The sequence below is a fragment of the Kitasatospora sp. NPDC023176 genome (assembly GCF_055560495.1).
In genome coordinates this window covers 54,303-169,645 of the sequence record NZ_JBVHIP010000008.1, presented here as the reverse complement: position 1 = coordinate 169,645, position 115,343 = coordinate 54,303, and the positions used below count along the sequence as shown (strand labels likewise).

The window sequence follows — 115,343 nt, the reverse complement described above, 5'->3', positions numbered from 1 at the left end:
GCAGCCGGGGCGTCAGGTCCGCCCGTCCGAAGGCCTCGCGCAGCCGGGCGGTGGCCCGGACGGCGAGGATGGAGTCGCCGCCGAGGGCGAAGAAGTCGTCCTGGGCGGCGACCTCGGCGGTGTCCAGCACCGCCGCCCAGGCCGCCGCCACCAGGTGCTCGGCCCGGGTCCGCGGCGCGGTACGGTCCTGGCCGGCCGCGCTCGCGTAGCCGTCCGGGCCGGGGGCGGGCAGCGCCCGCCGGTCGAGCTTGCCGTTGGGGGTGAGCGGCAGGGCCGCCATCGGGACGTAGGCGGCGGGCACCAGGTAGGCGGGCAGCAGCCGTTCCAGGTGGGCGCGCAGTTCGGCGGCGGACGGCGGCTGGGCCGTACCCTCCCCGGCGACGACGTGGGCCACCAGCCGGCGGGTGCCGGCGGCGTCCTGGTGGACGCCCACGGCGGCCTGGCCGACGCCGGGGTGGGTGTGCAGGGCGGCCTCGATCTCGCCGGGCTCGATCCGGAAGCCGCGGATCTTGACCTGCTGGTCGGCCCGGCCCAGGTAGTGCAGGGTGCCGTCGGTGAGCCACCGGGCCCGGTCGCCGGTGCGGTACATCCGGGTGCCGGGGGCGCCGAAGGGGTCGGCGAGGAAGCGGGCGGCGGTGAGGCCCGGGCGGTTCAGGTAGCCGCGGGCCAGGCCCTCCCCCGCCACGTACAGCTCGCCCACCGCGCCCGGGGGGACGGGTGCGAGGTCGCCGTCCAGCAGGTACAGCCGCAGGTCGGCCAGGGCATCGCCGATCGGGGCCGGGCCGCCCGCGGCGGCGGTGGCGCGGTCCAGCAGGGCGTGGGTGACGTGCACGGTGGTCTCGGTGATGCCGTACATGTTGACCAGGCGGGGCGCGTCCTGGGGGTGGCGGGCGTACCAGTCGGTGAGCCGGGTGACGTCCAGCGCCTCGCCGCCGAAGACCACCGTGCGCAGCGCCAACCGCCGTGACGGCTCCGGGTGTTCGGCGTCGGCCCGGACCAGCGGGTGGAACGCGGACGGAGTCTGGCTGAGCACCGTGACGCCCTCGTCGGCGAGCAGCCGCAGGAACTCCTCCGGGGAGCGGGCGGTGTCGCCCGGCACCACGACCAGCCGGCCGCCGTGCAGCAGCGGGCCCCACAGCTCCCAGACCGAGAAGTCGAAGGTGTAGGAGTGGAACAGCGTCCAGACGTCCCGCGGGCCGAAGTCGAGGAGTTCCCGGGTGTGCCGGAACAGCCGGACCACGTTGGCGTGCGGCACCACCACGCCCTTGGGGCGGCCGGTGGAGCCGGAGGTGTAGATGGCGTAGGCGGGGCTGTCGGGCAGCGGGCGGTGGCGGGGGCCGAGCGGGGCGGCCGGGCGGCGGGCCAGGTCGGCGCGGACCGCCGGGTCGTCCAGGGCGACCACCGGGACGTCGATGCCGTCGGGAGTGAGGGTCACCAGGGCCACCGGGGCGGCGTCGCCGAGCAGTTCGGCCCGGCGTCCGGCGGGCAGGTCCGGGTCGAGCGGGAGGTAGGCCGCGCCGGTCTTGAGGACGGCGAGCACGGCCACCACCAGTTCGGCCGTCCGGGGCAGCGCGATGGCGACGAACTGCTCGGGCCCGGCGCCGAGTTCGGCCAGCCGGTGGGCGAGCCGGGTGGCCCGGGCGTCCAGGGTGGCGTAGTCGAGGTGCTCGGTGCCGCAGGTGACGGCCTCGGCGTGCGGGGTGCGGGCGGCCTGGGCCTCGAACAGGTCGACCAGGGTGTGCTCGGGCCGGCCGTGGGCGGTGCCGTTGCCTGTGGCGCGCCCGGCTACGTTCCCGGCGGCGTTTCCGGTGGCGTCCCCGGCGGCGTTCCCGGCGGCGTTCCCGGCGGCGGGCAGCTGCCGGCGCTCCTCCGGGGTGGTCCAGGCCAGTTCGCGCAGCGGGCGGTCCAGGCCGCCGCCCAGCTCGGTGAGCAGCAGGCAGAGCCGCCCGGCGAGGGCGCGGACGGTCGCGGCGTCGAACAGCCCCGGGTCGTAGGCGAGGTCGAAGCCGAGCCGCTCCCCCTGGTAGGCCCGCAGCACCAGCGGGAAGTTGGTGGCGTCCCGGGAGTCCACCTCGACCAGCCGCACCCCGGTGCCGGCCGCGCGGGCGTCGTCGAAGGGGTAGTTCTCGAAGGCGACGATGCTGTCGAACAGCGCGCTGCCGGACGGCACGTCGCTGTAGCCGGTGAGTTCGGCGAGGGAGACGGCGGCGTGCCGCCGGGCCTCGGCCTGGCTCTCCTGCAGCTCGCGCAGCCAGTCGGCGGCGATGCGCCCGCTCTCCACCCGGACCCGGGTGGGCAGGGTGTTGATGAACATGCCGATCATCGACTCGACGCCGGGCAGCTCCTCGGGGCGGCCGGAGACCGTCGTCCCGAACAGCACGTCCGGCTCGCCGGCGTACCGGGCGAGCAGCAGCGCCCAGGCGCCCTGCACCACGGTGCCGAGGGTGAGTCCGGCCCGGCGGGCGGTGGCGGCCAGCCGCTCGGAGGCCTGCTCGGAGAGCCCGGCCCGGTGGCTGCCGGCCGAGCGGGCCCGGTGGGCCCCGCGCCGGACGCGGTCGGCGGGCAGCGGGGTGGCGCCGGCGAAGCCCGCCAGCACGCCCTGCCAGTGCGCCCGGGCGGCCCCGGTGTCCTGCCCGGCCAGCCAGCGCACGTAGTCGCCGAAGGGCCGGCGCACCGCCGGGGTGGGCGCGGCGCCGCTGGTGAGGGCGGCGTACTCCTCGAACACCTCGGTGAGCACCTGGGCGAGGCTCCAGCCGTCCAGGATCAGGTGGTGGGAGGTCCAGAGCAGTTGCAGCCGGGCCTCGGGCAGCCGGACCAGGGTGAGCCTGGTCAGCGGGGCGGTGGCGATGTCCAGGCCCTGGGCGAGGTCCTCGGTGCGCAGCCGGGCCAGCCGCTCGGCGCGCTGCCCCGGGTCGAGCGCCCGCAGGTCGAGCTGGGTGACGGGCAGCCGGACGCCGCGGCGCACCAGTTGCAGCGGGGCGGGGACGCCCTCCCAGACCACCGAGGTGCGCAGCGCGGGCGTGCGGTCGGTGACCCGCTGCCAGGCAAGGGCGAGCACGTGCGGGTCGCCGACGCCGTCCAGCAGCAGCGCGGCCTGGTCCAGGTAGACGTCGTCGGGGCCGCCGACCAGGCGGTGGAAGAGCATGCCCTCCTGGAGCGGGGTGAGCGGCAGCAGGTCCTCGACGTCCCGGCCGTCGCCGACGATCCGGTCCACGGCGGCCTGGTCCAGCCCGGCCAGCGGGTAGTCGGAGGGGGTGCGGCCGCCGGTGCCGGGGGCGGTGCAGTGCTCGACCAGGGCGGACAGCGCGGCGGCGGTGGCCTCGGCGAGGGCGCGGACGGTGGCGGCCTGGTGCACCTGGTCGCTGTAGTGCCAGGTGAGTTCCAGCTCGCCGTCGGCGACCACGGCGGAGACGTCCAGCAGGTGGTCCAGCGCTTCCCCGGGGGCGAGGTCCCGGCCGGGTGGCGGACCGGCGGGGGCGAAGTCGCCGTCGGCGGGGGCCGTCCACTGGCCGTGGTAGTTGAAGCAGACCTGGGGCAGCGGGACGTCCCGCAGGGCGCGGGCGGCCGGGTCGCCCGCGCGCAGCCGGGCCAGCGCCTCGTAGCTGAGGCCCCGGTGGGGGACGTGCCGCAGCGCCTCCTTGACCCGCTTGAGCGTGCCGGCCCAGTCGGGGGCGTCGGCCGGGCCGGCGGGGGCGAGGGTGACGGGGTACTGGGTGGTGAACCAGCCGACCGTACGGGCGAGGTCGACGCCGTCGACCAGTTCCTCGCGGCCGTGGCCCTCCAGGGCGACGGTCACCCGCTCGGCGCCGGTCCAGTCGGCGAGGGCCCGGCCGAGGGCGCTGAGCAGCACGTCGTTGACCTGGGTGCGGTACGCCTCGGGGGCCTTGCGCAGCAGGGCCTCGGTGGTGGCGCGGTCCAGCCGGGTGCGCAGGGTGCGGACGGAGCCGGCCGTCGGGGTGCCGGGGAGGTCGACGGGCAGCGGGCGGGCGGGCTGCCGGGCCTGGGCCGTCCAGTACGGCAGGGCCTGGTCGAGGGCGCCGGCCCGGACGTGGTCGGAGAGTCGGTGGGCCCAGTCGGTGAACGGGGTGTGCTCGGGCTCCAGTCGGGGCGTCGCGCCGGACTCGGCCTGACGGTAGGCCCGTTCGAGGTCGGCGAGCAGCACCCGCCAGGAGACGCTGTCCACGGCCAGGTGGTGCGCGGTCAGCAGGAGTTGGGGCCTGGCGTCGACGGGCGCGGGGAACAGGACGGCGCGCAGCAGGGCGCCGGTGGCCGGATCCAGGGCGGCGCGGGCGGCGTCGGCGGCCTCGGCCCGGTCGGCGGCCGGGTCGGCTCTGCTCAGCAGTGCGGCGTCCGGGGTGTCCACCGGCTGCTGCCGCCAGGAGTCGCCGTCGCGGGTGAAGCGGGTGCGCAGCGCCGGGTGGGCGTCGACCAGCGCCCGCAGCGCCGACTCCAGGGCGGGCACGTCGAGTCGGCGCGGCAGGTCCAGCAGCATCGACATGGTGAAGTGGCGCAGCGGGCCGTGGGCGGCGAGGAACCACTCCTGGACCGGGGTGAGCGGGGCCGGGCCGTCCGTTCGAGCCGGCGCCGGGGCGGGAGCGGGGACGGTGGCCGGGCGGGCGGCGGCGGCCAGGTCGGCGACGGTCTGGTGGCGGAAGACGTCCTGGGAGCCGATCCGCAGGCCGGCCGCGCGGGCCCGGGAGACGGCCTGGATGCTCAGGATGGAGTCGCCGCCGAGTTCGAAGAAGTTGTCGGTGACGCCGACCCTGGGCACGCCCAGCACCTCGGCCCAGATCCCGGCCAGGGTCTGCTCGTCGGGGGTCCGCGGGGCGACGAACTCGCCGTCCCGGTCGTCGGTCCGGGGGGCGGGCAGGGCGCGGCGGTCCAGCTTGCCGCTGGTGGTGAGCGGCAGGGCGTCCAGCGCGGTGAAGGAGGAGGGCACCAGGTGGTCGGGCAGCACCCGGCGCAGGGCGGCCCGCAGCTCGGCGCCGGGGCGGGCGGCGCCGTCGGCGAACACCAGGTAGGCGGCCAGTCGGGTGTGGCCGTGGGCGTCGGGCCCGGCGACGACGGCGGCCGCCGTGACCTCGGGCAGGTCGAGCAGCGCCGCCTCGATCTCGCCCGGTTCGATCCGGTGGCCGCGCACCTTGACCTGGTCGTCGGCGCGCCCGAGGTACTCCAGCCGCCCGTCGGCCGTCCAGCGGGCGAGGTCGCCGGTGCGGTACATCCGGGCGCCGGGCGGGCCGTACGGGTCGGCGGTGAACCGGGCCGCGGTGAGGCCGGGGCGGCCCAGGTAGCCGCGGGCGAGCTGTTCGCCGGCCAGGTGGAGCTGGCCGCTGACCCCGGGCGGCACCGGCTGGAGCCGGTCGTCCAGGACGTACGCGCGCAGGTTGGGCAGCGGGCGGCCGACCAGCGGGCGGTCCTCGGCCGCGATCCGGCAGGCCAGGGCGTCGACGGTGCACTCGGTGGGGCCGTAGTAGTTGTACGCGGCGGTCTCCGGGTGCGCGGCGAGTTCGCGCCAGAGCCGGGGCCCGACGGCCTCGCCGCCGAGCATCAGCACCCGGGGGCGGTGCCGGGGGTCGTCCAGCAGTCCGGCGGGCAGCAGTTGGCGCAGGTAGGACGGGGTGAGGTCGAGGAAGTCGATGCGGTGGCGCACCACGTACTCGACCAGGGCGGCCGGGTCCATCCGGGTGGTCTCGTCCACCAGGTGCAGCGGGTGGCCGTCGGCCAGCAGCAGCACGCCCTCCAGGGAGGTGTCGAAGGAGAACGAGGCGGTCAGCGCGACTCGCAGCGGGCCGCCGCCGGCGTCGGCGACGAAGCCGGCCCGGTGGGCGGCGAGCAGGTTGACCAGGGCGCTGTGCGGCACGGCGACGCCCTTGGGGCGGCCGGTGGAGCCGGAGGTGTGGAGCACGTAGGCGGTGTTCGCGGGGTGCAGCGGGCTGGTGCGGTCGGCGTCGGTGGGGTCGGCGTCCGTACGGTCGGTGCCCGTGGGGTCGGTGACCGTACGGTCGGTGCCCGTGGGGTCGGTGCCCGTGGGGTCGGCGTCCGGGCCGTCGGCGGGCGCGCGCAGCGTCGCCTCGTCCAGGACGAGGGCCGGGCGGGCGTCCGCCAGCAGGAAGCGGACGCGCTCGGCGGGCAGCGCCCGGTCCAGCGGCAGGTAGCCGGCGCCGGTCTTCCAGACGGCGAGGATCGCGGTGATCATGTCGGCGGTGCGCGGCAGGTGCAGGGCGACCAGCCGTTCGGGGCCGATGCCCCGGGCGATCAGCCGGTGGGCGAGCCGGTTGGCGCGGGTGTTGAGCTCGGCGTAGCTCAGCTGCTCGCCGCCGGCGTACAGGGCCGGGGCGTCGGGGGTCAGGGCGGCCCGGCGCTGGAACAGTTCGGTGTGGGTGGCGGGCTCGACCGGGAGGACGGTGGCGTTCCAGCCGTGGGTGAGCTGCCGGGCCTGCTCCGGGGAGAGCAGCGGGAGGGTGCCGAGCGGGCGGTCCGGTTCGGCGGCGGCGCCGGTCAGCAGCCGCAGCAGCTGGTCGGCGGCGCGGCGGGCGGTGGCCGGGTCGAAGAGGTCGGCGCGGTACTCCAGCAGGCCGGTGAGCGCCTCGCCGTCCGGCCCCTCGGGGACGAACTCCACGCTCAGGTCGAAGGTGGCGGCCTGCCGGGGCACCGCCACCGGGGAGACCGTCGTGCCGGCCGGGGCGGCGGCCGTGGGCGGGGCGGGGTGCAGCAGCACCAGCACGTCGAACAGCGGGTTGCGGCCGGCCTCGCGGGGCGCGGCCACCGCCTCGACGATCCGCTCGAAGGGGGTGTCGCCGTGGGCGAGCGCGTCGTTGCCGGTCTCGGTGGCGGCGGCCAGCAGCTCGCGGAAGCCGCCGGCCGGGTCGACCCGGGTGCGCAGGACCACCGTGTTGACGAAGCAGCCGACGGCCCGCTCCAGTTCGGTGCGGGTGCGGCCGGGCGTCAGCGAGCCGACGGTGACGTCCTGCTGCCCGGACCAGCGGGCCAGCAGCGCCTGGACGCCGGCCACCAGGGCGGTGTTCAGGGTGCCGTGCTGTTCGGCGGCCAGCTCGCGCAGCCGGGCGGTGAGCGCGGCGGGCACGGTGAAGGTGTGGACGGCGCCGGGGCCGGCCTCCTCGCCGCGCCGGGGGTGGTCCAGCGGCAGCTCGGGCGGCACGGATCCGGCCAGTTTCGCCTTCCAGTGGGCGAGTTGGGCGTCCAGCCGGTCGCCGGAGAGCTGCTCGCGCTGCCAGGCCGCGAAGTCCGGGTACTGGACCGGGACGGGCCCTGGCTCCGGTGCGGCGCCGCGGGCCAGCGCCTCGTGGGCGGTGCACAGTTCGTCCAGGATGACGCCCATCGACCAGCCGTCGGTGACGATGTGGTGCGCGGTCAGCTGGAGGACGTGGGAGTGCTCCGACTCGCGGACCAGCAGGGCGCGCAGCAGCGGGCCGTGCGCCAGGTCGAAAGGGCGGGAGTACTCGGCGAGCAGGACGGCGTCGAGGGTGCCCTGTTCGGCCTGCTCGCGGATCTCCCGGACGGGCAGCGGCACCGGCCCGGCCGGCCGTACGGTCGGCACCGGGCGGCCGTCGGCCTCCTCGAAGACCGTCCGCAGCGCCTCGTGCCGGGCCACCACGGCGGTCAGCGCCCCGGCGAGGGCCGTACGGTCCAGCGGCCCGGTGAAGCGGACGGCGAGCGCGCTGTTGTAGCGCGGGTCGCCGGGCCGCAGCCGGTCCAGGAACCACAGGCGCTGCTGGACGGAGGACGGCGGCAGCGGCTGGTCGCGGTCGGCGCGCGGGATGCCGGCCGCGGTGGCGCCGGACCGTCCGGCCAGCCGGAGCCGGAGCGCTTCCCGCAGGTCGGCGGGCAGCGCGGCCGCGCGGTCTCGCTTCGAAGGCGTCGAAGGCGTCGAAGGCGTCATGGTCGTCGGGTCCTCACCGTTCGTCATCGTCGGGGCCGCCGGACGCGGCGTCTTCGAGTTCGCTCAGCACCAGGTCCTCCACCAGTTCGGCCAGGTCGGCCACGGTGCGGGAGACCAGCACGTCGCGGGGGGTGAGCGTGACGCCGAAGGCATCGTTGGCGCGGGAGGCGATCAGCAGGGCCCGCATGGAGTCGCCGCCGAGCAGGAAGAAGTCGTCGGTCACGCCGACGGCGGTGCCCAGGGTGTCGGCCCAGATCTCCGCGACCGCCTCCTCGGTGGGCGTGCGGGGTGCCAGCCGCTCGGCGGACCGCGGTTCGACCGGGCGGGGTGCGGGCAGCGCGCCGCGGTCGGTCTTGCCGCCGGGGGTGAGCGGGAAGCGCTCCAGGACGGCGAACGCGGTGGGGACCATCGGGCCGGGCAGCGAGCGGGCGGCCAGCGCCCGCAGTTCGGCGCCGGTCGGCGGTTCTCCGTCGGGCGCGACCAGCAGGTGGGCGACCAGCCGGGGCAGTCCCGGCTCGTCCTCGCGGACGCTCACCACGGCGTCCAGCACGGCCGGGTGGCGCACCAGCACGGCTTCGACCTCGCCCGCCTCGATCCGGTGGCCGCGCAGCTTCAGCTGGTGGTCGGTGCGGCCCAGGTAGTGGAGTTCGCCCCGGTGGTCACGGCGCACCAGGTCGCCGGTGCGGTACATCCGGCTGCCGGGCGGGCCGTACGGGTCGGCGGTGAACCGGGCCGCGGTGAGGCCGGGGCGGCCCAGGTAGCCGCGGGCCAACGCCGGTCCGCTCAGCCAGAGTTCGCCGGGGGTGCCGTCGGGCACCGGGCGCCGCCGGGCGTCCAGGACGTAGCCGCCGGTGCCGGGCAGCGGGCGGCCGATCGGCGGGGCGGCGCCGTCCGGGGCCAGCGGCGCGGACCAGGTGGCGACCACGGTGGCCTCGGTGGGGCCGTAGGAGTTGACCATGCGGTGGTGCGGGGCCCAACGGGCGACCAGGTCGGGGCCGCAGGCGTCGGCGCCGACGATCAGGGTCTTCAGCGCGGGCAGGGTGCCGGGGGTGTCGGCGGGCAGGGTGGCGAGGGCGGCGGGCGGCAGCAGGGTGTGGGTGATCCGCTCGCTCCGGAGCACCTCGGCGAGCCGGGCGCCGAGCAGCGGCCCGGGGGCGGGCACCACCAGGCGGGCGCCGTGCGGCAGGGCCAGGCAGAGTTCCAGCACGGAGGCGTCGAAGCTGGGGGTGGCGAAGGCCAGCACCCGGTCTCCGGGGGCGACGTGGTAGTGCGCGGCCTCGGCAGCGGCGAAGCCGGCCAGGCCCCGGTGGGTGAGGACGACGCCCTTGGGGGTGCCGGTGGAGCCGGAGGTGTAGATGACGTAGGCGGGGTCGTCCAGGTCGAGCGGGCGGGTCCGGTCGGCGTCGGTGGGGCGGTGCTCGGGGGCGTCGGCCGGTACGGCGGCGAGCAGCGCGGCGGTCTCCTTGGCGTCCAGGGTGAGCGCGGGGGCCGCGTCGCGCAGCATCGACTCCACCCGCTCGTCGGGGTAGTTGGGGTCGACGGGGAGGAAGGCGGCGCCGCTCTTGGCGACCGCCAGCTCGGCGATCAGCATGTCGGCCGAGCGTGGCAGCAGCAGGGCGACGAGGGTACCGGGGCCGGCGCCACGGGCGATCAGCCGGTGTGCCAGGCGGTTGGCGTGGGCCTCCAGTTCGGCGAAGGTCAGTTCCAGGCCCTCGGCGCTCAGGGCCACGGCGTCCGGACTTCGGTCGACGGCGGCCTCGACCAGGGCGGGCAGGCTCACCGGGGTGACGGGGCCGAGGGCCGGGCGGGCCGGTCCGTGCAGCAGCCGTTCCCGTTCGCCGGGCGGCAGCAGGTCCAGGTCGTCCAGTCGGACGGTGCCGTCGGTGGCGGCCAACGCGTTGAGGGTGTGCAGGAGTTGGGCGGCCAGCCGCTCGGCGGTCGCGTGGTCGAGGTAGCGGGGGTCGTGGCCGAGTTCGACGGCGAGCCGCTCGCCGGGCGAGACGACCACGGTGAGCGGGTAGTTGGTGGCCTCCCGGGCGTCCAGTTCGCGGATCCGCAGGCCGTGGGCGCCGGCTGTGGCGTCGCCGACCGGGTAGTTCTCCAGCACCACCAGGCTGTCGAACAGCTCGGTGCCGGGCGGGAGTTGGCTGAGCGCCCGGATCTCGGCCAGCGGCAGGTGCTCGAACCGGCGGTCCTCGGCGCGCTCCTCCTGGAGGCCGCGCAGCCACTCGGCGCAGGGCCGGCCGCCGTCGACGCCGACCCGGGCGGGCAGGGTGGTGATGAACAGGCCGATGATGGCGTCCGAGCCGGTCAGTTCGGCCGGGCGTCCGGAGACGGTGGTGCCGAAGCAGACCCGGCTCTCGCCGCTGCGGCGGGCGAGCAGCAGGGCCCAGGCGCCCTGCACCAGGGTGTTGAGAGTGAGCCGGTGGCGGCGGGCGAAGTCCTGGAGCCGCCGGGTCTCGGCCTCGCCGAGCCGGTGCGAGAGCCACTGCCCGGAGCGGGCGGTGTCGCCGGGGGCGGGCCGGCGGTCGTAGGGCAGCGGGGTGGGCGCGGTGAGGTCGGCGAGCACGGCGCGCCAGTGCTCGGTGGCGGCAGCACGGGAGGTGTCGCGGGTGGCGAGCCAGCTCACGTAGTCCGCGAAGGGCCGGCGCTCGGGCAGGTGCGGCCGCTCCCCGGCGAGCAGCGCGGCGTGCGCGGCCAGGACGTCGGCGAGCACATGGAAGACGCTCCAGCCGTCCAGCAGCACATGGTGGAAGGTCCATACCACCCGGACGGTGTCCGGCCCGAGCCGGATCAGGTGGAGGCGCAGCAGCGGGGCCCGGTCCAGGGCGAGCGGGCGGGAGCGCTCCTCGGTGAGCAGCGCTTCCAGCCGGGTTCCGCGCAGTGCTTCGGGCAGGTCGCTCCAGTCGTGCCGGGTGACCGGCAGGGTCGCCTGCCGGTGCACCAGTTGCAGCGGCACCGGGACGTCGCGCAGGGCGACGGCGGTGCGCAGCACGGGGGTACGGTCGACCACCTGCTGCCAGGCGGCGGCCACCAGCTCCGGGTCGCGGGCGCCGTCCAGGACGAAGGTGAGCTGTTCGACGTACAGGCCGTGCCGGGCCTCGTCCAGGCCGTGCAGCACCATGCCGGTCTGGGTGGGGGTGAGCGGCTGGATCTCGGTCACCTCGCGCCCGGTGCCGGCCAGCCGGTCGACGGCGGCCTGGTCCAGCGGGGCCAGCGGGAAGTCGGCGGGGGTGCGGCCGCCGGAGCCCGGTTCGGCGCAGTGCCGGACGATCTCCCGCAGTTCGTCGAGGAGTTCGGCGGCGAGCCGGCCGACGGTGGCCCGGTGGTGCCGTTCCCGGGAGTAGGACCAGGTGAACTCCAGCCGTCCGTCGGCCACTTGGCCGAGCACATCGAGCAGGTGGGGGCGCTCGGCGGTGCGGTCCAGGCCGCCGGTGAGCGGCCCGTACGGGGAGTGCAGCAGGCCGCCGGAGGTGGCGGTCCAGTCCTGCCGGCCCAGGTAGTTGAAGCCGATCTGCGGCAGGCCGGGCAGCTCGGGGGTGTCGCGCAGGTGGCGCAGGGCGCCGTGGCCGAGGCCGCCGTGCGGGACGGCGCGCAGGTTCTCCTTGACGGCCTTGAGCACGGTGCCGGTGTCGGCGGTGCGGGGGACGTCCAGGGCGACGGGGTACATCGCGGTGAACCAGCCGACGGTGCGGGAGAGGTCGACGCCGTCGAACAGCTCCTCACGGCCGTGGCCCTCCAGGGCGACGGCCACCGTGTCCCGTCCGGTCCAGCGGGCCAGGACCCGGCCGAGGGCGCAGAGCAGCACGTCGTTGACCCGGGTCCGGTAGGCCTCCGGGACGTCCTGGAGCAGCTGCCTGGTCTGCTCGGCGTCCAGGGCCACGGTGAGCGACTCCTCCTCGGCGGCCGTGTTGGCACCGTCGAGGTCGGTCGGCAGGGGGGTCGTGACCGCGCCCTCCAGGCCGTGCCAGTGGGCGAGTTCGCGGTCGAAGCCGCCGGCCGCGGTGTGTGCGGCGAGCTGCTCGGCCCAGGCGCGGAAGGAGGTGCTCTTGGGGCCGAGGTCGGGCTGCCGCCCGGCCTTCAGGGTGCGGTGGGCGGTGTCCAGGTCCTCCAGGATCAGCCGCCAGGACACCGCGTCCACCACCAGGTGGTGCGCGGCCAGCAGCAGCACGGGGTGGGGGTCGTCCGGGAGGTGGCAGAGCGCGGCGCGCAGCAGCGGTCCGGCGGCCAGGTCGAAGCCCTCGGCCAGCTGTTCCCGCAGCCGCTCCACCTCGGCTCCGGTGCCCGGCCGGTGGGTGGACAGCGCGGGGGCCTGGCCGGGCGCGGCGCCGTGCTGGCGCCAGCGGCCGTCACCGAGCGGCTGGTAGCGCAGCCGCAGCGCGTCGTGCTGGTCCAGGACGGCGGCCAGTGCGGCCCACAGCAGGGCTTCGTCGGTGTCGGGGGCGAGCCGGAAGGCGAGGGACTGGGTGAGCCGGGCCGGGTCTCCGTCGAGGGTGTCGAACAGCCAGTGCTGGACGGGGGTGAGCGGGGCGTCTCCGGTGACCGGCCCTTGTTCGGCGCCGCCGGTGGCGTGCGGCGCCTCCTCGGCGGCACGGGCGAGTTCGGCCAGGGTCTGGTGGGCGAACAGGTGGCGGGGGGTCAGGGTGAGGCCGGCCCGGCGGGCCGCCGAGACGATCTGGATGCCCAGGATGGAGTCGCCGCCGAGCGCGAAGTAGTTGTCGTCGAGGCCGACTTCGGGCACACCGAGGACGTCCGTCCAGATCGCGGCCAGGGTGCGTTCGGTGGCGGTGCGCGGTGGCCGGGCGCCGCCGCCGGTGGCGGGGGCGTGCCACTGGGGTGCGGGCAGGGCGCGCCGGTCGAGCTTGCCGGTGGCGCCGAGCGGCAGCCGCTCCAGCGGCACCACCAGGGCGGGCACCAGGTGGTCGGGGAGGGTGCCGGCCAGGAAGGCCCGCCACTCGGCCGGGTCGGGCAGCCGGCCGTCGCGGGCGACGGCGTAGCCGACCAGCCGCTTGTGGCCGTCCTGCTCCACCACCCGGGCGGCGGCCGCGGCCACCTGCGGGTGGCGGGCCAACGCGGCCTCCAGCTCGCCGAGTTCGATCCGGAAGCCGCGTACCTTGACCTGGTCGTCGGCGCGGCCGAGGTAGCGCAGCTCGCCGTCGGCCGTCCAGCGGACCAGGTCGCCGGTGCGGTACATCCGGGCGCCGGGCGGGCCGAAGGGGTCGGGCAGGAAGCGGGCGGCGGTGAGGCCGGGGCGGCGCAGGTAGCCGCGGGCCACGCCGGTGCCGGCCAGGTACAGCTCCCCCGGCGCGCCGACCGGCACCGGGCGCAGCCGCCCGTCCAGGACGTAGGCCCGGGCGCCGCCGGCCGGGCGGCCGATCGGCGGGTCGCGGTCGGGGTCGGCGGGGTCGCAGAGGGCGGCGGTGGCGTAGACGGTGGCCTCGGTGGGGCCGTAGACGTTGAGCACCCGGCAGCCGGGGACGGCCGCCCGGACCTGGCGCACGGTGCGGGCGGGCAGCGCCTCGCCGGCCAGCAGCACGGTGTCCGCCGCGAGTCGGACGGTGTTGTCGGCCAGCAGCCCGCCGAGGGCGGAGGGCACCGCGCTGACCAGGCCGGCCCGCCAGGGGCCGGGCCGTTCGGCGAGGGCCAGGAGGTCGCGGACGAGTTCCACGCAGCCGCCCGCGAGCAGCGGCGCGAAGATCTCGAACACCGAGACGTCGAAGTTCAGCGAGGTGGCGGCGACCACGTGGGCGAGGCCGCGGCCGCCGAACTCCCGGGCCGCCCAGTCGGTCAGGGCGAGGACGGAGGCGTGGGCGACCACCACGCCCTTGGGGCGGCCGGTGGAGCCGGAGGTGTGGATGACGTACGCGGGGTGGGCGGGCAGCAGAGCGGCGGATCGTTCCTGCACGTCCGGCGCGGCCGGCCCGTCAGGCGTGTCCGGTGTGTCCAGCGTGTCCGCCCCGTCCGGCCCGTCCAGCGCGTCGGCGCGGACGGCGGCGAGCCGGGCGGCGCAGGCCGGGTCGTCGAGCACGATCCGGGTGAACGGGCCCGCCGGCAGCCGCCCCTGGGTCTCGGAGGCGGTGATGACGGCGTCCGGCCGGACGTCCTCGAAGAGGTAGGCGATCCGCTCGGCCGGGTACCCCGGGTCGACAGGCAGGTAGCCGGCGCCGCTCTTGAGCACCGCCAGCAGGGCCACCACCAGCTCGGCGGTGCGCGGCAGGGCGAGCGCGACGAAGCGCTCCGGGCCGGCGCCGGCCTCGGTCAGCAGCCGGGCCAGCCGGTCGGAGCGCTCGTCCAGCTCCCGGTAGGTCAGCAGGGTGTCGCCGGAGCGGACGGCCGGGGCCTCGGGGGTGCGGGCGGCCTGCCGGGCGAAGGCCTCGGGCAGGGTGCCCGCGGGCGGCTCGACCACGGGCCCGCCGAGGCGTTCGACCAGCGCGCGGCCCTGTTCCGGTGCCAGCAGCGGCAGTTCGGCGGCCGGCCGGCCGAGGTCGGCGGCCAGCTCCGCCAGCAGGGTCCGCAGGCTCGCCCCGAGGCCTTCGACGGTGGCGGTGTCGAAGGCGGCCGGGTCGTGGTCCAGGTCGATCTCGATGGCCTCGCCGGGGGCGACCACCACGCTGAGCGGGTAGCTGGTCGGCTCCAGGACGTGCTCGGTCTCCACCGTCAGGCCGTGCCTGGTCAACGCCCCGGCGTCGAAGGGGTAGTTCTCGAAGACCACGATGCTGTCGAACAGGCCCGTCCCGCCGGGCAGTTCGCTCCAGCTCTGGAGCTGCGCCAGCGAGACGCCGTCGTACCGGCGGGCCTCCGACTGGGTGTGCTGAAGCTCGCGCAGCCACTCCAGCAGCGGGCGCCGGGGGTCGATCCGCGCCCGGGTCGGCAGGGCGTTGATGAACAGCCCCACCATCGAGGTGACGCCCGGGAGTTCGGCGGGCCGGCCGGAGACGATGGTGCCGAACACCACGTCGTCCCCGCCGCCGTAACGGGAGAGCAGCAGCGCCCAGGCGCCCTGGAGCACGGTGTTGACGGTCAGCCCGGCCTGCCGGGCGGTGTCGCGCAGCCGGTCGGAGAGTTCGGCGCCGAGGCTGATCCGCACCTTGGCGGAGGAGGTGGCCCGGTGGGCCTCGGCGGGGCGCCGGTCCCGGGGCAGTTCGGTGGGGGCGGGGAAGCCCGCGAGGGTGTCCCGCCAGTACCGTTCGGCCCGCTCCTGGTCCTGGTCGGACAGCCAGCGCAGGTAGTCGGCGAAGGGGGCGCGCTCGGCGAGCCGGGGCGGGCGCCCGGCGGTCAGCGCCGCGTAGCGCTCGCACACCTCGTCGAAGACCTGGGCGGCGCTCCAGCCGTCCAGCAGGACGTGGTGGAAGGTCCAGACCAGCCGCACCCGGTCGGGGGCCAGCCGGACCACGGACAGCCGCATCAGCGGCCCGGCGGCCAGGTCGATCCCGGCCTCCCGGTCGGCGGCGAGCAGCCGGGCGGTGTCCCGGGCGACCTGTGCGGCGGGCCGGTCCGTCCAGTCGTGCCGGGTGACCGGCAGGGCGGCCCGCTGCTGCACGACCTGCACGGGCTCGGCGGTGTCCTGCCAGCTGAGCCGGGTGCGCAGCACCGGGTTGGCCTCGGCGGCCTGCCGCCAGGCCTCGGCCAGCGCCGCCGGGTCGCTGACGCCGGTCAGCACCAGCTGGACCTGGTTGACGTAGGTGCGGTTCTCCGGCTCCAGCAGGCTGTGGAACAGCATGCCCGCCTGCATCGGCGTCAGCGGGTAGACGTCGGCGACGGAGCGGCCGTCCCCGACGATCCGGTCCACCGCGGCCTGGTCCAGCCGGGCCAGCGGGAAGTCGGCGGGGGTGCGGCCGCCGGCCTCGGGGCGGGCGCAGTGGGCGAGGATCCCCTCCAGCGCGCGCAGCATGGCCTCGGCGAGGGCGCCGACGGTGGCTTCGCGGTGCCGGCCGGCGCTGTAGTACCAGCCGATCTCCAGCTCCTCGCCCTCGACCCGGGCGACCACGTCCAGCAGGTGGGGGCGCTCGGTGCCGGGCGCCTCCGCGCCGCCCAGGCCGCCGGGGACGGCGCGCACCAGGGCGGCGCCGTCGGCGGACCAGTCGAAGCGGCCCAGGTAGTTGAAGCTGATCCCGGGGGTGCCGGCGAGCGCTTCGTCCCCGGCCAGGTAGCGCAGCGCACCGTAGCCGAGCCCGCGGTCCGGCACCGCGCGCAGCTGTTCCTTGACGGACTTCAGCGCGACGCCCCAGTCCCCGCCCGAAACACCCGAGACATCCGCGGCCTCCGAGACATCCGAGACATCCGAGATGTCCGAGATATCCGGGACATCCAGGGCGAGCGGGAACAGCGAGGTGAACCAGCCGACCGTCCGGGACAGGTCGACGCCCTCGAACAGGCCGTCCTCGCGGCCGTGGCCCTCCAGGCCGATCGCGACGGTACGCCGGCCGGTCCAGTCCGCGAGCACCCGGCCGAGCGCGGTGAGCAGGACGTCGTCGATCCGGGTGCGGTAGACCGCGGGCACCTGGCGCAGCAGCCGGTCGGTGCGCTCGCGGTCCAGCCGGACGGTCACCGACCGCAGTTCGGCAGTGGTGTTGCCGCCCTCGCCGTCCACCGGCAGCGGCGTGGCGCAGGCCCGGGCGGCCGCGGCCCAGTGGGCGCGCTGGTCGGCGAAGCCGCCGGTCTCGGTGCGGGCCCGCAGCAGGCCGGTCCACTCCCGGACGGAGGTGGTGCGGGCGGGCAGCCGCAGCGGGCGGCCCTCGACGGCCTGCCGGTAGGCGGTCTCCAGGTCCTCCAGCAGGATCCGCCAGGAGACGCCGTCGACGGCCAGGTGGTGGACGGCCAGCAGCAGCCGGGCGGGGCGGGTGCCGTCGGAGACGAACAGCCGGGCTGCGAACAGCGGGCCGGTGTCCAGCCGGAACCCGGCCTGGGCGGCGCCGGTCACCGCCGCCTCGTGGCCGTGCGAGTGGACCTCCAGCAGCTCGGGGGCGGTGGCGTCGGCGGGCTCGCAGTGCTGCTGCCAGGCGCCGTCCGCACCGGGGGTGAACCGGCAGCGCAGGGCGTCGTGGTGCGCCCACAGGGCGGTCAGGGCGCGGCGCAGCGCGTCCTGGTCGACCTCGCCGGGCGTCTCCACCACCACGGACTGGTTGAAGTGGTGGGCCTGCGCCGGGTCGGGGTCGAGGAACCAGTGCTGGATGGGGGTCAGGCCGACCTCGCCGCTGACCGGTTCGGTGCCGACGACGGTGGTGGCGGTGCCGGCGGCCGTGGCCAGCGCGGCGACGGTGGGGTGCCGGAAGAGGTCGCGCGGGGAGAGTGCGAGCCCGGCGGCGCGGGCCCGGGAGACCACCTGGATGCTCAGGATGGAGTCACCGCCGAGCAGGAAGAAGTCGTCGTCGATGCCGACCCGCTCCACCCCGAGCAGCTCCGCCCAGATCCCGGCGAGCAGGCGCTCGGCCTCGGTGCGCGGGGCCCGGTGGTCGGCGCCGCCGGCCGTGGACCAGTCGGGAGCGGGCAGCCGGCGGCGGTCCACCTTGCCGTTGGCGGTCAGCGGGAGTTCGGGCACCGGGACGAAGGCGGCGGGCAGCATGTAGTCGGGCAGGTCGGCCGCCAGGTGGGCGCGCAGGGCGGCGGCGGTGGGCGGCTCGGCGGTGGGCAGCTCGGCGGTGGGCAGCTCGGTGCCCCCGGCGGGCACCAGGTGGGCGACCAGCCGCTTGCGCCCGCCGTCCTGGTTCAACGAGACCACGGCCTCGGCGACGGCCGGGTGGGCCCTCAGCCGGGCCTCGATCTCGGCGGGTTCGATCCGGAACCCGCGGATCTTGATCTGGTCGTCCGCGCGGCCGACGAACTGCAGCTCGCCGTCCTCGCTCCAGCGGGCGGTGTCCCCGGTGCGGTACATCCGGCTGCCGGGCGGCCCGTACGGGTCGGCCGGGTAGCGGGCGGCGGTCTCCCCCGGCCGGCCCCGGTAGCCCCGGGCGAGTCCGGCGCCGGCGATGTACAACTCGCCGGTGACCCCCGGGGGTTGCGGCTGGAGCGCACCGTCCAGGACGTACGCCCGGGTGTTGTCCAGCGGGCGGCCGATCGGCAGCACGGCGGGCAGCGGGTCGCCCGGCCGGAAGGCCCGGCGGGTGGCGAAGGTGGTGGTCTCGGTCGGGCCGTAGACGTCGACCACGGTGAGCTCGGGGCAGGCCTCCAGCACCCTGCGCACCACCGCGCCCGGCACCGCCTCGCCGCCGGTCCACACCTCCCGGGCGCCGCGCAGGCAGCCCGGGTCCTCCTGGGCGAGCAGCCGGAACAGCCCGATGGTCAGGAACAGGCAGCGCACGCCCTGCTCGGTGACGGCACGGCGGACGGCGGCGGCGTCCAGGTCCCCGGGCGGGGCGAGTACGGCGGTGCCGCCGCGCAGCAGTGGCACCCACAGTTCGTAGGTGGCGGCGTCGAAGGCGTGCGGGGAGTGCACCAGCACCCGGTCGTGGGCGGCGAAGGCGCCGTCCAGGGCGAGTGCGACGACGTCCCGGCGGCGCACCGCGACGCCCTTGGGGGTGCCGGTGGATCCGGAGGTGAACATCAGGTACTGGAGGTTGTCGGGGTGGACCGGCCGCGCCCCGGCGGCGCGCGCCGTGTTCGGCTCGACGCAAGCCCCGTCGACCAGCAACACCCTTTGTTCCGAGCGCAGTTCGGCGGCCGTGCCGGCCCAGTCGGCGTCGGTGAGCAGCAGCTCGGCGCCGGCCTCGGTGAGCATCCGGTGCAGCCGCTCGCGCGGGGCCCGGCCGTCCAGCGGCACGTACACTCCGCCGGTGCGGACCAGGGCCAGCTGGGCGACGACCAGGTCGGTGGAACGATTCATCAGCACCCCGACCGGGCACTCCGGACCGACCCCGAGCGCGGCCAGCCGGCCGGCCAACGCGGCGGCCCGGGCGTCGAGTTCGCGGTAGCTCAGGCGCTCCTCCCCCGCCTCCACCGCGACGGCCTCGGGCACCCGCCGCACCTGCTCGGCGAACAGCTCCGCGATGTCCCGCTCCGGCCGCCGGACCGCGGTGTCGTTCCAGTCGACCAGCACCCGCCGGCGCTCCTCGGCGCTCAGCAGCGGGATCCGCGCGGGCGGGCGAGCGGCCCCCTCGGGCAGGGCCGTCAGCAGGGCGGTGAGCTGGCGGGCCGTCCGGCGGATCGTGGCGGCGTCGAACAGCCGGGGGTCGTAGCACAGCCGCAGGGCCAGCTCCGGGCCCGGGTAGGCCAGCAGGGCGAGCGGGTAGTTGGTGGTCTCGATGCCGTCCAGCTCGCGCAGCCGCAGGCCGTGGGCGGCGGCCGCGTCGTCGTCCACCGGGTAGTTCTCGAAGACCACGATGCTGTCGAACAGGGCGCCCTGCTCGGGCAGTTCGGTGCCGGCCCGCAGCCGGGTGAGCGGGAGGAAGCCGTGCCGGCGGTCCTCGCTCTGCTCCCGTTGCAGCTCGCGCAGCCAGTCCAGCAGGGTGCCCTCGGCGGGCACCGCGGCCCGGGTGGGCAGGGTGGTGATGAACAGCCCGGTCATCGTCTCCACCCCGGGCAGCTCGGGCGGGCGCCCGGCGGAGGTGGTGCCGAACAGCACGTCACCGCGGTTCGCCTGGCGGCCGAGCAGGATCGCCCAGGCGCCCTGGACCAGCGTGTTCAGGGTGACGCCGGCGGTGCGGGCGAGCCCCTCCAGGGCCCGGGTCGCGGCGGCGGGCAGGGTGAAGGGCAGCGCCCGGGTGGACTCGGCGCGGTGGCTCTGGCGCGGCTCACGGTCGTAGGGCAGCGGCGTCGGCTCGCTCAGCCCGGCCAGCCGGGTGCGCCAGTACCGCTCCGCCTCGGCGGTGTCCCGCTCGCCCAGCCAGGCGACGTAGTCGCGGTACGGGCGGCGCTGCGGGACGGTGCCGTACGGGACGTCCCCCTGCGCTCCGGGCCGGGCCGGCGCGGCGTGCACGGCGAAGACGTCCGAGAGCACCTGGAACAGGCTCCAGCCGTCCAGCACCAGGTGGTGGAAGGACCACAGCACCCGCACCCGCTGGTCGCAGAGCCGGATCAGCACCAGCCGCTGGAGCGGCGCCCGGGTGAGGTCGAGGCCGCGGGCCCGGTCGCGGTCCAGCAGTGCGGCCAGCCGGGCCGCGCGCTCCGGCTCGGGCAGCGCGCGCCAGTCCAGCATGGTGACCGGCAGCTCCGCCCGGCGGCGGACCACCAGCAGCGGCTCGGGCACGTCCTGCCAGCGGACCTGGGCGCGCAGCACCTCGGTGCGGTCGCTGACCCACTGCCAGGCCGCGGCCAGTCGCTCCGGGTCGGGCACGCCGTCCAGGACGAAGTCCAGCTGCTGGAAGTAGGCGCCGCTGTCCTCCTCGGCGAGGCCGTGGAAGAGCATGCCGGCCTGGGTCGGCGTCAGCGGGAGGACGTCCTCGACCGCGCCCGGGTCGTCCCCGGTGATCCGGTCCACGGCCGCCTGGTCGAGCCGGGCCAGCGGGAAGTCGGACGGGGTCCGTCCGGCGGCGCCGGGGCGGGTGGCGAAGCGGGCGAGGTCGGCGAGTTCCTCGGCGAAGCGGCGGGCCAGCGCCTCGACGGTGGCCGGGTGGTGCCGGGGTTCGGCATAGCAGAAGGTGAACTCCAGGGCGTCGTCGACGAGTCGGCCGACCACCTCCAGGGGGTGCGGGCGTTCGGCGCTCGGGTCGGCGTCCAGTTCCAGCGGGCGGAAGGTGCCGCGCAGCAGGCCGCCGGCACCCTCGGAAACGTCCATCCGGCCCAGGTAGTTGAAGCTGATCCGGGCGGTCGGGGCGGTCGGCGCGGTGCCGGGGCGGCCCAGGTGGCGCAGGGCGTCGAAGCCCAGGCCGCGCCGGGGGACGGCGCGCAGCTGTTCCTTGACCAGTTTGAGCACGGCGTCCCAGCCGGCCCGGTCCGGCACGGCCAGCGCGACCGGGTGCCGGGTGGTGAACCAGCCGACGGTGCGGCCGAGTTCGAGGTCGGTGAACAGCTCCTCGCGCCCGTGCCCCTCGACGTCCACCACCACCCGGTCCAGCCCGCTCGCCCCGCACAGGGCCCGGCCGAGGGCGCCGAGCAGCACGTCGTTGGCCTGGGTGCGGTAGGTGTCGGGGAGGGTGCGCAGCAGGGCGGCGGTGTCGGCGGGGTCGAGCCGTACGGTCACCGAGCGGGCCGAGGCGTAGTCGTCGGGCGCCGCCGGGTCGTCGGCCGGGAAGGGGTCGGGGTCGGCGTCGGGGCTGGCCGCGGTTCGCGGCGGGAGGGCCCGCGCCCAGTACTCCGTCTCGTCCTCGAAGCCGCCGGCGGCCGCGAACTCGGCCAGCCGCTGGGCCCACTGCCGCAGCGGGGTGGACTTCACGGGCAGGGCCTCGGCGCCGTCCCGGCCGTCCCGGCGGGCCCGGTAGGCGGTGTCGAGGTCCTCCAGCAGCACCCGCCAGGAGACCCCGTCGACCACCAGGTGGTGGACGGCCAGGTGCAGCACCGGCGGCCGGCCGGCGCCGCGGTCGTGCAGCACGGCGCGCAGCAGCGGCCCCTGGCGCAGGTCGAACGGGCCGAAGTGGGGGGTGTCGTCGTCCGGTCCGGTGTGCCGGGCCAGCCGGAGCCGGGGGGCCCGGTCCTCGACCCGCCAGCGCGCGCCGCCCGGCCGGTCCCCGGGCTCGGTCTCGGCCTCGGTCTCGGTCTCGGCACCGGTCTCGGCATCGGCATCGGGCCCGGCATCGGGCCCGGCATCGGAGAACGTCGAGCGCAGCGCGTCATGGTGCCCGACCAGGTCGTTCAGCGCCTCCTCCAGCGCCGCCCGGTCCACGTCGCCGGGCAGCAGGAGGGAGAGCGCCTGGTTGAAGTGCCCGGCGCGCCCGGCGGCCCGTTCCAGCCACCAGCGCTGGATCGGGGTGGGCACCCCCGCCCCGGTGGCGGCCACCTCGGGGGTGGCGGCGGGCCGTTCGGCGGCGTCGGCGCAGCGGGCCAGCGCGGCCACCGTCTGGTGCCGGTAGAGGTCCCGGGAGGTCAGCGGCAGCCCTTCCTGCCGGGCCCGGGCCACCACCTGGATGCCGAGGATGGAGTCGCCGCCGAGGTCGAAGAAGTTGTCGTCCGCGCCGACCCGGTCCAGTCGCAGCACCTCCGTCCAGATGGCGGCGAGGGCCTGCTCGGAGGGGGTGCGGGGGGCGACGTGGCGGACGGTCCGGGCGGCCGGCCCCGGGTCGGGCAGCCGGCCCCGGTCGAGCTTGCCGTTGGGGTTGAGCGGCAGCGCGTCCAGCGGCAGCACGGTCGCGGGGACGAGGTGGTCGGGCAGCGTCAGGGAGAGCGCGCGGCGCACGGCCTCGGGCTCCAGCCGGGCGCCCGGGGCGGGCACCACGTAGCCGACCAGGCGCCGGTGGCCGTCGTCCTCGGCGACGGCGGCGGCCGCCTCGGCCACGCCGGGGCAGCGCCGCAGGGCCTCCTCCACCTCGCCCAGTTCGATCCGGAAGCCGCGGACCTTCACCTGCTGGTCGATCCGGCCGAGGTACTCCAGGTCGCCGTCGGCGTTCCACCGCGCCAAGTCCCCGGTGCGGTACATCCGGCCGCCGGGCTCGCCGTACGGGTCGGCGACGAACCGGGCCGAGGTCAGCCCGCTGCGCCCCAGGTAGCCGCGTGCCAGTCCGCTGCCGCCGAGGTACAACTCGCCGACCACGCCGGCTGGTTGCGGGCGCAGCCCGGCGTCCAGGACGTACGCCCTGGTCAGCCCGAGCGGCCGGCCGATCGGCGGCGCCTGCTCCGGCAGCCGGTCGCCGGCGAACCAGCCGGTGGCGTAGACGGTGGCCTCGGTGGGGCCGTACAGGTTGGCGACGGCGCTGCCGGGCAGGGCCTGCCGCAGATCGCGCACGGCCCGGGCGGAGAGAGCCTCGCCGGCCAGCACCACGGTGTCCGGGTCGACGGGCACGGCTCCCCCGGCGATCAGCCGGGAGACCACCGAGGGCACACCGCTGAGCAAGCCGACCGGGCGCGGCCCCGGCTCGCCGGTCTCGGCGAGGGCGGTGAGGTCGGCGACCACCTCGACGGAGCCGCCCACCAGCAGCGGGCAGAGCAGTTCGAAGACGGACACGTCGAAGCTGAGCGAGGTGGCGGCGACCACGTGGGTCAGCCCCTCGGGCCCGAACCGCTCCGCCGCCCAGCCCGCGAGGACGGCGACGCTGCGGTGGGTGACCACCAGGCCCTTGGGGCGGCCGGTGGAGCCGGAGGTGTAGATGACGTAGGCGGGGTGGTCCGGCAGCAGCGGGCCGAGCCGGTCCTCGTCGGTCAGGTCGGTGTCCGCCTCGACCCCGGTGTCCGCCCCGACACCAGGCTCCGTCCCGACACCGGGCTCCGCCTCGGCAGCGGGCTCCGCGCAGTCCTCCAGCAGCAGGACCGGGCAGCCCTCGGGCAGCGCGGGGGCGGTCTCCCGGGTGGCGAGCACGATGGCCGGCTCGGCGTCCGCCAGCATCAGCCGGATCCGCTCGGCCGGGTAGGCCGGGTCCACCGGCAGGTACGCCGCGCCCGCCTTCAGCACCGCCCAGAGCGCCGACGGCAGTTCGGCCGAGCGCGGCAGGCAGAGTGCGACCAGCCGTTCCGGGCCCGCGCCCCGGGCGACCAGCAGCCGGGCGAGCCGGTTGGCGCGCCGGTTGACCGCCGCGTAGTCCAGTCGCACCGGGCCGTGGACCACGGCGGTCCGCCCGGGGGCCTCGGCGGCCCGCGCCTCGAAGAGCTCGGGCAGCACGGCGCCGGGGGCGTCCCGGCGGCCGCGCACCGGCGGGTTCCAGGAGTCGAGCAGGGTGCGCTGCTCCTCCTCGGAGAGCATGGGCAGTTCGGCGAGGGTGCGCTGCGGGCCGTCCGCCATCCCGGCCAGCAGCCGGTGCAGGTGGCGCGCCATCCGGGCCACCGTCCGCCGGTCGTACAGGTCGGTGTTGTGCTCCACGGTGAGCGTGCAGCCGCCCGCGTCGTCGGGGGTGAACTCCAGCACCAGGTCGAACCGGGCGGCCGGGCGGGGCAGCGGGTGGTCGGCGAAGCGCAGGCCGCCGGCGGGCGTCGGGGCGGTGGGGCTCTGCTGGACGACCAGCACCTGCACCAGCGGGGTCCGGCTCGGGTCGCGGGGCGGGGCGAGTTCCTCGACCACCCGGTCGAAGGGGGCTGCGGCGTGGGCGAAGGCGTCCAGCAGGGTGGTGCGCACGCTCTCCACGTACCGGTCGACGGTGGCCTTGCCGTCCACGTCGGCGCGCAGCACCACGGTGTTGACGAAGAAGCCGGTGACGTCCTCCAGTTCCCGCCGCTCGCGCCCGGTGGTGACGGTGCCGAAGGCCACGTCCCGCTGGCCGGAGTAACGCGAGAACAGCAGCGCGCAGGCCCCGGCGAACAGGGTGAACACGGTGGCGCCCCGGCCGGCCGCCAGGTGCCGCAGCCGGGCCACCAGTTCGGCCGGGAGGTGGTGGCGGTGCGCCCCGCCGGCGGTGGTGCGCAGCGCGGGCCGGGGCCGGTCGGTGGGCAGTTGCAGCGGCTGGAGGTCGGCCAGCCAGCGCTTCCAGTAGGCGAGGTCGGTGGCCGCCGTGGCGTCCGGGCGGTGCTGCTCCCAGTGCGCGAAGTCGGGGTACTGGAGGGCGGGGGCGGGCAGTCCGTCCGGTTCGCCGGCGCTCTCCGCCCGGTAGAGCGCGGCCAGTTCGCGGGTGAGCACGCCGACCGACCGGCCGTCGGTGACGATGTGGTGCTGCCCGAGCAGCAGCAGGTGGTCCTCGGCGGCCAGCCGGACGAGCAGCGCCCGGGTGAGCGGACCGTCCGTCAGGTCGTACGGGCGGCTCAGCTCCTCGGTCAGCAGCCGTTCGGCCGCGGCCTCGCGCTCCTCGGCGGGCAGCGCGGCGAGGTCCGCGGTGCGCAGCGGCAGGGCGGCGGCCGCGGCGACGTGCTGGACGAGCCGGCCGTCGACGGTGGCGAAGGTGGTGCGCAGCGAGTCGTGGCGGGCGGCGAGCCGGTGCAGTGCCCGGCGCAGCGCCTCGACGTCGGGCGTCCCGTGCAGCCGCAGGGAGACGCCGGTGTTGTACTCGGTGCCGCCGGCGTCGAGGTCGTGGAGGAACCACAGCCGGCGCTGGGCGCTGGAGGCCGGGGCCGGTTCGCCGCGCGGGGCGGGCGGGATGGGCTCCGGCGCCGGGTCGGCCGGCCGGTCGTCCAGCAGTGGGGCCAGGGCGGCGACGGTCCGTGCGGTGAAGACGTCGCGGAGGGTGAGCCGGGCGCCGAGGCGCTCGGTGATCCTGGCCAGGGCGCGGGCGGCGAGGATCGAGTCGCCGCCCAGCTCGAAGAAGTCGTCGCTCACCCCGACCGTGTCGACGCCGAGGGCCTCGGCCCAGATGGCGGCCAGGGCGCGTTCGCGCCCGGTGCGCGGGGCGAGCGGCTCGGCGGTGGCGGGGCGGGCGGGGGCGGGCAGCGCGCGCTGGTCGATCTTGTGCTGGGGGGTGAGCGGCAGCGCGGGCAGGACGACGACGGCGGCGGGCACCAGGTGGGCCGGCAGGGCGGCGGCCAGGGCGGTGCGCAGGGCCGCCGGGTCGGGGGCGTGCTCCTGGTCGGCCGGGGTGACGTAGCCGACCAGCCGGGCCCGGCCCGGTTCGTCCTCCCGGACCACCACGACGGCCTGGTCGACGGCCGGCTGCGCCCGCAGGGCGGCTTCGATCTCGCCGGGTTCGATCCGGAAGCCGCGGACCTTCACCTGCCGGTCGAGCCGGCCGAGGAACTCCAGCTGCCCGTCGGCCGTCCAGCGGGCCCGGTCGCCGGTGCGGTAGAGCCGGGCGCCGGGCGGCCCGAAGGGGTCGGGCAGGAAGCGGGCGGCGGTCAGGCCCGGACGGCCCAGGTAGCCGCGCGCCACACCCGCGCCGCCGATGTACAACTCGCCGTCGGTGCCGGCCGGCTGGGGGCGCATCCGGGCGTCGAGGACGTACGCCCGGGTGTGCGGCAGCGCGCCGCCGATGGTCGGGGTGCCGCTGCCGGCGGTCAGCGGGCCGGTCCAGGTGGCGACGATGGTGGCCTCGGTCGGGCCATAGGAGTTGATCATGCGTCGGCCGGGCGCCCAGCGGTCGACCAGTTCGGCGGGGCAGGCCTCGGCGCCGACGATCAGGGTGCGCAGCCGGCGGCCCGCCCCTTCGGGCACGGTGGCCAGGGCGGCGGGCGGGATGAGGGCGTGGGTGATCCGCTGCTCGTCCAGCACGGCGGCGAGTTCGGCGCCCAGCCAGGGGCCGTCCGGCGGGACCACCAGGGTGGCACCGGCCAGCACGGAGACGAACAGCTCCAGCACGGAGGCGTCGAAGCTGGGCGAGGAGAACTGCAGCACCCGGTCCCCGGGCCGTACGGCGTACCGCTCGACGGCCGCCGCGGTGAACCCGGCGATCCCCCGGTGGGTGACCACCACGCCCTTGGGCGTCCCGGTGGAGCCCGAGGTGTAGATGACGTACGCGGCGTGGTCGGTGCCGTACTGCTCGGCGGGTTCGCCGGGGTCGGCGCCGGGCTCCTCGTCGGGTTCACCGGGGTCGGTGCCGGCCGTCTCCAGGGCCGCGCCGACCCAGGCCGGGTCGTCCAGCACCACCGCGGGCGCGGCGTCGGCGAGCATCAGCGCCCGCCGCTCGGGCGGGTAGCCGGGGTCGACGGGCAGGAAGGCGGCGCCGGCCCGGGCGACGGCCAGTTCGGCCGCGACCAGTTCCATCGAGCGCGGCAGGACGAGGGCCACCGTCCGGTCCGTACCGGCGCCCCGGCGTCTCAGCGCCTGCGCCAGCCGGTCCACCCGGTCGGCCAGCTCGCGGTAGCTCCAGGTGCGCCGGCCGTCGGTCAGCGCGGGCGCGTCCGGCGTGTCGGCCACCCGGGCGGCGAACAGCCCGTGGAGCGTCCGGCCGGCCGGGGACGGGTCGGCGGCGGTGTCCGGCGCCCCGGCGGTGCCGTGGGCCTGCGGCGGAGCGGACGGACGCGCGGGCTGGGCGGGCCAGTCGGCCATGACGGGAGGTCCTTCCGGACGGGGAGGGAGCGACGCGGGCACCGGGGCGGGCGGGGACGGGCCCTCGGCGCCGCGGGGGGGGCGGCGGGGGCGGCGGGGCGGCCGTGCGGGATGCGCCGGGGGTACGGAGGCGATGGCTGTGACGGCGGCGCGGGTGGGACGGCGGTGCGGGGGGTGGAGCGGGCGTGGAGCGGTCAGGCGGGCCCGGTGCGGCGCGCGGTGCGCCCGGACACCTGCACCAGGTCGATCACCCCGGTGGCCGGGTCCCGGTGGAACCACCCGCCGGGCTCGGGGCGGCCGGTGTCGGGCGCGATCAGGTCGTAGCGGAGGTCGGCGTGGCAGCGCAGCGGGAGCGGCAGGTCGCCGTCCACGGAGAGGGTGAGCCCTCCGTCGCGCGCCACCTCCACCCGGTAGCGGATCCCGCCGTTGCGGTAGTCGCCCGCGCACTCCGGCAGGGCCACCTGGGCGCCCGAGGCCGGCGGGGCGATCGCGGCCGGCACCGCCATGCCGGTCACGTCGGCCAGCTCGTCCGCGAGTTCGCGCCAGAGCGCGGTGGCGGCGCCCGCGTTGCCCGTGAAGGCGACCACCACCCCGCTGTCCGGTTCGGCCCGCAGGTGGCAGGAGGTGCCCATGGCGTTGCCGTCGTGGCCGCACCACAGCCGTCCGTCCTGCCGGTAGAGCGCCAGGCCCGGCCCCCAGCCGTCCGCCAGCGCGCCCGGCCGGGCGCCGGGCTGCGGGCGGCGCAGCTCGTCGGCGACCTCCGGGGGCAGCGCCTTGGCCCGGCCGGTCACCGCCGCGCCGAGCGCGGCCAGGTCGGTGGCGCTCACCAGCAGCGCCCCGGCCGGCGCCTCCAGCGGCGCCAGGTTCTGCGCCACCGGGCGGACCCGCCCGGTGGCGGTGTTGAGCGCGTGCCCGGCGGCGATCGGGCGGGTTGGCGTACCGGCCCCCAGGAAGGCGGGCACGGTGTCGAGCGGCTCCAGCAGCATCGCCGCCACCGCCTCCTGCCAGGGCATCCCGGTCACCGTCTCGACCAGGCGCCCGGCGGCGACATAGCCGGCGTTGGAGTAGGAGAAGCCCGTCCCGGGCGGGAACAGCGCGTCCTCGGCGGTGCAGACCGAGGCCAGGTAGCGCGCCGCGGTGGTCCGGGCGGCCGCGTCGGAGTCCGGGCCGGTGGGAAGTCCGCCGGTGTGGCTCAGGAGTTGACGGACCGTCACGTCGCGGAGGTGGCGGAACTCGGGGAGGTGGGCGGCGACCCGGTCGTCCAGGTCGAGGTCCCCGTCGTCGGCGAGGAGTACCACCAGGGCCGCGGTGTAGGGCTTGGTGAGCGAACCGACCGGTACGGCGGTGTCCTCGGTGAAGGGGGCGCCGGTGGCGGCGTCGGCCACGCCGGTGTGCAGGGCGACGACCTCCGACCCGGTGTCCAGCACCAGCTGGGCACCGGGCACCCGGTGGCGGCGCGCGAGCGTGTCGAGCCGGCGCTGGAGCGCGCGCCGCAGCTGCTGCGGCGCGCGCTCGCGGACCGGCGCGGTGGCGGGGTACGGCATGGGCGGTGGCTCCCGTTGACTGGTTCTCGGGTGCGGGCGCGACGGCGCACCCGCGGATGAATTCCGGATTACTGAGGAACGCCTTACCAGATTTCCGGCCGGCAGCGCTCTCCGGCGCAAAGAGCGGCACGGACGGCGGGAATGACCGGACGCCGTCCCGGCCACGGCCGACCCGACACGAACGGGAATGGAGTCGGCTCCCGGCGCGCCCCGGGGCGACAACGGCGCACGCGAAGCCGTTCCACGCCGCAACGGCGCACCGCGGCCGGACCGCTCGAATACGACCTGATTTCCCGGCTACTCCGGAAAACCCGGGCGGCCGAATGCCCGCCCCCGGCCGGCCGGACCAAGCTGCCACCCCGAACACTCCGGCCTGCGGACCCGTCGGCCCACACCCCGCAGGGTCGCCCCACCCGGCATCGCAATCCCCCCTGCGCGCCTCCCCCGCGACCGCCGCGCGATGCCCGCCGCAACAGCCCTGGGTGACCGCGCAATCCTGGACGGTCCGTACGTTCGAAAGACGAACGCGGAACAGTCTTCACGGCGGATCACCCGCTCGCAACCCCTTCCGATTGAACGGAAAGCAATTCTCACGGGAATCGGACCGGCGAAATCCCTGATGCGGCTTCCGACCACGGGCGTAGCACCTGATGACGCCCGCGAATTGGTTGGCCGAAACCGTCGCAGTCGGATCCCGACGGCCCCGCACCAGATTTTCACGGGCGCGGCAGAGTGACTGGAATGGCGCCGGGGGCGGCTGTGCGGAAATGCGACGGATGGGGCGGGGAGTGAAAAGGGACTGCCAATGGTGCGGGCGTGTTCCAGGGTGCGCCCGGGCGCCTCGGGGGCGCGCTCAACGCGCGGGTGAGCGCCGGTCGTGCGACCGGCGCTCACCCGCCACCACGCACACCGGGCAGGCGCGGGCGGAGCCCACCCGTCCTTCTCCGTGCACTCGGGCACCCAGCGGCGCTCGCCCGCCTACGCCCTGCGGCGGCATCCGGCGAGGAGCGTGGCGACCATGCGCCTGGCGTCGGCCTGGTCGTAGTCGGGGCCGGTGATGCAGAGGTTTCCGATGGCGCGCAGGAGCGTGTAGGCGCTGATGTCGGGGGTGATCTCGTCGGCGGCGACACAGGCGTCGAGCACCGTCGCGCAGGCCGGGATCAGGGTGTCGAGCATGAGGGCGTGGAGGCTCTCCAGTCCTGGGTCACCGGACCCCAGCGCGGCACCGAGGCCGTGCTTGGTCACCAGGAACTCCACGAACGCCTCCGTCCAGCGGGTCAGGGCGGTGAACGGGGTGGCCGATTCCGCCAGGACTTCGGGCGCGAGTGCGGCGCAGGTGTCGACCTGGTGCCGGTAGACGGCGGCGACGAGGTCCGGCCGGGTCGGGAAGTTCCGGTAGATCGTTCCGACGCCGACGCCGGCGCGTTCGGCGATGTCGCGCACGGGGGCCTGGACGCCCTGGTCAACGAAGACCGCCGCCGCGGCCGCCAGCACGCTGCTGCGGGTGCGCTGCGCTTGTGCTCGGCGTACTCCGACCGATTCCGGCACGGGCCCTCCCTTTACTCGCGGAACAATGTTCCGCTAACTTGGCGGAACGACGCTCCGCCAAAGTATGGCAGAGCGATCCCCTCGAGAAAGCGCAGGTTCCCCATGCCTTCCAGCCACCGCGACCGGCGGATCGTCGCAGTCAAGCCCATCAGCGTTCCCGCGCCCGACCGTGGCATCGAGCTGCAGGTGAAGGTCACCGCCCCGCTGGCGGGACAGCACCTGCCCGTCATCGTCTTCTCCCACGGCAACGCGTGGTCCCTGGACGCGTACGAGCCGCTCGTCGACCGGTGGGCCGCGACCGGATTCGTCGTGGTCCAGCCCACCCACCTCGACTCCCGCCGCAACGGCCTCGGACTCGACGACCCGCGCTTCGCCAGCATCTGGCGCGTCCGGATCGCCGACCTCCACGCGGTCCTCGACGGCCTCGACGACATCCTCGCCCAGGCCGGGGACCTGGACACCCGGGTCGACCGGAGGCGCATCGCCGTCGTCGGCCACTCCTGGGGCGCCCAGACCGCCGGTGCGCTCCTCGGCGCGCGCGTGTTCGACGCCGACGGCATTCCCGGAGAGGACTTCTCCCATCCGGCGGTCACCGCCGGTGCGCTCATCACCGCGGCCGGCACCGGTGACACCCTCACCCCCTTCGCCGCCGAGCACCTTCCCTTCATGAGGCCGGACTTCTCCACCATGGCCGCTCCGGCCCTGGTCATCGCGGGCGGCAAGGACCAGTCCCGGCTCACCACCCGCGGACCGGAGTGGTTCACCGACGCCTACCACCTCAGCCCGTCCCCGAAGAGCCTGCTCACCATCGCCGACGGCGAGCACACCCTCGGCGGCCTCGCCGGCGAGCAGGTCGCCGAGACCACCGACGAGGACCCCGCCCGCGTCACCCTCGTCGCCGACGCGATCTCCGCCTACCTCCTCGACGTTCTCCGGGGGGACGACGCCGCGTGGACCGCCCTGCTCGGCAACGCCGCTGCGGCGGGCGGACATCCGTGGAGCGTCTCCTCCAAGTGAACGGGCGTTTTCACCACACGCCCCGGCCCCGATGTCACGTTCCGCCGTCCTGCCCGGTCCACCTGGTACCTGCAGAACGAAGGGAGCGTCATCATCATGAAGGCCGTCATCGTGTGCGTCTCGGTGTCCCACGGCAACACCCGGCGGATCGCCGAGGCCATGGCCCGCCCACTGGCCGCCCGGGTCGTCGAGCCGGAGGAGCTCGACCCGGCCGGCCTGGGCGGCTACGACCTGGTCGGCTTCGGCTCAGGCGTCTTCACCGGCCGGCTCCACCCGCGGCTGCGCGACTTCGTCCGCGCCCTCCCGGCGGCCGAACACCCCACCCGGGCCTTCGTGTTCGCCACCAGCGGCCTCCCGGAGCCCGGCTTCCGCCCCTTCACCGGCCCACTGGCCCGTCTCCTGGAGCCCAAGGGCTTCCACGTGGTCGACACCTTCACCACCCGCGGCCACGACACCTGGCTCCCGTTCCGCCTGGTCGGCGGCATCAGCAAGCACCGTCCCGGCCCCCACGACCTCGCCGCCGCCCGCGCCTTCGCCGAGTCCCTCCACCCGCACCCCGGCACCACCGCCTGACCGGCCGCGGCGGGCCCGCACAGGGGTCGGGCCCGCCGCGGCCGCGCCACCACCCTCCCATCGCCCCGGCCCGCCGTCCCGTCCCGTCCCGAGCCACCGGCCACCCCTCCCGGATCACTCGACCGCCACCGGCACCCGGGCGTCCCGGCCCCGCGTCAGCGCCACCAGCAGCCCCAGCTGCACCACCGCCCCGACGCTCTGGCCGAGCCACACCCCGCTCACCCCCAGCGGTCCCGACAGGGCGACCGCAGCGGCGAGTTGGGCGCCGAGCCCGGCGACGGCCGACAGCACCAGTGGCCGCCCGGCTCCGGTGGCCTGGTGGTAGCCGCCGAGGGCGACCGCCGGGGCGTACGGGAGCAGGTAGAGGGCCGCCAGCTGGAGGAAGCCGGTGGACTGGGCGGTCACGGCCGGGTCGTCGGTGAACAGGGCGGTCAGCGGGCCGGCCGCGCAGGCCGCGAGCAGGGCCGCGACGGCGCCCAGCAGAGCTGCGGAACGGGCGACAGCGCGGTGGAGGGCGTGCAGTGGGGCGTCCGCGCCGGCGCCGCTGAGCCGGGCGGCCTGGAGGGCGGCGGCCTGGCGCAGCGCGTAGAAGGCCATGGTGAGGACGAGCAGCAGCCGGTAGCCGATGCCGTACCCGGCGACCGCCGCGACGCCGAAGCCGGCGACCAGGCCGAGTTGGGCGGTGCCGACGGCCATCCGGGCGGTGAAGTCCAGGCCGAAGGGCGCACCGGCCCGCAGGATCCGGACGGCGGCCGCGCCGACGCCCCCGACCGGACGGCCGGTGCGGGGCCGTCGGCGCAGGGTGACGGCGAGGGCGACCGCCCGGGAGGCGGCCAGGGCGAGGGCCGCGCCCGGGACGCCGAGGGCGGGCAGCGGGCCCGGGCCGAGGATCAGCAGCGGGTCGAGAACGAGCAGCAGGGCGTTGGAGAGCAGGGCGATCCGCATCGGGGTGCGGGTGTCCCCGGCGCCCTTGAAGAGTTCGTCGGCGACGCGTTGGGCGAAGAACAGGGCGAAGGCCGGGAAGGCGACGGTGAGGTAGTCGGCCGCCCGGGCGGCGGCCTCGCCGTCGAGGAAGGCGGCGGCGATCCGGTCCCGCAGCAGGTAGCCGGGGGTGGCGAGGGCGAGGCTGCCGAGGACGCAGAGGCGCCAGGCGGCGCGGGTGGTGCGGGCGGCCTCGTCCCGGTCGCCGGCGCCGAGGGCGCGGGCGAGCCGGACGCTGACGCCGGAGGACACCACCAGGACGAGCCCGAGCAGCAGGTTCTCGAGGGTGCCGGCCAGGGTGACGGCGGCGACGGCCGCGCCGCCGAGGCCGGCCACCCAGAGCGTGCCGATCACCGAGGCGGTCACCCCGGACAGCAGTTCGGCGTAGACCGGCCCGGCCAGTACGGCCAGCCGGAACGACTGTTCACGCATGGCCACCCCCTCTTCTCGTGCCGCCCACTCCGTCGCAGGCGACTGCCTCGAAGAGATATACATCGATTAGATGTACCGCGACAAGAGGTAGCATGACTCCCACGATGGGGCGCATCATGGGGCGCACTCCGACGAAAGGGCTCCGACCGTGTTGACCCTCGCGATCCTCGGCTTCCTGTACGACCAGCCCCTGCACGGCTACGAACTCAAGTCCCGGATCACCGGATTGACCGGCCACGTCCGACCGGTCAGCGACGGCGCGCTCTACCCCGCGATCACCCGGCTGGAGAAGGCCGCGCTGCTGCGCCGCCGCACCGAGCCCGGCACCGGGGCAGCCCCGCGCCAGACCCTGGAACTCACCGGGGAGGGCCGCTCGGAACTGCTGCGGCGGCTGGCCGATCCGGAGCAGGCCGAAATCACCGACCAGATCCGCTTCTTCACCCTCGCCACCTTCCTCCACCAGCTCGCCGACCCGGCCCGACAGGCCGCCGTGCTCCGCCGCCGACTGGCCTTCCTGGAGGCGCCGAGCAACTTCTTCTACGACGGGGACGGCCGGCCGGTCACCGCCGAGCGGGAGCCGAACCCGTTCCGGCGCGGCATGCTGCTGGTCGCCCGGGCCTCCGGCGCCGCCGAGCGGGCCTGGCTGGCCGAGACCATCGCCGATCTGGAGGGCGCGGCGGGCGCCGAGGGCACCGGGAGCCACCAGGACCGGTAGCGCCCGAACGGTCCGCAGCGCGGCCGTCCCGTCCGCACACCCCGTCGAACAACCGGGCGGCGGACCGGACTTGCGCCTTTCGGCACCCGGCCCCACGGAGCCCGGGCCTCGCTATGATGATCCGTCTCACGACCACGGCGCCTTCCGCGGCGTGACCCACCACCGCGCCCCGCCCGCCTTGGAGGCAGCCGTGCCCAGTGAAGAGACCGCCGCCGCGAGCCCCGCCCCGCTGAAGCGGGACGACATCCCCGGCTGGTTCTTCGGCCTGGACCGGGCCGCGTTCTCCCACCTGCTGTCCGCCCAGACGGCGGCCGGGGTCAGCGGGGACATCCTGGAGCTCGGCAGCTACCTCGGCCGCAGCGCCGTACTGCTCGGGGACCACCTCCAGCCGGGCGAGCGGCTGACCGTCTGCGACCTCTTCGACTCCGAGGCGGGCGACGCCGACAACGCCGCCGAGATGGCGATGTCCTACCGCAAGACGCTCACCCGCAGCGCCTTCGAGTCCAACTACCTGGCCTTCCACGACGAGTTGCCGGAGATCGTCCAGGCGCCCACCGCCGTCCTGGCCGACGGCCGGATCCCGGCGGGCAGCTGCCGCTTCGTCCACGTCGACGCCTCGCACCTGTACGAGCACGTCAGCGCGGACATCCGGGTGGCCAGGTCGGCGCTGACGAAGGACGGCCTGGTCTCGCTGGACGACTACCGCTCCGAGCACACCCCGGGCGTCTCGGCCGCCGTCTGGGAGGCGGTGTTCACCGACGGGCTGCGCCCGGTGCTGCTCACCCCGATGAAGTTCTACGGCACCTGGGGCGACGCCGACGCCGCCCGGCGGGTCCTGCTGGAGCGCGACTGGCGGGCCGAAAACTACACCGTCGACGAGGACACCATCGCCGGGCACCAGGTGCTGCGGCTCAACTACCAGGTCAAGACGCCCGCGCAGCTCCAGCGTTCCGCCCCGCGCCGGCTCGCCCTGGACCTGCTGCCGCCGGTCGCCACCCGGGCCACCCGCCGGGTCCTGCGGACGCTGCGCGAGCGCCGCGCCGTCCGCCCCACCCCGAGCGCCTGACCGCTCCCTGGGCCGAGCCCAGCCCCGGCGCCGGCCCGACCGTTCCACAACTGAATCCGGGCATCCGTCCGACCCCGTGAAACGCCGTCGCAGCACCCGCTGCGGCGGCGTTCCGCGTTGCGGCGGGGACCTTCGGTGCGGCGGTGACGACGGGGCATCCGATGCCGTCACCTGCGGTCCGCACCGTTCAGCGGCCCGAAGTGCGGCCGTCATCCGGGCGTGGGATCGGACCCGGAATATTAACTTCATATGACTGACGTATTGTCGAAAAGTCATTCACTCACATGGGTGAATCGCTCTTAAAGGTTTGCCTATGGAGCATTAAAGCCCACAGAGTGATGTCACCTCAGTTTGGCCTTGAGAAAGCCAAGTTCAGGCAAAATCCTTGCGAGTGAGGAGAGACCCATGTTCCACGCTTCCACCCCCGCGGGCCCCGGGCAGCGGCTCCGCGCGGCGATCGCGGACCAGGGCACCACCCCCCTGATCGGCGTCCACGACATGTACTCGGCCTCCATCGCGGCCGAGCACTACGACGGCATGTTCGTCTCCGGGTTCGGCTTCGCCGCCTCCTACTACGGCCTTCCGGACATCGGTTTCATCGCCTGGCCCGACATGGTCGCCTTCGTCGAACGGCTGCGCGGCGCGTTCCCCCGGCACCACCTGCTGGTCGACATCGACGACGGCTACGTCGATCCCGAGGTCGCCTGCCACGTCGTGCGCCGGCTGGAGGCCATCGGCGCCTCCGGCGTGATCCTGGAGGACCAGAAGCGCCCGCGCCGCTGCGGGCACGCCGACGGCAAGCAGGTCCTCCCGCTGGAGGAGTACCTGGCGAAGCTCGAACTCGTCCTCGCCGACCGCACCGACCTCCTGGTGGTCGCCCGCACCGACGCCACGGAGGAGCAGGACATCCTGCGCCGCGCCCGTGCGCTCGCCGAGACGGACGCCGACGTGGTGCTCGTCGACGGCGTGCGCAGCGAGGACTGGATCCGCCGGATCCGCAAGGAGGTCGGCGACAAGCCGCTGCTCTTCAACCAGATCGCGGGCGGCAAGTCCCCCCGGCTGTCGCTCTCCGAGCTGACCGAGCTCGGCGTCGACGTGGCGATCTACAGCACCCCGTGCCTGTTCGCGGCCCACCAGGCGATCGACGAGGCGCTCACCGGTCTGAAGACCGCCGACGGACGGCTGCCCGCCACGGCCGGGCAGAACAATCCGGTCGGCGTGCGGGAGTCCACCGAGCTGCTGGAGCGGAACATCGCCCGCTCCCGCCGGCTCGCGGACGTGACGGTGTGAGCCCCGGGCCGCGCCGGCCCGCCCCGTCCTCGGCGGCCGCCGCGTTGCGGGCCACCGTCCCGGGGCTGACCGGGGCCTGCGCCCTGCTCGCGGTCGGCGCGGTCCCGGCCGTCGCGGGCGGAAGTCCGGTCACGGTCATCGACAACTCCAACGCCGCCCTGCTGAAGGTCGACCGCATGGCCAACGTCCAGCAGGGCGGCGGGGCGGCGGGGAGTGACCACGACGGCTCCGGATCGCTGATCGGGGGCCTGGTCGGCGGCGGAGGTCCGCCATGACGGCCCCCACCGAACGCCCGACCCCCGCTGCACGCCCGACCCGCACCGCACGCCCGACCCGCCCACGACGCCGGCGCAGGTTCGATCCGTACCTGCTCGCACTGGCCGGGGCGGTCGGCCTGGCCGCGCTGTTCCCGGTTTCCGGGGCCTCGGCCCGAATCGCCGCGACGGCCTGCGACATCGCGGTGGCGCTGCTGTTCTTCCTCTACGGGGCCCGGCTCTCCACCCGCGAGACCCTGGCCGGGCTGCGGCACGTGAGGTTGCACGGGCTGGTGCTCGCCGCCACCTTCGCCCTCTTCCCGCTGCTCGGCCTGGCCACCGCCCTGCTCACGCCGGTGCCACTGACCGAGCAGTTGCAGGCCGGGGTGCTGTTCCTCTGCCTGGTGCCGTCCACGGTGCAGTCCTCCGTGGCGCTCACCGGGGCCGCCCGGGGCGACGTCCCGGCGGCGATCTGCGCGGGGACGTACTCCAGCCTCGCCGGGCTGCTGCTCACTCCCCTCCTGGTCGCCGGGCTGCTGGGCTCGCACGCCGGGCTCTCGGCGGACGGGCTGCTGCGGATCGGTCTCCAGTTGCTGGCGCCGTTCCTGCTCGGGCAGGCCCTGCGGCCGTGGATCGGCGGCCTGGTCTCCCGGCACAAGCGGGTGCTGACGCCGGTGGACCGCGGTTCGATCCTGCTGGTCGTCTACACCGCGTTCAGCGCGGCGGTGGCCCAGGGCATCTGGCACCAGGCGACGCCCGTCGCCCTGCTCGGGATGGTCGTGGTCCTGCTCGCCCTGCTCGCGGCCGCCCTGGCGGCCACCGGGCTCGGCGCACGCGTGCTGGGGCTGGACCGGCCGGCCGCGATCGCGGCGATGCTGTGCGGCTCCCAGAAGAGCCTGGCCAACGGGCTGCCGATGGCGACCGTGCTGTTCGGGTCGGAGGCGGGGGCGATGGTGCTGCCGCTGATGGCCTACCACCAGCTCCAGTTGCTCGTCGGCACCGTGCTCGCCGGCCGCTGGGCCCACGCCCCGGCCGACAGCGCCGACGCCACCGACGCCACCGACGGTCCGGCCCCGCCGGCGGTCAGGGAACCGGCCGCGCCGCCAGCCTCCGGTTGATCCCCCGGCGCAGCCGCGCCGAGGCCCCGGGCTGCTGCCCCAGCCGGAGCAGCAGCCCGGCGGCCGGCTCCGTCCGTCGGGCCAGCTCCAGCACGGCAGCGTACGGGCGGTCGCCCTCCCGCAGGCGTTCGGCCAGCACGGCGACCAGCCCCTCCAGCTCCGCACCGGTCAGCGCGGGGTGGGCGGCCACCAGCCGGAGCAGGTGGTTGTCGTTGGCGATGCTGTTCCGCCGGACGGACAGCGCGGCCAGCAGGTCGGCGGGCGCGGCGGCGTTCCGGGCGATCGCGTGCCAGACGAACGGGTAGTCCGCCCGAGCCAGTCGGCGCAGGACCTCCGGGTCCGCCGTCCGCTCGGCCACCCGCAGGTAGTCCCCGCCGTGGTGCAGTTCCCCGTCCTCCGTCATGGCGCGGGAGCCTAGCAGTCGGCGCGCCGCCCTCAGCCCCAGGCCGCCGGGGTGCTGAGGACGGTGTCCGGCAGGACGGGCAGCGGGCCCGGTGCGGGGAGCGTCCAGGCCTCCGGGTCGGGCGCGAACGGGCCGGTGCGGTCGTGGAGTTGGGCCAGGGCCTGGTCGCGGGCCCGGTCCACCTGACGGTGGGTGGCGTCGTCGATCACGCCGAGCCGCCGGGCCTCGGCGTACTCGTCCTCGTCCTTCCAGGTGTGGGAGGCGAGGTCGGGGGTGACGACGAGGTCCAGGTAGAGGTCGAAGGTGTCGATGCCGATGGCCGTCCGCAGGTACGGGAGTTCGAAGTTGACGTACCAGCACAGCGGGCGGCCCTCGGGGCTGAGGAACCGGTGCACGCTGTACGGTTCCCCGGCGGTGAAGCGACCGATCACCACGGTGTCGCGCCAGGTCCAGTGGTCGAGTTCCCAGCGGCCCGTGGCCAGGTCGTCGAGGCCGCGTCTGCGGGCGGCGACGTCGCCGTGGCGCCGGGAGGTGGTCCAGCCGGCGGGGGCGAGGCTCTCGGTGCCGGGGCGGGCGGTCAGGGTCAGGGTGGCGCCGTCGTCCGCGAGCACGGTGTACGGCATGGCCGTCCAGATCCGGCCGCCCACGACGTCCCGGCGTACGGCGGTGCTCCCGGCCGGGAAGAGGTGGGCCGTCACCGGGCGTAGTACGGGCGGTGATGGGCGGCCACCGGCGCGGACTGGTAGGTCCAGACCCCGGCGGCCGGGGCGTCGCCGATCAGCAGGGCGAGGTCACGGGCGGCCTCCTCGGCCGGGTTGCCGAGGTCGAGCCGGACCCGGTCGGCGGTGCGGTCGTCCAACGCGTAGTAGCGGTAGGGGTGGTGGACGTTGAGCGGGCCGGCGAGCAGCTTGCCCTCGTCGTCGGTGCCGTAGCCGGTGATCGGGGTGCTGTCGACGGACTCGGGGGTGAGGCCGGTCAGGTCGACGTCCAGGGCGAGGATCTCCTCCTGGTGCCGGCGCAGCCCGGCCGTGCCCGACCCGGCCGTGCCCGATCCGTCCGCGCCCAGTTCGGCCCGGCGGCAGGAGATGCTCCACCGTTCGCGCACGGCGGCCGCGTTGAGCGAGGGCAGGGTGGTCTCGAACCAGCCGGGGTGCTTGGGTTCGGCGTACAGCCGCCGCCCGGCGTCGATGGCGAGCGGGTTGTCGCACAGCACGTGCAGCCGGGCGATGCCGAGCAGCTTGGTCTGGTCGTAACCCCGGGCGTACTGCCCGTAGTTGACCACCGGGATGCGCTCCTCGGCGAACACCGGGTGGGCGATCAGGTTGATCTCCAGCTCCTCGGTGATGCCGCCGCCGTGGGGGTACTGGGCGAAGTACAGCTGGTAGTTGAGCGAGACGCAGGCCCCGCCGTCGAAGACGGCGGCGGTCAGGGCGGGGTGGCGCTTGTCGAGCAGTCGGCGGGCCCGCTCGGGCTCCACCAGGTAGTCGACGCCGATGTTGTGCAAGGCGCCGTAGTGGAAGGGCAGGTGGTACGGCTCCGGGACGGGCGGCAGCGGCAGGCCGGTCATGAGGGCTCCGAGGGCGAGGAAGAAGGCGGGGAGGAAGGCAGGGAGGGCGCGGAGAGGGCGGCCGGCCGGCGCAGCGCCAGCAGGTCCTGGTGGATCCGTTCGGCGCTGCGCAGCGCGAGGGCGGCCATGGTGAGCGAGGGGTTGGAGGTGCCGAGCGAGGGCATCGAGCCGCAGCCGACGGCGTACAGGTTGGGGTGGTCCCAGCAGCGCTGCCACTGGTCGACCACGGAGGTGCCGGGCGCGTCGCCCATCAGGTGGGTGCCGCCGGCGGTGGGCGCGGCGCGTCCGGCCTCCAGGACGAGGACCCGCCAGCCCCGGGCGCCGAGGCGCTGGGCGACCAGGCTGCCGGCGAAACCCGCGCCGACGACGACGGCGTCCCAGCGGGTGTCGTCGCTCCCCGGACCGTTCCGCCGCGCTCTCACCGCCGCTCACCTCCGCGCGGCGCCTCGGCCCGGCTGCCGTGGCCGGGGGCGGCGGCGCCGGGCGGGCTGGCGCGGAAGGTCCGCCAGACCAGGCCCTGGTCGTGGGCGCGGGCGGAGCTGGGGGCTTCGCCGGGCCAGGCGCCGATGTACCAGAGGTGGACCAGGGCGTGCTCGTCGCGGACCCGGTGGGCCAGGGCGGTCCGGTGGTGTTCGTCCGCCATGCCGGTGGCGCGCAGTTCGGGGACGTCGAAGCCGGTCAGTCCGGCGCAGACGCGCAGGAACTCGTCGAGGTCGGCCAGTTCGCCGTCCTCGACGAGGCCCCAGTTCCCGTACCGCTCTTCCGGCCCGCACCGGTCTTCCGGCCCGTACGGCTCCTCGCTCCGGTACGGCTCCTCGCTCTCGTCCGGGCCCTCGGTCCGGTGCACTTCTGCTGTGGTGCGATCGTCTGCGGTGCGATCGTCGGACACGGACATGCGGGCACCCCCACGATCGTCGGCGGATGGCCAAGGCATGACAGACGCGCGCCACCCCGGCACGATGCACCTGCCCAGCGCGATCCTGCCGCCCGGGCGGGCCGCCGGGAACCGCGTGCCCGAAGGTGCCCGGTCTTGACCATGTACTGACCGATCAGGACTCTTACCCGGCCGGTCCCGGACCGCTTTCCGCTCGGCCCGGCGCACGCATCAGCCCCCACGCGCGCATCAGCCCAGCGCGCGCACCGCCGCCAGTACGTCCAGGCCGAGCGCCGGGTCCGCCTCTTCGGGCAGGTTGACGGACAGCCGGGTGACCAGCCCCGCGTACCGGCGGTGGATCTCCCGGGCCGCCTCCTCCACGGTGCCGGAGACCGCGAAGGTGTCGAACACCTCGTCCGAGACCAGCGCCGTCATCTCCGCCCAGCGCCCGCGCACCGAGTGGGTGTGCAGCTCCTCCTGGAGGTCCTCCCAGCCGTGCTGGGCCAGCACGGGGCGGTAGGCCGGGGTGGAGGCGTAGAAGGCGAGCCGCTCGCGCACCCCGGCCCGGTTGGCCGCCAGCTCCTCCTCCGTCCGGCCGGTGGCGGTGAGCACGTTGCCGACGATCTCGAACGGCCGCCCGGTCCACCCGGCGCCCTCGGCCTCCGCCTGCTCGCGCGCCCCGACCAGCCCGGGCAGCACCTGCTCGGCCAGGTAGGCGGTGGAGGAGAACGGGTGGGCGAGGAAGCCGTCGGCCACCGCCCCCGCCGTGCGGGTCATCAGCGGCCCGACGCCCGCGAGCAGGATCCGGGGCACCCCGGCCGGGACCGGGTCGGGCGAGAAGACCGGCGTCATCACCGTGTGGGTGTAGAACTCGCCCCGGAACCGCAGCCGTTCACCGGTCTGCCAGCTGTGCCAGATCGCCCGCACCGCGTGCACGTACTCCCGCATCCGGGCGGCCGGACGGTCCCAGGGCATCCCGAAGCGCTTCTCGATGTGCGGCTTGACCTGCGAACCCAGCCCGATGACGGCCCGTCCGCCGGAGGCCGCGTGCAGCCCCCAGGCCTGGTAGGCCAGCGTCATCGGGGTACGGGCGAAGGCCACCGCGATCCCGGTGGCCAGCTCGATCGACCGGGTGCGGTCGGCGGCCCGGGCGAGCTGGAGGAACGGGTCGTAGGCGGTCTCGGCGACCACCAGCCGGTCCATGCCCCGGCGTTCGGCCTGCTCGGCGGCGTCCAAGATGCCCGCCGGGTGCCCGGAGGCGGTGGCGTCGAGGCGGAGGACGGCGGGTCGGTCCATGCGGGGGCTCCTGGTCACGGGGTCGACGTCACGGGGTCGACGTCACGGGGTGCCGCGGCGGGCGCCCGCCCAGCCTCCCACGCCGCCACCGGGCGACACCTCCGGCCTCCCGGGCCATTTCGCCGACCGTTAACGTGGGAGGCATTCCGAGGGAGGAGCGTCCCATGCTCGTACAGCCCGTCGCCCACACCACCGAGGGAGCCGTCCGCGGCCTCCTGGACCGCGGACTCGCCGTCTTCCGCGGCCTCCCGTACGGCCGGCCGCCCGTCGGGGCGCTCCGCTTCGCCGCCCCTGCCCCGCCCGAACGCTGGGACGGCGTCCGCGAGGCCTTCGAGTTCGGCCCCGTCGTCCCCCAGTCCGGGCCGCTGCAGGCCGAACCGACCACCGGCACCGACTGGCTGACGCTCAACGTCTGCACCCCGGCCCCGGACGCGGCCGGGCTGCCGGTGCTGGTCTGGATCCACGGCGGCGGCTTCATCTCGGGCACCGCCGGCGACCCGCTGTACGACCCGGTCGAGACGGCCCGGGCCGGGCTGGTCGTGGTGACCGTCAACTACCGGGTCGGCGCGGAGGGCTTCGCGCTCCTCGACGGCGCCCCCGCCAACCGGGCCTTCCTCGACCAGATCGCGGCCCTGGAGTGGGTGCAGCGCAACATCGCCGCGTTCGGCGGCGATCCCGGCCGGGTCACCATCGCCGGCCAGTCCGCCGGGGCCTCCTCGGTGGCCGCGCTGCTGACCATGCCCCGCGCCCGCGGACTGTTCCACCGGGCCGTCGCCCACTCCGTCGGCGGCAACCTCGCCACCCCCGCCCTGGCCGCCGAGGTCACCGCCGCCCTGGCGGAGCGGCTCGGCGCCGCCCCCACCGCCGCCGGCCTGGCCGAGGTCGACCCCTGGAAGCTGGCCGCGGCCGTCACCGACCTCGGCGCCGCGCTCCCCGGGCACCTCGCCCGCTGGGGGCGGCTCGCCCACACCGGCGTCGCCACCGTCCCGGTGGTCGACGGCGAGGTCCTGACCGAGGAGCCCTGGGCCGCCCTGGCCGCCGGGCGGGCCGCCGGGACGGAACTGCTGGTCGGCCACACCCGGGACGAGTTCCGGCTGTTCGCCGTCCTCGCCGGCCGGCACGGGAACTTCACTGAGCAGGACGCCGCCCTCGCCCTGGACCAGCTCGCCCCGCACCCGGACGGCCCGGGCGCCTACCGCGCCGCCTTCCCCGGAGCCACGCCCGGGGAGCTGGTCGAAGCCGTCTTCTCCGACTCGCTGTTCCGGATGCCCTCGCTCCACCTCGCCGAGGGCAACACGGCGGCCGGCGGCACCTCGTACCTCTTCCAACTCGCCTGTCCGGCCCCCGCCCTGGGCGGGGCGTTCGGCGCCTGCCACGGCCTGGACGTCCCGCTGTCCTTCGGCACCCTGGACAGCCCGATGGGCCGGCACCTCCTCGGCGACCTGCCCGGCCCGGAGGCCGTCGAGGTCTCCCGGGAGCTGCGGCAGGCCTGGGCCCGGTTCGTCACCACCGGCGAGCCCGGCTGGGCCGCCCACGAGCCGGAGCACCAGCTCACCCGGGTGCTGAGCGCCTCCCCGGAGACCGTCCGCTACCCCGGGCAGGCCTCCCGCACCATCTGGGCGGGGCGCGGCCCCACCGCCTACGACCTGGTGTGACGCCCCCGGCCCTGCCCGTCGGCAGTCAACTGCCCACCGAGGAGAGGTACTCGGCGGTCAGTTCGGGTGTGGCCAGCCAGGCGGCGTGGTCGCTCGGCTCCGCATAGGTGTTGGCCAGCCGCCGGGCGACCTCCGGGTGCTCGGCGGCGGCCGCGAAGACCGCCTGCAGGTGGTCCGGCATGGTCAGCATCGCGGCGGTGAACTCGACGGTGTGGCGGGCGTGTTGCCGCCAGAACTGTTCGGCGGTGCGGCACATCCAGTCCGCGGTGAACGGGGCGTCACCGTGCTCGCGGATCGCCCGCCGGTACGCCTCCGCCGCACGGGCGGCGCCGTTGGCGCCCTGACCGGTGATCGGGTCGTTGACGACCACCGCGTCACCGAGGCCCAGCACGTGCACGGCGTCGACGCCGGTGCCGAGTTCCGCGACCGGGCGGCGGACCACCGGGGTCACCGCGCCCCAGAGCCCGGCCCCGGCGTCGGTCGGCTCGGCGGCCCGCCAGAGCTCCGCCTCCCAGGGCAGGTACTCGGCCAACAGTGCCCGGATCCGGTCGAGTTGGAGGTCGGGCGCGGGGCCGTCGCCGAACACGTCCAGCGGGCCGCCGGGCAGCGCCTCCCAGAGCAGGATGTCGCACGGGCCGGAGCGGGTCAGGGCGGGCTGGAGGTAGAGCTCGCCCAGGCCGGGCAGGGCGTGCATCCGGGCTCGGGGCCCGGCGGCCGGGTCGGGCGCGCCGACGCCGTGCGCGTACAGGCAGGACAGCGCGCGCTGCGGCCGGTCGAACGGCGAGCGCGCGGCGTCGCGTTCGAAGATCCCGGCCAGTTCGCCGCGCCCGGCCGCGACCACGGTCAGCCGGTGCCGCCGGGCCAGCTCGTGCAGCCCGGCCCGGTCCAGCGAGCGGTACTCGACCCGGCCGCCGCGCTCGGCGAACAGCTCCAGCCAGTGGGCGAGCTTGATCCGCTGGTCCACCGACCGGGCGGGCTCGTCCAAAGTCATGGTGAACTCCAGCGCCCGGGTGCCCGGCGGCGCGACGAGCGCGGCGTCGACCGAGTACACCGCCGGGGCCTCGCCCGCCCAGTGGTCCAGCCCGGCCGCCGCCTCGATCCGCAGCGCCGGGCCGAACATCGCCTGGGTGGACAGCACCCGCCCGCCCCGGAGCTGCTCCGGGGTGCGCTCGGCGACCAGCGTCACCTCGTCCCCGTCGGCCAGCAGCCCGAGCGCGAGCTGCAGGCCGGCCTGGCCCGCTCCGACGACGGCGATCCGGCGCATACGGTGGCCTCCCGGTGGTCTGCTGACGGCTTGTCGGCTCCTCGAACACGGTGCGTCCAGCAGGCACAGTAGCCGAGCCGCCGGGCCGCGGGCAGGGGTCGGACCGGATGGACCACCCGGAACGCCACCCCCGCACTCCGCATATCCATACAGAGCCTGAGCATGAAGCATCCGATTCGGGCCTGCCCCTGAGCGCAAAGGGATTGCCAATGTATCCATTACTCTGCAAATCTATCCACCGCTCCCGTCACTCCACCCGCTCCGAGAGGGCCGATCGACCATGCAGCCGGTGACACCCCGCGGCTTCCGGGCCATCACGACCAACATGGGCCTCAAGGACGTCGAGGACGACTTCGCCGCCGTCGTCTCCGAAGTCCCCTGCCGGTCCGCGGCGGTCTTCACCCGCTCGCGCTTCGCCGGGCCCAGTGTCCTGCTCAGCCGCGAGGCGGCCGCGCTCCGGCGCAGCCGCGGCATGGTGGTGCTCTCCCGCAACGCCAACGTCGCCACCGGGCGCACCGGGGCGGAGAACGCCGCCGAGGTGCGCCGCCGGGTCGCCGAGGTGGTCGGGATCGCCCCGGAGGAACTCGTCATCGGCTCCACCGGCGTGATCGGGCGCCCGTACCCGATGGACTCCATCCGCGCCGGGCTCGCCACCCTGAGCTGGCCCTTCCCCGAGGCCGACTACCCGGCGGCGGCCCGGGCGATCATGACCACGGACACCCGGCCCAAGTACGTCCACGCGCGCTGCGGAGACGCCGTGCTGGTCGGCATCGCCAAGGGCGTCGGCATGATCGAGCCGAACATGGCCACCCTGCTGACCTTCTTCTTCACCGACGCGGACCTCCCCGCCGCCGAACTCGACGCCCTGTTCCGCCGGGTGATGGACCGGACCTTCAACGCGCTGAGCATCGACACCGACACCTCCACCAGCGACACCGCCGCGGTCTTCGCCAACGGACTGGCCGGCCCGGTCGACCCGGCCGCCTTCGAACAGGCGCTGTACGAGTGCGCCCTGCACCTGGTGCGCGAGATCGCCTCGGACGGCGAAGGGGCGTCCAAGCTGATCGAGGTGGAGGTCTCCGGGGCCCGCGACGCCGCCCAGGCCAAGCGGGTCGGCAAGAGCGTGGTCAACTCCCCGCTGGTCAAGGCGGCCGTGCACGGCGCCGACCCGAACTGGGGGCGCGTCACCATGGCCGTCGGCAAGCTCCAGGACGAGACCGACATCGAGCCGGCCGCCGTCCGGATCGCGTTCGGCGACCTCCCGATGTACCCCGAGGAGCCGGGCGAGGCCCTCCTCGACCGGGCCCGCGCGTACCTGGGCGGCGAGGAGGTGGTCATCCGGATCGACCTGGGCATCGCCGACGGCGCGTTCACCGTCTACGGCTGCGACCTCACCGAGGAGTACGTCAAACTCAACGCCGACTACACCACCTGACCCGCCCCCGCCCGGTCACCCGCGCGGCTTCGGCCCTCAGCCGCGCAGGTGCGCGGTCAGCAGCCGCACCACCGCGTCGATCTGCTCCGCCAGGTAGAAGTGCCCGCCCTGGAAGACCCGCAGACTGAAACCACCGGTGGTGTGCCGCTCCCACTGGGCGACCTGCTCGACGGTGGCGTTGCCGTCGCTCTCCCCCACCAGGCCGGTGATCGGCTGGGGGACGACGGCGTCCGGCTCGGCCCGGTAGGTCTCGATCGCGGTGTAGTCGGCCCGCAGCGCCGGGATCACCAGCTCGCGCAGGGCCGGCACGTCGAGGATCCGCTCGTCCGTCCCGCCGAGCCGGATGATCTCCCGCAGCATGCCGTCGTCCGACAGCGCGTGCACCGAGCTGTCCCGGGGCAGCGAGGGCGCGCGGCCCGCCGAGACGAACAGCCGCTCGGGCCCGGCCAGCCCGTCCCGGGTGAAGCGGCGGGCGACCTCGAAGGCGACGGCCGCGCCCATGCTGTGCCCGAAGAACAGGACCGGACGGTCCATCCACTCGCGCAGCTCCTGGTAGAGCTGTTCGGCGAGTTCCGGCACCGAGTGGATCGCCGGCTCCGCGAACCGGTTCTGCCGGCCCGGGTACTGGACGGCCAGCACGTCCGCGTACGGGGCCAGCGCGTTGGCGTACCCCAGGTAGTAGCTGGCCGCGCCGCCGGCGTGCGGGAAGATCACGATCCGGGCGGGAGCGGAGTCCGACGGGTTGAACCGGCGGAACCACGGGTTGTCAACGGCGGCGCTGCTGGGCATGCGGGGTGTGACCTCTCTCCGTGTCGGACTGTGCTCACCCCAGTCTCGCAGCGCGCCCGCCGCGCCGGGGGCTGTTACGGCGCGCCGCCCCGATCACGCGCCGCTCCCCAGCCCTCGCTCAGCCCTCCTCAGTCCTCTTCGGAGTCGCCCGGCAGCGCCGCCCACGGGTCCTCACCCGGATCCGGGTCGGTGACCCAACCGGCCGCCAGGACCAGCCCGGAGAGCCGGTGGACGGCGAGGAAGCCGAACGGGCGGCCGAAGTCCACCTGGACAAAGCGCCGCAGGTACGGCGGCCTCCGGGAGCCTCCCGCGCCGGCGACCGCGATCCCCATGGCCGTCACCGAGGCGGCCCGGAACCCGCGGGCACCGAAGGACGCGGTGGCCGCCTGGCGCGCGCTGTCGACGAACAGCGGCCACGCACCGTCGTGCAGGCCCGGCAACCGGTCCTCGGTCTCGGACGGGGTGGCGAGCGTCTCCAGCCCGAACAGCGCGCGGCGGGCCCGCAGGTCGTGGTCGGCCCCGACGGTGAACTTCGGGACGGCCGCGAACAGGACGTCCTCCGGTACGAACCGCCGCACCGCCTCGATGCTCAGCCCGGGGCCGGCGTCGCCGAAGGGCAGCCGGTCGGCAGGGGTCCGGCGGTGCCGCTGCGCGAGCGCCCCGATCCCGGCGGCCAGCACACCCCCGGGCGCGGCCTCGGGCTCGCCGAGCAGCAGATGGACGGTGATGTCGCGGTAGCCGAGCACCTGCAGCTCGGTCACCGGGCCGACGGGCGTCTCCAGCAGGGCGGCGCGGTCCAGCAGGGGCGTCGCCCTGGTCAGGTAGTGGACGGCCCGGTCCCAGCCGTCCGCCCTGGGCTCCCCGAAGGCGCCGTAGTCCCTGAACGGCTTGATCCACTCCGTCCGGACGGTGAGCGCCGCGGCCAGCACCAGCCGGGAGTCCGGGGTCAGCTGGATCGGCATCTCCTCGATCGCGCCGTCGGTCCGCTCGACCGCCCAGGCGTCCAGCAACGCGCGGTCCCGCTCCCGGTCACCGGTCAGCCGGCCGGCCAGGTCCGCCGGGACGGAGGCCAGCCACTCCGGGCGCAGCCTCAGCCGGTCATCGCTCCACACCCCGAGCGCCGAGCGCACCGCCGGGATGGACCGCAGCAGGCCGAGCAGTTCACCGGCCCGCTCGGCGGCGGCCGCGACCGGCACCCCGAGCGCCTGCGCCAACTCGCCCTGGACGGCGGTGCTTCCGGCCGGGGCCAGCAGCCCGAGCAGCGGCCAGACGCCGGCCGGCATCAGGACCGTCCCGCGCCGCAGGTCGGCCTGCCCGACCCAGCGCTCCCCCATCGCATTGGCGGCCCGTACCGCCTCGGCCCTGCTCATCGGCTCCCCCGTGCTCGCCCGTCCGGTGCGCCGAGCGTAGAGGGGTGCACCCTGCGGGGCCCAACGGTTTTCCGGCCCAGCGGCTTCGGCCGGGAGGTCTCGATCCGCCCCATCCGCCCAGGCCCTCCGCTCAGGCCCGTCGAACGGCCAGCACGGCCGAACTCCCGGGCGTGGTCAGCACTTCGCTCGCCTCCAGCGCCGGATGCGTCAGGTAGCGCAGGCGCAGCCCGTCGACCTCGCCGGCGAAGCGGGGCGGCCAGTGCGTCGAGGGCGTGAAGTCGTCCAGGAGCAACAGGCCACCGGGGGCGAGCAGTTCGACCACCCCGTCGGGGTCGTCCCGCTTGCCGCCGCCGTCACAGAAGAACACGTCGAAGGGCGCGTGCTCCGCCAGCAGCCGCCAGTCCCCGTTCAGCACCCGCACCCGTGTGTCCGCCCGGAACAGCTCCCTTGCCTCTTCGGCGAGCCGCTCGTCCCGTTCGACCGTGACCAGCCGACTGCCCGGGCCCAGCCCGCTGCTCAGCCAGGCCGCGCCGACGCCCGCGCCCGTGCCGCTCTCGGCGACCGTCCCGCCCGGCTTGGCCGCAGCGGCGAACGCCAGCAGCCGGCCGACCTCCCGGGTGCAGCTCTTGGTGAACCCCAGCCGCGCCGCCACCCGCTCGGCCGCCAACACCCCGGCGGGAACGCCTCGTTCCGCTTCGCCCGTCATCCGCTCCGCCACTCCCTCCGACTCGCCGTCCATCATGCCGGGCCGCACCCCGCCCGGCCGGGAGCGTCCACCGGTCCGGTAGAACTGGGGCTGTGAGGATCAAGGGCGTCACCTATGACACAGGCACTCCGACCGTCGACGGCTCGGTCACCCGACCGGAGCTCACGGCCGCGACGATGGAGCGTGAACTCGCCGCCATAGCGGGCGAGTTGAACTGCACCGCGGTACGGATCACCGGCGACGACGTCACCAGGCTGCGGCAAGCGGCGAAGACGGCGACCAGGCTGGGCCTGGCGGTGTGGATCTCCCCGATGTCGCCGAACGCCGACGAGGTGGCGACACTCGGACTGATCACCGCCGCGGCCGAGGTCGCCGGCGAGCTCCACCGCGCGGGCGGGGACGTCACCCTGGTCATCGGCTGCGAGCTGAGCGTCTTCATGGCCGGCCTGGTGCCCGGCGCGGACATCGCCGCCCGACTGGCCTCGCTCGCCGACCCGATGGGCTGGCCGCCGGAGTACTTCGCGGCGGGCCCGCCGCCGGTCCGGTTCAACGCCCTGCTGGCCGATGCGGTCGCCGCCGCCCGGCAGCACTTCGCCGGTCCGGTCGGCTACGCCGCCGGGCTCTGGGAGGACATCGACTGGACGCCCTTCGACCTGGTGGCGGTCGACGCCTACCGTGACGCGGCCAACGCCACCACCCTCCGAGCCACCCTGGAGTCGCTGCACCGGCACGGAAAGCCGGTGGTGGCGGCCGAGTTCGGCTGCGCCACCTTCACCGGGGCGGCCGACCACGGCAGCGCGGCCTGGATGCTGGTCGACCGCTCGACCGGCACGCGCCGCCCGCGCCCCGGCCTGGTCCGCGACGAGGCGGCCCAGGCCCGTGAACTGGCCTCGTTGATCGACCTGTTCACCGCCGCCGGGCTGGCCGGCGCCTTCGTCTTCACCTATGTGACCCCCGCCTACCCGGCGGCCGCGGACCCCTCGGACGACCTCGACACCGTCGGCTACGGTCTGGTCCGCTCCTGGCCGGACGGGCGCACCACGCCCAAGGCCGCCTTCGCCGCGGTCGCCCGGGCCTACGGCGCACCGGGGGTGCCCTCGACCGCGTGACTGGGTGGATCTCCACCGGGGAGCCGGACCGGCCCCCCGGCTCCGGCCGACCGGCTGATCCGGTCGCCACAGGTCACACCCGTGTCCGCGGACCGGATCAGCCGGGACGGCCTGTCACGCGAAGCGGGAGCTCCTGACCGGGCCGGCGGAGCCGATGCGGTCGCGCGGGCCTGCGGCGGGCCAGCTGGTCGCGCGGGTGGCGAAGGCCAGGAGGGTGTCGTCCGTGTCGGGCGGGGTCCGGCCGTCGCCCTCCGGCGCGGTCGAAGGGGCGGCCAGGATCGCCTCGGCGAGTTCCTCGGCCGAGCGCCGGTCCGGCTCGGCCTCCGCCGGTTCGCCGTCCTCGCCGAACTGCAGGCCGGGCTCCCAGGGGGCGTTCACGATCTGCCCCAGCAGGGTGGAGACGTCGGCCGTCACGGCGGGCGGGTCGGTCCAGCAGGTGGCGTGCTCGAACAGGAGCTGGCCCTCCGCCCGCTCGTGCAGCTGCGCCAGCTCGGCGGGATCGCACTCGTTCAGGTCGTACGCGACCACCAGCACCCCCGGCGTGCCCGGCTGGTACGGCGCCGTCGGCACCCCGAGCAACCGCGCCGCCGCCAGCCCGAGCGCCCGGCTGCCCCGGTCGGCCAGCAGTGCGACCGAGGCGGGCTTGCGGTCGGTGGCGGCCAGCACGGCGCGCAGGCGCTCCAGACCGTACCGGCAGTACCCGAAGTCGTCCTGCAGGTAGGCCCAACGGCCGGTCATGCCCTGGTCGAAACCGTGCGGCGAGAGGGTGGTGAGCAGACCACCGGTGAGCACGTAGTGCCAGCCGCGCAGGTCCCGGTCGTCGACCGGCGGCAGGGCCGCGGCCCGCTCCAGCATCCGCCCGACCCGCTGCCCCGGGCCCACCCAGACCCCCTCGGGGGCCGACAGCGCCGCGTACACCTCGCGGGCCGGCGCGATCTGCCCGCTCATCAGCGCGTTGTAGACCGTCAGGTACCGGTCCGGCCAGTCGCCGAGCCGGGCGTCGTGCTCACGCAGCACGGCCAGCGCCTCGGCGTGCCGCTCGCAGCCCTCCAGGGCGGAGACCAACTCCAGCAGCACCTTGCGCAGGCCGAGCTGCTGGGCCGCCTGCACCTTGGGCTTGCGCCGGAACAGGCCGGTGCGCTCCGGGGCGGCGGGCGGCGCCTGGACCAGCCGCAGCGCCTCCCGCAGCGCGGGGACGGCCACCGCGTCGATGCCGCGCTCGACGCAGGCGTAGCCGTAGGTGTAGAGCCGGTCGGCCTCCCCGGGCCTGGCCGCCAACGCTGTCGAAGCCTCTGCCAGATCCTCGAAACCGGCACCCTCGGCCAGCTTGGCCACCAGCGGTGCGACCTCGGCGGGCGGGAGCCGGTCCGCGACGGAGCGCAGCGCCCGCATCGCTCCCTGCGAGTCGCCGGACTCGAAGAGCTCCCATGCTTCGGACAGTTCGGTGGCCATGTGTCTCCAGGGGTCGGGGGGTGTCAGGACCTCAGGATGATCCTTGATCGACCGCCGTCCGGGCAACCCGGTTTCCCCTGGCCGGCGCCCCCGCCGACCGGCGGGTCATCCCGTCCGTCCGGTGTGGTGCGGCCAGTCCTCGAAGGTCATCACGTCGGGGTGCAGGCGGCGCGGTGGTCAGAACCGAGACCGTGAGCGGTGGACAGGACCTGCGGGAGGTCGTGGTCGCCGTGGTCGCCGGTCCAGCGGTAGCCGGCCTCGGCGAGCAGGCCGTCGGTGTGCCGCGAACCGGTGGCGCGCGGGCTCATCCACCCCGTCGGGCCGGACCGCCCGACCCACGACTGACCTCAGCGCGGCGCCCCGAAGGTGGCCGCCTCCGCCCGCGACCGGGAGACGGCGTCGAGCAGCAGCACCGACGCCGCCTCCGGGGTCGGCACCGGCCCACCGGACCGGGCGTACCGGGTGAACTCCGCCGACAACCGTCCCAGGCTCCGGTGGTGCCGGGCGAACACCCGGGCGGAGGCCCGCCGCCCACGGGCCCGCTGGCCGTCGAGGGCGGTGGCGGCGCCGACGTCGAGCAGCACCAGGTGCAGTTCGCGGCCCTGCCGGCCGGCCTCCCGGGCGAGCCAGCGGCGCATCCAGGCGCGGCTGCCGCAGTCGTGCACCAGCAGCGGGCCGCCGCGCCGCACCGAGGCGCGCAGCAGCCGGAAGTGCTCCAGCCGTGCCCAGGGCCGGTACACGGCGTACGGCAGTCCGGCGGGCATCACCGCCTCGCAGGCCTCGTGCACCGTCCGGGGGTCCACCGTCGCCGCCGCTCCGCCCGCCGCCCAGCGCCGCAGCAGGGTGCTCTTGCCGGCCCCCGGCAGGCCCGAGACCACCACCACGGCATCGGCCGGGTACGCCACGACGAACCCCGCCCCGGCCTCGCCCCGCAGGTCCAGCACCCCGCGCGGCGCCACGACCGCCGTCCCCACCTCGCCGCCCACCGCTCCCCCGCCGCCATCCGTCCGTCCGTCCGACCGACCAACCGACGACCCTAACAAGGCCGTGGCCCGCGCCCGCGCCCGCGGGTACGCCGGTCCGGGCGACCGCGGCGCGCGGCGCCCCCCGCCCAGGGGGCTGACGCCTCGTCAGTCGCGGAAGGGTGAGCATGACAGAGCCTGGGCGGACGTACACCGAACCGGGGCTGCCCGCGATCCCGCTGAACGGGCCCGGCAAGCCCGGCCTGCCGGCGCTGCGCGCCCTGGGGGCGCGCAAGGGAGTGTGACGCGCCCGTCCGATGCTTCGAGCGCCCGCGCGGGCCACCTGTCGCACCGCAGTCGGCGGGAAGAACCGAGCGTGGGCACTCGACCGTGCGGGCCGAGCTGCCGATACACCCCGGCGGCGCTCCCTCGCACCGTCCCCAGGAGGCACTCCCTTGACCTGGCTCCGCGTCCTGACCGCACTGGGCATCCTCGCCGTGGCGGCCAGTGCCCTGCTCGTCTTCGCCCGCTGTACCGGCGCCTCCCGGGGGGAGCGGGCCGGCGGCGCCGCGCCGCCCGACCTCCGGAAGGACGCCGAGGGCAGCGGCCTCTTCCCGCGGATGGGCGGCGACGGCTGAGCCCGCCTCAGCTCCCGGCGACGTCGTCCGGGCGGACCTCGATGTGGTCGGCCGCGAGGTCGACCGCGACCCGGTGCTCCATCCCGAGCGCCTCCAGGAACTTCACCGGCAGCTGCACCCGCCCGGTGCGGTCCAGCATCACGTACTCGCGCTCGTTCACCGACTCCTCGCCGTGCTCGTCCGTCACGGTGCGGCGCAGCACCTCGCTGCTGGTCCGGCCGTCCCGGATCGCCACCGTGCGGCGGACCTCACCCGCGACCATCGGGTCGTGGGTGACGATCACGACGGTGGTGCCCAGCTCCCGGTTGACGGTGCGGAAGGACTCGAAGATCACCCCCGCGGTCTCGGAGTCCAGCTCACCGGTCGGCTCGTCGGCGAGCAGCACCGGCGGGTTGTTGGCCATCGCCACCGCGATCGCGACCCGCTGCTGCTGGCCGCCGGAGAGCTCGTTGGGGCGCCGGTGGGCGAGCTCCCCGATCTCCAGCGCCTCCATCAGCTCGGCCACCCGGGTGCCCTGCTGCTTCGCGCCGAGCGCGCCGGCCCGGCGGCCGCGCAGCTGCATGGGCAGGGCGATGTTCTCGGCGGCGGTCAGGAACGGCAGCAGGTTGCGGGCGGTCTGCTGCCAGATGAAGCCCACCACCTCGCGCCGGTAGCGCAGCCGCTCCTTGGCGGACATCTCCAGCAGGTCGCAGCCCGCGACGGTCGCGGTGCCGGCGGTCGGCACGTCCAGCCCGGCGAGGATGGTCAGCAGGGTGGACTTGCCGCTGCCCGAGGCCCCGACCAGGGCGACCAGGTCGCCCTGCTGGATGGTCAGTTCCAGGCCCTGGAGCGCCTGGACCTCGATCCCCTCGGCGCTGAAGATCCGCACCAGCCGGTCGCAGGCGATGGCCGCGCCCGCTCCGTACGCCTTGGGCGAGGCGGCGGCCAGGGCCCGCTGCCGGAGCTCCTGGAGGCTGGGGGCCTCGACGGCCGACCGCTCCTGGGGGGTGCTCTTCACGGCTGCTCTCCTGTCTCGACGGTCTGGACGGTCCGGTTGATCCGGCTGCTCCGGGTGCTCCGGTTGATCCGGGTGCTCCGGTTGATCCGGCTGATCCGGCCGGTCCCGGCGCGCGGCCGGCTCCCGGTGTTCTGCACTGTCGCGGCCCGCGCCGCTGGTCCCGCTGTCACGCCTGCTCCCCCGCCCGCAGCTCGGTGGCGATCTGGCGCCGGCCGGCGACCAGCGTCTCCAGCACCACCCCGAGGCCGACCAGCAGGGCCAGGCCCCCGGTGGGCAGCAGCACCGGCACCAGCACGGGGGTGATGACCTCCCCGACCTTGGCACCGACCAGCGTCGAGATGTCGAAGGCGCCGCCCAGCAGGGCGACCGCCGCCACCGCGACCAGGCCACCGCCGACGGCCGCCGCCAGGGTCTGCGGCAGCGCCTCCGTGATGATCAGCGCCAGGCCCTGCCGGGGCCGCAGGCCCATGGTGCGCAGCCGGGCGAGCACGGCCGTGCGGTCGGGCGCGGCCCGGAACAGCGTCAGCAGCACGGCGAGCAGGGCGTACCCCGCTCCGGCGGCGGCCGCGTACCAGAACAGCCGCTCGGCGGCGTGCTGCAGCGGGTCGTCGGCGAGCGCGGCGGTGGTCTCCCGGCTGCTGTGCACGGTGTACCCGGCGGGCAGGCCGTGGGTCGCCTTGCCGGCGTCCACGGCGTTGTCCGCGACCAGCTTGGCCAGGCCCGTCGGCTGGGCGCCGCCGTTGTTCCGCAGCGCCGACCGGACCTGCTCGGGGTCGACGTCGCCGACGGCGAACCACTTGTTCGTCCGCGGAAGGTCCGGCAGGCGTTGCCAGGCGGGGCCGGCCGGGACGACGACGAACGGCTTGCCCGGGTCCGGCAGGGCGGGGGTGGCGGCGACGAGCCCGGCGACGGTCAGCCGCAGGCCGTTGCCGTTGGGTGTGCGCACCTCGGCCTGGCCGGCGGCCAGGCGCTTGGCCAGGTCGCGGCTGAGCAGGGCGGGCACCGGGGTGTCCCGGCCGCCGGAGGTGCCGGCCAGTTTCGCCGGGTCGAACTCGCCGACCCCGACGGTCCGGGCGATCTCGGCGTAGGCCGCCGGCTCGACCACCACCAGATAGGCCTCGGTGTAGTCCTGGCCGGCGGCGCCGAAGAAGCGGGCCTTGGGCTCGACCCAGGCACCGGTCGAGGCCCGGACGCCCGGCAGGGCGGCGGCGGCCTTGGTGAACGACTCGGACAGGGAACTGTAGTCCGGGAGGGACACACTGATGTCCCCGCCCGTGGTGAGGCGCGCGGCGCGGGCCCGGACGTGGTCGACGGTGTCGAGCACGGTGGCGCCGAAGCCGGTCGTGGTGACGGCGATCAGCAGGGCGAGCAGCGGCAGTACGGAGGGCCGGCGCCGGCCCGAGGTGTCCCGGGCGGCCCGGGCCAGGCCGAGGAAGCCGATCAGGCCGCGGCCGCGCCCGGCGAGGGCGGCCAGCCAGCCGACCAGCACCGGCTCGATCCGGGCCAGCAGCAGCCCGCCGGTGACGGCGAGCAGCAGCGGCGCGGCGACCAGCAGCGGGTCGAGCCCGCCGCCGGTGCCGATGCCCCGGCGGCGGACCTCTGCCACGGCCGCGACGGTGACCGCCAGGACGGCGAGTTCGCCGACCAGTCGGCGCCGTCCGCCGACCGCCCGCCGCCGCGACCACAGCAGGGCCGCGCGGACCGGGAAGGCCAGCAGTGCGATCAGGGTGGCGACCAGGGCCGCCAGCACCGCGCGTTCCCACTGGGCGGTGGGCAGCAGCACCAGGGCGAGGGCCGTGCCGAGCACCGCGGCGGGCAGGACGGTGACGGCGCCTTCGCCGAGCAGCCGTCCCAGCACCCCGGTGCGGGAGCCGCCGCGGGCCTGGAGCAGCCGGATCTCGGCGGCGCGCCGGTCGGTGGTGAGCGCGGCGGCCAGGAACAGCACCACGGCGGCGACACCGGCGACGCCGGCCGGGCCGATCGTGCTGAGCGGCAGCGAGGCCTGGTAGCGGTCGTCCGCCCGGGCCAGCAGGTCGGGCAGGCTCGAGACGGTGTGGAGGTCGGCGCGCCTGGTCAGTTCGGCCAGGGCGGTGGCGTCGCGCCCGGTCAGGAAGGAGCTGATGACGCCGCGGGTGTGGTCGAGCCGGTCGGCGTGCAGCGAGGCGGGGTCGACGGGCAGCCGCCAGAAGTTCTCGGCGTTCGAACCCCAGTGGGCCAACGCGGGCAGGCTGCCGCCGTCGACGAATCCGCTGGTCATCCAGTGCTCGTGCTCGGGGTCGGTCCGCAGGCAGGCGCGGGCCGGGCAGCCGAGGTCGTCCCAGAACGGGTCCAGGGGGTCGTTGACCTGGTAGAGGCCGACCACCACGGTGGTCCGCTTGGCGCCCGAGCCCTCGACGCCGTTGTCGATGGTGTCACCGAGCTTGATGTGGATGGTCTCGGCGGCCTTCTTGCTGATCACGATCGGCAGCGGACCGCCGACCGTGCCGGGGGTCGGCCAGGTGCCGTCGGTGAGGGTGGCCCGGGCGGCCAGGTCGTGCAGGTAGAGCAGACCGAGGGCCGGGTCGGTGTGCTTCTCCGCGAACCGGTCGTACTCCGGATTGCCCATGCCGCGCTCGACCAGGGCGCGGGCGCCGTGGGCCTGGCCCGGCTGGGTCAGCGTCAGCTGCCGGCCGACCGTCTCGGCGACCTGCCGCTGCACCCGGTCGAGTTCGACGGCGTTGTCGCCCTCCAGGGTCCTGGAGGTGGTCTGCAGACTGGCCGCGTTGAGGCCCGCCTGGTTGACGAAGTCCCGGAGCGCCGTGTCCGCGCCCCGGTCCGTGATGCGGGGGAAGGCCGCCGCCAGGAAGACGGTGATGAAGGCGAGGGCCGCCATCAGCAGCGCGGCCGGCGGGTTCGCCCGCAGTCTGGTTCGGACCCAGCGCGCGGGGCGATGGGCGGTCTCGGGGGTGGGCACGCGGGTGCCGGCCGGGGTGGTCACATCTCCTCCACGTGGCGCAGCCGGCTGGCCACGTCTCGACGGCGGCGTCCGATGAGGAAGGCCGACAGCAGCGGGGCCACCGCGATCGCGGCCGCGAACAGCAGCGCCTGGCCGACGGGCAGCTCGATCAGGGCCTCGGGCATCGGTCGGCGGGCGGCGGGCGTCAGCACGGCGAACGGGACGATCAGGTGGACGAGCAGGGCGCCGAGGGCGAGCCCGACCACCCCGCCGAGTCCGACCAGCAGGGCCTGTTCGGCCGCGACGGTGCGGGTGACCTGCTTGCGCGGCGCGCCCAGGGCGAGCAGCAGCGCGGAGTCCCGGGCGCGCTCGTGGGCGGAGCCGGCCACGGCGGCGACGAAGCCGATCGCGGCGAGCACGGCGGTGACCAGCGCGATGGCCAGCAGCGCGTTCTGCGGCGCGGCGCCCACCGGGTCGCTGAGCATTCCTTCGGAGACCTCGTCGTAGAGCTGGACGTCCTGGGAGCCGGGGGCGGCCCGCAGGGCGGCGGCGGCCTGGGCCGGGACGCGGTCGCCCGGCCCGGAGGCGGGCAGCCACCACTCGGCGTGGCTGGGCAGGCCCCGGCCCTCGGCGGCCAGCAGCCGCGCGGTGGTGGCCAGGTCGATGACCAGTGCGTTGGGGCCGGTCGCCGGCACGGCCTGGACCACTCCGGTGATCTTGACCTGGAGGATCGTCGCGGCGAACGGCACCCGGAGGACGTCGCCGACGCGGGCGCCGACGAGCTGCAGGTAGTCCTGGGTGGCGACGCCGTTCAGGACGCTCGGAGTATCCGTTCCCGCGATGTGGAGCAGGGCCCGCAGGGAGGCGCCGGTGTTGTTCCCGGTGCGGTAGTCGACGGTGAACAGCCGCCCGGCGTCGGCCGGTTCGGGCCGTACGGCGGCGGGCGGCGCGGCGCCGGCCTTGAGCGCCGGGCCGTCCAGCACCTCGCTCTGCCAGGAGAGGCCGGCCGGCACCGGAACGTCGGTCGCGGGCCCGTCGGCGCTGTCCGAGACGGCCAGCCGGTGGACGGTCACCTCGCCGCCGGCGCGGTCACTGAAGGAGACGCTCGCGCCGACCAGGCTCAGCGGTGCGGCGACGGAGCCCATCGGGGCGTCCACCAGCGTGCTCAGCGGGGCCGAGACACGCTGCTCGCCGCCGGTCGGCAGACCGGTGAACAGGACCTTGTGGACGTAGCCGAAGCGGTCCCGCAGCAGGAGGGTCAGCTCCGGCGCAACGGGGGCCACCGGAGGCAGGCCGGCGATCAGCGGCGTGGTGTTGAACTCCTGCCGGACGGCCAGGTCGGCGTCGATCCGCAGGGGGCGGCCGGGCAGCGGCACACCGGCCTTCACGCCGGTCGGCGCCGGCTGGGCGAGCCCGCCGAACACCTTTGCCCGGTCGGCCCCGCCGAGCAGGTCCTCGCGGAACGGGACGCGGTCGGCGAAGGCGGCGGAGTCCACCGCGAGCACCTGCCCGGTGCCGTTCGGCAGCGCCTGGTCCTCGCGGTCCACCGCGATCAGCCGGTCGCCGCCGGGCAGGGCGCCGTAGCGGCCGCCCTGGCCCATCAGCGCGCTGTGCGAGGCGGAGATCCGCAGGCCGCCGGCCGTGTCGAAGGCGGCCTGGTCGTACTGGGAGGCGGTCCAGGTGGCGTGCTGGCCGAACGCGAGCACCCCGGTGGCGACGGCCATGACCAGCAGCAGCACCGGCCCGGTGGCCCGGGCGGGCTGACGGGCCAGCTGCCAGCCGACCATGGCCGGGCCGAGGCCGCTGCCCCGGGCGGCGACCCGGGCGCCCAGCCGGGCGACCAGCGGCAGCAGCCGCAGCACCACCAGGGTTCCCGCACACAGGGCCAGGGTGGGGGTGGCGACCAGCAGCAGGTCGACGCCGAGGTGGCCGGAGGAGTCGGTGGACAGTCCGCCGCCGTACTGGTCGAGTTGCTGGTAGGCGAGCACGGCCAGGGCGAGCACCGCGAGGTCCCCGCCGTTGCGGGCGATGCCGGAGACCACCGCCTGGCGGCGGCCGGCCCGGCGGCGCAGCGCGGAGCCGGCGCCGCGCAGCAGGCTGGGCACGGTGGCCAGCACGATGCAGCCGAGGGCGCAGAACACGGCCACCGGCCAGAGCGTCCACCGCAGTTGGGTGTCCAGGGCGACCTGGTGGGACCGGCCGAGGCCGGCCAGGACGCGGACCAGGAACGGTGTGAGCAGCGGCGCGAACACCGCGGCCGGGAGGGCGAGCAGCACCGACTCCAGGGCGGTGAAGCCGCCGAGCCGGGCACCGGAGGCGCCGCGGGCGGCGAGCAGCTCGTTCTCCCGCTCCTGGCGGGTCGAGATCAGCCGGACCACCAGCAGCAGGGCCGCCGTGGCGAGCACCGCGAGTTGCAGGGCCCCGATCAGCAGGGTGGACCGGGCGACCAGCAGACTGGCCGACAACTCGCCGACGATGCCGGGGAGTTCGGTGTTGGCGGTGAGGCTGGAGGTCTTCCGCAGGTCGTCGGCCAGGCCCTGGGTCCGGTCACCGATGGCCTCGGCCGTGCTCTGGTCGACGCCCGCGAAGTCGGCGTCGAGCAGCCAGCCGCGGCTGCTCTGCGGCAGACCGCCCGCGGTGAAGGCGCTCTGGTCGACCATCATCGGGCCGTAGGTGGTGAACCCGCCGATCTGGATCTCGTGGCCGCCGACCGGGTCGATGTGCCAGTACGCGGCGAACGGGTCGACGGCCCGGTAGGCGCCGGTGACCCGGACGGTCAGCGGAGTGCCGTCGAGCCGGTCGGCGAGTCGGACGTCCGCGGGCAGCACCTCGGCGGTGAGGCCGAGCCGGGCCAGCATGGTCTGCGGCACGGCGACCTGTGGGGCGGCGGAGCGGACCGGCCCGGCAACGGCGCCCGGCCAGGCGCCGGCGATCAGGCTCACCCGGGCGCGGTCGAGGTCGGCGAGCACCGTCAAGTCCGCCTTGGCGGAGCTGGACTGACCACTCGCCGGGGCGCCACCCGCCGACGCTCCGGCCGCCGGCGCTCCAGCCGCCGGAGCGTCGCCTCCCGGCAGGCCGTAGGAGCGGCTGCGGAGCAGGCTGTCGGTGCGTACGGGCAGATCACCGAAGAGCTTCTGCCGGTAGGAGGCGAGTGCCTCCTCGTCCTTCTGCCGCTGGTCGAGGCCGTGTTCGGCGGTCACCACCACGGTGGTCCGGGCGTGACCCGGCCCCTGGAGCGCCTGCCGCAGGCCGGCCTGGCCGACGCTGCTGTTGAAAGTCACCAGGGCGGTCAGCACCGCCGTGGTGATCAGTACCGTCAGCAGGACGGCAGCAGCCAGCGGCAGTCGCCCGCGCAGCCTGCGCACGACGAAGCCGAGCATCAAGTTCCTCCCCCGGTTGCATCCCCGGTCGCATCCCGGCCCCCCGTCGATCCGATCCGGGCACATCTCGGCCACGGACGAACACCCCTCGGGCGCACCGGCGCAGTGATCACCGGCATTCGGTCGCCGGATAGCGGACGATGCTGTCAGATTCGATCCGGGAACGGAAGGGACTTGCGCGAATCAAGTAAGCAATGAGCAAATTCCTTGTATTGGCCACCACCCCACCGGGGACAAGCCATTGAAATGCCATGCACACTTCACAACTCGGGCTTCCGTGCACCCCTTTTGACCAGGGAACTCCTCAACTCACGAATTCTCCGCCCGAAACGCTGAACCGAAGAAGCCACCACATCCGTTGGCCCGGACAACCGGGCCGTCACCGCCCGCAGGGGGACGCCGCATGACACGACACCAGGCCGCCGACACCACCCCGACGACGACCGGCCCGACGGCCACCGGCCCGATGGTGGAGGTGACCGACCTCCGGCGCAGCTTCGGCACCGGCGAGCGGACCGTGCACGCCCTGCGCGGCATCGACTTCTCCGTCGAACGCGGTGAACTCGCCGCGCTCAAGGGCCGTTCCGGCTCCGGCAAGACCACCCTGCTCAACCTGGTCGGCGGCCTGGACGCGCCGACCGGCGGACGCATCTCGCTGGACGGCATCGACCTCGGCGGGCTGGACGAGGACGGCCGGCTCGCCCTGCGCCGGGAGCGGATCGGCTTCGTCTTCCAGTCCTTCGGGCTGATCCCGATGCTCACCGCCGCCGAGAACGTCGGCGTGCCGATGCGGCTGCGCAAGGTCCCGCCGGCCGAGCGTGAGGAGCGCGCCCACACCCTGCTCGCCCTGGTCGGCCTCGCCGACCACGCCGGCCAGCGGCCCGGCGAACTCTCCGGCGGCCAGCAGCAGCGCGTCGCGATCGCCCGCGCACTGGCCAACGAACCCGGCCTGATCATCGCCGACGAGCCCACCGGCCAGCTGGACTCCGAAACCGGCCGCTCGATCATGGAGCTGCTGCGCGCGGTGGTCCGCAGCGAGGGCGTCACCGTCCTGGTCGCCACCCACGACCCGACGCTGATGGGGCTCGCCGACCGGGTGATCGAGCTTCACGACGGCCGGATCGTCGAGGAGGCGGAGCGGGCGGCCTGACGGCTGGCGCACGCCCGCTCGCGGCGCCCCGGCCCACGGCGGGCCGGGGCGCCGCTTCGTCGGCTCCCGCGTCCGGCTCCCGCGTCCTGCTCCCGCGTCCTGCTCCTGCGTTCTGCTCCTGCGTTCGGCCGGGTGAATTCACCGGCGAATCGCGGTGACTGACAGGACGCCATCTCCGCTGCCTCGCGACGGGAAAGCCGCCTGTCCGCCCCGGGGCCTGGAGCGGTCTTCCACCGACGACCCAGGACGGCTCCGGCGATTTCCCTCACCGGGAGTGCGGAAGACGTTCGACGACGATCTTCCACCGGAATTCCCCGCGCACTCCCGGCAGTTCTCCGGGACAACACGACCGTGGTGGCCGACGGAATCCGTCGGCCACCACGGTCCCGGCCTCAACGGCCGGTCGTTCCGGAGGAGACCCCTCAGACCGCCGGGAAGATCTCGGCGTCCGGCTTGAGCAGCTGGCCCGGCTTCGGCGCGGTGCCGTCCACCAGGTAGCGGGTCACCAGCGAGTTCAGCGCCGCGCTGCGGCCGACGGCGCAGTGCTCGATGGAGTCGACACTGACCAGCACCGCGTTGCCCAGCTCCTGCTGCATCCGCTGGGCGAACTTGTACTGGGTGGCCGGGTCGTAGAGGTTGCCGATCACCATCACGGTGTTGGAGGTCTTCTTGTTCCAGGGGCCGCTGAACCGCTCGGCGTCCCGGGCCGGCGCCGGCCAGCTCGCGCACGCCGGGGCGTCGAAGGCCTGGTAGCGGCCGAAGGTCGGCGACTCCTTCTCCCACGCCTTGGCGGCGTTGGGGAACACCCGGTCGTTCGACGGGTACGGCTTGTCCTGGCAGTTGACGCCCATGTACGAGTCGTCGGCGGTGTACTCGGAGTCGGCCGGGGCCTCGCGCAGCGCGCGCGGGACGTTCACCGTGAGCTGCTTGGCCTCGTCGTCGGAGACGTTCGCCTTGGGCGCCAGCTGGGCGGCCGCAGCCGGCTTCCGCATCACCTGGTAGGTGGCCTGCAGCGACTTCGCCAGCGGAGCCAGCTTGGCCTGCGAGTACAGGGCGCTCGCCACCTCGCTGGTGAAGCTGCTCAGCGTCACCTGGGAGCCGTTCGACAGGGTGATCGGGCTGGTCCGCAGGTGGTCGCGGAGCTCGTCGAACTTGGCGCGGGTGTCGCCGTCGCCGAAGGCGCAGCGCGGGGCGCCGGCGGTCTGGCAGCGCTTCAGGAACTCGTCCAGGGCCAGCTCGAAGCCGCCCGCCCGCTGGCGGTCGTACTCCAGGCCGTTGTGCAGCCGCAGGTCGGGGTCGACGTTGCCGTCGACGATCACCGCACGCACCTTGTTCGGGTACATCGCGGCGTACGTCGAACCGATCAGGGTGCCGTAGGAGAACCCGGCGAAGGTGAGCTGGGAGTCACCGACGGCGCGGCGCATCCGGTCCAGGTCGCGCACCACGTTGATGGTCGACATGTGCTCGATCAGCGGGCCCGCGTTCTTGCTGCAGGCGTCCGTGTAGTCCTGGTCGGCGTCCAGGGTGTCGGCGATCTCCGCCTTGGTGACCGGCACGCCCACCATGCGGTTGTTGACCGCGTCGGCGTCCTCCTGGGTCTTGAAGCACTTCAGCGGGTTGCTCCGGGCCACCCCACGGGGGTCGAAGCCGACCAGGTCGAACTTGGACTGCACCTCGGCACCGAAACGGGTGGTGGTCGCCCACAGGTAGCCGCTGCCGCCGGGGCCGCCCGGGTTGAGGAACAGCGAGCCGATCCGCTTCGACGGGTCGCTCGCCCGCCGCCGCATCATGGCGATGCCGACCTTCTCACCCGACGGGTTGTCGTAGTCGAGCGGCACGGGGTAGACGGCGCAGTCGTAGATGCCCGGGTCCGGCTTGCTCGGATCCGGATTGCAGGGCTTCCAGTCGACGGGGTCGACCTTCGCCTCGGCGGCCGCCGCACCCGGGGCCTGGTCGAACGGCGCGGCCGACGCGGCCACGGCGGTTCCGGTGACAAGGGCGAGCGCGCAGGTGACCGCTCCGGCCAACGTGGATATGCGGGACAAGGAACCTCCTCCGTACTGAAAGGGCGGCCCCAGCCTGTCAGTCGGAGATCTCCGTGTGAAGACCTCATGGCGACGGAATTCTCTTCCTGAGTTCCGTCATTCTCGACCGGAACATTCTGTGAATGAACAGACTTGACGGTTGATTGACCTGAGATGGGCTCAACTATGCCGACCGCCGGACCTGGTCGAAGGCCCGGTCGGCAAGCCCCGGTCGACAGGCCGGGTCGACAGGCCGGGTCGGCAAGCCCGGGTCGGCAGGCAGGGTCGACGGCGCCGGCTACGCCGCCGAGTCGGGGCTCTCCAGGGGCGCCGAGGCGGTCCGACCGCGCGTCGCGCCGCGCAGGGCCGCCGCCACCAGACCCTGGAGCTCATCGGCCCCGGTCTCACCCCCGCCCACCAGACGGTCGAAGACGAGTCCGTCGACGCAGGCCAGCAAGGTGGCGGTCCGCCCGTCCGGATCGGCGACCCCCCGGTCGGCGAGGAACGCCCGGACGACGGCCCGGCCCGCGTTCTCGCGCGGCACGAGGATCTCCCGCAACTCGGGATCCCGCACGCTCTCCACCGCGCAGGCATACCGTGCCAGCGAGCGCCGGCGGCCCTCGCCGGTCAGCCGATGATGCATCAACTCCTGGATGCCCCACACCAGTTCATCCGCCGAGCGAATCTCCACCCGCTCCCCGATTCCCTGCAGCTCCGCCTGGTCCAGCTCCACCAGCCGACGCACCAGCGCGGTCAACAGCGCCTGCCTGGTCCGCAGGTACGCCGAGGTGGTGCCGACCGGCAGACCGGCCGCCGCGTCCACCGCCCGATGCGTCAGCCCCCGCACCCCGGCATCCGCCAGCACGCCGATCGCCGCATCCGCGAGCACCGTCCGCCGATCCGGCTTGCCCGCCCCACCCGTGCCACCCTGCTCCTGGTCTCGCCGCATCCCCCCTTTCTACCGGCCTGCGCCCCCACCCACCCAAAGACCGCCCCGCCCGCCGCCCCCGCACCCGCCCTCCGGCCTCGCCGCATCCTCCCTGTCGCCGGGCCGCGACCCCGACCGCCCGGAACGCCGGCGGGGCGAAGCCCGACCGGGCCGGGAACCCGGTCGCCGCGTCCACGGTCCGGCGGGTCCGGCCGCGCCTCCGGCCTCGGCGTGCTCCCCCGTTCCACCGAGCTGCGGCCCCGCCCGTCCGGGCCGGCAGGCCCGTAGTACGCTCCTTCTACAGATGTAGAAGGCAGCACGGCGACAGCGGAAGGACCGGGTATGGGCAGCAACAGCGCGGTGGTGGTCGGGGGCGGCATCGGTGGGTTGGCGGCCGCGATCGGGCTCCGGTTGGCGGGGTGGGAGGTGACGGTGGTCGAGCGGGCGGCCGTGCTGGACGACGCCGGGGCCGGGATCTCGCTGGCCGCCAACGGGATGCGGGCGCTCGCGACGCTCGGGGTGGCCGAGCCGATCGAGGCGGCCTCGCGGCGGCAGTACAGCGGCGGGACCCGCACCCCGGACGGCCGTCGGCTGGCGCTGATGGACGGCGAGGCGCTGGAGCGCGAACTGGGGGCGCCGATCGTCGGAATCCCCCGGGCCGACCTGCACCGCATCCTGCGGGAGGCGCTGCCCGCCGAGTCCCTGGTGATCGGCGCGGAGGTGACCGACCTCGACACCACCGACCCCGCCAGGGTCCGGGTGCGCCACGGCGACACCACCCTGGAGGCCGATCTGGTGGTGGCGGCCGACGGCATCCACAGCCGGATCCGGCGCCGCCTCCTCCCCGCCCACCCCGGCCCGGCGTACAGCGGTTCGACGGTGCTGCGAGCGATCACCGGGCGCCCGGTCGAGGGACTGACCTCCGATTTCGAGCTGACCTGGGGCCACGGCGCCGAGTTCGGCCACATCGCCTTCCCGGACGGCCGGGCCGAGTGGCACGCGGTGCTCAACGCCCCGGCCGGGGTGCGCTACCGGGATCCACTGGCCGAGGTCCGCCGCCGCTTCGCGCGCTGGCACGACCCGATCCCGGCACTGCTCGCGGCGACCGACCCGGCGGCGGTGCTGCACCATGACGTCAACGAGCTGGCCGCCCCGCTGCCCTCGTACGTCTCGGGCCGGATCGCCCTGCTCGGCGACGCGGCGCACGCCATGACGCCCCACCTGGGCCAGGGCGCCTGCCAGGCCCTGGAGGACGCGGTGACCCTCGCGGCGGCGGTCGCCGGGAGCCCGACGGTGGAGGGTGCGCTCGCCCGGTACGACGCCGTCCGCCGGCCGCGCAGTCAGACGGTGGCCCGCGACGCCCACCGGGCCGGGCGGCTGGGGCAGCAGCTCGCCAACCCGCTCGCGGTCGCCCTGCGCAACGCGGCGATCCGGCTCACCCCGCCGGGCGCGATGATGCGGACCGTCCTGAAGCACGCCGACTGGACGCCGCCCCGGATCAGCCCCCGCGCCGCCTGAGGTGTCCGCCGCTGCGGCAGGATCCGACGGCCCGACTTGACCGGCCATCTGATAAGGCGCCATATTACATCCATGACGCAGCGCCCCGAGGCCGATCCAGCCGCCCCCAGCCTCGATCAGGCCCGCCGCCAGATCGCCCGCTACGGCCTCACGGCCGACCCGCAGGCGATCCTGGTCGCAGCCCGGTTGATGACGGCGGGCGCCCGGCTCGGCCAGGCCGGGGAGGTGCACTTCGGCCGCTTCGGCCTCTCCACCGGCCGCTACCGCCTGCTGGCCGACCTGGAGGACCACGGCGGCGAGAAGTCGCCCTCCCGGCTCGCGACCACCCTCGGGGTCTCCCGGGCGACGGTGACCGGCCTGGTCGACGGCCTGGAGCGGGAGGGCCTGGTGGCCCGCCGGCCGTCCACCGAGGACGGCCGGGGCAACGTGGTGATCCTCACCGCGCGCGGCGCCGACAAGCTGCGCGAACTCGCTCCCGAGCACTTCGCCCGGATGCAGTCGCTGGTGCGCGGGCTCTCCGTCGAGGAACGCGCGACCTTCCTGGACCTGCTGGCCCGGGTGGTCGCGGGCCTCGACGCCCTCACCGCAGACTAGACCCCCCGAAGTACCGAGCCCGACGGCGGGCCGCCGAGCGGTCCGCCGTGCTTTCCACCCCAATAGTTAGCCACCTAAGCACTAATGCTTAGGTACCTCACCAGATCCATCGAGGAGCAGCCCATGAGCAAGAAGGCCCCCGGCGCACCGCCCCCGCCCTTCGTCCTGTGGCGGGAGGCCCTGACCGCCTACGCGATGCCCGCCGTCAGCGCCGCCCTCGGCGGGGTCGTCACCCGGCAGCCGCAGCTGATCGTCGCCGCGCTCACCACCATCGGCGGCACCTCCGCCGTGGTTGCCGCCGCGCTCGGCGCCCTACTCCGCCGCCGCCCGCCCCGCTCCAGGCCGCCCCGGACGCCCAAGGGCCTCGCGGCCGCCGCCTGCGGAGTGTTCGCCGCCGCACTCGGCCTCGCCGTCGGCCTGGCCGCCGCGCACTGGCTCCCCCAGCTCCCGGCGCTGGCCGACAGCCCGTGGCCGGGCCGGCTGCCGGTCGACCTGCCGCTCTCCTCGGCGATCGCCGCCACCATCACCACCTGGCGCTGGCGCGGCAGCAGGCCGGCCATTGAACCGCAGCACCGACTCCCGGCCACGACCCGACCCGAAAGGCAGACGTCATGATCGTCATCATGGGCGCCGGTGGCGCCACCGGCAGCGCCACCCTGCGCAGCCTCGCCGCCCTCGGCGCACCGACCCGCGCCCTCAGCCGCAACCCCGCCCGGTTGTCCGCCGTACTGGACGACCACACCCTCGCGCGCACGACGACCCTCGCGGCCGACGCCGCCGACCCGGAGTCCCTGCACCGGGCGTTCCGGGGCTCCCACCAGCTGTTCCTCACCATGGCCAACGGCCCGCACCAGGTGCGGCACGAGCTGAACGCGATCGAGGCGGCCGTCGCCTGCGGCGTGGAGCACATCGTCAAGGTGTCCGCGCCCGCCGCCGAGCCGGACTCCCCGGTCGCCGTCTCGCGCGGCCACCACCTGATCGAGGAGCGCCTGCGCGCCCTGGGCGTCACCACCACCGTGCTGCGCCCCTACGCCTTCATGCAGAAGCTGCTGCTCCAGGCGCCGGGCATCGCCGGCCCCGGCCTGGTGCACGGCGCGCTGGGGCAGGCCCGGTGCAACTACGTGGACGTCCGGGACATCGGCGACGCCGCGGCGGACATCCTCACCCGCCCGGAGCTGGCCGGCGGCGGCTACCCGCTCACCGGCGGGCGGGCGTACAGCCACCCGGAGCTCACCGCGCTGCTGACCGAGCTGCTCGGCCGTCCGGTGCGCTACGTCGACCTGCCGCCGGCCGAGCTGCACGCCCACCTGGTCCACCGGGCCGGGATGCCGCACTGGCTGGCCACCCACGTGGTGGAGATCCAGCAGCTCGCGGTGGTCCGCAAGGAGGTGCCGGACGACACCTTCACCCGGCTGACCGGGCGCCCCCCACGTACCCTGGAAGCCTTCCTCGGCGAACAGCTGCACCGCTTCCGCTGAGCGGCCCGTCGGCGTGGCGGGCCGGCGCGAGGCCGAAACGCCGAGCCCGCCACCCGAAGGGGGCAGCGTCCGCTGTGGCATGGATCACTGTCCGGAACTCCCTCTGACGATCCGTCAACTCGACTGACGGTCCGTCACATCGGGGATACGCAACATCAGTTGTCACCTGATGCGGCGTCAGATTCGGCCACTGCGGCCCCAGTTGGGCCGAGTTCCCGCTCCTGCCGGGCTCCGATCCCGGGGCTACCATCGATCGGGTTGTCCGCTCCGGCCCCGGAGTGGGGGCGCCCGGTCAGGCGGTGCTCCCACCGCCCCAGGGGCCGGGCGTCGGTAGGAGCGGGGCGAGGACGAGGAGCGCACGGCCGACATGACCACTGAACCGATCCACGCGGAGCAGGACACCGAGCCGTCGTCGGCCGAGCCGACGTTCGCCCTGTTCCCCGGCCGCCCCGCCGCCGCCCCGCGCACCCTGGTCGACGTGCTGGACGCCACCGTGCGCGCCCACCCCGACGAGCCGGCCCTGGACGACGGGCGCACCGTGCTCAGCTACCGCGCCCTGGCCGTCGAGGTCGAGCAGGTGCGCCGCCGGCTGACCGCGGCCGGGATCGGCCCCGGCGACCGGGTCGGCGTCCGGGTGCCGTCCGGCACCAACGACCTGTACGTCTCGATCCTCGCCGTGCTCGCCGCCGGCGCCGCCTACGTCCCGGTGGACGCCGAGGACCCGGACGAGCGCGCCCAGCTGGTCTTCGGCGAGGCCGCCGTGGCCGCCGTGCTCGGCGCCGGGCGCGCCCTGAGCACCACCGCCGAGCGGGCGCCCGCCCCGGAGCGCCGCCCCGGCCCGGCCGACGACGCCTGGATCATCTTCACCTCCGGCTCGACCGGCAAGCCCAAGGGCGTCGCCGTCACCCACCGCAACGCCGCCGCCTTCGTCGACGCCGAGGCCGCGCTCTTCCTCCAGGAGGAGCCGATCGGCCCCGGGGACCGGGTGATGGCCGGGCTGTCGGTCGCCTTCGACGCCTCCTGCGAGGAGATGTGGCTGGCCTGGCGGCACGGCGCCTGCCTGGTGCCCGTCCCCCGTTCCCAGGTGCGCAGCGGCGCCGACCTCGGCCCCTGGCTGGCCGAGCAGGAGATCACCGTGGTCTCCACCGTCCCGACCCTGGCCGCGCTGTGGCCGGCCGAGGCGCTCAACGAGGTCCGGCTGCTGATCTTCGGCGGCGAGGCCTGCCCGCCCGAGCTGGTGCAGCGCCTGGTCACCGAGGGCCGCGAGCTGTGGAACACCTACGGCCCGACCGAGGCCACCGTGGTCGCCTGCGCCGCCCTGCTCACCGGCGAGGGCCCGGTCCGGATCGGCCTGCCGCTGGACGGCTGGGACCTCGCCGTGGTGGACGAGGCCGGGCAGCCGGTCGCCCCCGGCGGCACCGGCCAGCTGGTGATCGGCGGGGTCGGCCTGGCCCGCTACCTCGATCCGGAGAAGGACGCCGAGAAGTACGCCCCGCTGCCCTCGCTGGGCTGGGAGCGCGCCTACCGAAGCGGCGACCTGGTCCAGGCCGACCCGGCCGGCCTGCTGTTCCTCGGCCGCACCGACGAGCAGATCAAGCTCGGCGGGCGCCGGATCGAACTCGGCGAGGTGGACGCCGCCCTCCAGGCCCTGCCCGCCGTGGCCGGCGCGGCCGCGGCCGTACGGACCGCGCGCGGCGGCAACCAGCTGCTGGTCGGCTACCTGGTCGTCCAGGACGGCTTCGACCGCGAACAGGCCGTCGAACGGCTGCGCGCCGAGCTGCCCGCCGCCCTGGTGCCGCTGCTCGCCCCGGTCGACACCCTGCCCACCCGCACCTCCGGCAAGGTCGACCGGGGCGCCCTGCCCTGGCCGCTGCCCGAGCTGGAGGCCGCCGGGCCGAGCGAGCAGCTGTACGGCACCGAGGCGTGGCTGGCCGAGCAGTGGGCCGAGATCCTCGGCGTGCAGGTCGGCGGCGCGCGCGACGACTTCTTCGCGATCGGCGGCGGCAGCCTGGCCGCCGCCCGGCTGACCACCCTGCTGCGCACCCGCTACCCGAGCGCCGCCGTGCTGGACATCTACCAGCACCCGACGCTGCGCAAGCTCGCCCGCCACCTGGAGCGCACCGCCGGCCAGGGCGGCGAGGCCCGTACCGTCACCCCGGTGCCGACCCGGGCCCAGCTGCTCCAGCTGCTGCTGCTGATCCCGCTGTTCACCGTGGTCGGCCTGCGCTGGACGGTCGCCCTGCTGGCCGCCGGGAACCTGCTCTCCCACCTCGGCCACTACCCGTGGGCGCCCACCGCCTCCTGGTGGGCGGTCGGCGCGGGCGCGCTCGTGCTGTTCAGCGCGCCGGGCCGGCTCGCGATCGGGGCCGGTGGCGCCCGGCTGCTGCTGCGCGGCCTGCGCCCCGGCAGCTACCCGCGCGGCGGCTCCATGCACCTGCGGCTGTGGGCGGCCGAGCGGCTCACCGAGCTGAGCGGCGCGACCGGGCTGTCCGGCGCCTGGCTGGTCCCCTACGCCCGGGCGCTGGGCGCCAAGGTCGCACCGGAGGTGGACCTCCACTCGCTGCCGCCGGTCACCGGGCTGCTCAAGCTGGGCCGGGGCTGCGCTGTCGAGGCCGAGGTCGACCTGTCCGGCTACTGGCTGGACGGCGACCGGCTGGAGGTCGGCCAGGTCAAGGTCGGCGCCGGCGCGGTGGTCGGCACCCGCTCGACGCTGCTGCCCGGCGCCCGGGTCGGCAAGAACGCCCAGGTGCTGCCCGGCTCCAGCGTCACCGGCCAGGTGCCGACCGGTCAGCGCTGGGGCGGCGCTCCCGCCGTCAAGCTGGGCCGGGCCGAGTGGTCCTGGCCCAAGGCGGTCCCGGTCCGCCGGCCCCTCTGGGCCGCGGTGTACGGCGCCGGTGACGCCCTGCTCGGCCTGCTCCCGGTGCTGCCCGCCGCGGCCGCCCTCGCCGTGCTCTCCCGCTTCGTCGACCAGGGCGCGGACCTCGGCCCGGCCCTGGGCGGCGCGCTGCTCGGCCTGCTGCCCGCGACCCTGGCGTACGGCGCGCTGTACGCGGCGCAGCTGGTGGTGCTGGTCCGGCTGCTCAGCCTCGGGCTGGTGCCCGGGGTGCACCCGCTGCACGGCCGGGTCAGCTGGCAGGCGTGGACGGTCAGCCAGCTGATGGACCGGGCCCGCGAGGTGCTGTTCCCGCTGTACGCCGGGCTGGTCACCCCGCTGTGGCTGCGGGCGCTGGGGATGCGGGTCGGCCGGGGCGCCGAGGTGTCCACGGTGCTGGCACTGCCCAGCCTGACCACCGTCGGTGACGGCGCGTTCCTGGCCGACGACACCCTGATCGCGCCGTACGAGCTCGGCGGCGGCTGGATGCGCCTGGGCGAGGCGAAGATCGGCGAGCGGGCCTTCCTCGGCAACTCGGGGATGACCGCGCCGGGCCGTTCGGTGCCCAAGCGGGGCCTGGTCGGTGTGCTCTCGGCGACGCCGAAGAAGGCGAAGAAGGGCACCTCGTACCTGGGCATGCCGCCGATGCGGCTGCCGCGCGCGGCGGACCAGGCGGACCAGAGCCTGACGTACGAGCCGCCGGCCCGGCTGCGGTGGGCGCGCGGACTGGTCGAGCTGGCCCGGCTGCTGCCCGTACTGGCCTCGGGGGCACTGGGCCTGCTGACGGTGGCGGCGCTGTGCCGGCTGGCGGACGGCGCCCCGCTGCTGGCGGCGCTGCTCTCCGGTCTGGTCCTGCTGGCGGCGGGCGGCCTGGCCTGCCTGGTCGCGGTGGCCGCGAAGTGGCTGCTGGTCGGCCGGTTCCGGGCGGTGGAGCACCCGCTGTGGAGCGGCTTCGTGTGGCGCAACGAACTCGCCGACACCTTCGTCGAGGTGCTGGCGGTGCCGTGGCTGGTCGGCGCGGTGCCGGGCACCCCGGTGCTCAACCTGTGGCTGCGGGCGCTTGGTGCCAAGGTCGGGCACGGCGTGTGGTGCGAGAGCTACTGGCTGCCCGAGGCGGACCTGGTCACCCTCGGTGACGGAGTCAGCGTGAACCGGGGCTGCGTGGTGCAGACCCACCTCTTCCACGACCGGATCATGCGGATGGATACTGTGGTCCTCCGCGAGGGTGCCACCCTGGGCCCGGGCGGGATCGTGCTGCCCGGCAGCACGGTGGGCGCGCGCAGCACGCTGGGCCCGGCCTCGCTGGTGATGCGCGCCGAGTCCGTCCCCGCCGACACCCGGTGGCTGGGCAATCCCATCGAGGCGTGGCAGCCCACGTCGTGACCACCCCGCCCCGTCCGGTACGGCCACCCGTCCCGGCCCGCAGGAAGCGCCCGCCCCCGTGAAGCCCAAGCACGCCCAGCCCGCAGCCCCCGGCCCGGACCCGTACTTCCCGAACAGCGGCGACCACCGCTACCGGGTGCACCGCTACGAACTCGCCCTGGACTACCGGCCCGGGCCCAACCGGCTGGCCGCCTCGGCCCGGCTGAGCGCGGTCGCGGACGCGGCCCTGGCCGAGTTCGCGCTCGACCTGGCCGAGTTCCGGATCGGGCGGGTGCTGGTCGACGGCAAGGCCGCCCGCTACACCCACCGCGGCGGCAAGCTGCGGATCCGCCCGGCGAAGGCCCTCCCGCCGGGCGCGGCCTTCACCGTCGAGGTGCACTACACCGGCAACCCCCGGCCGGTGCGCAGCCCGTGGGGCGGCCTGGGCTGGGAGGAGCTGACCGAGGGCGCGCTGGTGGCCAGCCAGCCGGTCGGCGCGCCGTCCTGGTTCCCGTGCAACGACCGGCCCGCGGACAAGGCGACCTACCAGGTGGCGGTCACCACGCCGTCCCCGTTCACGGTGCTCTCCGGCGGCCGGCTGCTCACCCGGACCACCCGGGCGTCCAGCACCACCTGGGTGTACGAGCAGAGCGCGCCGACCTCGCCGTACCTGGTGACGGTCTCCATCGGGCACTACCGGCCGGTGCCGCTCACCGCCCGGGCACCCCAGGGCGGTGTGCTGCCGCAGACCGGGCACGTGCCGCAGACCGGGTACGTGCCGCAGCGGCTGGCCGAGGACTTCACCCGGGACTTCGCCCGGCAGCCCGAGATGATGGCCCACTTCGCCGAGGTCTTCGGGCCGTACCCCTTCGGCGAGTACGCCGTCGTGGTCGCCGACGAGGAACTGGACGTCCCGGTGGAGGCGCAGGGCGTGGCCACCTTCGGCACCAACCACCTCGGCGGCGGCTGGGAGCGCGAGCGGCTGATCGCGCACGAGCTGGCCCACCAGTGGTTCGGCAACAGCGTCTCGATCGCCGACTGGCGGCACATCTGGCTCAACGAGGGCTTCGCCAAGTACGCGGAGTGGCTCTGGTCCGAGCACGCCGGCGGCCCGGGCGCGGCCGTGCACGCCGCCGCGGCGCACCGGCTGCTGGCCGGGCTGCCGCAGGACCTCACGATCGGCGACCCGGGCCGCCGGCTGATGTTCGACGACCGGCTCTACCAGCGCGGCGGCCTGGTGGTGCACGCGCTGCGGCAGGCGCTCGGCGAGGACCCGTTCTTCGCGATGCTGCGGGACTGGGCCGGCGCCAACCGGCACGGCGTGGTGTCCACCGGCGACCTCCTCACCCACGCCTCCCGGTACACCACGGCTCCGCTCGGCCCGCTGTTCGAGGCGTGGCTGGAGCGGCCGGAGCTGCCGCCGCTGACGGGCTGACCGGCTGACGGACTGACGGACTGACGGGGAGGCTGCGGGGGTCACAGCGGCTTCGGCCGGCGGGCCCTCGTGGCAGGTCTGTTCCGGCAGGTCTGTTCCGGCAGGTTTATCCGCCTGGTCCGGGACCCGGCTGAGCTACTGTCCGTCCATGTCGAAGAGCTCAGACGATCAGATGACCGACCAGTCCGACCAGTTGCTGCCCACCACCCGCCGCGCCCTGCTGCACCGCGTCGCCGTCGCCCAGGCCGAGGGCCGCACCCCCTCCCTGGTCGCCGGGGTGGTGCGGGACGGCCGGCTGGTGTGGACCGGCGCCCGCAGCATGGTCGACGGGCACGCGCCGGACGCCGACGTCCAGTACCGGATCGGCTCGCTCACCAAGACCTTCGTCGGGGTGCTGGTGCTGCGGCTGCGCGACGAGGGCTTGCTCGACCTGACCGACCCGCTGGGCCGCCACCTGCCCGGCACCCCGGCCGACGGCGTCACCGTCGCCCAGTTGCTCGCCCACTCCGGCGGGATCGCCGCCGAGACGCCCGAGCCCTGGTGGGAGCGGACCGACGGTGCGCTACGGCCCGGACTCGGCGACCTGCTGGACCGGCAGAACCCGCTCAAGCACCCGGCCGGGCAACGCCACCACTACTCCAACCCCGGCTACGCGCTGCTCGGCGCGCTGGTCGAGAAGCTGCGCGGCGAGCCCTGGGGGGAGGTGCTGCGCCGCGAGGTCCTGGCCCCGCTCGGCCTGGACCGCACCACCCTGCTGCCCGAACACCCGCACGCCGGGGGCTTCGCCGTCCACCCGTGGGCCGACGTCATGCTGCCCGAACCCCTCACCGACACCGGCCTGATGGCCCCGGCCGGCCAACTCTGGTCCACCGGCGCCGACCTGGCCCGCTGGGCGGCCTTCCTCGCCGCCGGCGACGACCGGGTGCTCACGGCCGACACCCTCGCCGAGATGCGCCGCCCGGCCGTCGGACCGAACGACGCCGACTGGACCTCCGGCTCCGGCCTCGGCCTCCAACTGCGCCGCCACGAGGGCCGGTTGCTGTACGGCCACACCGGCTCGATGCCCGGCTTCACGGCCGGACTGTGGGTCAGTGCCGAGGACGGCCTGGCCGCGTTCGCCCTCTCCAACGCCACCAGCGGCACCGACACCTCCCTGCTGGCCGCCCAGTTGATCGGCATCACGGCCGCCCACGAGCCCCGACTGCCCGCCCCCTGGCGCCCGCTGTCCGAGGTCGACCAGGAGTTGCTGGCGCTCACCGGCCCCTGGTACTGGGGCGCCGCGCCCAACGTCCTGCGGCTGCGCGCCGACGGCGTCCTGGAGTTGACCCCGCAGGCCGGCGTCCACCGGGGCTCCCGCTTCCGGCCCGAGCCGGACGGCACCTGGCGCGGCCTGGACAACTACCACGCGGGCGAGACCCTTCGGGTGGTCCGGCACGCCGACGGCACCGTCAGCCACCTGGACGTCGGCTCCTTCGTCTACACCCGCGAGCCGTACGGTCGACCGGCCGCCGCCATCCCCGGCGGCGTCGACCCCCAGGGGTGGCGGGCGTTCTGAGCCCACCGGTGATCGCGGCGCCGTGACGCGTTCAGCCGTGGAGCCGTGACGCGCGGAGCCGTGACGGCTTGGCGCAGCCGACCGGGAGCGGCGGCGGGGGCGTGCGCAATGCAGCTGCGCGCCCCCGTTGTCCACCCCGGCCGAACGACCGCCCGGTGCCGGGCAGATGACCGGCAGGCCACGGGCCGCCACGGGTGGTCCCATTCAACAGGTGCACATCTGCGCTCCGCCGGGCCGCAACGTGAATTCCAACCGACTTGGAGACACATACGGGGACCGGTCCGCGCCCGACGCCCAACCCCTGCGGGCCGGGACGGCGCCGTGGCGATCCACGGCACCGCCGATCGTGCTGCCCTGGAGGGTCCGCCATGACCACCGTCCCCACGTACGCTCCGTCCGCAGTCGCCCCCACCCACGACACCCCAGCGGTCCCCGCGCCCCACCACCGGCCGGCCCCGGCCCCGGCCGACTACACCGTCTCCCTGGCCAGCGACGAGGACGACGTGCGCGCCGCCCAGCGGCTGCGCCACCAGGTCTTCGCCGCCGAACTCGGCGCCGTCCTGCACAGCCCCGTCACCGGACTCGACGTCGACCCCTTCGACGAGTACTGCGACCACCTGCTGGTCCGCGAGGGCGAGGACGGCGCCGTCGTCGGCACCTACCGGATGCTCCGCCCCGAGGCCGCCCGCCGGGCCGGACGGCTCTACTCCGACGGCGAGTTCGACCTCTCCGCGCTGGCGCCCGTCCGGCCCGGCCTGGTCGAGCTCGGCCGTTCCTGCATCCGACCCGACCACCGGGGCAACGGCGCCGTCATCAACCTGATGTGGGGCGGCATCGCCCGCTACCTCGCCGACACCGGCAACACCTGGGTCGGCGGCTGCTGCTCCATCGACCTGGCCGACGGCGGCGCCACCGCGGCCCGGGTCTGGGACACCGTCAGCGCCAAGTACCTGGCCCCCGAGGAGTACCGGGTCACCCCGCACCGCCGCTGGGACTCCACCGGCGTGCCGCGCGCCGAGCGCGGCGCCCTGCCCGCCCTGCTCCGCGGCTACCTGCGACTCGGTGCCTGGGTCTGCGGCGAGCCCGCGTACGACCCGGACTTCAACTGCGCCGACCTGTACGTGCTGCTGTCGCTGGAGCGCACCGACCCGCGCTACCTGCGGCACTTCCTGTCCGGAACGGCCACCCCGGGCGCCTCGTCATGAGCGTCTGGCTGCCGACCGCGACCTGCCGCCCGGAGACCTGCCTGGGCGAACGCGCGCCGGAGGTCTCCCACCCCCGGCGGGCGCTGCGACTGACCGCCTGTCTGGTGGCGGTGCTGGCCGGGGTGCTGCTCAGCCTCCCGGTGCGACTGCTGCCGTACGGCGCCCGGGACCGGCTGATCCGGCTCTGGGCGCGGGTGCTGCTGCGCACCCTCGGGGTGACCGTCCACCTCGGGACGCCCCGGACGCCCGGCACACCCGGCTCGGCCGGGGCGGCCGGGGCGGCCGGCGGCACGGCGGTGAGCGGCGGCACGGCGGTGGCCGCCGACGGGGCCCTGGTGGTGGCCAACCACGTGTCCTGGCTGGACATCCCGCTGCTCGCGGCCGGGCGGCCGGGCCGGTCCCTGGCCAAGACCGAGGTCCGGCGGTGGCCGGTGCTCGGGCCGCTGGTCGCCTGGGGCGGCACCGTGTTCCTGGACCGCGACCGGCTGCGCACGCTGCCGGACACCGTGGCGACCGTGGCCGAGGTGCTGCGCTCCGGACACCCGGTGATCGTCTTCCCGGAGGGGTCGACCTGGTGCGGGCGAGAGAGCGGCCGGTTCCGACCCGCGCTGTTCCAGGCCGCGGTGGAGGCCGGCGCCTTCGTCCAGCCGGTGACCATCCGCTACCGGCTGGCGGACGGACGGTCCACCAGCGCCCCCGCCTTCATCGGCGACGAGGGACTGCTCACCTCGCTCGCCCGGGTGGTCGCGGTGCGCGGGCTGGTCGCCGACGTCACCTTCCTGCCGCCGATCCCGCCGCCCGGGCCGCAGCCCACCCGGGCGGGCGCCCGACGGGAACTGGCCCGGGCGGCGCAGGCGGCGGTGGAGGGGATCCGCTGAGGCGAGGGCTGTCGCGTTGCCCGCGCCGTTCGTGCCGTCCCGGCCAGGCCCCGGCTCCGCTCAGGCGGAGCGGGCTCCGGCCGGTTCCTCCGGCCGCGTCTCTCCGGGAGCGGCCGGGGCGAGCGGACGGGCCCGGCCGAGCAGTACGGCGACCAGCACGGCCGTGACGGCGAGCAGCACCGAACCGCAGCGCAGCGCGAGGTGGATGCCGTCGACGAAGGCGCCGTCCACCGCCTGCCGCACCGGAGCGGGCAACCCGCCGGCCGCGCCCCCGCCGCCGTGCGCCGCCCCGGTGGGCGCGTCCGCGACCGGGCCGACCGCCTCGACCGGAACGCCCAACCGGTGCAGGGCCGAGGTCAGCTGGTCCGTCATCCGGTTGGTCAGAACGGCGCCGAGCACCGCGATCCCGAGCACCCCGCCGAGTTCGCGCAGGGTGTTGATGGTCGCCGAGGCCATCCCGGTCTGCGCCGGGGCGACCCGCTGGAGCACCGCGATCGAGATCGGGGTGAAGGTCAGCCCCATGCCGAAGCCCAGGGTGAAGAGCGTCCAGAGGTACTCGAGGTAGCGGGCGTGGTCGCCGTACAGCGACAGCCCGCCCAGGCCGACCGCGCACAGCGCCAGCCCGAGCACCATCGGCAGCCGGGGCCCGTACCGGGCGGCGAGCCGGCCGGACAGCGGACCCGCGACCACCAGCATCACGGTCATCGGCAGCCCGCCGTAGGCCGCGCCGGACGGCGACCAGCCCAGCACGCCCTGCATCAGCAGCGGCAGGAAGAACAGCGCCCCGAACATTCCGAAGCTGACCATGAACCCGCTCAGCAGCGCACCGCCCAGCGCGCCGTCCCGGAACAGCCGCAGCTCCAGCATCGGCTCGGCCACACGCAGTTCGAGCAGCAGGAAGACGACCAGCAGGGCGACCGCGACCGCTCCGCAGCCGAGGACCCGGGGGTCGGTCCAGCCGCGCGAGGGGCCCTCGACCAGGGCGTAGACCAGCAGGCCGAGGCCCGCCGCCGAGAGCACGAACCCGCCGCAGTCGATCCGCCGGGCGCGCGGCGGGATCCCCGGGAGGACCTTGGCGGCGAGCACCACCCCGGCCACCCCGATCGGCACATTGATCCAGAACACGCTGGCCCAGCCGAGGTGTTCGACCATCGGACCGCCGATCACCGGGCCGATCGACAGGCCCAGCGCGGACACCCCGGACCACACGCCGATCGCCTTGGTGCGCTCGCCCTCCTCGGTGAACACGTGGCCCAGCAGGGTCAGACTGCCCGGGGTGAGCAGCGCGGCCCCCACGCCCTGGACCATCCGGCCGCCGACCAGCACCCCGATCGTCCCGGCGAGTGCGGCCACCGCGGAGCCGAGGGTGAACAGGCTCAGGCCCAGGACGAACATCCGGGTCCGGCCGTAACGGTCGCCGAGCGCACCGCCGGTCAGGACGAGGCCCGCGTAGACCAGGCTGTAGCCCTCGGCGACCCACTGGAGGCCGCTGATCCCCGAGTCCAGGTCCTGCCCGATGCGGGGCAGGGCGACATTGACGACGACGTTGTCCAACATGGCCATGAACATGGCTACGCAGAGCGTCAGCAGCGCCAACCGCTGTCTGCGGCGCGTGCTCGACTCCCCCATGGAGTTCCCTCCGATCCCATCCCTAACAGCGTTAGGGTCCGATGCGACACGCACAGACTGCCCCTAACGCTGTTAGTTGGCAAGTCATATCCCCGACCTGCGAAACCACCGGCCGAGCAGCCGTGGCACTGTTGACCCGCCACACCGAACCGATCCGCCCGACCCGACCGATCTGCCAGGTCTGCCAGATCCGACCGACCCGACCGACCGCTGGAGGCGTCCGCACAGCCATGCCGGAGAACGACGACGCGACCCCCGCCCTCACCCGCGAAGCCCTCACCCAGGCCGCGCTGCGCGTACTGGAGCGGGACGGCCTGGACGGGCTCTCGATGCGCAAGGTCGCCGCCGAAGTCGGCGTCAAGGCGGCCTCGCTGTACTGGCACGTCCGCAACAAGCAGGAACTCCTCGACCTGCTCAGCGACGCGATCCTCGCCTCGGCCGAACCCCCGCCACGCCAGGACGACTGGCGCACCGAGCTGTACGAGTACTGCGCCACCTACCGCCGGCTGCTGCTCGGCAACCGCGACGCCGCCAAGGTGGTGGCCGGCCGCCTCGCTCCCGGGCCGTGCCTGCTCAACCTGATGGAGGACCAGCTCGACCGGCTCCGCTCCGCCGGCTTCTCCGACGCCGACACGGCCATGGCCAGCTACCTGCTGGGCGCCTTCGTCCAGGGCTTCGTGCTCCAGGAGCAGTCGCCGCTCTCAGCCGCCGAAGTCCTCGGCACCAGCCGCCGGGACATCGCCGAAGACGCCGGGAACCTCTTCCGCAGCCTGCCCCCGGAGCAGTACCCCAACCTCACGGACCTCGCCGACCACATCACCGGCCCCAACATGGACGCCCGCTTCGACTTCTGCGTCCACCGCGTCCTCGACGGGCTCGCCGCCCTGCTGCCGCCCGACCGGCGCTGACCGGCGGCGGCTGCGGCTGGCGGCTGCGGGCTGCGGGCCGCGGGCCGGCTATCGGCGTCGGGCGGCGGCGTCGACCGAAGGAGCGGTGCAGTCGGCTCGGACGGATCGCGGCCGGCCTGACGGCCGCGCTGGGCCGCTGGCTGATCCTCCGCGTCGGCCACCCCTCCTTCGGCACCGCCGTCGGGCTGGACATCGGGCCCTGCCGGACCCGATCAGCGCTCCGCCGGACGCCCCTCCGCCGGACGTCCCTCCGCCGCATGCCCCTCCGCCGCATGCTCCGCGAAGCCGTACGCCCCTGGGGTGCCCGGTCATTCGCACAGATGATCTACACGTCCCCTCCCCCTACGATACGAACCATGCTCGCCTACGCCCCCGCGGCCCTGTTCTTCCTGCTGTTCGGAGTCGGGGTACTACGCGACCGCCGCCAGTTCAGCAACGCCGTCCTGCTCGGCATCGCTGTGTCACTCCTCTCCCTCGCACTGCTCGCCGAACTCCGCAAGGCACCCACGCTGGTGGCGGAGCTGGCGGCGGTGGCGATCGTCCTGCTGCCGACGGTCGGAACCGTGGCCCTGGTCTGGTTCCTGCTCGCCAACGGCGTAACCATGATCCGCAAGGAAGGCACCCGGCCGGCCAACCTGCTGCCCCTGCTCGCCGGTCTGGGCATCATCGCCGTCTTCGCCCTGCTGTTCGCCGCCATCGCCACCCACTCACCCCGGCTCGGCATCCTCGCGGGCACCGCCGTCCTGGTCGTCGGGTACATCTCCTTCCTGTTCGTCTGCTTCGTCGGCTACGCCTTCCTGTACGGTCGCCACCGGCCGCGCCGGGACGTGGACTTCGTGGTCGTCCTCGGATCCGGACTGATCGGCGGCGAGCGCGTCCCGCCCCTGCTCGCCAGTCGGCTCAACCGGGGCCGCGAGGTGTACGAGGCCCAGGCCGCGCGCGGCAACCCTCCGGTGCTGATCACCTCGGGCGGCCAGGGGCCGGACGAGAAGCTGCCGGAGTCGCACGCGATGGCCGACTACCTGGTCGAACACGGCTTCCCCGCCGAGCACATCGAGCGGGAGGACCGCTCACGCACCACCGAGGAGAACCTGCTCTTCAGCCGGGCCATCATGGAACAGGCCAAGCCCGACTACCGCTGCGTCGTGGTGACCAACAACTTCCACGCCTTCCGCGCCGCGCTGACCGCCCGCAAGACCGGCGTCAACGGGCACGTCTTCGGCTCGCCCACCGCCCGGTACTACTGGCCGAGCGCGACCATCCGCGAGTTCGCGGCGGTCTTCCTCGCACACAAACTGGTCAACTTCGGGATCTGCGGCCTCCTCGCACTCTGCGGGGTCCTGGCTGCGCTCTGAGCGCCTCCCGGCGCACCGGTCCCCACGTGGGGTCCGGCTGTTCACTCCTGCAGCGACTGCGCCTACTACGGCGCCGGCCGTCACCACGCACGCACCACGGAGATCACAGCCCATGTCACAGCCGATGTCACAGCAGTGGTCACGGGGGTGACCACGGGGACGTACGGTCAGGGCGGACCGGGCGTCCAGCTGTGGGTGCGGCCACGCGGCTCCTGACCGCCCGGAAGCCGCTGCTCGGTGGGGACAGGCTGAGAAACCGTCATGAGGTCAACCTGCCCTCTTCGAACGCCCGACTCAAGCCCTTCCCAGCGCAACTCCCCTCCGGCCAAATCCCCTCCGGCCATTGCCCCCTCCGACGCGGGCCATCGGCAACCAGCCCGGTGACGAGTCACTCCTCGCTCATCCCGCCACCTCCCCCACGACCTCGCCGGCCCGCAGCCCCGCGAACAGGTCGGTCTCGACGCCTCCAGCGCAATCCGAGCCGTCCGAGCCGTCCGAGCCGTCCGAGCCGTCCGAGCCGTCCGAGCCGTCGGCACTCGACACGAAGCTGCGCGCCAGGTGGTAGTCCTCGGTGGGCCAGACCTCCCGCTCGACGGCCCGTGGGTGGGCCATGAAGGCAACGCCCGGCTGCACCTGGGTGGCATGCGCCAGCATCGCCGCGTCCCGTACGGCGAACTGCTCAGCGCACGCGATCCGGGTGGTGGTCGCGAGGGTGGGCGGAGTGTCCGGCCATTCGGCGAGCAACTCGCCCATCGCCGAGGGGATTCCGCGCTCCGTCATGGCGTCGTGCAGCGCCTGGAACCAGGGCCGGGAAAGCGCCAGGTGGTAGTAGAGCTTTGGCGCCTGCCAGGGTTCGCCGGCCTCCGGGTAACGCTTCGGGTCGGCAGCGGCCTCGAAGGCCTCGACCGTGACCTTGTGAGTCATCACGTGGTCCGGGTGCGGGTACCCGCCCGTCTCGTCATAGGTGACCACGACGTGCGGACGGAACTCCCGGATCAGCGCGACCAGCGGTGCCGCCGCGACCTCCATCGGCTGGGCGGCGAAGCAGTCGTCCGGCAGCGCTTCGTCCGGGCCCTGCATCCCGGAGTCGACGAAGCCCAGGAACTGCTGCCGCACACCGAGGATGTCACGCGCGGCTGCCATCTCCTCGCGCCGGATTCGGGTGAGGTCGGCACGGACCTCGGGGCGGTCCAGTGCCGGGTTGAGCACCGAACCGCGCTCGCCACCGGTGCAGGTCGCGACCAGGACGTCCACACCGTCCGCCGCGTACCGGGCGAGGGTGGCCGCCCCCTTGCTGGATTCGTCGTCGGGGTGGGCATGCACGGTGAGCAGCCGCAGGCCGTCGGCATGCTTGCCATCGGGGCGCTTGGTGAACAAGGGGACCTCCACAGTCGTAGCGAGTCGGATTGATGTGAATCGATTTGACTCGAGTCGGCTTGAGTCGGCTTGAGTCGGCTTGAGCCGGATTGGGTCAGACTGAGCCACAGGGGAACTGGCGAATGCTCAGGACGCGGCGGCCGATCAGCCTGCCTTGCGGGCGGCGCCCGGGTAGAGCAGAGCCGGTGCGATCGAGAGTGCCGACAGGGCCAGCACCCACCAGAAGGTCGCGCCGAAGGCCGCACCGGGCTGACCCGGGTGCCCCACCTGCGCCTGCTGGAGGACCACGGTCAACACCGCCGTACCGAGAGCCCCGCCGAGCCGGTTGAGCACATTGACCGCGCCGGCCGCGGCCGGCACCTGGTCCCTCTCGACGCTTCCGTACACCGCCGCCATTCCGGGGATCACGATGATCCCCATGCCCACCCCGCGCAGCGCCAGCGAGCCGACGACCAGCCAGTCGGCCGGGCCGGAGCCGCGGCCCAGCTGGGTGAAGACCACGGTACCGAGCAACGAGCAGCCGATGCCGAGCAGGATCAGCGGACGCGGTGCGAAGCGGTGGGTTATTCGGCCGGCCAGCAGCGAGGTGACCGCAGTGCCGAGCGCCTGCGGTGCCAGCAACAGCCCGGCCGCCACCGCTCCGGCATGCTCCACCTGCTGGTAGTAGAGCGGCACCAGGAACATCGAGCTGTACAGCACGGCTCCCTGGAGGAAGCTGTTCGCCGTCGCCACCGCGAAGCCCCGACGGGCGAACAGCCGCAGGTCGAGCAACGGCGCCCGGCCGTCCCGGCGCCGCCCGATCCGCAGCGCGTGCCACCCGTAGGCCGCCAGCAGCACCGCCCCCGCCGCGACCGCCACCGGGCCGGCCGTGCCACCGCCGCCGATGGTGGAGAGCCCGTAGACCAGCGCGGTCAGGCCGGGTGACAGCAGCACCAGACCCGTCACGTCCAGCCTGGCCCGCGGGAGTTCGGAGCGGTCCTCGGCCGGGAGCCAGCGGGCCGCCAGCAGCACCGTCAGCAGCCCCACCGGCACGTTCAGCAGGAACATCCAGCGCCAGTCGAGGTGCTCCAGCACCAGGCCGCCGAGGATCGGCCCCAGGACCGGAGCCAGGCTGATCGGGAGCAGCAGGGTGCCCATCACCCGGCCGATCCGGGACGGCCCGGCCGCCTGCACCATGATCGACTGCCCGAGCGGCTGGATCATGCCGCCGCCGATGCCCTGCAGCACCCGGAAGGCGATCAGGCTGCCCGTCGACCAGGCCAGACCGCACAGCGCGGATCCGAGCACGAACAGGACGACCGAGGCCAGCCAGGCCCGCCGGGCCCCGAACCGGCCGGCGGCCCAGCCCGAGAGCGGCATGGTCAGCGATATCGCCAGCAGGTACCCCGTGGCCACCCACTGCACCGACGCCATCGAGCTGTGCAGATCGCGGCCGACGGAATCGATGCCGACATTGACGATCGTGGTGTCCAGCAGAGCCAGGATCGGACCCAGCGCGAGCACCACCGCCATCTTCCACAGGCCCGGCGGCAACGGCTCCGGCCTCACCGACCGGCCCGCCTCCGAGACCTTCCCCGGCCTGCCCTCTCCGGTGACCGACATGGTCATGCGTCCTCCCCTGGGTCGTCCCTCCGGCGGCCGCTCCGACTGCCTGGAGAAAACTTAGGACGGACCCATTGATTAGGTCAAGCCTAATTTCTGTGCCCGACCCAGCGAACTGCGCTAGGCTCGCCACCATGACCGACACCGGCAGCACTCCGACCCTTCGCGAGACCCCGAACCTGCGCGCACTCAACAAGCGCCGCACCCGCGAGGCGATCTCGCACGCCGCGACGAGGCTCTTCATCGAGCGCGGCTTCGACCGCACGACCATCGCCGAGGTCGCCGCCGCCGCCGGGGTCGCCAAAATGACCGTCACCAACCACTTCCCGCGCAAGGAGGACCTCTTCTTCGACCTGCACGAGGAGCTCGTCGACCGGCTCGCCCGCGCCGTCGCCGGGCGCGCCCCCGGCGAGTCCGCCCTCGCCGCGCTGCGCCGCGACTGCCTGGCCGGGCTGGACCGGCACGATCCACGACTGGGCTTCTCCGGCCCCGACTTCGCCCGCACCATCGCCGAGAGCCCCGCCCTCGGCGCCCGGCTGCGCGAACTGCACGAACAGAGCGAGGCCGCACTCGCCGAAGCCCTGGCCGAGGCCGTCCACGCGGCACCCGTCGACTTCGAGAGCCGGGTCGCCGCCGCCCTGCTCGCCGCCGTCGACCGCGCCATACTCGCCGAGGTCTTCCGCCGCACCCTGGCCGGCCAGGACCACCCCACCATCGCCGCCGCCGTCCGCCCCGCCGCCGTCCACGCCTTCGACCGGCTCCAGAGCGCCCTCGGCAGCTACGCCGTCCGCGACAATTAGGCCGCCCCCCACACACCCGGCGGTCCAGCCCACGCACCTCGGCGGCCAGGCCCGCCCTGCCGCCCGGGCGGTCCAGCAGCGGGCCGGGCGGGGCGGCGAGCCGTGGAGTCCGTCACGACCTGACCCCGCACCGCCCCGAACACCGCCGCGCCGCCCGTTCCTTGGGCGGCATGGCAGCACCGTTCCAGCCCGTTCGCGCGTCGGCCGAACGCCCACGGACGCGGAACTGCGCGTTCTTACAAGACGCGGCGGCGCCCGGTGCCCCACCTTCGTTGCAGGAGCGGCCGACAGGTCGAGGCCGCCAGGCCACAGGGAGATCTCCATGAAGCGTTGGCAGGCGGCCCTGGCGGGCACCGTGGTCAGCCTTGGCATCACGTTGACGAGCGCGCAGACGGCGGACGCGGTCAGCGTCCGGCAGCCCGATTTCGTGCAGGCATGGCACGGTTCCGCGTCCTATCGCGCCAGCAAGGACTTCGTCCCGCAGTCGAACCTCATCCAGATCAGCACGCTCAGCTGTGCGGGGAAGGCGCCCGTCCGGAGCAAGACGCAGCTCGTGCGGACCCGGGACAAGAAGGTGATCTACAGCGGCAACTACTACAACGCCACCGGCTCGTGGGTCACCAACCCCGACTGGATCCAGGTGAACCCCGGCGAGGCGTACTACCTGCGCTGGTACTCCCAGTTCGGTCCGTTGGTCACGTCCCGCTGCCAGGGCGTGCTCGCGACCCGGTGACCGCCGGCGAGGGCCCACCCGGCGGCGATCCCGCACCACCCGGCGGCGACCGAGGTGGCAGAAACCGAGGAACGGCGCCTTGCCGCACCGAGAGACCCAGCAGGTCAAGTCCCCATCAGGAGGCCGATCATGCCCATCCCCCCTCACGTGCTGCTCTCGAACTGCGATCACCAGTGGGTCATGAATCCCAGCGGTGACGCTCGGATGATCTGCTGCAAGTGCGGAGCCCTGCAGTAGGACAGGTACAACCCTTCCATCTCCGCACGCTCCCGCCCGGCCACCGTCCTGGGCGGGGGCGGGCGTCACGCGCGAGCGGCACCGTCGTGGGACGGTCGTACCAGGCCGCTAGGCTGCTCGGATGATCAACCCGCCGCCCGCGCCGCTGACCCTCGAAGCCGCCAGGGACCTCCAGCGGCTCCTCCGCACCGAGATCGGGCCGGGCCTCAGTGAGCGGGAACTCGACGACGTCGAGGCCGGGTTCGGGTTCCGGTTCGCGCCTGATCACCGGGTCTTCCTGTCCGCTGGCCTCCCCCGCGGGAACCGGAACTGGCCGGACTGGCGGAACGGCGATCCCGAAGAGCTGCGGGGGCGGCTGTCCTGGCCGGTCGAAGGTGTGCTGTTCGACGTCGAGCACAACGGCTTCTGGGACTCGGCCTGGGGCTCGAAGCCGGACGCGGCGACGGACGCGCTGCGGGTCGCGCGGGCCGAACTGGCCGCCGTTCCCCAGCTGGTGCCGGTCTACAGCCACCGCTACCTGCCGGGCCCGGAGGGCGGAGCCGGGCATCCGGTGCTGTCGGTGTACCAGACCGACATCATCTACTACGGGAACGACCTCGCCGACTACATCCATCGCGAGTTCACCGGCCGGCCGACCGACCTGTCCCGGGCGCGTACGACCGTCGCCTTCTGGGCGGGCTTCGTCGACGTCGCCCCGGGCCCCGGGACCACCCGGAACGGGTGACGGAACTCCCGGACCTCGGCGCGCAGTCGGCCCGGCTGACAGAACACCGCGGGCTGGGCGTCGACGACCTGCCCCGCCTGTCGGCCCGTCCCCGCGGCCGAACTGCGGGCCGTGCTCGACGGCGCGCCGCCCACCGGGGCACTGCTCCGACGACTCGCCCCCGTCTTCCGACTGCACACCGGGACCTGTTCGTCATCGCCTCCACGAGTGGACGGCATGGGAAGCCGACAGGTGACATATCGCCATGCTCCGGGACCAAAGGCCGAGTTGGAGATCCACGAGCCGGCGCCGTGTCAACCACCCCGCACCCGACCGATTGTCACAGTCCGATCCCTGTCATGTCCTGACGATTGTGACGCCCCGGATGGCACCGAACGCCGCCCACCTGCCGTCCTCTGGTGTGTCCAAGCAGTCAGCAGGAACACCTCATCGGGGAGCCACCATGTCCGTCCGCAACCGTCGCCCGCTGCTCGCCTCCGTCGTCCTCGTCGGGGCGGGGCTCGCACTGACCGCCTGCGGGCCCGACAACACCGACACGGCCACCGGCACCGCGACGGTCGGCGCGACCGCCACGGTGGCCGCCAAGCCGACGGCCGGCGGCCCGGCCACCGCCGCTCCCACGAAGGGCGCGGGGGCGGCGACCTCGCATCCCGCCGCCCACACCCCGCCCGCCGGGGGCTCCGACTCCGCCGGCGGCCCGTGTGACATCCAGAACCTCACCATCCACGTGACGCCGCGCAGTGGGTCGGCCAGCCAGTACGTGATCGACGTGCGCAACACCGGTTCGAGCGCCTGCAGCCTGGACGCCGTCCCGAGCGTCGACCTGGGGGACTCCGCCGCCCGTGACCAGAGCAAGAACGTCAAGCCGGCGCTCACCAGCGGCACGATGCGGTTCACGGTTGCGGCGAGCCGGAGCGCGTACGCGGTGATCGACCTCGACCCGAGCGGCGCCACCACCGGCACCCTCCCCGGCATCAACCAGCTCAATGTGCTGGCCGACCAGGAGAACATGCCGCTCGCGAACACCCAGAACTTCCCGCTCAAGAGCGACGTGCGGGTCCTGGACCCGCGGATGAGCGTCTACCGGGGCTCCGAGGCGGAGGCGCTGGCGTCCCTGGCGAGCTTCGGCAAGTAGTACCGCCGGGCCGTCCAACTGCCGAGGACCCCACTTCGCCCCCGTGGCGGAGGTGGGGTCCTCGTCTGCTCCCACGCCCCTCCCCCGCCCACAAGAGCGCACGCCAAAGGCCCGGTCGGCGCGGCCGGACCGGGGTTGACGCCCGCTCGGACTTCCACCACCCTTCCACTAATCGAATAGTGAAAGGGTACTTTGCCGATGCCGGTCGCCCTCCCCCCGACCAACCCGACCAACCCCGCCGACCCGACCAACCCCGCCGACCCGACCAACCCCGCCGACCCCGCCAACCCGTCCAACCCGTCCAACCCGTCCAACCCGACCAGCCGTGCCGACCCGGACACCCCGACCACCCCCGCCGACACCCACCCGCACCCCGCAGACGACCGCCCCCGCACGAACCGACCCCGCCACCCCGCCACCCTCGCCTGGGGTCTGGCCGCCGCCTTCGCCGCGCTCTACACCTGCGTCGCCGTCAACCGGCACCGACGCGGCCTCACCAAGGCCTACGACCTGGGCATCTTCGAGCAGGCCATCCGGGCGTACGCCCACGGCCGGGCCCCGATCGTGCCGCTCAAGGCGCCCGGCTACGACCTGCTCGGCGACCACTTCCACCCGCTGATCGCCGTCCTCGCCCCCGCCTACCGAGCCTTCCCGAGCCCGCTCACCCTCATGGTCGCCCAGGCGCTGCTGATGGCACTGGCCATCGTCCCGATCACCACCTGGGCGCACCAGGTGGCCGGGCCGCGAGCGGCCCTGCTCCTCGGCTGCGCCACCGGGGCCTCCTGGGGGATCGTCCGGGCCGCGGCCGACGACTTCCACGAGATCGCCTTCGCCGTCCCACTGCTGGCCTTCGCCGCCACCGCGCTCGGCCGGCGCCGCCCGCTCGCCGCCGCGCTCTGGTCGCTGCCGCTGCTGCTGGTCAAGGAGGACCTGGGGCTGACGGTGGCCGCCGTCGGCCTGCTGATCGCCTGGCAGGCCCGCCGGGACCGGCGCACTCCGCTGCCCGGACTCGCCCTCGCCGCCGTCGGGGTCGCCGCGACCGCGCTCATCCTGCTCGTCGTCCTGCCCGCGTTCAACCCCCATGGCAGCTTCGACTACTGGCAGCAGCTGGACGGCGCCGACGGGCACTCCCCGGCCTGGGCCGTGCCCCTGCGGCTCGGGTGGCCGCCACTCAAGTGGCTGCTGCTGTTCCTGCTCGCCGCCACGGGCGGCTTCCTCTGCCTGCGCTCGCCGCTGCTCCTGCTCTGCGCACCCACCCTGCTCTGGCGGCTGCTGTCCACCAACCCGCACCACTGGGGCGTCAGTTACCACTACAGCGCGGTCCTGATGCCGATCGTGTTCGCCGCCCTGGTCGATGCCGTACGCCGCACCAGCACCGAGCGGAACGCCCGCACCGCGCCCGCCCCCACCGCCTCCCACCCGGTCCGACGCGCGCTCGCCGTGACCGCCCTGGTGACGGTTGTGTCGCTGCCGCTCTATCCGCTGCACGAGGCGGTGATGCCCGAGGCGTGGAGCACCTCCCCCCGGCTCACCGAGACCAGGGCGATGCTCCGCCTGATACCCGACGACACCACCGTCGCCGCCTCCAACCGGCTGGCCGCCCAGCTCACCGGCCGGGCGGACGTCACCCTGGTGTGCCAGGACGCGGTCGGCCCCGGTCCGGAGTGGGTGGCCGTCGACCTGCGCGATCCGAGCGTGTGGTCCCCGTGCGCCACCGCCGCCACCGCCCGCATGCTGGCGGTCTACCAGGAGTACGGCTATTACCGGATGGTCGACCGGGACGGCCTGCTCCTCCTCAAACGCCCCTGACCGACCGCCGCCTCCCCTGGCCGCCTCCCCCCGACCGCTTCCACCCCTCCTTCCCGCCCCCGGCCCGGCTTGACCCGCGCGCCACAGTGGGCCACTATTCCACTATTGAACTAGTGAAAGGCCGCAACGGGTGTGATCGAATACCGCATCGATCGGCGCAGCGGCGTCTCCACGTACCAGCAGATCGTGCAGCAGACCAAACAGGCCCTGCGACTCGGACTGCTGCAGCCCGGCGACAAGCTGCCGACCGCCCGCGAGGTGGTCGAACTGACTGCGATCAACCCCAACACCGTGCTGAAGGCCTACCGCGAACTCGAACGCGAGGGACTGGTCGAGCCCCGCCCGGGTCTCGGCACCTTCGTCCGGCGCTCGCTCGCCCGGCCCGAGGCTGCGGCCGACGGGCCGTTGCGCGCCGAGCTGGTCGGCTGGGTGGACCGGGCCCGGGATGCCGGACTGGAACGTGAGGACATCGCCGCCCTGATGACTTCCGCACTGGAGCAGCGCTTCGACAACGGGGTGCCCCCGGCGCCACCGGACTGACGGCACCCCGGGGCACCCCCGGAGGCTCCCCGTCGCCACCGGCCAAGGAGCCACCGGCCGAGGCGCAATCGACCCGGGCGCCACCGACCCAGGCGCCACCCGGGTCCGCACTACCGATCCGAAGCACGCCGGGTCTCCCGGCAGCACCGAACACAGAACCGAGAACAGTGGGGGGACCGGGTGAACGACCCGACAACCGTGGCTCCGGCCCTGGAGGCCGCCGGGCTCGGCAGGCGGTACCGGAGCAACGACTGGGCCCTGCGCGGCTGCGACTTCACCGTCCCGACCGGACGGATCTGCGGCGTGGTGGGCCCCAACGGCGCCGGCAAGAGCACCCTGCTCTCCCTCGCCGCCCGGCAACTCAGCCCCACCGAGGGCGAGTTGCGCGTCTTCGGCGAACCAGCCGACACTCCGGAGGAGCGCGCCCGGGTCGCCTACGTGGCCCAGGACAAGCCGCTCTACCCGGGCCTCACCGTCGCCGAGACCCTGCGGCTGGGCCGCGAGCTCAATCCGATCTGGGACGATGATCTGGCCCACGAGATCGTCGACCAGGGCGAGTTGCGCCCCAGGGCGCGGATCGGCTCGCTCTCCGGCGGCCAGCGTACCCGGGTCTCGCTGGCCCTCGCCCTCGGCAAACTCCCCGAACTGCTACTGCTGGACGAGCCGATGGCCGACCTCGACCCGCTCGCCCGGCACCAGCTCATGGGCACCCTGATGTCGGCCGCCGCCGAACGCGGCACGACCATCGTGGTCTCCTCGCACATCCTCCCCGAACTGGAGGGCGTCATCGACCACTTGCTGCTCGTCCAGGGCGGACGGATCCGGCTGGCCGGCGACCTGGAGGAGATCCTGGACGGGCACCAGTTGCTCACCGGCCCCGCCGGAAGCGCCACACTCCCGCCCGAGCTGGTGGTCGAGCAGCGGATCGGCGGACGCCAGGCGACCGCACTGGTACGCACCGGGGAACCGCTGGACGGCGCCTGGGAGAGCGAACGGCCCAGCCTGGACGAGCTGTTGCTCGGCTACCTCCGCGCGCCCGCCGACGTCGCCACCGCCCCCGCCACCGCCACCGCCACTCCGGCGAACGACGAGAAGGCAGCATGAGAACGAACGTCCTGACCACCGACCCCACGAAGCCCGCCCCTGCCGCCCGGGAGCGCGCCGACACCCCCCGCATGCGCGGACTTCTCTGGCTGACGCTCCGTCAAAGTCGTTTCACGCTCTGGACGCTGACCGCGCTGCTCGTCCTCCTGGCGGCCGACCTCGTCTGGATCCACATCATCTGCAACCACACCGTGGGCGTGCTGCGCCGGACGGGCTGCTACAGCCCCGAGAGCTGGGACAGCGCCCAGTGCTGGGCCCTCCTCTCGCCGATCAACCGGCCGAACTTCTGGTTCGAATCCGTGCTCCAGCCCCTGGTCACGGCCGTCCCGCTGCTGATCGGCGCGTTCATCGGCGCGCCGCTACTGGCCCAGGAGCACGAGCGCGGCACGATCCGGCTGATCCGCGCCCAGTCCGTCAGCCCGGTGCGCTGGCTGGCCGCCCGCCTCGCGGTGCCCGGTCTCGCCGTCCTGGCCGCCACCGGCGTACTCGCCGCGCTGATGAGCTGGGTGTGGTGGACGGACATCGTGCACGGGCCGGTCTCCTTCGACCCGCCGTTCCAGTTCTTCACCTACCCGGCCCTCGGGCTCGCGCCGGTCGCCTGGTCCCTGTTCGCCCTGGCCCTGGGCGTCCTGGTCGGCCAGCTGCTGCGCCGGACCCTGCCCGCGATGTTCCTGACCGGCGCACTGGTCGCGATCACCCACGGCCTGATCCGCTGGGCGCGCCCGTCGTTCCACCCCACCGTCGACGCGGTGGTTCCCCTCCACGCCATGCAGCCCACCAACGCGTGGCTGGTCGACTCCAAGACCGTCCTCGCCGACGGCACCCGGGTCAGCAGCGAAGTGTGCATGGGAAGGAACCGGTGCGACGGGGCCACCGGCACCTGGCTGAGCTACCACCCCTCCGGCGACCTCGTACCGATCCAACTCGTCGAGACCGGCATCCTGTTGGTGCTCACCGTCCTCGCCCTCACGGCCGCCTTCCGCCTCGTCCGCCGGTAGGGCGGCAGAGCGCTCCGGCCCGCGCGGCACTTGACGAAAGGTTGACCTGTTCACGGCAGATCGTTGACGACCGGCGCCCCTATGGTCGGCCCATGCCCTCACAGCCCATCAGGCCCACCGCCCTGCCGGTCCTGCCGTACCGCAAGCCCACTCGCGGCCGGGACTACTGGGTCCTGGACAACGTCCTGCCCGACCCGGACGCCGTCCGCGAACGCGTCCTGGCCCGTGGCGACTGGACCGAGGGCTACCCGCACCGCCCCGAGACCTGGCCCGGCCTGCGCACCATGCCCGGCCTGGAGCCCGACGAGCTGGCACGGGTCGAAGCCCAGGTCCGCAAGGCCACCGGCGCCTCCCGGCTCTGGGTGCAGAGCACCCCGGGCGGCGGCACCCTCAACCACAACTGCGTCCAGGTGGTCGGCGCCGGGGAGTCGGAGTCCCGCCCGCACACCGACTCCCGCGCGCTCTGCCGCTACGCCGCCGTGCTCTACCTCAGCCCGGGCGCCCCCAAGGACGCCGGCACCAGCTTCTACCGCCAGCAGTTCCCCGGCGGCCGCCTCGGCGGCAACCTGGTCAACGCCCCGCACAACAACCTGGTCGAGGCACTCGGCACCCGCCACGTCCCCGCCGACCACTTCACCGAGGATGTCCGCGTCCCCAACCGCTACAACCAACTGCTCCTCTACCACGCCAACCTGATCCACAGCGCCACCGACTACTACGGCGCCGAACTGGCGGACCGCCGGATGACGGCCGTGTTCTTCTGGATGGCCTGACGGACGGTCCGTCGGACACCCCGACGGACCCGAGGGACGGCCGGACGGACCCGACGGACAACCCGACGGCCCACCGGCCCGTTCACGACCGTTCCGGTTCGGGCGGCCCGCCTCCGGGGACGCTCGTCGCATGAACCCCGACGCCGTACCCCCCACCGAGACCGTCCGCCCCGACTGGGCCGACATCGACCGGCTGCCCACCGCCGACCTGCTCCACCTGATGAACGCCGAGGACCACACCGTCCCCGCCGCCGTCGCCGGGGAGCTGGCGCGGATCGCCGCCGTGGTCGACGCCGTGGCCGCCCGGATGGCACGCGGCGGGCGGCTGGTCTACGCCGGCGCGGGTACGGCCGGACGGCTCGGGGTGCTGGACGCCGCCGAGTGCCCGCCGACCTTCGGCACCGATCCCGCCCTGGTACTGGGCCTGATCGCGGGCGGCCGGAGCGCCGTGACGGAGGCCGCCGAGGGCGCCGAGGACCGCACCGACCTCGCCGAGGCCGACGTCGCGGCGCTCGGCCTCACCCCGGCCGACACCCTGGTGGGCGTCTCCGCCTCGGGCCGCACCCCGTACCCGCTGGCCGCGGTCCGTACCGCCCGGGCGGCTGGGGCGCTCACCGTCGGGCTGGCCTGCAACCGGGGCTCGGCGCTGGTGGCGGCGGCGGAACTGGGCATCGAGGTGGAGGTCGGCCCGGAGGTGCTGGCCGGCTCCACCCGGCTGAAGGCGGGCACCGCGCAGAAGCTGGTGCTCAACATGCTGTCCACGGCCGTGATGGTCCGTCTCGGCCGGACGTACGGAAATCTGATGGTCGATCTGCGGGCCACCAACGCCAAGCTCCGCGAACGCGCCCGCCGGATCGTCGCCGAGGCCACCGGCGCCGACGGCGAAACGGTCGACCGCGCCCTCACCGCCACCGACGGCCGGACCAAGCACGCGATCCTGCTCCTGCTCGCCGACGTGGACGCACCCACCGCCGCCCGCCTCCTCACCTCCGCGGACGGACGGCTGCGCGATGCCCTGGAACTCGCCCGGCGCTAGCGCCCCGTCCCGGCCGTCACCCCAGCCGCAGGTCCGCCGCCGCCACGACCTCCCCCAGCCGCGGGAAGTCCAGCTCCACCGAGGCCTTGTGCTCGGCCTCCGTCAGCCCGGTCATCGCGTCCTCGACGAACACCAGCCGGTAGCCGTGGTCGCCCGCCGCGCGGGCGCTCGACTCCACCCCGAGGTTGGTGGCGATCCCGGTGAACACCAGCGTCTCCACGCCGCGGGCCTGGAGCAGCTCGTGCAGTCCGGTGCCCTGGAAGGCGCCGATGGTGCGCTTCACCACGACCTCGTCGGCCGCCGCCGCGACCTCGGCCACCAGTTCGCTGCCGGGCGGCTGCTCGGCGACGCCCGGCCGCTCGACCCGCACCGCGATGACGGGGGCGCCGGCGGCACGGAAGTCCTCGGCGAGGCGCAGCGAGGCGGTCACGACGTCCGGGCCGGTGTGCGGAGCGAGTTGGTGCGCCACGATCCGGTCCATCAGGTCGATCAGGACCAGGGCCGTGGTGCGAGGATCAAGAGTGGTCATGGCGCTCACGCTAGCCCATCCCCGCCCAGCCCCTGGCGCTCAGCCCAGCCCCCGCCCGGCCCCCGGCGCTCAGACCGGCCCCGCCCGGCCCCGCCCTTCCCGGACGAGGCGCCGGCGACACCTTCCCGCAGCGCCATCCGGAACCGGTCCGTTCCGGACGAACTCCACGGCCGTACCGCAGACGGCCTGGAGCTGCTGATCGGCTCCGCCGGGCCTGCTCCCGGCAACCTCCGGGCGGGTGGCCTGGCCATCCGCCGGGGCGTCCGGGCCGCGCTCGGCGCCGGTGGTCTGCTCCGCCTGGGCACCAGCCCCGTCCTGGCCGCCGCCCTCCCCCGCTCCAGCGCCACGACCAGCACACGCGGCACCCCCGGCCGACCGCCGCTCCCGCCCCCGCGCCGCCCGTCCCATTGACGTGATGACGTCGCTCCCCGCGGACCGGCGTTGACCACCCACCCCACCCGGCGGTTGGCTCACCCCGAGCCGGCCGCCGGGGAGTTCGACGCCACCACCGCCCCAACACCACAGCACCCCCGGCGCCACCAGGCGCCACCGTCGAGGCGGCCCGGCCGTTCCCAGGGGAGGGACCAGATGACCAGCCCGTACACCACCACCCGCCGGCTGCTGCGCGCCGCCTGCGCGCTCGGCGCGGCCGCAGCCCTCGCGCTGACCACCGTCCAGGCGGCCCAGGCCGACCCCGATCGCAGGCCCGGCACCGAACGGGTCTCCGTCGGGCTCACCGGGGCGCAGCCCGACGGCGCCTCCCGGGCGGCCGGTCTGAGTGCCGACGGCCGCTACGCCGTGTTCACCTCGGACGCCACCAACCTGGTGCCCGGCGACACCAACGGCAAGAGCGACGTCTTCGTCCGCGACCTGCGCACCGGCGGCACCGAGCGGGTCGACACCGGCCCGGACGGCGTCCAGTCGGACGGCGGCGGCTTCGAGGCCGCCATCAGCGGCAACGGCCGCTACGTGGCCTTCAGTTCCTCCGCCACCAACCTGGCGCCCGGCGCCAACCTCGGCTTCGACGACGTCTACGTGCACGACCGCTGGACCGGCGAGACCACCCTGGTCTCCGTCGGCGAGGAGCCGGGCCGGCCGCAGCAGGGCAAGTCCTCCGGGCACCCGTCGATCAGCCGGGACGGCCGCTACGTCGCCTTCCAGTCCAACCGCACCGACCTCGCCCCGGGCACGGTCACCTGGCAGGGCGCCAACATCTACGTCCACGACCTGCGGACCGGCGAGAACCGCCTGGTCAGCATCGGCGCAGACGGCAAGGAGGCGAACGGCTCCTCCGCCTCCCCGGTGATCAGCGCCGACGGCGGCAGCGTCGCCTTCATCTCCAAGGCGAGCAACATCATCGGCGCCGACAAGCCCGGCGCGCTCTCCCCGGAGGCCGCCAGGCGGCTGACCGCCGAATCCGGCCAGGATTCCGACGAGCAGTTCGTCCACGCCTCCGCCGCCCCCGCCGAGACCCTGGCCGTCGGCGACCGCCCGCGGCTGCTCAAGCCGCACCTCTACCCGCTGTACGTCCGCGACCTGCGTGCCGAGGAGACCACCCTGGCCAGCCCGGACGGCGCGGGCGGCTGGCGCGGCGCGGACTACCCCTCGCTCAGCCCGGACGGCCGCTTCGCGGTCTACTCGACCTGGGTGCAGCACGGCGACGGCTGGGCGGACCGGCACTTCGAGGTGTACGTCCGGGACTTGACGAAGGGCACCGACACCCTGGTCAGTGTCGGCCTGCCGGGAACCAAGACCACCGGCGACTCCCTCAACGGCCGGATGACGGCCGACGGCCGCTGGGTGTACTTCGACTCCACGGCCGCCAACCTGGTGCCCGGCGACACCGACAACACCTCCGACGTCTTCCGGCGCGACCTCCGGACCGGCCGCACCGAGCGGGTCAGCCTGGCGTCGGACGGCTCGCAGTCCGCCGGCGCCTCCTACGACCCCTACGTCGACGCCCACGGCACCACGGTGGTGTTCACCTCGGAGGACGGCACCCTCGTCCAGGGCGACACCAACAAGGCCGCCGACGTCTTCCTCCGCCACCTGCCCAAGCACTGACCCGCGAGCAGCACACCGACAACAACGCACCCGCGAGCAGCACACCCGACAGCAGCGCCCGACGCCGGCAGACCTACCCGGGCGCCGGCAGCGCGTACCCCAACTGGGAGATCACCGGCCACAGTTGGTCCGCCAGCCTCGCCGCCGCGGCGACCGCCCCGACGAACAGTTCGGGCGCGCTCGCCGCGGCGGCCAGTCCGCCCTTGGCCACCACCCCCAGCCCCGCCACCACCCCCGTGCCCACCGCCGCCCACACCCCGAGGGCCAGCAGCCCGGCCGCGCCCAGCCCGGCCAGGAACAGCTCGCCCTCGGGGGTGAACAGCCGCCGGTCACGATCGATCGTCAGCGCCAACTCGGTTACCAGCGTGGGCCCGAGCGGCCCCGGTCGCTGCCGGGCCCGGATCAGGTTGAGCATCGCCTCCCGGATCCTGTCGGGCAGTTGCACCGCCCGCAGCGGCACCCGGTGGATGTGGTACAGCACCAACCCGTCATACCCCGGGCGGCCGTCGGCCGGCCTCGGGTGGTCGCGGAACTCGGCCCGGTCGGTGGGCCAGTAGCAGATCCAGTCGACGTACGTCTCCCCGTTCTGCTCGGTGACGTTGACCGGCATCGGCAGGATCTTCAGCCCGGCCCCGAGCCGCCAGTCGGTGCCGGTCGCGACCACCGTGTACGGCAGTTGCTGGACGGCGGTGCGCTGCATGACGATCAGTCGGTTCTCGATCATCCGGCCGCACGGGTCCCGCAACACCGCGATCTTGCCCTGGAGTTCGCGGTGGGTGTCCAGGGCGCCGCCCTCGGTGCCGACCTCCAGCGCCTCCATCCGCAGCTCGGGCACGTGGTTCTGGAGGCCGAGCAGGTCGGGCTTGAGCGCGCCGCCCGGGGTGAGCTCACGGACCGCCTTGACCAGTTTGACCGCCGGGGTGCTCCTGTCCTTCAGCATCCGCTTGATCGCGTCGACCTTGGCCGTCGGAAAGGTGTTGTGCAGGTCCTCCGAGAGCACCTGGAGCACCATCCGCAGCACCGGGTCCTGCGGCTGGGCGGTGAGCCGACCGTACGGCAGTGCCTCCTCCGGGCCGAGCCGGTCCCGGCGCGGGGTGCCCCACCACTCGGAGATCCGGTCGAGCTGGAAGGTCACCCAGGTCGCGCCGGGCCGGGCGTCGAAGTCCACCCCGAAGTGGTGGCGCACCCACAGCTCGGCGGCCAGGTACTCGAAGACCGTCGGCGGTTCCTCGCGCGCCTTGCCCAGCAGCAGGCAGGTGTCCTGGTCCCGGAGGAAGCTCATGCGCCCGCCTCTCCCCCAGCCTCCGGCCGGGGGTACCCCCACTGCTCGGCAGGGGCGTTCGCCCACTTGCGCCGTGCAGCGGTCCGATCGCTTCGCTCAGTCACGCGATGTCCTTCAACGGGCTGCTCACCGCGATGTCCGTCCCCGACGTCGGCGTGTACTCGTTCCACTCCGCGATCAGCGTGCCCCGCTGGCCGGGGCGGCGGACCGGGAACGGCGTCAGGGTGCCGTCGTGCCGGTGGGTGAGCCCGCTCAGCAACAGGTGGGTGTCGTCCGGCACCCGCACCACCCGGGCGGTCTCCTGGATCCGCCGGTCGTCGTACTCGTCCACGACGACCGCGGTGCCCGGGTCGAAGCCCGCGCTGGAGGCCACCGGCACCAGCACCGGCGCTCCCCCCGCGGCCGGTTCGACCACGGCCGCGCAGGTGGTGACCACCTCGTCCTCCAGCAGCAGCGAGCTGCTGCCCGGGTTGGCCGGCGGGATGCCCGGATAGTTGCGGTCGTCGTAGGCGGCGATCTCCCGGGCGATGGTCAGGTACGGGTGGTCGGCGGGCAGCGACGCGCCGTGGAAGCCGCCCTCGGCGAACCGCACCCAGGCCTCCTCCCAGCCCTTGCGCACGGTGAGCACCACCCGGGCGCTGCCCGCCCGCAGAAAGGCCTGCCGGTTGGCGTCGGGGTGCTGGATCCGGCTGACGAAGGGCCAGGCGGCGGGTACGTCCCAGAAGTAGGAGTAGAGGAAGGTGACCACGTTCTCCCACTCGATGGCCTGGTTGACGAAGGCCACCTCCGCCTCGTGCCCGAGCACCGCCGCCCAGGCCGCGGCGCTCACCCCGAGCCCGCCGGTGTCGTCGCCGGGGAAGCCGGCGCCGTGGCGCAGCCGGTCCGGGTCGGCGGCGACCGAGGCCTTGAAGGCGTCCACCACCTCCGAGGGCACCAGGTGGTAGTCGACGCCGAGCAGGAAGCGCAGCACGCCCTTCATGATCTCGTCGCTCTCCTCGCGCCGCAGGGTGAGGGTGTCCACGCCGCTGAGGCGTTCGCGCAGCGCGGCGGCGCGGGCGGCGAGGTCCTGCTGCTCGGCGTAGTACTTGGTCTGGGCGGCGTTGAACAGGACCGCCCAGACGTCGTTCTGCCACTGCCGGCGGGCCTCGTCGGTGGGTTCGACGACGGCGGTGAGGCTGAGCCAGGTCTGCCGGTTGTTGACCAGGTGGAAGCTGACCACGCACGGCCCGCCGGCGTGTGCCAGCAGGGCGCCGTTGGCCGGGTCGGCGAGGTCGACCGGTCCGTGGGTGCCGTAGGGCTCGTTCCACTCGGGGATGCTGCTGCCGAGCACCTTGAGGTTGTAGTGGTAGTCGCCGGTGCGGCTCTCCGAGGTGAACTGGAACTGCAGGTTCTTGATCCAGTACCGGTCCGGGACGTTGAGCGGCGGCGCGTCGAAGATGCCGGCGCCGTCGTTGTTCGGGGCGGTGACGTTGACGTGGATGTCCGGGTGCGCGCCGGGGGCGAGCGGCACCGCGGCGCCGTACCTCTCTGCGAGCACCAGGTAGTGCGCCTGGTTCTCCCCGGGGCGGACCTCCTCGGTGATGTCGGAGTGCGGGACGCCGAACTGGAACGGCCCCAACTGCGCCTCGATCGCGGCGAGTTCGGCGTACGACTGGCGCAGCGCACCGGCCGGCTCGGGGATCGCCAGGTCGTAGGTGAGGCGCAGCCCCGAGCGGTAGAGCCGCACCCGCCACTTGCGCATCATGCTGAAGTAGTCGATCCGGACGGGATCGGTGGGGCTGGCGTTCTTCAGGGTGCGGGTGGTGGTCTCCGAGGAGCCGGTCACCGTGGTGGTGGTGATGGTGGTCTTGTGCTCCTGCTTGGTGCGCGCGGAGGCCTTCTGGGTGACGGTGGTCGCATGTTTGCGGCTGTCGGTGGCGGACTGCGAGTCGCTGCTCTGGCTGGTCATGCCGGAGCTGGCGGAGCCGGAGATCAGCGGGATGCCGCCGGAGACGGTGCCGGTGACGTTGAACTGGTTGCTGTGCTGGAGCTGGCTGGCGGTGGACTGGGCCAGCTCGGTGTTGTCGGTGACGCCGGTCTCGCTGACGTTCTCCAGCGAGTCGGTGACGATCGAGCTGAACTCCTTGGAGGTGACGGACCATTCCTTCTGGGTGACGGCGGTCTCCTCCAGCGGCGCGAGCGGGACGGTGGCGACGAGTTCGCCGCGCTCGATCCCGGCCGGGGCCATCTCCAGGCGCTCCAGGTTCATCAGGCCGATCGGGTCGACGGCCGCGTTGTGGTCGTAGGCGGCGTTGGCGGCGGCGGCGCGCGCGGCCCGGGCCACGCCCTCGACGGTGCCGTCCGCCCGGCGCAGGTGCTCCAGCGCGCCGCCGAGTCCGCGCAGCGCGGGCCCGTCCACAGCGGCCAGCAGGGCGGCCCGCAGCGGGCGGTCGCCGGGGTCGGCGGCGGAGGCGGCGAGCAGCTCCCAGGGAAGCTCGGCCGTCGACTCCGCGCGCAGCGCGGGCACTTCCTCCGGCCGCAGGTCGAGCCGGCGCAGGTAGGCGTGCGCCACCAGGCCGGGGCCGCGCTGGGGACCGTCCACCTTCAGCGGGACGAGGGTGGCCTTCGCGATGCTGCGGGCCGCGTGCCCGAGCACCGGCGGCGGCTGTCCGCCGCCGGGCCAGGGCGGTACGGGTGGCTGCACGGGTTCACCCTGCACGGGTTCACTCTGTCCGGATTCACCCTGCACGGGTTCACCGGGAAGTCGGTCCGGCATGGCGGTCCCCCCGTCCGTCTGCTGCCCGCCACCTACCCGGGGCGGCGAGGGGGACGCGCCGCACCCGAACGGCTCGCGGAGCGCACGGCGTTGCGCGGAGGTGCGCACCGGCGGGCGCGCCCGACACACTCCCCACGCCCGGCCCGCACGCCCCCTGTCCGGATCGCGTCAAGCGAACTCTTGCCCCGACCGTGTCGACCGACGTTTCGTCAATCGTTCACCGCCCCCTGTCTACCCGCATAGATCCACCACTGGTGACATGGACACACACCGCCCGGCGTCCCGTGCCGGGCCCGTGACAGGGAGCTCCCCCATGCTTCGCACCCACCGCCTCGCCCCCGCCGTCGCCACCGTGGTGCTCGCCGCGGCCGCCCTCGCGACCGCCGGCACCGCCCACGCGGCCCCGGCCCGCACCAGCACCGCCCACACCGGCGCCACCCTCGACGTCAGCTGCTCGCAGGCCTACCTCCCGCTGCCCGACTCCGCCTGCACCCCGGGTGCCACCAACCCCGACGTCACCCAGGACACCATCGACTCCACCATCTGCGTCCCGGGCTACAGCACCTCGATCCGCCCCTCCACCTCGTACACCAACCGCCTGAAGGTCCAGCAGATCGCCCAGTACGGCTACGCCGACACCAACACGGCGGACTACGAGGAGGACCACTTCATCCCGCTCTCCCTCGGCGGCAACCCCACCGACCCCAACAACCTCTGGCCCGAGCCGCGTTACTCCGCCGACTCCAGCGGCCTGACCTCCACCGACAAGGACACCGTGGAGTACAAGCTCTACCGCGCCGTCTGCAACCACCAGGTCTCCCTGGTCCCCGCCCAGCAGGCCGTCGCCACCAACTGGACCACCGCGCTGTCGGTCCTCGGCCTCGACTGAGAAGCGGCGACGGAGCGGGTCCTCAGAGCGTGAGGGCCCGCGACGTCGCCCGTATCGGCGCCGGGAGATCGGTCCGCCCGCGCAGGTGGCGGTCCACCGCCGCGGCCGCCGCCCGGCCCTCGGCGATCGCCCAGACGATCAGCGACTGGCCGCGCCCGGCGTCCCCCGTGACGAACACCCCGTCGGCGGCGGTGCCGAAGCCCTCGTCCCGCTCCAACGTGCCCTCCGGGCCGATGCCCAGGCCGAGTTGGGCGTACAGCGGCTGGTCCGGTTCCGGCCCGGTGAAGCCCAGCGCGAGCAGCGCCAGCTCCGCCGGGAGCACCCGCTCGGTGCCCGTCCGGGGGCTGCGGTCGTCCGGCGCGGCCTCGGCGAAGCGGACGGCCGCCAGCCGCCCCTCCGGGCCCGGCTCGAACCCGACCGTGACCGCCGCGAACACCCGCCCGCCGCCCGCCGACGTCCGCTCCCCGCTCGCCAGCTCCTCGTGCGAGGTGGTCTCCCGGTACACCTTCGGGTGGACCGGCCAGGGCTGCCCCGCCGCCCGCCGCTCCGGCGGGCACGGGTTGATGTCCAGCTGGGTGACCGAGACCGCGCCCTGGCGCAGCGCCGTCCCCAGGCAGTCGGCCGCGGTGTCCCCGCCGCCGACGATCACCACCCGCAGCCCGCGCGCGGACAGCGGCGAGGCGGCGACGTCCCCCTCGTCCACCCGGTTCGCCCAGGTCAGGTACTCCATCGCGGGGTGCACCCCGGCCAGCCCGCGCCCGGGCGCCCCCGGCTCCCGCAGGGCGCCGGCACCCACCGCGACCACCACCGCGTCGTACTCCGCCCGCAGCCGCTCGCCCGTGACGTCCCGCCCGGCCCACACCCCGGTGCGGAACTCGGTGCCCTCGGCCCGCAGCTGGTCGAGCCGCAGCTCCAGCCGGTGCTTCTCCAGCCGGAACGGCGGGATCCCGTAGCGCAGCAGCCCGCCCGCGCGGTCCGCCCGTTCGTACACCACCACCGCGTGCCCGGCCCGGGTCAGCTGCTGGGCGGCGGCCAGCCCGGCCGGGCCCGAGCCGATCACCGCCACCCGACCGCCCGGCTCCGGCCGCTCGGGCGGCTGCGGCCGGTCCCAGCCCTCGGCCCGGGCCCGGTCGGCGATCGCCAGCTCGACGTTCCTGATCGTGACGGCGGCCCCGTCGATCGCCAGCACGCAGGCGCTCTCGCAGGGCGCCGGGCAGAGCCGCCCGGTGAACTCCGGGAAGTTGTCGGTGGCCAGCAGCCGGGCGGCCGCGGCCCGCCAGTCCCCGTCCGCCGCCAGCCGGTTCCACTCCGGCACCAGGTTCCCCAGCGGGCAGGCCGCGTGGCAGAACGGCAGCCCGCAGTCCATGCAGCGGGCCGCCTGCCCGCTGACCAGCGGCAGCGGTGTCCCCGGCCGGTACACCTCCTGCCAGTCCCCCAGCCGCTCCTCGGCGTCCCGCCGCGCCCGCTCGGCGCGTGGCGTGGTGAGGAAGGCCATCCGCCTTGCCATCGGATCTGCCATCTCGGCCTCCGGCGGTGCGCACCGACTCGGACCGGCGGCCCACCGCACCGGGCCCGCCCACCGGCGCGCCACCGTGTGGCCACCGTACGCCCACGAAGCGGCGCGCGAAACCCGCGGCCGTCCGGAACCCTGCCCCCGGCCCTCCACTGCCGTGAGCACGCCAGGGAGAATCTCCCCCATGACCCATACCGTGCTGATCGCCGAGGACGACCGCGCCATCCGCGACTCGCTCACCCGCGCCCTGACGCTGGAGGGCTACCGGGTGCGGATAGCCGCGGACGGCATCCAGACCCTGGCCGTCCTCGCCGAGCAGCGCCCGGACGTCCTGGTGCTCGACGTGATGATGCCCGCACCGGACGGCCTGGAGGTCTGCCGTCGGCTGCGCGCCGCCGGGGACCGCATCCCGGTGCTGATGCTCACCGCCCGGGTCGAGGTCCCGGACCGGATCGCCGGGCTGGACGCCGGCGCCGACGACTACCTGGTCAAGCCCTTCGACGTGGACGAGCTGTTCGCCCGCCTGCGCGCCCTGCTGCGCCGCAACCCGCCCGCCGAGTCCACCCAGGACGTGCTGACCGTCGCCGACCTGCGGCTCGAGCCGCCGGCCCGCCGGGCCTGGCGCGGCGGCCGGGAACTGGAGCTGTCCCGCACCGAGTTCGACCTGCTGGAGCTGCTCACCCGCAACGCCGGCGCCGTCCTGGACCAGACCACCCTGTACGAGCGGATCTGGGGCTACGACTTCGGCCCCGGCTCGAAGAACCTCGCGGTGTTCATCGGCTACCTCCGCCGCAAGCTCGACCGCCCCGGCCTCTCCCCACTGATCCACACCGTCCGCGGCGTCGGCTACACGCTGCGCGAGCCGTGACCGGCCCCGCGGGCCGCCCGCCCCGCCTGCCGCGCCCGGGCCTGCGCACCATCCTCTCGCTCGCCTTCTCCGCGATGGCGGCCCTGGTCGCGGTGGTGATCGGCACACTCGGCTACCACGCCGCCGCCGCCCTGATCCGGGACGACGAGTCGGACGACTTCAACTCGGCCGTCCACGCCGTCAGCGGCCAGGTCGACCGCGAGAAGCTCTACCCGGGGGACTTCAACGGCCCCGGCGGGCTGAGCGAGCAGCTGCTGCACCCGATCCGGGTCACCGCCCAGGCCCTGGACGCCACCGGGACGATCCTCCCCGGCACCGCCCGGCTCGACCTGCCGACCACGGCGGACGACCGCGAGCTGGCCGGCGCCGACGCCCCGGCCCGGACGGTGACGGACGTGCGCCACCTCGGCGGCGTCACCTGCCGGGTGGGCGTGGTGTCCCTCGGCGGCGGCCGGGGCGCGGTCCAGATCGTCCAGCAACTCGACGACATCGAGGAGCTGTTGGAGGTGCTGCGGCACCAGATGGTGGCCGTGGTGGCGGCCGTCGTGCTGGTCGCGGGCGGCGCCGGATGGCTGGTCGCCGGGCGGATCACCGGCCGGCTGGTCCGGCTCACCGACGCCGCCGAACGGGTCGCCGCCAGCGGCCGGCTGGACGTCCCGGTGCCCGCCTCCGGAACGGACGAGGTGGGCCGCCTCGGCCGCGCCTTCGACCGGATGCTGGTCCGGCTCGCCACCGCGAAGGAGAACCAGCGCCGTCTGGTCCAGGACGCCGGCCACGAGCTGCGCACCCCGCTGACCAGCCTGCGCACCAACCTCTCGGTCCTGCCCAGCATCGACCGGCTGCCGCCCGCCGAGCGCACCGCACTGCTCGCCGACCTGGCCGAGGAGGCCCGGGAGCTGACCCAGCTGGTGGAGGAGCTGGTGGCGCTGGCGGCGGACCGCAAGGCGGACGAGGACCCGGTCGAGGTGCTGCTGGCCGAGGTGGTCCGGGAGGCCGCCGCCCAGGCCCGCCGGCGCAGCGACCGGGAGATCACCGTGCTCGCGGACGCCACCGTCGTCATCGCCCGCCCGGACGCGCTGGCCCGCGCGGTCGGCAACCTGCTGGACAACGCGGCCAAGTTCGACCCGGCCGGGACGTCCCCGATCGAGGTGGTGGCGCGCGGCCCGCGCGTCGAGGTCCGCGACCGCGGCCCGGGCATCGACGAGGCCGACCTCCACCGGGTCTTCGACCGCTTCTACCGGGCCACCGCCGCCCGCAGCCTCCCCGGATCCGGCCTGGGGCTGGCCATCGTCGCCGAAGTCGCCCGCTCACACGGCGGCACCGCCTTCGCCGCCAACCGCGACGGCGGCGGCGCGGTGATCGGTTTCACCCTCGGCGGCTGAGGCACCCGAGACGGCTGAGGCGGCCGACGCGGCCGACGCGGCTCAGCCGCCTCAGGCGGCCGGACACGACGAACGGGCCCGGCGCGCGGGAGCGCACCGGGCCCGTTCGGGGGTCACGTTCAGACGGCGGCCAGCAGCCCCCGCCCGAGCCAGTCGGCGGTGTCCTTCACGCCCGGCAGGACGAAGAAGTACCCGCCGCCGGTCGGCGAGATGTAGTCCACCAGCGGCTCGTCGATCAGCCGGGTCTGGGTGGCCTCGAACTGCCGCACCACGTCCTGCTGGTAGCAGCAGAACACCAGGCCCATGTCCAGGTTGCCCGCCTTGTCGACGCCCCGGTCGTAGTTGAAGCCGCGGCGCAGGATGCGCGAGGTGTCGGTGTCGGCGGTGCGTGGGTTGGCCAGCCGGATGTGGGCGTTGAGCGGGATCGCCTTGCCGTCCGGGTCCTTGCCGTAGTCCGGCGCGTCGTTCTCCTGGTGCCCGTCCAGCGGCGCGCCGGTGTCGCGGCGGCGGCCGAACATCTTCTCCTGCTCGCTGAGCTTGACCCGGTCCCAGAACTCGATCAGCATCCGGATGATCCGGATCACCTGGTAGCTGCCGCCGGTGGCCCAGGCGGGCTCGCCCATCCCGTCGGTGACCCAGACCAGCTTGTCCATCTCGCGGGCGGACTTGGTGTCCGGGTTGACGATGCCGTCCTTGAAGCCGAGCAGGTTGCGCTGGGCGCCGTCCGGGCGGGACTGGTTCTGGAAGCCGTCGATCCGCCAGAGGATCTGCATCGCGCCGCGGGTGTGCCGGGTGATGTCGCGCAGCGCGTGCAGCACGGTGTCCTGCTGGTCGGCGCAGATCTGCAGCGAGAGGTCGCCGTGCAGTTCGCCGGGCTGCAGGTTGTCGTTGGGGAAGGTCTTCATCGGCGTCAGCTTGACCGGCTTGGCCTTGGCCAACCCGTAGCGGTCGTCGAACAGCGAGGCGCCGACGCCGACGGTGACGGTGAGGTTGTCGGTGGGCACGGTGGGGCCGAGGGTGCCGCTGTCCGAGGGCGGGGCGCCGACGCCGAGGTCGGGCGGGGTGCCGCCGGCGGTGAGGAAGCGGATCCGCTCGGTGAGGGTCCGGAACAGGTCCTCCAGGCCCTTGCGGTCCTGGGCGATCACCTGACAGGAGAGGAAGGCCGCGTAGCCGGGGGCCTGGGTGGTGATGCCGGCCTGGTGGTCGCCGTGGAACGGGACGGCCCCGGTCTTGGACTGGTGGCTGTCGCCGGCCACGGCCGGTTCGGCGCCGAGGCTGAACGCCCCGCCGGCCAGCACGGCGGCCCCGGCGCCCGCGCCGAGCGCGGCCCGCACGAAGCTGCGGCGGGCCGGGCCGGCCGGGCAGCCGCCCTGGTCGACGACCGGCTCGGCAGCGGCTGCGGCGGCGTGCGGGAACGGGCAGGAGCCGGCGGCTGCGGTGTGGTCGGTCATCAGGCGGCCTTCCGGATCTCGAGCAGGGCGGGGACGGGCGAGAGGTCTTCGAGCAGCTGGCCGGTGGCGCCGTTGAGCTGACGGCGGGTGTCCGCGGGCAGCTTGTCGAGCGGGGTCCAGCCGTCGGCGGTGTGCGCGGCGGCGACGAGGTCCCCGACCCGCTTCATCTCGGCGTTGACCCGGACCAGCACCTGCGGGTCGCGCTCGTCGAGCAGCGGCTGGAGCAGGGTCAGCAGTTCCTGGGTGCCGGCCAGGTTGGCCTGGGTGGTGGCCAGGTTGGTGCCGCTGCCCATGTCGGTGTCGCCGGTCAGCTCGAACTGGAGGGTGTTCTCGAGGATCTCGTGGGCGCGCAGCGGGAGGTCGCCCGGGTCGAAGTCCTGGGTGGGGAAGTCGTGCACCAGCTTGGCGACGTTCTGGGCGAGTTCGTCGGCGACGGGCGTCAGCTCGGCGGCGGACTGGCCGTGCCAGAGGCCGTACTCCAGCCGCAGGAAGCCGGTGAAGCCCGGGTCCTGGGCCTTGTCGGCGTAGCCGTCGGCGCGGCCGTCGATCTTCTTGTCGAGGTCGGCGAAGGTGCCGTAGGCGGCGCCCAGCGAGGCGTACTGCAGGTGGGCGGTGAGCCAGTCGGTCTTCGCGGTCGCGAGGTCACCGGAGTGGATGTCGGTCTGGATCTTCTGGGTCTGCGTCATCAGGGTCGCGAGGCCCTTGTTGACGTAGTCCTTGTAGCTGTCCAGCGGGGCCTTGAGGTCGTCCTCGGCGACCGGCTTGACGGCCTTGACCTCGGCGCCGCCGGTGACGTGCACGGTGGCGGAGGTGACGGTGGTGCCGCCGGTGGGCACGCAGCGCCAGGCGTAGTCGCCGGAGCCGATGGTGGCGGTCAGCGCGCGGGTGGTGCCGGGGGCCAGGCCCTCGATCTCGCCGTAGACCGCGCCGCTGCCCGGGTTGACCAGGTAGACCTCGGACACCTTGTCACCGGTGTTGTGCATCTGGAACACCTGCTGGCCCGGCTGGGGGCTACCGAAGCCCTTGCCGCACTCCTTCTCGGAGACCGCGACGGTGGCCGAGCTGTCCTGCTTGCCGTCGCTGACGGCGATCACGGCTCCGGCCAGCACGACCGGAACGGCGATCGCCGCGGTCGGCAGCACCCAGCGCGGGCGCCCACCGCGCACCGGCTCGGCCTTCTCCTCGGACTTCTCCGCGGCCGAGGCCGCGTCCGGAGCCGCGGCCGGCTTCCCCTCCGCGGGCTTGGCCGCCGGAGCCGCCTTCCCGCCCCGCACGCCCTCGATGAACAGGGTCATCACGATGCTCAGGTAGGCGATGTAGCCGACGACCTGGAGCACCGTCATGGTGACGGTCAGGTTGAGGGTGCCCTGGACGAGCGTGGCGTACCAGGACGAGGCGTCCAGGTGCCCGCTCAGGTCGAAGGCGTACGTGCCGCCGCCGCCGACCAGCCCGGACTCCTGGAGGTCCCGCAGGCCGTAGCCGAGCACGCCCGCGGCGACGACGATCAGGCCGGCGCCGGTGATGGCGAAGAACTTGGTGAGGTTCATCTTCAGGGCCCGGCGGTAGAGCCCCCAGCACAGGCCGACGGAGAGCAGCAGGCCGACGGCCGCGCCGATCAGCGGCCCGGTGGACTCGCCGGCGGTGCGCGCGTTGGTCCACAGGAAGAGCGAGGTCTCCAGGCCCTCCCGGGCGACGGCGAGGAAGCTGGTGAGCACCAGCGCGCCCGCGCCCATCGTCAGGGAGGCCTGGACCTTCTCCTTGATGTCGGCGGAGAGGGTGCGCGCGGAGCGGCGCATCCAGAACACCATCGCGGTGACGAAGCCGACCGCGATCAGGCTCAGCACCCCGCCGAACGCCTCCTGGGCGTGGCCGGAGAGGTTGGCGGCGGTGAAGGTGAGCACCGCGCCGAAGCTGAGGCTGAGCGCGACGGCCGCCGCGACGCCCGTCCATACCTGGGGCAGCCGGCCCTTCTGGCCGGCCCGCACCAGTGTGGCGACCAGGATCGACACGATCAGGCCGGCTTCCAGCCCCTCGCGCAGCCCGATCAGAAAGCTGGGAAACGCCTCATCCCACATGCAGCGGGCTCCTCCCCCGGGCCGCCCCGGGTTGTTACCTGTCCTCGAGCGCTCCGCCGACGGGGGCGGCGGAACGGCACGGCGAACGCCCCGGACCGAGGGTCCAGGGCGCTTCGCTTAGCTTAGGCAAACCTTAGAGCGACCGCAGTCAACTGCACCCCCGGTTCAGGTAAGGGTTCGGTATGGGAACACCCATGCGCAGTCCAACTCCGCACGCCACCGCCCCTGCGGGGAGATCTGCGTCACCCCCACCACTGCTCGGGCGCCGCCCCGGGCTCCGGCTCCGGAGGGGCTGTCACCGGTTCGGCGCAGCACACCAGCAGCTCCCCCTCCTCCGTCTCGGTGACCAGGAAGCCCCGTTCCCGCAGGACGAGCGCGGCCGCCCCGCTCACCGCGGCCCGCGCCGGCCCGGACGGCGGCCCGTCCGCCTCCGCGCCCGGGGACCAGCCGACCGCCACCCCCTCGGGGTGACGGTCGATCCACAGCGGTGAGGCGCCCGGCGCGGTGTCGAACCCGGCGCGGGCCAGGGCCTCGGTGACGTCCTCGAAGAGTTCACGGTGATCCACCATTGGCGCAGCGTAGGCCCGGGCCCGCGCGGCGCCCGGACGCGGCGCGCGCCGAAACGCTTCAGCTGCACCCGGGCGCAGCATCGCCCCCACCCACCCCGGCCGGCGGCCAGCCGATCAGGCGTCAGAGCCCCCCGTCCGGCCCGACACGAGCGGCCGGACGGCCCGATGGACGTGCACAGTCGGCCCCCTGCCGACAGCATGACAGAGTAAGCGCTCCATCACCCTGAGCAACGGGTCCAGCGAACCCCCAGGTCCGCGCGCCGGTCCGCCCGGCGGGCCCGTATCGAGAGGTCCCATGATCACAACACTTCGCCGGCCGGCGTCCTCGCCGACGGGCCTCCACGCCGGCACGCCGAGAACGCCGGGGAGCCCGTCGTGAGAACCGACCAGCAGTCGCAGCCGGGACCGGTGACCAGCACCCGCGCCAAACCGGCCAACAAGGCCGAAGCCCTCGCCGACTGGACCGACGGCCGGCTCGGCATCTACTCCCTCGCCAAGGCCAACCTGCGCAAGATCTTCCCGGACCACTGGTCCTTCATGCTGGGCGAGATCGCGCTCTACACCTTCGTCATCATCATCCTGACCGGCGTCTGGCTGACCCTCTTCTTCAAGCCGAGCATGGGCGAGGTCATCTACGACGGCTCCTACGTCCCGCTCAAGGGCATCCGGATGTCCGAGGCCTACGCCTCGACCCTCGACATCAGCTTCGAGGTCCGCGGCGGCCTGCTGATGCGCCAGATCCACCACTGGGCCGCGATCGTCTTCGTGGCCTCGATGCTGACGCACATGCTGCGGGTGTTCTTCACCGGCGCGTTCCGCAAGCCCCGCGAGATCAACTGGGTCTTCGGCGCGCTGCTGCTGTTCCTCGGCATGTTCGACGGCTTCATGGGCTACTCGCTGCCGGACGACCTGCTCTCGGGTACGGGCATCCGCTTCATGCAGGGCGCGATCCTGTCCGTCCCGATCGTCGGCACCTACCTGCAGTTCTTCATCTTCGGCGGCGAGTTCCCCGGCACCGCCATCGTGCCGCGGCTGTTCACCGTCCACATCCTGCTGATCCCGGGCATCATGGTGGGCCTGCTCGCGGCGCACCTGATCCTGGTCTTCTACCACAAGCACACCCAGTTCGCCGGGCCGGGCCGCACCAACGACAACGTGGTCGGCATGCCGCTGATGCCGGTCTACATGGGCAAGGCGGGCGGCTTCTTCTTCCTGGTCTTCGGGATCGTCTCCGTGATGTCGGCGATCGCCACCGTCAACCCGATCTGGGCGTACGGCCCGTACCGGCCCGACCAGGTGTCCACGGACGCCCAGCCGGACTGGTACATGGGCTTCTCCGAGGGCCTGGTCCGCGTGATGCCCGGCTGGGAGATCAGCGTCTGGGGCGGCCACACCCTGAACCTCGGGGTGTTCATCCCGCTGCTGGTCTTCCCGAGCGTGCTGATGGCCATCTGGTGCTGGCCGTTCCTGGAGGCCTGGGTCACCGGGGACCGCGGCGAGCACCACATCGCCGACCGTCCGCGCAACCACCCGGTCCGCACCGCCTTCGGCGCGGCCTGGATGGGCCTCTACCTGATCCTGCTGGCCGGCGGCGGCAACGACCTGCTGGCGACCCACTTCCACCTGTCGATCAACGCGATCACCTACGCGGTGCGGGCCGGGTTCTTCGCCGTACCGGTGGTCGTCTTCGTGATCGCCAAGCGCTGGTGCCTGGGCCTGCAGCGCCGCGACAAGGAGAAGGTGCTGCACGGCCGGGAGACCGGCGTCATCAACCGGCTGCAGCACGGCGAGTTCGTCGAGGTGCACGCGCCGCTGCCGCAGGGCCGGCTGTACACCCTCACCTCGCACGAGCAGCCCGAGCCGGTCGAGCTGGCACCCGAGGTGGACGAGAACGGCGTGGTCCGCAAGGCGGGGCTGTGGACCCGCACCCGGGCCAAGCTGTCCCGCGGCTTCTACGGCGAGGGCAGCCAGATCGCCAAGCCCACCGTCGAGGAGCACGAGGAGATCACCAGCGGCCACGGCCACCACTGAGCACGCTCCCGGGACGACGAGGGCCCGCTGCGCCGGAGACGGCGCAGCGGGCCCTCGTCGTCCGGGTGCGCGGTCAGCCCCGCAGGACGGCCGGGACGACGGCGAACAGCGCCGCCGCCATGGTGACGGCGAGGCAGATCGCCGCCCAGCGGGTGCAGATCCGGCGGCATTCGGCGCGGTAGCGGGCGGCCAGGCGGCGGCAGCGGTCGACGGCGCGGTCGACGACCTCCTCGGCGTAGCGCAGGCGGTCGGCGGCGTAGGCCTGTTCGAGGCCCTCCCGCTCCGCGTCCGGCAGCCAGGGGAACTGCGCGGCGAAGGCCCGGGCGTCCCGTTCGGCCGCCGCGACCTCCGCCTCCCAGGCCAGGAAGCCCTCGATGCGGGCGATCTCCACCCGGGAGTTCACCCGGCCGACGCCGGCCGGCCCGCCCTGGCGCGGGGTCCGTGCCCGCGGCGGACGCTGTCTGCCACCCATGACCGCTCCTCAGTTCCTGTCGGGTCGTCCCGCCGGAATTCCTGCGGGCACGGACTCCCGCGGGGCATCGCTCCGCGACCACGCAACTACTACCAGCGACGAACCGCAGGTGGCAGGCGGCTCGCCACGGCCCCGGATGCCCGGAAAAACTTGCGCGCCACGCACTATTGCGCGCCGCGCACTTTTTGGGGAGGGTGGAGCCATGACGAACGGGCAGCCCGGCCTGCGGGACCGGAAGAAGGCCGCGACGCGGGAGGCACTGAGCTGGGCGGCACTGCGCCTGGCGGTGGAGCGGGGCCTGGAGAACGTCCGGGTCGAGGACATCGCGGCCGAGGCCGGGGTGTCCCCGCGCACCTACAACAACTACTTCTCCAGCAAGGCCGAGGCGATCGTCTTCCGGCACCGCGACCGGGTCCTGCGGGCCGCCGAGGCCCTGCGGGCCCGCCCGGCGGAGGAACCGCTGTGGGAGGCGCTGACCCAGTCCCTGGTCGAGCCCTTCGAGGGCGCGGACGAGGCGCCCGACGCGCGCTGGGTCGCCGCCGTACGGCTGCTGCTGCGCGAACCCTCGCTCCAGGCCGAGCTGATCCGCGGCGGGGCGCGGACCCGGGCCGAACTCACCGCGGCGGTGGCCGCCCGGACCGGCACCGACGCCGACCGGGACCTCTACCCGAAGCTGGTCGCCGCGGCCGCGCTCTCCGCGCTGCAGGTCTCCAACGAGCAGTACCTGAGCGCCGATCCCGCACTGCCCTTCAAGGCGGTGTTCGCCGAGGCGCTGCGGCAGCTGGCGGCCGGACTGCCCGATCCGTCGTCGTAACGAACCAACCGTCTCAGAGGGGGAATCGAGATGACCGACGATGTCGTCGTCGTGGGCGCCGGCCCGGTCGGGCTGTTCCTGGCCTGCGAACTGGCGCTGGCCGGAGTCCGGCCGGTGGTGCTGGACCGGCTGCCCGGGCGCTCCGGCGAACAGAAGGCCAACGGACTGGTCGGCCAGGTACTCCGGCTGCTCGACCACCGCGGCCTCCACCAGCCGCTCAGCGGCACCCCGGGCATGCCTCAGCCGGTGCCCCGCTTCGTGTTCGGGGCCTTCCCGCTGGAACTGCACCGGCTCGACGCGAACCCGCTGCACGCCGTGCCCGTACCGCAGCACCGGATCGAGGAGGTGCTGGAGGGCCGCGCCCGCGAACTGGGCGTCACCGTGCGCCGCGACCACGACGTCACCGGCTTCACCCAGGATCCGGCCGGGGTCACCGTCGACCTCCACGGCCCGGACGGGCCAGGGCAGTTGCGCGCCCGCTACCTGGTCGGCGCGGACGGCGGCCGCAGCACCGTCCGCAAGCTCGCCGGGATCGGCTTCCCCGGCGTCACCTCACCCGACCCGGTCTCCCGGATCGCGCACGTGCTGCCGCCCGAGGGGATCCGCGTCACCGACGGCGGCGAGTTCCTGCTGCCCGGCTGCCCGACCCTGTTCCGCCCGTACACCCACACCCGCACCGACCACGGCGTGTTCGTCATCTCCCCCTTCTCCCCGGACGACGTCATGGTCGTCACCCTGGAGTGGGGCGGCCCGCCGGTGGACGAGCGCACCCCGCTCACCCTGGACGAACTGCGCGCCAGCATCCGCCGGGTCACCGGCGCCGACCTGGCGCTCTCCCCGGCCCGCACCCCCGGCCCGTACACCCCGCGACGCACCGTCGGCCACAACACCCGGCTCGCCGAGCGCTACCGCGACGGCCGGGTGCTGCTGGTCGGCGACGCCGCGCACGTGCACGCCGCGACCGGCGGCCCCGGCCTCAACCTCGGCCTGCAGGACGCCGCCAACCTCGGCTGGAAGCTCGCCGCCGAGCTCCAGGGCTGGGCCCCGCCCGGCCTGCTGGACAGCTACCAGCGCGAACGCCGCCCGGTCGGCGAGCGGGTCTTCATGCACTCCCAGGCGCAGATCGCCCTGATGTCCCCCGGCCCCGCCGTCACCGCGCTGCGCGCCCTGGTCGGCGAACTCCTGGCCCATGACGACAACCTCGCCCGGATCGCCGCCCTGATGGCCGGCAGCGACGTCCGCTACGACACCGGCTGCCCGCACCCGCTCGCCGGCGGCTTCGCCCCGGAGCTCACCCTCGGCAACACCCGACTGGCCGAACTCACCCGCAGTGGAAGGCCGTTGCTGCTCGACCTGACCGGCGGCGCACTCGGGCTCGCCGACCGGGCGACGCCCTGGAAGGACCGCCTCGACGTGGTGACCGCCCACGCCGCCGAGGCCCCGGCCGGCGCCCTGCTGCTGCGCCCGGACGGGTACGTCGCCTGGGCCTGCGCCGCCGGGGACACCGACCCGCACGGGCTGGACCGGGCGCTGCGCGACTGGTTCGGCGAGCCGCGCGGCTGAGCACCCGCACCCGGGTGGTCCGAGCACTCCACCCCTGCCGCGGGCTCGGTGCGGCCGGAGCGTGGACGGCGGCCCCGGCGGTGGGGCCGATCGCCCCATGAGCGCGGGGAACACCCCCTGAACCGGAAGGTCCGAGCGTGATGACAGTGCGTCAACTATGGTCGTCGCGGCCCGCTCCACCAGGGGCGGGCACCCACAGGACGAACGGGGAACCATGCGCATCGGAATCATCGGCACCGGCACGGTCGGGCGGACCCTGGCCGACAAGCTGGTCTCGCTCGGCCACCAGGTGACCCTGGGCTCCCGCACCAAGGACAACGAGCGGGGGCTGGCCTGGGCCGAGCAGGCCGGCCCCGACGGGAGCGCCGGGACCTTCGCCGAGGCGGCGGCCTTCGGCGAGGTGGTGCTGAACGCCACCGGCGGGACGGTCTCGCTGGCGGCGCTGCGCGCGGCCGGGGCGGAGCACCTCGCCGGGAAGCTGCTGATCGACGTCTCCAACCCGCTGGTGTTCGGCCCCGAGGGCGTCACCCTGGCCCCGGTGAACACCGACAGCGTCGGCGAGCAGATCCAGCGCGAGTTCCCCGAGGCCCGGGTGGTGAAGGCGCTCAACACGCTGAACTGCGAGCTGATGGTCGCACCGGGGAAGCTGGCCGGTGAGCACCACCTGTTCATCGCCGGGAACGACGCCGACGCCAAGGCCGAGACGGTCGCGCTGCTGGGCGAGTTCGGCTGGCCGGCCGAGTGGATCGTCGACCTCGGGGACATCACCGGCGCCCGGGCGACCGAGATGATGATGCCGTTCTGGCTCCGGATGATGGGCCACTTCGGCAGCGCCGAGTTCAACTACTCCTTCCGGCGCCCCGCGTAACGCGACCGGGCCCGCCCCTCCGTCGCCGGGAGGGGCGGGCCCTTCGTGGGCCTCCCGAGCGTGGGGGACAATGGACGGCATGTCCCGACGTCGTTCCGCGCCCCGCCCCGCCGCTCCCCGGCTGCTGCCGTCCTCCCCGTGCCCGTGCGGCCTGCCCGGCAGCTACGGCGACTGCTGCGGCCGGATGCACCGCGGCCAGGCGAAGGCCACCACGGCCGAGTCGCTGATGCGCTCCCGGTTCAGCGCCTTCGCCGCCCAGGACGAGGC

77 protein-coding genes (2 of these 77 cut by a window edge) are annotated in these 115,343 nt (G+C 74.7%); 42 read left to right on the top strand and 35 right to left on the bottom strand.

The window, feature by feature from the left end; all coding sequences use genetic code 11:
• From ACZ3YL_RS14745 to ACZ3YL_RS14730, 4 genes are all read right to left on the bottom strand, one after another.
• A protein-coding gene (locus ACZ3YL_RS14745; protein WP_465657510.1) for a non-ribosomal peptide synthase/polyketide synthase crosses the window boundary here: on the bottom strand, nucleotides 1–7,900 show its beginning. The gene continues 12,245 nt to the left of window position 1, outside the view; 7,900 of the gene's 20,145 nt are visible here — the first part of the coding sequence; the start codon lies at nucleotides 7,898–7,900; its stop codon lies off the left edge, out of view.
• Between the two features lie 13 nt (nucleotides 7,901–7,913).
• The gene (locus tag ACZ3YL_RS14740; protein WP_465657508.1) at nucleotides 7,914–26,822 is read right to left on the bottom strand and encodes a non-ribosomal peptide synthetase; all 18,909 of its coding nucleotides are present in this window, start codon (nucleotides 26,820–26,822) and stop codon (nucleotides 7,914–7,916) included.
• A gap of 194 nt (nucleotides 26,823–27,016) precedes the next feature.
• Nucleotides 27,017–28,366, bottom strand: coding sequence for a serine hydrolase domain-containing protein (locus ACZ3YL_RS14735; protein ID WP_465657506.1), 1,350 nt, complete (start codon nucleotides 28,364–28,366; stop codon nucleotides 27,017–27,019).
• Nucleotides 28,367–29,344: 978 nt separating this feature from the next.
• Entirely contained in the window at nucleotides 29,345–29,914 is a 570-nt protein-coding gene (locus ACZ3YL_RS14730) for a TetR/AcrR family transcriptional regulator (protein WP_465657505.1), read from the bottom strand.
• A 102-nt stretch (nucleotides 29,915–30,016) separates the two neighbouring features.
• Between ACZ3YL_RS14730 and ACZ3YL_RS14725 the strand changes: the two genes are divergently transcribed.
• Both ACZ3YL_RS14725 and ACZ3YL_RS14720 read left to right on the top strand, forming a co-directional pair.
• On the top strand, nucleotides 30,017–30,931 hold the full coding sequence (locus tag ACZ3YL_RS14725; RefSeq protein ID WP_465657503.1) for an alpha/beta hydrolase family protein: 915 nt from the start codon (nucleotides 30,017–30,019) through the stop codon (nucleotides 30,929–30,931).
• Nucleotides 30,932–31,027: 96 nt separating this feature from the next.
• The gene (locus tag ACZ3YL_RS14720) at nucleotides 31,028–31,504 is read left to right on the top strand and encodes a flavodoxin family protein (protein ID WP_188302533.1); all 477 of its coding nucleotides are present in this window, start codon (nucleotides 31,028–31,030) and stop codon (nucleotides 31,502–31,504) included.
• A gap of 114 nt (nucleotides 31,505–31,618) precedes the next feature.
• Here the strand turns inward: ACZ3YL_RS14720 and ACZ3YL_RS14715 are convergent, their stop codons facing one another.
• Complete coding sequence (locus tag ACZ3YL_RS14715; RefSeq protein WP_188302534.1) at nucleotides 31,619–32,917, bottom strand: MATE family efflux transporter; 1,299 nt, start codon at nucleotides 32,915–32,917, stop codon at nucleotides 31,619–31,621.
• A gap of 148 nt (nucleotides 32,918–33,065) precedes the next feature.
• Here ACZ3YL_RS14715 and ACZ3YL_RS14710 point away from each other — a divergent pair, with 148 nt between their 5' ends.
• From ACZ3YL_RS14710 to ACZ3YL_RS14690, 5 genes are all read left to right on the top strand, one after another.
• The gene (locus ACZ3YL_RS14710; RefSeq protein ID WP_465657500.1) at nucleotides 33,066–33,632 is read left to right on the top strand and encodes a PadR family transcriptional regulator; all 567 of its coding nucleotides are present in this window, start codon (nucleotides 33,066–33,068) and stop codon (nucleotides 33,630–33,632) included.
• A gap of 190 nt (nucleotides 33,633–33,822) precedes the next feature.
• Complete coding sequence (locus ACZ3YL_RS14705) at nucleotides 33,823–34,698, top strand: class I SAM-dependent methyltransferase (RefSeq protein WP_188302536.1); 876 nt, start codon at nucleotides 33,823–33,825, stop codon at nucleotides 34,696–34,698.
• A 405-nt stretch (nucleotides 34,699–35,103) separates the two neighbouring features.
• Complete coding sequence (locus ACZ3YL_RS14700; RefSeq protein ID WP_465657498.1) at nucleotides 35,104–35,988, top strand: isocitrate lyase/PEP mutase family protein; 885 nt, start codon at nucleotides 35,104–35,106, stop codon at nucleotides 35,986–35,988.
• Nucleotides 35,985–36,263, top strand: a complete 279-nt coding sequence (locus tag ACZ3YL_RS14695; RefSeq protein ID WP_465657496.1) for a hypothetical protein — start codon at nucleotides 35,985–35,987, stop codon at nucleotides 36,261–36,263. Before ACZ3YL_RS14700 ends, ACZ3YL_RS14695 begins: the two co-directional genes overlap by 4 nt.
• Nucleotides 36,260–37,360 carry a bile acid:sodium symporter family protein gene (locus ACZ3YL_RS14690; protein ID WP_465657494.1) on the top strand — a complete coding sequence of 367 codons (1,101 nt, stop codon included), beginning with the start codon at nucleotides 36,260–36,262 and terminating at the stop codon, nucleotides 37,358–37,360. Before ACZ3YL_RS14695 ends, ACZ3YL_RS14690 begins: the two co-directional genes overlap by 4 nt.
• On the opposite strand, the gene ACZ3YL_RS14685 is transcribed toward ACZ3YL_RS14690, so the two are convergent.
• From ACZ3YL_RS14685 to ACZ3YL_RS14660, 6 genes are all read right to left on the bottom strand, one after another.
• Complete coding sequence (locus ACZ3YL_RS14685; protein WP_188302539.1) at nucleotides 37,326–37,763, bottom strand: hypothetical protein; 438 nt, start codon at nucleotides 37,761–37,763, stop codon at nucleotides 37,326–37,328. The genes ACZ3YL_RS14690 and ACZ3YL_RS14685 overlap by 35 nt on opposite strands.
• A 32-nt stretch (nucleotides 37,764–37,795) precedes the next feature.
• Entirely contained in the window at nucleotides 37,796–38,461 is a 666-nt protein-coding gene (locus tag ACZ3YL_RS14680) for a ribonuclease FAU-1 family protein (protein ID WP_465657491.1), read from the bottom strand.
• Nucleotides 38,458–39,330 (bottom strand): hypothetical protein, encoded by an 873-nt coding sequence (locus ACZ3YL_RS14675; RefSeq protein ID WP_465657489.1) that lies wholly within the window; start codon nucleotides 39,328–39,330, stop codon nucleotides 38,458–38,460. Before ACZ3YL_RS14675 ends, ACZ3YL_RS14680 begins: the two co-directional genes overlap by 4 nt.
• Nucleotides 39,327–39,752: a GMC oxidoreductase gene (locus tag ACZ3YL_RS14670; protein ID WP_465657487.1), complete on the bottom strand. Its 426-nt coding sequence runs from the start codon at nucleotides 39,750–39,752 to the stop codon at nucleotides 39,327–39,329. The genes ACZ3YL_RS14675 and ACZ3YL_RS14670 overlap by 4 nt, the downstream gene beginning before the upstream one ends.
• Nucleotides 39,749–40,177, bottom strand: coding sequence for a hypothetical protein (locus ACZ3YL_RS14665; RefSeq protein WP_465657485.1), 429 nt, complete (start codon nucleotides 40,175–40,177; stop codon nucleotides 39,749–39,751). The genes ACZ3YL_RS14670 and ACZ3YL_RS14665 overlap by 4 nt, the downstream gene beginning before the upstream one ends.
• A gap of 276 nt (nucleotides 40,178–40,453) precedes the next feature.
• Nucleotides 40,454–41,500, bottom strand: a complete 1,047-nt coding sequence (locus tag ACZ3YL_RS14660) for a TIGR03617 family F420-dependent LLM class oxidoreductase (RefSeq protein ID WP_188302543.1) — start codon at nucleotides 41,498–41,500, stop codon at nucleotides 40,454–40,456.
• 164 nt (nucleotides 41,501–41,664) lie between these two features.
• Here ACZ3YL_RS14660 and ACZ3YL_RS14655 point away from each other — a divergent pair, with 164 nt between their 5' ends.
• Nucleotides 41,665–43,155, top strand: coding sequence for a carboxylesterase/lipase family protein (locus ACZ3YL_RS14655; protein WP_465657483.1), 1,491 nt, complete (start codon nucleotides 41,665–41,667; stop codon nucleotides 43,153–43,155).
• 25 nt (nucleotides 43,156–43,180) lie between these two features.
• Here the strand turns inward: ACZ3YL_RS14655 and ACZ3YL_RS14650 are convergent, their stop codons facing one another.
• Complete coding sequence (locus tag ACZ3YL_RS14650) at nucleotides 43,181–44,419, bottom strand: styrene monooxygenase/indole monooxygenase family protein (protein ID WP_465657481.1); 1,239 nt, start codon at nucleotides 44,417–44,419, stop codon at nucleotides 43,181–43,183.
• Between the two features lie 280 nt (nucleotides 44,420–44,699).
• Between ACZ3YL_RS14650 and argJ the strand changes: the two genes are divergently transcribed.
• A complete protein-coding gene (gene argJ / locus ACZ3YL_RS14645) occupies nucleotides 44,700–45,854 on the top strand; it encodes a bifunctional glutamate N-acetyltransferase/amino-acid acetyltransferase ArgJ (RefSeq protein ID WP_188302546.1) in 1,155 nt (384 codons plus the stop codon).
• Between the two features lie 36 nt (nucleotides 45,855–45,890).
• Here the strand turns inward: argJ and ACZ3YL_RS14640 are convergent, their stop codons facing one another.
• From ACZ3YL_RS14640 to ACZ3YL_RS14630, 3 genes are all read right to left on the bottom strand, one after another.
• Nucleotides 45,891–46,643 (bottom strand): thioesterase II family protein, encoded by a 753-nt coding sequence (locus ACZ3YL_RS14640; RefSeq protein ID WP_188302547.1) that lies wholly within the window; start codon nucleotides 46,641–46,643, stop codon nucleotides 45,891–45,893.
• A gap of 128 nt (nucleotides 46,644–46,771) precedes the next feature.
• Nucleotides 46,772–48,013: a serpin family protein gene (locus ACZ3YL_RS14635; RefSeq protein ID WP_465657479.1), complete on the bottom strand. Its 1,242-nt coding sequence runs from the start codon at nucleotides 48,011–48,013 to the stop codon at nucleotides 46,772–46,774.
• A gap of 130 nt (nucleotides 48,014–48,143) precedes the next feature.
• Nucleotides 48,144–48,719, bottom strand: a complete 576-nt coding sequence (locus ACZ3YL_RS14630) for an O-methyltransferase (RefSeq protein ID WP_465657477.1) — start codon at nucleotides 48,717–48,719, stop codon at nucleotides 48,144–48,146.
• A 92-nt stretch (nucleotides 48,720–48,811) separates the two neighbouring features.
• Between ACZ3YL_RS14630 and ACZ3YL_RS14625 the strand changes: the two genes are divergently transcribed.
• A complete protein-coding gene (locus ACZ3YL_RS14625; protein WP_465657475.1) occupies nucleotides 48,812–49,828 on the top strand; it encodes a hypothetical protein in 1,017 nt (338 codons plus the stop codon).
• Nucleotides 49,829–49,942: 114 nt separating this feature from the next.
• On the opposite strand, the gene ACZ3YL_RS14620 is transcribed toward ACZ3YL_RS14625, so the two are convergent.
• The 3 genes from ACZ3YL_RS14620 to ACZ3YL_RS14610 form a co-directional block, all read right to left on the bottom strand.
• On the bottom strand, nucleotides 49,943–51,280 hold the full coding sequence (locus tag ACZ3YL_RS14620) for a hypothetical protein (protein ID WP_465657473.1): 1,338 nt from the start codon (nucleotides 51,278–51,280) through the stop codon (nucleotides 49,943–49,945).
• Between the two features lie 149 nt (nucleotides 51,281–51,429).
• Complete coding sequence (locus ACZ3YL_RS14615; protein WP_465657471.1) at nucleotides 51,430–51,588, bottom strand: hypothetical protein; 159 nt, start codon at nucleotides 51,586–51,588, stop codon at nucleotides 51,430–51,432.
• Between the two features lie 39 nt (nucleotides 51,589–51,627).
• The gene (locus ACZ3YL_RS14610) at nucleotides 51,628–52,266 is read right to left on the bottom strand and encodes an AAA family ATPase (RefSeq protein ID WP_465657468.1); all 639 of its coding nucleotides are present in this window, start codon (nucleotides 52,264–52,266) and stop codon (nucleotides 51,628–51,630) included.
• Between the two features lie 431 nt (nucleotides 52,267–52,697).
• Between ACZ3YL_RS14610 and ACZ3YL_RS14605 the strand changes: the two genes are divergently transcribed.
• Complete coding sequence (locus ACZ3YL_RS14605) at nucleotides 52,698–52,880, top strand: hypothetical protein (protein ID WP_465657466.1); 183 nt, start codon at nucleotides 52,698–52,700, stop codon at nucleotides 52,878–52,880.
• Nucleotides 52,881–52,887: 7 nt separating this feature from the next.
• Here the strand turns inward: ACZ3YL_RS14605 and ACZ3YL_RS14600 are convergent, their stop codons facing one another.
• From ACZ3YL_RS14600 to ACZ3YL_RS14585, 4 genes are read right to left on the bottom strand one after another with little or no spacing between them, the layout of a single operon-like run.
• The gene (locus tag ACZ3YL_RS14600) at nucleotides 52,888–53,877 is read right to left on the bottom strand and encodes an ABC transporter ATP-binding protein (protein WP_465657464.1); all 990 of its coding nucleotides are present in this window, start codon (nucleotides 53,875–53,877) and stop codon (nucleotides 52,888–52,890) included.
• Complete coding sequence (locus ACZ3YL_RS14595) at nucleotides 53,874–54,047, bottom strand: hypothetical protein (RefSeq protein WP_465657462.1); 174 nt, start codon at nucleotides 54,045–54,047, stop codon at nucleotides 53,874–53,876. The genes ACZ3YL_RS14600 and ACZ3YL_RS14595 overlap by 4 nt, the downstream gene beginning before the upstream one ends.
• Complete coding sequence (locus ACZ3YL_RS14590; protein WP_465657459.1) at nucleotides 54,044–56,854, bottom strand: hypothetical protein; 2,811 nt, start codon at nucleotides 56,852–56,854, stop codon at nucleotides 54,044–54,046. The genes ACZ3YL_RS14595 and ACZ3YL_RS14590 overlap by 4 nt, the downstream gene beginning before the upstream one ends.
• Nucleotides 56,851–60,192, bottom strand: coding sequence for an FtsX-like permease family protein (locus ACZ3YL_RS14585; protein WP_465657458.1), 3,342 nt, complete (start codon nucleotides 60,190–60,192; stop codon nucleotides 56,851–56,853). The genes ACZ3YL_RS14590 and ACZ3YL_RS14585 overlap by 4 nt, the downstream gene beginning before the upstream one ends.
• Nucleotides 60,193–60,595: 403 nt before the next feature.
• Here ACZ3YL_RS14585 and ACZ3YL_RS14580 point away from each other — a divergent pair, with 403 nt between their 5' ends.
• The gene (locus ACZ3YL_RS14580; protein ID WP_465657455.1) at nucleotides 60,596–61,342 is read left to right on the top strand and encodes an ABC transporter ATP-binding protein; all 747 of its coding nucleotides are present in this window, start codon (nucleotides 60,596–60,598) and stop codon (nucleotides 61,340–61,342) included.
• Nucleotides 61,343–61,764: 422 nt separating this feature from the next.
• Here ACZ3YL_RS14580 and ACZ3YL_RS14575 read toward each other — a convergent pair whose 3' ends face one another.
• On the bottom strand, nucleotides 61,765–63,387 hold the full coding sequence (locus tag ACZ3YL_RS14575) for an alpha/beta hydrolase (protein WP_465657453.1): 1,623 nt from the start codon (nucleotides 63,385–63,387) through the stop codon (nucleotides 61,765–61,767).
• Between the two features lie 277 nt (nucleotides 63,388–63,664).
• Nucleotides 63,665–64,315 (bottom strand): TetR/AcrR family transcriptional regulator, encoded by a 651-nt coding sequence (locus tag ACZ3YL_RS14570; protein ID WP_465657450.1) that lies wholly within the window; start codon nucleotides 64,313–64,315, stop codon nucleotides 63,665–63,667.
• A 321-nt stretch (nucleotides 64,316–64,636) separates the two neighbouring features.
• Between ACZ3YL_RS14570 and ACZ3YL_RS14565 the strand changes: the two genes are divergently transcribed.
• The 9 genes from ACZ3YL_RS14565 (at nucleotide 64,637) to ACZ3YL_RS14525 (ending at nucleotide 77,191) form a co-directional block, all read left to right on the top strand.
• On the top strand, nucleotides 64,637–65,812 hold the full coding sequence (locus tag ACZ3YL_RS14565; RefSeq protein ID WP_188307144.1) for an FAD-dependent monooxygenase: 1,176 nt from the start codon (nucleotides 64,637–64,639) through the stop codon (nucleotides 65,810–65,812).
• Nucleotides 65,813–65,884: 72 nt separating this feature from the next.
• Nucleotides 65,885–66,406, top strand: a complete 522-nt coding sequence (locus ACZ3YL_RS14560; RefSeq protein WP_188307145.1) for a MarR family winged helix-turn-helix transcriptional regulator — start codon at nucleotides 65,885–65,887, stop codon at nucleotides 66,404–66,406.
• A 123-nt stretch (nucleotides 66,407–66,529) separates the two neighbouring features.
• Nucleotides 66,530–67,021, top strand: coding sequence for a hypothetical protein (locus tag ACZ3YL_RS14555; protein WP_188307146.1), 492 nt, complete (start codon nucleotides 66,530–66,532; stop codon nucleotides 67,019–67,021).
• Nucleotides 67,018–67,884 (top strand): NmrA family NAD(P)-binding protein, encoded by an 867-nt coding sequence (locus ACZ3YL_RS14550; protein WP_188307147.1) that lies wholly within the window; start codon nucleotides 67,018–67,020, stop codon nucleotides 67,882–67,884. Before ACZ3YL_RS14555 ends, ACZ3YL_RS14550 begins: the two co-directional genes overlap by 4 nt.
• 367 nt (nucleotides 67,885–68,251) lie before the next feature.
• The gene (locus ACZ3YL_RS14545) at nucleotides 68,252–72,139 is read left to right on the top strand and encodes a Pls/PosA family non-ribosomal peptide synthetase (RefSeq protein ID WP_465657442.1); all 3,888 of its coding nucleotides are present in this window, start codon (nucleotides 68,252–68,254) and stop codon (nucleotides 72,137–72,139) included.
• Nucleotides 72,140–72,197: 58 nt separating this feature from the next.
• Nucleotides 72,198–73,553 (top strand): M1 family metallopeptidase, encoded by a 1,356-nt coding sequence (locus tag ACZ3YL_RS14540; RefSeq protein WP_188307172.1) that lies wholly within the window; start codon nucleotides 72,198–72,200, stop codon nucleotides 73,551–73,553.
• Nucleotides 73,554–73,725: 172 nt separating this feature from the next.
• A complete protein-coding gene (locus ACZ3YL_RS14535) occupies nucleotides 73,726–75,108 on the top strand; it encodes a serine hydrolase domain-containing protein (protein WP_465657593.1) in 1,383 nt (460 codons plus the stop codon).
• 368 nt (nucleotides 75,109–75,476) lie between these two features.
• Nucleotides 75,477–76,313, top strand: a complete 837-nt coding sequence (locus ACZ3YL_RS14530; RefSeq protein ID WP_465657439.1) for a GNAT family N-acetyltransferase — start codon at nucleotides 75,477–75,479, stop codon at nucleotides 76,311–76,313.
• Entirely contained in the window at nucleotides 76,310–77,191 is an 882-nt protein-coding gene (locus ACZ3YL_RS14525; protein WP_465657437.1) for a lysophospholipid acyltransferase family protein, read from the top strand. The genes ACZ3YL_RS14530 and ACZ3YL_RS14525 overlap by 4 nt, the downstream gene beginning before the upstream one ends.
• Nucleotides 77,192–77,251: 60 nt before the next feature.
• Here the strand turns inward: ACZ3YL_RS14525 and ACZ3YL_RS14520 are convergent, their stop codons facing one another.
• On the bottom strand, nucleotides 77,252–78,748 hold the full coding sequence (locus tag ACZ3YL_RS14520; RefSeq protein ID WP_465657435.1) for an MFS transporter: 1,497 nt from the start codon (nucleotides 78,746–78,748) through the stop codon (nucleotides 77,252–77,254).
• A 302-nt stretch (nucleotides 78,749–79,050) separates the two neighbouring features.
• Here ACZ3YL_RS14520 and ACZ3YL_RS14515 point away from each other — a divergent pair, with 302 nt between their 5' ends.
• A complete protein-coding gene (locus ACZ3YL_RS14515) occupies nucleotides 79,051–79,728 on the top strand; it encodes a TetR/AcrR family transcriptional regulator C-terminal domain-containing protein (RefSeq protein ID WP_188307152.1) in 678 nt (225 codons plus the stop codon).
• A gap of 356 nt (nucleotides 79,729–80,084) precedes the next feature.
• Complete coding sequence (locus tag ACZ3YL_RS14510) at nucleotides 80,085–81,083, top strand: YdcF family protein (RefSeq protein WP_188307153.1); 999 nt, start codon at nucleotides 80,085–80,087, stop codon at nucleotides 81,081–81,083.
• Between the two features lie 399 nt (nucleotides 81,084–81,482).
• Here the strand turns inward: ACZ3YL_RS14510 and mca are convergent, their stop codons facing one another.
• A complete protein-coding gene (mca, locus tag ACZ3YL_RS14505; protein WP_465657432.1) occupies nucleotides 81,483–82,460 on the bottom strand; it encodes a mycothiol conjugate amidase Mca in 978 nt (325 codons plus the stop codon).
• 144 nt (nucleotides 82,461–82,604) lie between these two features.
• Nucleotides 82,605–84,068, bottom strand: a complete 1,464-nt coding sequence (locus tag ACZ3YL_RS14500) for an MDR family MFS transporter (RefSeq protein ID WP_465657430.1) — start codon at nucleotides 84,066–84,068, stop codon at nucleotides 82,605–82,607.
• Between the two features lie 128 nt (nucleotides 84,069–84,196).
• On the opposite strand from ACZ3YL_RS14500, the gene ACZ3YL_RS14495 reads away from it, so the two are divergent.
• The 10 genes from ACZ3YL_RS14495 (at nucleotide 84,197) to murQ (ending at nucleotide 93,951) form a co-directional block, all read left to right on the top strand.
• Entirely contained in the window at nucleotides 84,197–84,862 is a 666-nt protein-coding gene (locus ACZ3YL_RS14495) for a TetR/AcrR family transcriptional regulator (RefSeq protein ID WP_465657428.1), read from the top strand.
• A gap of 322 nt (nucleotides 84,863–85,184) precedes the next feature.
• The gene (locus tag ACZ3YL_RS14490; RefSeq protein ID WP_465657426.1) at nucleotides 85,185–85,595 is read left to right on the top strand and encodes a hypothetical protein; all 411 of its coding nucleotides are present in this window, start codon (nucleotides 85,185–85,187) and stop codon (nucleotides 85,593–85,595) included.
• A 358-nt stretch (nucleotides 85,596–85,953) separates the two neighbouring features.
• Complete coding sequence (locus ACZ3YL_RS14485; RefSeq protein ID WP_465657425.1) at nucleotides 85,954–86,556, top strand: hypothetical protein; 603 nt, start codon at nucleotides 85,954–85,956, stop codon at nucleotides 86,554–86,556.
• Nucleotides 86,557–86,998: 442 nt separating this feature from the next.
• Nucleotides 86,999–87,691, top strand: a complete 693-nt coding sequence (locus ACZ3YL_RS14480; RefSeq protein WP_465657423.1) for a DUF4232 domain-containing protein — start codon at nucleotides 86,999–87,001, stop codon at nucleotides 87,689–87,691.
• A gap of 198 nt (nucleotides 87,692–87,889) precedes the next feature.
• Nucleotides 87,890–89,500: a DUF2079 domain-containing protein gene (locus ACZ3YL_RS14475; protein ID WP_465657421.1), complete on the top strand. Its 1,611-nt coding sequence runs from the start codon at nucleotides 87,890–87,892 to the stop codon at nucleotides 89,498–89,500.
• A 132-nt stretch (nucleotides 89,501–89,632) separates the two neighbouring features.
• Nucleotides 89,633–90,040, top strand: a complete 408-nt coding sequence (locus ACZ3YL_RS14470) for a GntR family transcriptional regulator (protein WP_188307159.1) — start codon at nucleotides 89,633–89,635, stop codon at nucleotides 90,038–90,040.
• A gap of 180 nt (nucleotides 90,041–90,220) precedes the next feature.
• The gene (locus ACZ3YL_RS14465) at nucleotides 90,221–91,144 is read left to right on the top strand and encodes an ATP-binding cassette domain-containing protein (RefSeq protein WP_465657419.1); all 924 of its coding nucleotides are present in this window, start codon (nucleotides 90,221–90,223) and stop codon (nucleotides 91,142–91,144) included.
• Complete coding sequence (locus ACZ3YL_RS14460) at nucleotides 91,141–92,142, top strand: ABC transporter permease (protein ID WP_465657417.1); 1,002 nt, start codon at nucleotides 91,141–91,143, stop codon at nucleotides 92,140–92,142. The genes ACZ3YL_RS14465 and ACZ3YL_RS14460 overlap by 4 nt, the downstream gene beginning before the upstream one ends.
• A gap of 92 nt (nucleotides 92,143–92,234) precedes the next feature.
• Nucleotides 92,235–92,915 carry a DUF6445 family protein gene (locus tag ACZ3YL_RS14455; protein ID WP_188307162.1) on the top strand — a complete coding sequence of 227 codons (681 nt, stop codon included), beginning with the start codon at nucleotides 92,235–92,237 and terminating at the stop codon, nucleotides 92,913–92,915.
• A gap of 130 nt (nucleotides 92,916–93,045) precedes the next feature.
• Nucleotides 93,046–93,951, top strand: coding sequence for an N-acetylmuramic acid 6-phosphate etherase (gene murQ, locus ACZ3YL_RS14450; protein WP_188307163.1), 906 nt, complete (start codon nucleotides 93,046–93,048; stop codon nucleotides 93,949–93,951).
• Between the two features lie 16 nt (nucleotides 93,952–93,967).
• Here murQ and ACZ3YL_RS14445 read toward each other — a convergent pair whose 3' ends face one another.
• Nucleotides 93,968–94,480: an isochorismatase family protein gene (locus tag ACZ3YL_RS14445; protein ID WP_188307164.1), complete on the bottom strand. Its 513-nt coding sequence runs from the start codon at nucleotides 94,478–94,480 to the stop codon at nucleotides 93,968–93,970.
• A 588-nt stretch (nucleotides 94,481–95,068) separates the two neighbouring features.
• Here ACZ3YL_RS14445 and ACZ3YL_RS14440 point away from each other — a divergent pair.
• On the top strand, nucleotides 95,069–96,544 hold the full coding sequence (locus ACZ3YL_RS14440; RefSeq protein WP_465657413.1) for a TolB family protein: 1,476 nt from the start codon (nucleotides 95,069–95,071) through the stop codon (nucleotides 96,542–96,544).
• A 73-nt stretch (nucleotides 96,545–96,617) separates the two neighbouring features.
• On the opposite strand, the gene ACZ3YL_RS14435 is transcribed toward ACZ3YL_RS14440, so the two are convergent.
• Nucleotides 96,618–97,826: a hypothetical protein gene (locus ACZ3YL_RS14435; protein WP_465657412.1), complete on the bottom strand. Its 1,209-nt coding sequence runs from the start codon at nucleotides 97,824–97,826 to the stop codon at nucleotides 96,618–96,620.
• 100 nt (nucleotides 97,827–97,926) lie between these two features.
• Complete coding sequence (locus ACZ3YL_RS14430) at nucleotides 97,927–100,509, bottom strand: hypothetical protein (RefSeq protein ID WP_465657410.1); 2,583 nt, start codon at nucleotides 100,507–100,509, stop codon at nucleotides 97,927–97,929.
• 385 nt (nucleotides 100,510–100,894) lie between these two features.
• Between ACZ3YL_RS14430 and ACZ3YL_RS14425 the strand changes: the two genes are divergently transcribed.
• Nucleotides 100,895–101,470 (top strand): hypothetical protein, encoded by a 576-nt coding sequence (locus tag ACZ3YL_RS14425; RefSeq protein WP_465657409.1) that lies wholly within the window; start codon nucleotides 100,895–100,897, stop codon nucleotides 101,468–101,470.
• Between the two features lie 22 nt (nucleotides 101,471–101,492).
• Here the strand turns inward: ACZ3YL_RS14425 and ACZ3YL_RS14420 are convergent, their stop codons facing one another.
• Nucleotides 101,493–102,977, bottom strand: a complete 1,485-nt coding sequence (locus ACZ3YL_RS14420; RefSeq protein ID WP_411293035.1) for a glutamate synthase subunit beta — start codon at nucleotides 102,975–102,977, stop codon at nucleotides 101,493–101,495.
• Nucleotides 102,978–103,167: 190 nt separating this feature from the next.
• On the opposite strand from ACZ3YL_RS14420, the gene ACZ3YL_RS14415 reads away from it, so the two are divergent.
• Nucleotides 103,168–103,851 (top strand): response regulator transcription factor, encoded by a 684-nt coding sequence (locus ACZ3YL_RS14415; protein WP_188307169.1) that lies wholly within the window; start codon nucleotides 103,168–103,170, stop codon nucleotides 103,849–103,851.
• A complete protein-coding gene (locus ACZ3YL_RS14410; RefSeq protein ID WP_317621260.1) occupies nucleotides 103,848–105,233 on the top strand; it encodes a sensor histidine kinase in 1,386 nt (461 codons plus the stop codon). Before ACZ3YL_RS14415 ends, ACZ3YL_RS14410 begins: the two co-directional genes overlap by 4 nt.
• A 119-nt stretch (nucleotides 105,234–105,352) precedes the next feature.
• Here ACZ3YL_RS14410 and efeB read toward each other — a convergent pair whose 3' ends face one another.
• The 3 genes from efeB to ACZ3YL_RS14395 all read right to left on the bottom strand — a co-directional run bounded on the left by efeB (nucleotide 105,353) and on the right by ACZ3YL_RS14395 (nucleotide 109,328).
• The gene (gene efeB / locus ACZ3YL_RS14405; protein ID WP_465657406.1) at nucleotides 105,353–106,684 is read right to left on the bottom strand and encodes an iron uptake transporter deferrochelatase/peroxidase subunit; all 1,332 of its coding nucleotides are present in this window, start codon (nucleotides 106,682–106,684) and stop codon (nucleotides 105,353–105,355) included.
• Nucleotides 106,684–108,759: an iron uptake transporter permease EfeU gene (efeU, locus tag ACZ3YL_RS14400; protein WP_465657405.1), complete on the bottom strand. Its 2,076-nt coding sequence runs from the start codon at nucleotides 108,757–108,759 to the stop codon at nucleotides 106,684–106,686. The genes efeB and efeU overlap by 1 nt, the downstream gene beginning before the upstream one ends.
• Nucleotides 108,760–109,001: 242 nt before the next feature.
• The gene (locus ACZ3YL_RS14395; protein WP_188304932.1) at nucleotides 109,002–109,328 is read right to left on the bottom strand and encodes a hypothetical protein; all 327 of its coding nucleotides are present in this window, start codon (nucleotides 109,326–109,328) and stop codon (nucleotides 109,002–109,004) included.
• A gap of 408 nt (nucleotides 109,329–109,736) precedes the next feature.
• Here ACZ3YL_RS14395 and qcrB point away from each other — a divergent pair, with 408 nt between their 5' ends.
• A complete protein-coding gene (gene qcrB / locus ACZ3YL_RS14390) occupies nucleotides 109,737–111,359 on the top strand; it encodes a cytochrome bc1 complex cytochrome b subunit (protein ID WP_188304939.1) in 1,623 nt (540 codons plus the stop codon).
• A gap of 73 nt (nucleotides 111,360–111,432) precedes the next feature.
• Here qcrB and ACZ3YL_RS14385 read toward each other — a convergent pair whose 3' ends face one another.
• Nucleotides 111,433–111,831, bottom strand: a complete 399-nt coding sequence (locus tag ACZ3YL_RS14385) for a cytochrome C oxidase subunit I (RefSeq protein ID WP_188304933.1) — start codon at nucleotides 111,829–111,831, stop codon at nucleotides 111,433–111,435.
• Nucleotides 111,832–112,033: 202 nt separating this feature from the next.
• Between ACZ3YL_RS14385 and ACZ3YL_RS14380 the strand changes: the two genes are divergently transcribed.
• The 4 genes from ACZ3YL_RS14380 to ACZ3YL_RS14365 form a co-directional block, all read left to right on the top strand.
• Nucleotides 112,034–112,645, top strand: a complete 612-nt coding sequence (locus ACZ3YL_RS14380) for a TetR/AcrR family transcriptional regulator (RefSeq protein WP_465657403.1) — start codon at nucleotides 112,034–112,036, stop codon at nucleotides 112,643–112,645.
• Nucleotides 112,646–112,675: 30 nt separating this feature from the next.
• Nucleotides 112,676–114,208: an FAD-dependent monooxygenase gene (locus ACZ3YL_RS14375; RefSeq protein ID WP_188304935.1), complete on the top strand. Its 1,533-nt coding sequence runs from the start codon at nucleotides 112,676–112,678 to the stop codon at nucleotides 114,206–114,208.
• A gap of 214 nt (nucleotides 114,209–114,422) precedes the next feature.
• Complete coding sequence (locus tag ACZ3YL_RS14370; RefSeq protein WP_188304936.1) at nucleotides 114,423–115,076, top strand: NADPH-dependent F420 reductase; 654 nt, start codon at nucleotides 114,423–114,425, stop codon at nucleotides 115,074–115,076.
• A gap of 79 nt (nucleotides 115,077–115,155) precedes the next feature.
• Nucleotides 115,156–115,343 carry the beginning of a YchJ family protein gene (locus ACZ3YL_RS14365; protein ID WP_188304937.1) on the top strand. The gene runs 244 nt beyond the window's last position, so 188 of the gene's 432 nt are visible here — the first part of the coding sequence; its start codon is at nucleotides 115,156–115,158; its stop codon lies off the right edge, out of view.

Coding starts and splice junctions, on each gene's coding strand:
- ACZ3YL_RS14740 (WP_465657508.1), bottom strand. CDS start 26,822: ATGGCCGACTGGCCCGCCCAGCCCGCGCGTCCGTCCGCTCCGCCGCAG.
- ACZ3YL_RS14735 (WP_465657506.1), bottom strand. CDS start 28,366: ATGCCGTACCCCGCCACCGCGCCGGTCCGCGAGCGCGCGCCGCAGCAG.
- ACZ3YL_RS14725 (WP_465657503.1), top strand. CDS start 30,017: ATGCCTTCCAGCCACCGCGACCGGCGGATCGTCGCAGTCAAGCCCATC.
- ACZ3YL_RS14720 (WP_188302533.1), top strand. CDS start 31,028: ATGAAGGCCGTCATCGTGTGCGTCTCGGTGTCCCACGGCAACACCCGG.
- ACZ3YL_RS14715 (WP_188302534.1), bottom strand. CDS start 32,917: ATGCGTGAACAGTCGTTCCGGCTGGCCGTACTGGCCGGGCCGGTCTAC.
- ACZ3YL_RS14700 (WP_465657498.1), top strand. CDS start 35,104: ATGTTCCACGCTTCCACCCCCGCGGGCCCCGGGCAGCGGCTCCGCGCG.
- ACZ3YL_RS14690 (WP_465657494.1), top strand. CDS start 36,260: ATGACGGCCCCCACCGAACGCCCGACCCCCGCTGCACGCCCGACCCGC.
- ACZ3YL_RS14685 (WP_188302539.1), bottom strand. CDS start 37,763: ATGACGGAGGACGGGGAACTGCACCACGGCGGGGACTACCTGCGGGTG.
- ACZ3YL_RS14675 (WP_465657489.1), bottom strand. CDS start 39,330: ATGACCGGCCTGCCGCTGCCGCCCGTCCCGGAGCCGTACCACCTGCCC.
- ACZ3YL_RS14660 (WP_188302543.1), bottom strand. CDS start 41,500: ATGGACCGACCCGCCGTCCTCCGCCTCGACGCCACCGCCTCCGGGCAC.
- ACZ3YL_RS14655 (WP_465657483.1), top strand. CDS start 41,665: ATGCTCGTACAGCCCGTCGCCCACACCACCGAGGGAGCCGTCCGCGGC.
- ACZ3YL_RS14650 (WP_465657481.1), bottom strand. CDS start 44,419: ATGCGCCGGATCGCCGTCGTCGGAGCGGGCCAGGCCGGCCTGCAGCTC.
- argJ (WP_188302546.1), top strand. CDS start 44,700: ATGCAGCCGGTGACACCCCGCGGCTTCCGGGCCATCACGACCAACATG.
- ACZ3YL_RS14640 (WP_188302547.1), bottom strand. CDS start 46,643: ATGCCCAGCAGCGCCGCCGTTGACAACCCGTGGTTCCGCCGGTTCAAC.
- ACZ3YL_RS14635 (WP_465657479.1), bottom strand. CDS start 48,013: ATGAGCAGGGCCGAGGCGGTACGGGCCGCCAATGCGATGGGGGAGCGC.
- ACZ3YL_RS14630 (WP_465657477.1), bottom strand. CDS start 48,719: ATGACGGGCGAAGCGGAACGAGGCGTTCCCGCCGGGGTGTTGGCGGCC.
- ACZ3YL_RS14620 (WP_465657473.1), bottom strand. CDS start 51,280: ATGGCCACCGAACTGTCCGAAGCATGGGAGCTCTTCGAGTCCGGCGAC.
- ACZ3YL_RS14615 (WP_465657471.1), bottom strand. CDS start 51,588: ATGAGCCCGCGCGCCACCGGTTCGCGGCACACCGACGGCCTGCTCGCC.
- ACZ3YL_RS14585 (WP_465657458.1), bottom strand. CDS start 60,192: ATGCTCGGCTTCGTCGTGCGCAGGCTGCGCGGGCGACTGCCGCTGGCT.
- ACZ3YL_RS14580 (WP_465657455.1), top strand. CDS start 60,596: ATGACACGACACCAGGCCGCCGACACCACCCCGACGACGACCGGCCCG.
- ACZ3YL_RS14570 (WP_465657450.1), bottom strand. CDS start 64,315: ATGCGGCGAGACCAGGAGCAGGGTGGCACGGGTGGGGCGGGCAAGCCG.
- ACZ3YL_RS14565 (WP_188307144.1), top strand. CDS start 64,637: ATGGGCAGCAACAGCGCGGTGGTGGTCGGGGGCGGCATCGGTGGGTTG.
- ACZ3YL_RS14560 (WP_188307145.1), top strand. CDS start 65,885: ATGACGCAGCGCCCCGAGGCCGATCCAGCCGCCCCCAGCCTCGATCAG.
- ACZ3YL_RS14555 (WP_188307146.1), top strand. CDS start 66,530: ATGAGCAAGAAGGCCCCCGGCGCACCGCCCCCGCCCTTCGTCCTGTGG.
- ACZ3YL_RS14550 (WP_188307147.1), top strand. CDS start 67,018: ATGATCGTCATCATGGGCGCCGGTGGCGCCACCGGCAGCGCCACCCTG.
- ACZ3YL_RS14545 (WP_465657442.1), top strand. CDS start 68,252: ATGACCACTGAACCGATCCACGCGGAGCAGGACACCGAGCCGTCGTCG.
- ACZ3YL_RS14535 (WP_465657593.1), top strand. CDS start 73,726: ATGACCGACCAGTCCGACCAGTTGCTGCCCACCACCCGCCGCGCCCTG.
- ACZ3YL_RS14530 (WP_465657439.1), top strand. CDS start 75,477: ATGACCACCGTCCCCACGTACGCTCCGTCCGCAGTCGCCCCCACCCAC.
- ACZ3YL_RS14525 (WP_465657437.1), top strand. CDS start 76,310: ATGAGCGTCTGGCTGCCGACCGCGACCTGCCGCCCGGAGACCTGCCTG.
- ACZ3YL_RS14520 (WP_465657435.1), bottom strand. CDS start 78,748: ATGTTGGACAACGTCGTCGTCAATGTCGCCCTGCCCCGCATCGGGCAG.
- ACZ3YL_RS14515 (WP_188307152.1), top strand. CDS start 79,051: ATGCCGGAGAACGACGACGCGACCCCCGCCCTCACCCGCGAAGCCCTC.
- ACZ3YL_RS14510 (WP_188307153.1), top strand. CDS start 80,085: ATGCTCGCCTACGCCCCCGCGGCCCTGTTCTTCCTGCTGTTCGGAGTC.
- ACZ3YL_RS14500 (WP_465657430.1), bottom strand. CDS start 84,068: ATGACCATGTCGGTCACCGGAGAGGGCAGGCCGGGGAAGGTCTCGGAG.
- ACZ3YL_RS14495 (WP_465657428.1), top strand. CDS start 84,197: ATGACCGACACCGGCAGCACTCCGACCCTTCGCGAGACCCCGAACCTG.
- ACZ3YL_RS14490 (WP_465657426.1), top strand. CDS start 85,185: ATGAAGCGTTGGCAGGCGGCCCTGGCGGGCACCGTGGTCAGCCTTGGC.
- ACZ3YL_RS14485 (WP_465657425.1), top strand. CDS start 85,954: ATGATCAACCCGCCGCCCGCGCCGCTGACCCTCGAAGCCGCCAGGGAC.
- ACZ3YL_RS14480 (WP_465657423.1), top strand. CDS start 86,999: ATGTCCGTCCGCAACCGTCGCCCGCTGCTCGCCTCCGTCGTCCTCGTC.
- ACZ3YL_RS14475 (WP_465657421.1), top strand. CDS start 87,890: ATGCCGGTCGCCCTCCCCCCGACCAACCCGACCAACCCCGCCGACCCG.
- ACZ3YL_RS14460 (WP_465657417.1), top strand. CDS start 91,141: ATGAGAACGAACGTCCTGACCACCGACCCCACGAAGCCCGCCCCTGCC.
- ACZ3YL_RS14455 (WP_188307162.1), top strand. CDS start 92,235: ATGCCCTCACAGCCCATCAGGCCCACCGCCCTGCCGGTCCTGCCGTAC.
- murQ (WP_188307163.1), top strand. CDS start 93,046: ATGAACCCCGACGCCGTACCCCCCACCGAGACCGTCCGCCCCGACTGG.
- ACZ3YL_RS14445 (WP_188307164.1), bottom strand. CDS start 94,480: ATGACCACTCTTGATCCTCGCACCACGGCCCTGGTCCTGATCGACCTG.
- ACZ3YL_RS14440 (WP_465657413.1), top strand. CDS start 95,069: ATGACCAGCCCGTACACCACCACCCGCCGGCTGCTGCGCGCCGCCTGC.
- ACZ3YL_RS14435 (WP_465657412.1), bottom strand. CDS start 97,826: ATGAGCTTCCTCCGGGACCAGGACACCTGCCTGCTGCTGGGCAAGGCG.
- ACZ3YL_RS14425 (WP_465657409.1), top strand. CDS start 100,895: ATGCTTCGCACCCACCGCCTCGCCCCCGCCGTCGCCACCGTGGTGCTC.
- ACZ3YL_RS14420 (WP_411293035.1), bottom strand. CDS start 102,977: ATGGCAAGGCGGATGGCCTTCCTCACCACGCCACGCGCCGAGCGGGCG.
- ACZ3YL_RS14415 (WP_188307169.1), top strand. CDS start 103,168: ATGACCCATACCGTGCTGATCGCCGAGGACGACCGCGCCATCCGCGAC.
- efeB (WP_465657406.1), bottom strand. CDS start 106,684: ATGACCGACCACACCGCAGCCGCCGGCTCCTGCCCGTTCCCGCACGCC.
- efeU (WP_465657405.1), bottom strand. CDS start 108,759: ATGTGGGATGAGGCGTTTCCCAGCTTTCTGATCGGGCTGCGCGAGGGG.
- ACZ3YL_RS14395 (WP_188304932.1), bottom strand. CDS start 109,328: ATGGTGGATCACCGTGAACTCTTCGAGGACGTCACCGAGGCCCTGGCC.
- ACZ3YL_RS14385 (WP_188304933.1), bottom strand. CDS start 111,831: ATGGGTGGCAGACAGCGTCCGCCGCGGGCACGGACCCCGCGCCAGGGC.
- ACZ3YL_RS14380 (WP_465657403.1), top strand. CDS start 112,034: ATGACGAACGGGCAGCCCGGCCTGCGGGACCGGAAGAAGGCCGCGACG.
- ACZ3YL_RS14375 (WP_188304935.1), top strand. CDS start 112,676: ATGACCGACGATGTCGTCGTCGTGGGCGCCGGCCCGGTCGGGCTGTTC.
- ACZ3YL_RS14370 (WP_188304936.1), top strand. CDS start 114,423: ATGCGCATCGGAATCATCGGCACCGGCACGGTCGGGCGGACCCTGGCC.